The following is a 114571-nucleotide window of genomic DNA, read 5'->3' on the forward strand; positions in this document are numbered from 1 at the left end:
GCTCGGCCTGACCAAGCGCTTTGCGGAGATGTACTGCCAGGCGCTGGATCACGACCTCGCAGCCGGGGCGCACGGCGCCAAGCCGCCGATGCGACTGATCTCGGTCCGGTTCGGCAACGTGTTGGCTTCGAACGGCTCGGTGGTTCCGAAATTCAAGGCCCAGATCGAGGCCGGCGGCCCGGTGACGGTGACGCACCCCGATATGGTCCGTTACTTCATGACCATTCGCGAGGCCTGCGATCTCGTCATCACCGCGGCCACGCATGCGCTCGGAACGCACCGTCCCGACGTCTCGGTCTACGTGCTCAACATGGGCCAGCCGGTGAAGATCGTCGATCTCGCCGAGCGCATGATCCGCCTTTCCGGACTGCAGCCCGGCTACGACATCGAGATCGTGTTCACGGGCATGCGGCCGGGCGAGCGCCTGCACGAGATCCTGTTCGCCACCGAGGAGCCAACCCGCGAGATCGGCGTCGCCGGCATCATGGCCGCGCAGCCGAACGAGCCGCCGATGCAGACGTTGCGCAAATGGATCGCGGCGCTGCAGCAGGCGATCGCACGCGACGATCGCGCCACCATCAGGACCATCCTGAAGGATGCGGTGCCCGAATTCGGGTCGACCGCGGCCTGACCATGCAGCCTTCCGGCAAGACCATCGTTGCGAGCCAGTACTTTCTGGGACGGCCGGATCAACTGACTGGTGTGATCTGCGCGGCGCCCTGCTCTGGCTACGGCGCCCTGGCGGAGTACATGGTGAAGGCGGCATCGCGGTTCGACCGGCTGACTGCGATGAAAGCCTATGCCAGCCTGATCGAGGAATTGTTGCGCAATCCCGAGCCTGCGGAGCAACGATGAGCGAGACAAAGCCGGTCGCGCTGGTGACGGGGGCGAGCGGCTTCATCGGCCGTCACGTAGTGCGCGAATTGACGCGCGATGGCTGGTCGCTCCGCCACGCGGTGCGCAGCCCGGCAGGGGCGGACGGCGAGTTCGTGATCGACTCGATCGGCCCCGAAACCAATTGGCAGGCCGCGCATGAAGGCGTCGACGCGGTGATCCATCTCGCCGCCCGCGTGCACTACAAGAACGACGAGCACGCGGCCGAGCTCTACCGAAAGGTCAATGTTGAGGGCACGCTACGCCTTGCACGCTTCGCAGCAACGGGCGGCGTGCGTCATTTCATCTTCATCAGCACTGTTCTGGTGCATGGCCGCAGCAATGACGGCCGCTTGCCCTTCCGCGAGAGCGATTTGCCGACGCCGCGTGGCCTCTACGCCACATCCAAGGCTGAGGCCGAGGCAGGCTTGAGGACGCTCGCGCGCGACACCGACATGAAAATTTCGGTGATCAGGCCGCCGCTGATCTACGGCGCGCACGCGAAGGGCAATTTCCCGCTACTGGCGCGCGCAGTGAGGCTGGGCCTGCCAATGCCCTTTGCGGCGATCCGCAATCGCCGCAACTTTCTTGCCGTGCAGAACCTGTCGTCATTCATCCAGCATCGACTCCGCCATCCTAACACGGCAAGCAATTTCGAGGTATTCCTACTGGCCGACCGGGAGCGGGTCTCGACGCCTGAATTCATCGCATGCCTGGCGCGAGCCTCCGGCAAGAGCGCCCGGCTGTTCGGCATACCGCCTAGCCTGCTCGGCACGGTCCTGCGCATGATGGGGCGTCAGGATATGCAGGACGGCCTGATCGGCTCGCTCGAGCTCGACATCTCGAAGGCGATTGCGACCGGCTGGCAGCCGCAGGTATCTCTCGAGGAGGGCTTACGCCTAGCAGTATCCGATCAAGAGCCCTGAGGACGGGAGAAGCGGCGCAGCACGAATCCGACCGCGATCGCGCCGGCGAGCAGGGAGACGAGCGTGAGCGCGAATGAATTAGCGCGAACAATGACGACAGCAAGCAGTGCCAGCACGAAATTGAGCGCGAACACCTGGCCGATCACCTGGGGCACCGTGAAGCCGTTGTCGGTGGCGCGCTGATAGAAATGCGAGCGGTGCGCCGACCAGAATTGTTCGCGGCGAGCGATGCGGCGAAACAACGTAATGGTGGTATCGGCGAGGTAATAAGCCGGCAGCAGCAGCGCCGCCGCCGCTTGGCCTCGAAAGGCGAGCTCCAGCAGGCACCACCCGAGCAAGAGGCCGATCGGCAGGCTGCCGACGTCGCCCAAGAAGACTTTTGCGAGGGGACGGTTGAACGGCGCAAAGCCAAGCATGGCGCCACACAGCGCTGTGGCGATCAGCACGGCCGGCCATGACAGATCTCCGAGCCATCCCAGCAGAACGAGCGCAGCGGTGATAGGTATGGCTTCCGCCACCGTCATCAGGTCGAGCCCGTCCATGAAGTTGACGAGGTTCACGAACCAGACGCCGGCAAGCACGACGAGCCCCCGTTCCAGCGCAAGCGGCAGTGCCGGAACGATGCGCGCCGTCTCGGGCGAAGTTAGCACTACGGCGCCGACGCAAGCTGCCTGCAACACCAGCCGCACCAGCACAGGCAACGATACGATGTCGTCGGCAAACCCGACCAGCGCGATCACGACAGTAGCAGGGACAAGTGCCGGCGGGATCGCCACGTTCGCGGCGTTCGCCCACAGCGAGGCGGCGATGAGCGTCGCGGCGATCACCGCGATGCCGGCGCCCTGCGGCGTCGGGACGCGGTGCGAGGAACGCGCGTTCGGCCGCGCCAGCGCGTAACGCTGGAGCAGCGGGCGTCCGGCCCAGGTGACGAGCGCCGATATCAGCGCCGCGATCCCGGCGGCAAGCAGCGAGAGCAGGAAGGCGAGGGCGTCGGCGGTCGGGCTCACCCTAGCACCCCGATTGGAGCCGATCCTTGCGCGTTCTTCTCCGCGTTGAGGATCCAGATCAGACCGCTTACCGTGCCAACGATGAAGAACACGTTGCCGAACAGCAGCGGGACGTTGTCTCCTTTGTTCGCAGCACGTCCGGCGAAGCCGAAGGCTAGGCTCATCGTGGCCTCACGCACGCCCCAGCCGCCGATCGAGATCGGCATCACCGTGATCACCATCACTGGCGGGACGAGCAGGAATATTTGGCCGAATATGATTGGCGCGATCGACTGCACCAGGCACCAAGCGATAAGGATGCCGAGCAGGTGGACGAGGCAATCGCCACGCCGATTCAGAACAGGCTGCGCCTCGCGAATCGCGAGAACAATTTGCACAGTCCACCTTGCGCAGCGCCAGGTAGAGCAGCGCCGCGAAATCAGCATCTTGGCGGCAGAAAGCAGTATTCCGCCCATCTCGCCCGCATTTACGAATTGGAGGCACCTGACAGGAATTCGATGACTTTGATATGGTCTTTTGGCGTCGATCTTGCAACAGCTGTGTAATCCACGCGAGACGGAAAAGTAAGCGGAACGCAGCGTTGATAACCAAGACCTCAGCACAATCCGATCCAGCTTGGCCTGACTCCGAGTGCATTGTACGAACTTGCATTCGTTCGCCCTCGACGATAGCGTCCGCAGGCCACTGAGGCCGTATTGCGACCCCAAGTTCTCCGCAATGGAGAAAGCTTTATGTTTTCGAGGAGCTGACGGAAGTTACGTTACGTTCGCCCTATTTTGTGCGTGGTTTATAGGCGCCGTGCTCACGTATAACGATGATCCCCAAATAGCTTCCAAATTGGGCAGACGATAGTTCGCGATGTTTGCCAGCGATGAAATGCGCTCAATATCTTAATGTTCACTTCATCGAATATGCGCCAAGCAGCCGCTTTCAGTCTTGGCTCAACAGGCCGAGAGGATCACTGTGTCGCCGCCTTCGCGGTATCGTGCGTTAATTTGATCGACATAGGCGAAGAAGCACTTGGCGCGCTCATCAATGCATCCAGCACAAAAGCCAGATCGGTGAATGGATCTGGTTCAGGAATGACCTCTCGGACCAGAGATTCGTAACGCCTTAGTGTTGGCGTATGATCGCTGCCCAATCATGTATCCAAAAGATTACGCAGGTACGAGGCGTAATCACCCTTGCCCATTTGAGATGCCAATCGCTCCAGCTGATACCGATCGATATAACCTTGATTGAATGCCACCTCCTCTGGGCAGGCGATGCGGAAACCCTGCCTCTTCTCGATCGTCGCGACAAACTCGGCGGCATCGAGCAGGCTTTCGGGTGTGCCCGCGTCGAGCCACGCAAAGCCGCGTCCTAGCCGCTCAACGTGCAATTGGTCACGATCAAGGTATAGCTTATTTAAATCGGTTATTTCGAGTTCCCCCCGAGCCGAAGGCTTGATAGTCGAAGCCAAATTCGCAACCTGTTCGTCGTAAAAGTAAAGACCTGTGACGGCGAAATTCGATTTGGGCTTCAGCGGCTTCTCCTCAATGGAGCGAGCCTTGCCGAGTCCACTAAATTCTACCACGCCGTAGCGGTTCGGATCTGCCACCTGATAGGCGAAGATGGTTGCTCCGTTCGTCCGGCCAGTAGCGTTAAGCAGCAATTGCTGAAGCCCCTGACCAAAGAACAGGTTGTCGCCCAGAATAAGCGCCGAGCGGGTGCCTTGGATAAATTCAGCACCTATGACGAACGCCTGTGCAAGACCACCCGGCGTCGGCTGCTGCGCATACGAAAGCGACAGGCCCCAGTGGTTGCCATCACCAAGTAGGGCCTGGAAGTGAGGAAGATCGTGCGGTGTCGAGATAATCAGAATATCGCGGATGCCGGCGAGCATCAGCGTCGTCAGCGGATAATAGATCATCGGCTTATCATAGACCGGCAATAATTGCTTCGAGGTCACCATGGTCATTGGATACAGCCGCGTGCCACTGCCGCCGGCGAGAATGATTCCTCTCAAGATGAGCCTCCCTGCTCCTTCAAGATGCGATCAAGGCAATCCTCGAGTGACGGCTGCAGCGATGGCAGCCGGATATCGAAGACGGATTGCAGCCGCTTAGTCGATAGGCGTGAATTCGCCGGACGAAGGGCGCGCGCCGCATATTCGGACGAGGAGACCGGAATGATCTCGGCCGACCCAGCCGTCTCGGCTGTATACCTTTTCGCAATCAGGAGCGCAAAGTCGTACCAAGTGACGGCCTCGGAACCGACGACGTGCGTCACTCCAGCATAATCGGATTGCCAGCCTGTCCGGATCAGCCGGCGCGCCAGCGCGAGTGCCGCGTTGGCGAGGTCGGGCGCATAGGTTGGACACCCAGTCTGGTCATTGACTATCTTAAGGCGCTGCCCCTCGACCAGCCGGCGCCAGATGGTCCGCACGAAATTGCTTCCAAACGGCGCATACACCCAGGATGTCCGCAAGATGATGTGCCGGACGTTCGCCGACATAACGGCTCGCTCTCCCTCTAGCTTCGAACATCCGTAGACGTTCTGCGGATTGGGAGCGTCGTGCTCTTCATAGGGGCTCGGCTTCTTTCCGTCGAAAACGTAATCGGTCGAGAAGTGGATAATGGGAACGTCCTCGCTCGCAGCAGCCGCGGCGACTTCCCTTGCACCGTCACGGTTGATCGCAAAAGCGACTCCCGGCTCGTCTTCGGCCCTATCAACCCCAGTATAGGCGGCTACATTGACGACGACGTCCGGGCGAAACCTGGCAATTGCCGCCGCTACCGCTCCTGTATGCAGCAGATCCATTTCCGGACGGCCGACGGACTGGAGAACGAGATCATTCTCCCTCATAGCGGCTTCGCGCAACGATCTGGCCACCTGGCCTTCGCGACCGACGACGAAGAGCCTCATGAGCTGTCTTTTCCAATCAGACCCAGTCGCTTGCCGCTATAGACTCGATCCCGCAACGGACGCCACCAATCGGCGCGCTCCATGTACCAGCGCACCGTCTTCTCGATGCCCGTTTCGAATGTCTCGTTGGCGCGCCAGCCGAGCTCGCTTTCCAGCTTCGTTGCATCGATCGCATAGCGCTGATCATGCCCAGGACGATCTTTGACGAACGAAATCAGGTCATGGTGCGAGGTGCCGGCCGGACGGAGCCGATCCAGCAAGGAGCAGACCTGTCGCACCACGTCGAGGTTGGTCCTTTCGTTGCGTCCGCCCACATTGTAAGTCTCGCCCGGACGGCCTTGGGCGAGAATTTTCGCGAGCGCCCGGGCGTGATCTTCGACATAGAGCCAATCGCGAACGTTCAGGCCATTTCCGTAGACTGGCAGCGCCTTACCCTCGAGCGCATTGAGGATCATCAGGGGAATAAGCTTCTCGGGAAATTGGTAGGGTCCGTAGTTATTGGAACAATTGGAAACGATCACCGGCAGACCGTAGGTGCGGTGCCAGGCCTTCGCCAGATGATCCGAGCCCGCCTTGCTGGCCGAATAGGGAGAGCTTGGGTCATAGGGCGTCGTCTCCGTGAAGGCGCCTTCCGCACCCAAGGATCCATAGACCTCGTCGGTTGACACGTGCACGAAGCGAAACGATTGAGCGACGCTCGGACTGCGCTCGACATAGCGACGCGACGCGTCCAGCAGGGTAAAGGTTCCAAGTACGTTCGTTCGAACGAAGACCTCAGAATGCCCGATCGAGCGGTCGACATGGGTTTCGGCAGCGAGGTGAACGACCGCGCCCGGCTCATATTTGCGGAAAACCGATTCCACCGCATCTCGGTCGCAGATATCGCCCTCTTCGAATGCGTACCTCGGACTGTCGGCTACCGCAGCGAGCGATGCCAGATTTCCTGCATAGCTCAGGCTGTCCAGCACCACCACATCGAGCCCAAGACCGGAGATGAAATAACGGCAGACTTCCGATCCGATGAACCCAGCCCCGCCAGTCACAAGAACCCGCATGATCACCTACAACTTCAGTTGGAGCCGTGCCAGTTCGCCCAGACGCGGAAGATTATGATCCTTATCCGACAGGGTCGCTTCGGTCGCAGAGATGCCCCAGTCAATCTGGAGCGCGGGGTCGTCCCAAGCGATGCCCCGTTCATGAGCCGGCGAATAATAATCGGTCGTCTTATAGATGACCTCGCAATTATCGTCTAGGGTGATATAGCCGTGCGCGAACCCCGGTGGCACCCAGAGCTGCTGCCAATTGGCCTTCGACAGCTCGATGGCGACATGCTTCGCATAGCTCGGGGACGCTTCGCGAAGGTCCACTGCGACGTCGAGGATTGCCCCTCTCGAGCACCTCACGAGCTTTCCCTGCGCCCGCGGCTCAATTTGATAGTGCAGACCACGCACGACCCCCCTGCGTTTCGTGATGACGTGATTGTCCTGCACGAAAGCCGCACCGAGACCATGGGCTCCCAGGAGATCCGCCCGAAAGGTTTCCGAGAACGAACCACGGTCGTCGACATGCCGCATGGGGGTCAGGAGCAGCACGTCCGGAATACTCAAACGTTCGATTTTCATAGGCACCGTCCAGCGGGTTGAGTGAGTTCCGAGGCTGCCGAGACAGCCGTCAAATCCGGCCGAAGATCGCTGCAAGATTGAGTGCGAGATTCTCGATGGCAGTCTGTCGATAGACCCCCGACCTCCAAAGTAGCCATAATCGCATGGGCATCCAAGCCGTCCGCGCCCTGGCGAACAGGTCCAGGATCACAAGGTTCTCCGTACGCAGTTGGGCACGAACTTGGTCAAGCAGTTTCAGATTGATCTCGTTCCATTGAGCCATCTGCCCGGATGCCAGGCCGAACGCTCTCGTCAGGCGCGCCTGAAGGCCGACGTTTTTTCCGAAGACATTCTCCCCGTGCTGCCGATAGGCCAGGCTGGGTCGCAGATCGAAGTGTACGCGTCCCCCAACCCCCGTGACAACCTGATACGTCCACCAATCATGCGCAACCATTGACGCGTCCGGCGGCGTCTTCTGCAGCGCCAATCGGGCTGGCTGATTGAAGATCATGGTGTTACCACCGCCCAAATTCTGAACCAACGCATTGGCGAATGCCGGCGCTCGTGCGAACTCTCGCGAAAAACCTATCGGCTCTCCCCGCCTGGTGACGAGCTGGGTGCGCGTGCAGAAAAGCGCTGGCTCGTCCTGCGGAAGCTGCTCGAACCAAGCGACGGCATCCGCCAGCTTGTGGTCGAACCAGACGTCGTCCTGATCGCTGTAGCCGAACAGGTCGCCCGAGACCTCCGGGCTTCTGACCATCGAGGCAAAGTTCTGCCAGAAGCCCTGTTGCGGACCGCGAAGCACAACGACCCGCTGAGTTACGGATTTTGCGAACTCGTCTACCAAAGCTAGGGTGGCGTCGGTGGAGCCGTCGTCCGATACAACGAGCTCCCAATTCGGATAGGTCTGGGTTCGATAGGATTCGAGCTGCTGGCAAATAAACTCGGCGCCGTTTCGGGCCGCGAGCAGGATCGTGACTTTGGGATACATGGACAAGGGAAAAATCCGCTTACGTACCGGTCGCCTAGGAGTCACTCAGGATCGGCCCGAGCGCCCGAAATAAGATCTGCATGCGTACCAAATCGTGGCCACGCTTTCCATGCTCTTGTTTGCCTCCAGTGGGAGCAATCCTGCCAAAATGGACGCTGCAACTCGGTCGCACTCTAACCGGCAAGCCGCTGCCATCGCGTCCTGGCGACGTAGTCCCGCAGCAGGGCGCATACCAGGCCGGCAGCCAGACCCATGACGATGCCGAACACGATGATGAGACCAAGGCTCGCTCCCCCGATCCTGACCGACGAAATCTTTCCTATCATCTCAGTCGGAGACGACTGATATTTAGCGCGTCGCAGCAGCAGAAATCTCTGGCGTTCGATCTCCCTTATTTCTCGGGCGTTCCTTTCCATGGCGGATGCAACCGATGCCACAGCCGACGACCCGTCGTCTGCACCTGAATTGCCTGCGGACGCAAACGTCTTCAGCAGGTTCGATTGCACTTCGCGCAGGCTCGCGAGTTCTGTTGCATATTGCTGTGCCAAGCTCTCGACTTCGGAGCGCGCCGCTTGGGTCAGCTCCCCGTGCGCGGATTTCAGCCGGTCAAAGATCGCAGCCAGGGCATGCGTTGCCTCGTCCGCCGCAGGGGCCCGCACCGTGATGCGGATCAGTTCCGTCGACGGCACGGAATCGATCTTTACGCCCGGAAGTGGCGCACTCTCCGAAGCGGGATTCGAACCGAGGCCGGATTGCTTCAACGCGTCCTGCAGGAATGACTTTGTCCGCAGCAGCTCCTGCACCTCCTGAATTGACCCGACAAGCCGCGGGGAGCCCACGAAAGCATCATAGACCCGCCCAATGCGGATCGTGGCCTGGGCCTCCCACTGCGGCTTGATCCGGCTCAGAGGCAGAATCGCGATCACCGCCACGATCACGACGGTCGCGGCGGCCCACCTCCATTGGCGCACGAACAGCTGCAGTAAGTCGTGCGGTTTGATGTCTTCTGATGTAGCGACAGCTTTCGCGGGCGCCGACGTGTCTTCATGAGCCATCAATCAGCCTCCCTTCATCCTTCACGCATACCACACTTTGGAGAAAATGCCCGGCGACCGGGATCATCAAACAGAGCGCCACGAACCCGAAATTCGTCCAGGTAAAGGCCTGCGGAGCGAATGGTGACATGACCGATACGTAAGCAACACGAAGAAAGATCAGGAGGCGCCAGACGGAAATACCTCCGCGCAGCAGCACGATGGCCCACAGTAACATGCAATAGAGCAGGAACACGCTCAGGAGCGCGCCGCTCCAGCCGATAGCCATTAGAAATGGAAAGAACTCCGTACCGACATTGATCGTCGGCGCATCCAAGGGGATGTCCGTCCCGAGCGTCTCGACCGAGCCGCTGAAGGGAATGAGCTGGCTGAGCAGAAAATTCGCATTGTGATAGTTCTTTGCCAAGATGGAAGAGAAGTTGTAGACGCCGGCGCTTACGTAGAGCAGCAGCCACTTCACGCCTTCCGGAGAGCTCTCGAACAAGCCGCTCAAGGGCAGGTTGAGATGGCTCAAGGTCCCTGAGCGAACGGCTCCCAACAACGAAAAAACAGCCAGTCCTGCGAATAGGAGAGGCACGATAATTTTCCAGGAAAGCAGCGCCGACTTCTTCTGCAGCAGAACGAACGTTAACACCAGAGAGAATATGGCCGCGAACAGACGGTTCCGATCGATCACAAGGATGGGGAAGATCAGGCCGATCGCCAGAAGCGCGATAAGCGCGGCCCTGCCCCTGAAACAGAGCAGCGCTAGGGGCGGCAAAACCCAGCTCAAATTCGAGATGTGGCGGACGTGATTGCGGCCATTCTCAAAGGTGGCATATGAGGAGGGATCGACGATGAGAGGGATGGGGAAAGCGGTCAAGTCGATCACGCAGAACCCCGCCACCAAGCAGCAAAGGGCGGCGGCGACCACTCCTTGAGGCGTTCCCGTGAAATCCACACCCTGAAACGATCGCAGTGGCGGCAAACGAATATCCAGCATGAAGTCCAGCACGACGATGCCGACGGCGGCCGTCGCGAAGAACAGCACGCCGCCGAGCATGACGAGCGAAAACTCAAAACTGACGAGCATCACGGACAGCGCCAGCAGGATCGGCAGCGCCAGATAGAACGATGGATAGCGCAGCGCCTCGCTCACCGCAGACTTCCCGATCGCGCCGGCGTCGAACCAACAAACGCCAAGACCCGCAGCCCGCCGAACATCAGGACATTCCAGGCCGACTTGACATAGCGCCTTTCGAGATAAGCAATCTTGGCGGCGATAAGCCTCCCCTGCGCCCTTAGCATTGTCCTGTAGCGGCCATCGAACAGGGCGAGATTCCGGCTCACGGCCGCTGCCATATTGCGCAGATTGGCGATCCTTTTCCCGGTGTCCTTGGTCTTGCTGGTGTTGGTGCCATGAACCCGGTAGGCGCCGACCTTAACGTCGACGAAGCCGACGACGTCCAGCGCAGTAAGCCGCAAGAAGAAGTCCCAATCGTCAATGAGAAGGTTTTCGTCCCAGCCCTCGGTTGCATTAAGCCCTTTTTTTCGCAGCAGCGGCACCGGACCACCGATCGCCCACCGGCAGATGATTTCCCGCCGCATTCCCTCATCCGTCAGATAGCGGGCCTTGTTGACATGGAACAGACCGACCATGGCACTGTCGTGGACCATCCTGTCCTGGTCATCGACTACGATCGAGTCACCGACGACGGCAAGCTTGGCCGGATTGGCTTCGAGGTAGGCGACCTGAGCGGTGGTCCCATTCGGGAGGAAATAATCGTCGCTTGCGCCGAGCCGCAGATAGTCTCCGCTGGCCAGGGCTGTCAGTTCGTTCAGCGTCGCAGCGATCCCTTTGTTCTCTCGATCCACATAGCGGATGTCCAGTGATGATTTATGCTTGGCTATCCACTCCGAGATGATCTGCGCCGTCCGATCGCGCGAGCCGTCATTGACGATTACGAGTTGCTTGTTGGCATATTTGTCGAGCAGAACGCTATCGAGGCACTTCTCGATGAAGTGCTCATGGTTGTAGGCCGGAATTAGAAACGAGACCAACGGAAGACCCGCCGGCGGATTCGATTCCACTTGCTCCGGACTGGCACTCATCACGGTTGCACACCTTTCCCGTGCGTAGCAGGAAACCGGCTCGACATGAACGGGCGCGGGAACGAACCGACGGCAGCAGCCGTGCCGTCGCAGTGACCCGTCACTTGAATTGATCTTAGAACTCGCAACATGCGGCTATGACTTTTGCGACCTGCTCGCGCTTTAGCGTCGGCCCAAGCGGCAAGCTGAGAACCTCGCGGTGAAGTCTCTCCGAGGCGGGAAGCGACAGATCGTGGAGGTCCGGATAGGCCTTCTGCAGGTGCGGAGCAACTGGATAGTGAATCAGCGTCTGGATGTCTCGGGATGCGAGATGACGCTGCAGCGCCTCGCGCTGCTCGCATTGCACGACGAAGACATGCCAGACGTGGGTGGCGGGATCTCCCGCGACGAAGGGAAGCGTGATCTTTGGATTCTTGATGCCATCCAGATAGGCAGCGGCAATTCGCCGGCGTGAAGCGATTTCGTCGTCGATGTATTTCAGCTTCACGCGCAGCATGGCCGCCTGGATCTCGTCCAGCCGGGAGTTTATGCCCTCGCATTCGTGGTAGTATTTGACTTTCGAACCATAGTTGCGAAGCGCGCGGAGCCGCTCGGCCAAACAGTCATCATTCGTCAGGACCGCGCCGGCGTCACCCAGCGCGCCTAGGTTCTTGGTCGGGAAGAAGCTGAAAGCCGCCGCGTCGCCGAACGCGCCGGCCTTTACTGCGCCGAGCATCGCACCATGGGCTTGTGCGGCATCTTCAATGAGCAAGATATCTCGCGCCCGCGCGATCGCGGCCAGTTCCGGCATGGCCGCCAATTGTCCGTAGAGGTGCACAGCCATGATGGCGCGCGTCTTAGGACCTATCGCTCGCGAAACGCCTTCCGGATCGATGTTGAAGGTCCGCGGATCCGGCTCGACGAGAACCGGCTTAAGGCGGTTCTGCGTGATCGCCAGAATGGTCGCGATGAAGGTATTGGCGGGCACAATGATCTCGTCGCCCTCGGACAGCCTGCCGAGCGCGATATAGGCACGCAATGTCAGGATCAGCGCATCGAGGCCGTTCCCCACGCCTATGCAGAAGCGAGATCCGCAGTAATCTGCGAATTCGCGCTCGAACGAGCTCAGCTCCTCGCCGAGGATATACCACCCCGACTCGATCACGCGCGACGCAGCAGCCTTGAGCTCCTCCATATACGGCGCATTGGCTTCTTGCAGACTGAGAAACATCACGGTCATTTCAGATCCATCTCATAAAAGTCGTGAACGATACCGCGCCCTCCGAAGCCTTCCTTCTGTGCCACCAGGCCCTCGTTGAGAAAGCGCCCCGATTGCTCGGTCGAAATTCCGAAGCTGAAATAACGCCGATCCGCATATTGGTTGTTGACGAGCTCGGAGATGATGAGATCGAGCGCGCCGTTCGCACGCCCTTGCTCGCACGAACCCAAATATTGCGTGTGCACCGAGCTTCCGAAATCGAAGATGAGCGCCCCTGCCTGGAGCTGCCCGTCAACCCTTGCCTCGTACAGGACGATCTGATCCGGAAAACGCGATTTCAGCAATTGTAGTTCAGGCAACGTGTGGACCACCTGCCTGCCGCGATCGCTAGCCTGCTCGCATAGCAGCTCGTGGAAGGCATCGAGCTGGTCCGACGCGGCAACGACGAGGTTCGCCTTCCTGGCCTTGTTGATCGTCCACTTCCGCCCCTTCGAGTATTTCGGAGCCTTGCCGATCTCGACGACCGACGCGATGTCGCGGCGCTGCAATCGCGCGCCCATCCGGAACAGCGCGTAAAGGTCTTCTTCGGATGGATAGCGGTGAAAAACGTGGGGCACCGCCTTGTAGATCATCTTGTCCCGCCCAGCGGACGAATAGTGCGATGCGATCCTCTCAAAGGCTTCCAACGTCGACGTGGCTCGCATGTCCGTCGTCGCGAGCAGCCCGCCGTAGGTCAGCCCCCCGTGACTGCTGATCGTGTCGCCGTGCAGGCTGGCCGGAAACACCGCGCAGGGCTCGCCATCCTGCAGAACGATCAGCGACTGATCAACGAAGCGATCCGAGTGGTAGTCCATGTAGGAACGAAGGTGCAGGAAATTACCCGTTCTGGACTGCAGAACGATTCCATTCCAGGCAGCCTCGTCCTGAGCCGAGTATGATCGAACGCTGATCATTCTTCCTGTCCATCAGCCCTGGCCGAGGGTACCTTTGGCGCGCGCGAGGCCAAAGCCGTCGGCGCCCATGTCGTTGCCATTGTAGAACATCAGGATGCTATCACGATGCTGAATCAGGGCTGGGTAGCACAGGGTGCGGGAATCCCAACCTGAAGGGCTCAGCGAGATTCCGACGTCCTCGTCCTTGCGGACCCACTCAATCCCGTCAACCGAATAGGCCATGCCGGGCAAATAGTCGCCTGACCTCGTTCCATAGGTGAAGTACATGACATAATTTCCACCGATCCTGTAGATGCGGGGGCGCCCGATCCGGTACTCGCTGCCCATCGGCCTGAGGCATTCGCGCCCGAGCCGGGGCAGCTCCAGCAGATCCGGGCTTTCGACGTAGCGAATGTGATATTGAGGATACGGCTTGCCGCCGATGTACTCCCATCCATCCCCGCAGGCAAACCAGATCTTCCATCGGCCCTGGTCGAACATCGCCGAATGCACGGCGCCAATCGTCGTCTGTCCCGGTCCGCGATCGAGGATCGGCGCCTCGGACACTCTGGCGAAGCTTTCACCACCGTCGGTCGACTTTGCCAGCCCGGTGAAAGCGAGGAACTTCGCCTTGGCGACCAGCTGAAATCCGACATAGAACATGTAGATGCCGTCTGGCCTCGGGACGACGTCTCCCAAAATGACCCCGTTGTCATCGAAGCAGCCGTCCCGACCGACATCAAGGACCGGCCGGCGGGATATTCCGACTGTCCTGGATGCGTCGGCAAGCACATCCACATAGCCGATGCGACTTACACCTGACCCATCCCTGAACCCCGCATAAACGCGAATGGTGTCGTCATTCAGACGCATCGGCGTAGGCGTGAGCGCAGAGTTCGCCATCCAGCTTCCGACACAATGGTCGGATGCTCGAAAAATCAGCCCTTCTTTTTCCCACTTAAGCATCCGGGCCACTCAGGTTTCGGTGTCCTGGCTCGACTTGCCGGGGACCGCGCGCGCCGGCATGGTCGCATAGATCTTGTCGGGGTCGGTGTCCTTCGCTATCAGCGCACCGGACCCGATCACACAGCGCGGTCCGATCGTTATGTGATCGTTGATGGTTGCATTGACGCCAAGAAACGAGCTCTCGCCGATATTGCAGTACCCGGAAATGACGACGTGAGAGGTGACGAACACGTTGTCGTTGATGACTGTGCGATGCCCAACATGATTTCCACTCCAGAGCACGCAGTTGTTGCCGACGGTGACGAAGGGCTGAATCACGTTGTTCTCGAAGATGAAAGTATTTTCCCCGATCTTGGCGTTGCGCCACACGAAGGCCCGCGAGCTGACATAGGTTGCGAACCGATACCCCTTCTGTTTGGCATCGCTGTAGAAGCGTGTGCGCAAGCGGTTCAGCTGCGTGGAAGGAATCGCAACGAAGATGTCGTAATCCGCGGGCGGATAGCGATCCACGACTTCGCCATAGGGAACGATCGGAAGCCCCTCCAGCTCGGGAGTCTTGATGAACTCCGCGTCCACAGAGAAAGCCGCAACTTCGTAGTCGGAATCGTGGGAAAAGTACTGGAACGCAATCTCGGCGAACTCTCCTGCTCCGACGATGACGAGGCGCTTCATGATTTTCTCTCCTGTTTGGCGAGCGTGCAGAACTCCTGATAGTCACGAACATAATCGGCTGGATCATAGAGCTGGTCTGCAAGCACCATCAGTACGCAATCGGAGCTGAATTCGGACATCTCGCGCCAGACCATGCTTTCCAAGAGCAGGCCGCGATAGGGATTGTCGAGCGTGACCTCTGTCACCTTAAAACCGTCGTCCAAATGGACCTTTACGCTTCCTGAAACCGCGATCATGATCTGCTTCAACTGACGGTGCGCATGATAGCCGCGCCGGACCTGGGGCCTGGTATCGAAGAGGTAGTACACGCGGCGAATCGTGAAGGGAATGTTGCGCCCCTCTTCGAGGGCGACCAACATTCCACGCTCATCTCCATGCCTGTCGAAGTCGACGAACGTGACTTTCATCCCCCCAGACTTCTCCTGAAAATACATACAAATTCGACCTTTACAGAGTTTCTCCCCCTGGTCAACGTAGCGGGTCGGGGCTGGAATATGCTGCAAAACGGCTCCTGGATGAAAGCCTCTTGAAGCGACGCCCGCGACGAAACAGAACAAGGTCGTCAGCCCGAAACGGCTCGGCAGGCATACAGAGTGTTCGTAGCACGCAGCCGAAGCGATGCAATTCTAGGATGAGATTGCCCTATCTCGTCTGATCGGAATTCGTCCAGCCAACGTGCCGCCATACTTCGGCGCAACAGATACTTCCTATTACCTTTTGGCGATCGGGCCACCACGCCCACGGACCCGACCCGCATCCTGTTTTGTGCAGCTCACTGCCCTTCTGGCAGTGAGAGACCGTCGCGAACTTCCGCAGCGCATTCAGGTCACCGGTACATATATGACACTGCCGAGACTGTCACGAACTTGATGACCTGAGTTATGCGCATTTTGATCCTCGATCCCGACTATCCTCGGTTCCTCTCCTGGCTCGACGAGCGCCCAACAAGGACTTGCAAAAGAGCCTTACGCGGCGCAGATGGGGCTCGGAACTCCACCGTTTGGCGTTGATGATTTCTACTCGCGCAAGTTCGCGGGCGTTGGGTACGTCGCCGCCGAGATCCGCGTCAACAATCCCTGTACGCGGACGGCCAGTCACGCGAGCACGGCCTCACCGTCGCCGAGCCGCCTCTGCCGAATGCTGCAACGAGCCGTAGCACCGTTCAAGCCAGTGCTGCGACCGCTCGAGCGCAAGGCCGGGCTTTGCCGAAGCGGAGAAAATCGAGCTCGCGCAGGTCGAGGATTTCAAACCTGATCTCGTCCTCAACCAAGATCTGTTCCACATCGACACGCGTCTGGCGCGCAGGATCAAGCAGATCTGCCGCCCTATCCTGACCGGCCAAGTTGGCATCTCGCCCTTGCGCGGTCGGGACAGGTCGGTCTACGAGCTTATGATCTCGCAGATGACGGCCATCGTTCATTACTTCCACGCCCATGGTGCGCGCGCCGAGGTGGTTCATCTTGCCTTCGAGCCCGTCGTCCTCGACACCCTGCCCGCGCCGCGCTTTCGCAAGTTTTCGACGTTACCCTCGTCGGTGCGTCTCGGCGGATCACTAGATCCGCGTTGCGCGGGCGGTTTCGTACGACCGGCCAACTGCAGCTGGCGCAATTTGCCGAAAAGATCGCCTCTGGATGGGAACAGTCGCCCATGAACAGCTTAAGAGTCGCCTCGCACTCATGCTGCAGTTGTCGCTCGATCACGCCGGTATGATGTCCATTAGACGGGAGCGCACCTTCCTGATCGCAAGTGGACTGGCAACGATGCTGACGACGATCAACCAGATCACGCATTCAGCGATGAAATGTGCCAAGCCGCCTCCTCCAACCTGAGAGGCGATTACGATGCCGATGCCCCATCCTGTCGATACGATGGCGATGGCGATTGCGGCGAGAAAGATGACGTGCCCCATGGGGCGTTGCAGCGTCTGCCATAAAACAACCCGCGCAAGCAGGCCAAGCTGAATGGCAAGATCACTGATTACAATGGCCAGAGCGGCGCCGAGCGGGCCGAGCTTCGGAATCAACACGAACGACAGCACCAGGAAGAGGACGAGCTGCAGCAGCTTGGTACGGGCCAGCAGCGCCCCACGATTGCTGTGATAGGCGAACACCAGTGCGAGCAGCGAGGGCGCGACCGCGACGGATCCGAACAGCAGTGTGATCGCGAGCGGTCCGTCATAAGGAATTGTGCCGTGCGTCCATAGCGCGAAAAAATTCGCCCAGAACGGCAGCAGACCTCCGACGATCAGGCTGGCGATCGTCGTCACAAAGACCGATCCCCGTGCATAAAGCCGCCGCAGCCGCTCCCTGTCCCTGACAGCATAGTCGTGCCCCAGCTCTGAGGCGAGAGGCATGCTCAATTGTTGACAGAGTCCTCGCAGAAGTGTCGCAATCACCCGCGTCAGGCCCCATTGAGCGACTTCGATGCGATCGACGACGAGCGAGCTCACCAGCAGGACAGGCAGATTGACGAGTGCGAGTTCCGTGAAGCTGCCGGCAGCGAATGGCAGCGCGAGGCCGAGTTGACCGAGACCCCATCGCCATGACCGGCCCCGGCGAGGCGTGGCGCCGCCGCGACGCAGAAACGGAAACAGACGCGGCGCATCGAACACGATAAGAAAACCGGCGAAGACAATCTGTGCAGAGACAAAGGCGACCGCCACCGGGAGAAGATTGCTGAAAACAACAAGCGCGATCACTTGGGCGATCTGGCTGACCAGGAGCGCCATGTTCTGCAGCCAGACCACGCGACCATAGTGACCGCGCACTCGATAGAGACCCGAACTCAGGTTGGCGGGTATCGTTAGAAGCATACCCAGCATCATCACGAGCATCGCGGCGTCAAAGTCGGCCGTCGCGTGAAATCCGAGTACCGCGGAGGGACGCCAGAGTTGCGCGGCCCCAACAAGCCCTGCCCCCAGCACGACGACGACAGAGACGTAGATTCTCAGCATGCTGGCGTAAAAGCGCGCCGTACGTCCATCGCAATCAGCGCAGGTCTTAAAGGCAAGAAAGCGGTTCACGGCGCGCAATTGCAGTCCGGCGTCGGCCATAACCACAAGGCTTCCGGCCGCACAGACGGCGAGCCAGGCCGCCAGGACATCGGCCGTCCAGATATGCAGGAACACCGGAATGAGGACCAGCTGCTGAGTGAGGCCAAGCAGGATCTGTACCAGATTTGCCGACCAGGCCTGAATGAGTCGCCGCAAGCGAGTCGGATCGTCCGGCACAGCGGCGTCCGCCATCGTCTCCTGCCGGAACGGCGCGTCGTTCAAGATCGCCCCTCTCGAGGCCGCACGGAATGAGCTGGTCCGCGGGCCGAATGTCGACGCTGTCGGGGCGTCATGCTGGGTTCGTCGCAAGCTCAAACATCTGCCCGATCAGCCCGTTGCGCTTGTTCCGGCAATGAGCTTTCCGGCGATTAAGATCCGGGTTTGTATCCGATGCAATGACCCTCTTCAACTTCGAAGAGCTGATCAATGCTTGCGTTGGAGGGGGGCGCCTAGGTGACCAGATGCCAGCCGCCGTTGGCGTTAATGGCTCCAACTTGTCCACTCAGCGCGATCTGGGTGCCGTCCATTTCCCAGGCCGTCAGGACATGGGTTGTATTGTTCTGAAAAAGGATGTCCGATTTATTGTCGCCGTTGATATCCTCCAGCCGTGCATAGCTGTCACCCGAAGCCGCAATCCCCACTTGCGGAGCAGCGATGATCTGGGTGCCGTTCAATTCCCAGACAGCGACCCCGTGAGTGTTGTCATTGAACAACATCAGATCGGACTTGCCATCTGCATTGAAGTCGCCAGTGTCGGCAAAGCGCCAGCCGGCGAAGGCACTAATCGTGCCGATCTGCGGGTTCGCGGTCACCTGCGTGCCTTCCATGAGCCAAACTGCGACACCATGCGTGGCATCGTTGAGCAAAAGCAGGTCCGACTTGCCATCGCCATTGAAGTCGCCGACGTTGGAAAAGCGCCAGCCAGCGGAGGCGCTAATTGTGCCAATCGTTGTCTCGCTGGTGACTTGGGTGCCGTCCATGAGCCAGACCTGGAGAGCATGCGTCGTATCGTTGAGCATCAGGAGATCAGTCTTGCCGTCGCCATTGAAATCGCCGGTCGAGGCAAAATGAAATCCAGAGGCCATGGTGCCGACCTGCGGGTTGGCAAGGACACTGGTCCCGTTGAGCTCCCAGACTGCAACCCCCTTGTTCACACTGTTGAGGAGCAGCAGATCGGACTTCCCATCGCCGTTGAAATCGCCGACGTCGGCATAACCCCAACCTCCAAAGGCGCTGATCGTGCCGACTGTTCCGGCTGCGCTGATCTGCGTACCGTTCATGAGCCAGACCTGGGCATCATGCGTGCTGTCGTTCAGCATGAGCATGTCGGTCTTGCCGTCGCCGTTGAAATCGCCTTCTTTTGCGAAATGAAATCCTGCAGCCATGGTCCCGACCTGTGGATTAGCCAGCACTTGGGTGCCGCTCAACTCCCACACCGCTACGCCCGAAATGCCGTCATTCAGAAGCAGCAGGTCGGTATTGCCGTCGCCATTGAAGTCTGGAGAATCGGCGGCGACGTGACCGACAGTAGGCGTGACGACGCCTCCGTTGGTAAACGCAGAGCTTGCGATGAAGCCATCGGTGAACTGAAAGTATTCGATTCCCGTCAGTGTGTCGGTGCCATCTGGCGAGCCGGAACGCTGATCGGCGATCGTGAAGGTCTGAGTCGCTAAATTGTACGATATGGCATAGCTGGAGCTACCGCTCGAGTATACCGCCGTATCGGTGCCGAAGCCTCCTACTATCGTGTCATTGCCACTGCCTCCGTTGATCGTGTCGTTGCCGCCGCCGCCGTTCAGCGTGTTGGCGATGGCGTTGCCGACGATGGCGTCGTTGCCGGATCCGCCGACGGCGTTGTCGATGTAGGAGCGTGCGTCGCCGCCATAGAGATAGGCGTTGTAGACGTTGCCCGCCGCGTAATGGCCGTCGCCGAGATAGGCCAGCTGCAGGGAGGAGAACACCGACGAGGCGCCGGGGTTGAGATTGATGCTCAGGTTGGTCGTGTAGTTCGACAGGTCATAGGTATCGACGCCGCCGCCATCCCAGACCGTCTCGTAGACGCGGTTGGCCGAGCCGCCGATGCCGCCGCCCGGCGCGAGCTGCCCGACACCGTTGATGAACTCCTGTCCCGTGGTCGGATTCCAGGTGTAGACGGTGCTGCCGCTCTGGGTCGTGTAGTCCGCGCCGTACATCGTCTGCAGCGCCAGGATATCATTGGCCATGTAGGTCTGCGAATATCCGTACGCCTCGTTGGTGTACCCGCCCGTAGTCGAAGCGCCGACATAGCTGCGATAGCTCATGACGGTGTATTCGCTGTCGTCGTGCGCGCTCGGCACTGCGACGTTGGCCGGACCACCGGCTTCCTGACTGTGCTTGAGACCAATGGCATGGCCAAGCTCGTGCAGCGCGGTCGCGAAGTAATAATTGCCGAGTTTAGCCTGCGAATAATTGTACTGAGTCCCGAACCAGATATCGCCGCCGGACGCATAATTGCCCGGATAGTAGGCGTAGGAGGTCGGGTTAGCCGCCGGCGACTGCGCGATCATGATGTCGGCGCCGTTCGTACCCGCGAACTGGATGTTGGCGTTGGTGTAGCCGTTGATCAAACCGATCGCATAGTTGATCGCCGCCTGCATTTGGGTCGGCGCCGCGGCGAAGCCCGAAGTAGTTGGCTCACTGCTGCCGCCGGGGTACGGATTGGGGTAGTCGCTGGGTGAATCCGGAAAGCTGTAGGTGATCGTGCCCGACCATTTGTACCCCGACAGCAGGCCATCGATGTCGGCGTTATTCGTCTTCGTGACCGTGACAGCGGTAGCCAAAGGGGAAACTCCGAATCAGCGAGCCCCGTCCTATTCGAGGCGTTAACAGATGATTGTAGCTAGAGAGCTGAACGTTTGGTTTAAATGGGGCAAGACCATCGGACCTCTACCCGCATTCGACCCGTAATCTTACGGGACGCGAATAAGGATCTCGGCTCCTGGAACCCCGTGATTTACAAGATTTTATGGAACTACGTTTACTCCCGGCCTGTCTGTTTGGCGCATTAATCGCGCTTGTTGGACCGCCCCATTACCCCCTCGGAGGACTGCCTGCCATGGCGGAGAAGGCCAAGGCCCACGATAACGGTAGCAGGGGGCGCGCGCCTTCCATGCCCATGGCCCGCGATCCTGCCGCTGCGACGGCGGAGGAATACGAAGCCGCCCGCCGGAAGGGAACGCGGGAGGCCCTTGAGCTCTTCATCGCGCGGCACGGCGATGATCCCCTGGCCGAGCAGGCGCGTGCCGAGTTGAAGCGCCTGTCCCGCTGATCTCACAGCACCGCATCAGGCATGGCATTTCGGCAGGCGACATGGGCGCGGCCCCGGGCTTGCCGCTTGATCTTTCGGCACTATGGTAGGCCCGCAATCTGTCCCGGAGCCTTTCACGATGCCGTTCCCGCATGCCTCGGAAGCCCTGTCGCGCTTTACCGTGCTCGATCTGACCCGCGTCCGCTCCGGGCCCACCTGCGTGCGGCAGCTGGCGGACTGGGGCGCCAATGTCGTCAAGATCGACGCGCGGACCGAGGATGCCGGCGGCGAGCAGCCGGGCGGGCCTCGCCGGGGTTCCGACTTCCAGAATTTGCACCGCAACAAGCGGGCCATGACGCTGAACCTGAAGGACGAGCGCGGGCTCGCCGTGTTCAAGCGCCTCGCCGCCAAGGCCGACGTTGTGGTCGAGAATTTCCGGCCCGACGTGAAGAGGAAGCTCGGCATCGACTATGAGAGCCTTGCCGCAATCAACCCGCGGATCGTCTATGGCAGCATCTCCGGCTTCGGTCAGGATGGCCCCTATCACAAGCGGCCCGGCTTCGATCAGATCGCGCAAGGTATGGGCGGGCTGATGTCGATCACCGGCGCGCCGGGCGAAGGGCCGATGCGGGTCGGCATTCCCGTCGCCGACCTCACCGCGGGCTTGTTCTGCGCCATGGGCATCCTCACCGCGCTGCTCGAGCGCGAGGTGTCGGGCAAGGGCCAGTGGGTGCAGACCTCGCTGCTCCAGGCCCAGATCTTCATGCTCGACTTCCAGGCCGCGCGCTGGCTGATGGAGAAGGAGGTCGCCAAGCAGGCCGGCAACAACCACCCGACCAGCATCCCGACCGGCGTGTTCAAGACCTCAGACGGCTACATCAACATCGCCACCACGGGCGGGCGGATTTGGGAGCGCTGCGCGCAGGCGATCGGCGCACCGGAGCTCTATGCCCATCCCGACTATGCGACCGCCCCTGCCCGCTCCAAGAACCGCGACGCGCTCAACGCCGAGATCGAGAAGCGCACCGTGACGAAGCCGACCGAGACCTGGGTCCGCGAGCTCAACGAGGCCGGCGTGCCCTGCGGGCCGATCTACGCCATCGACCAGATGTTCGAGGACGCGCAGGTCAAGCATCTTGGCATTGCGCAGGACGTGCCGAACGACGAAGGCCGGCATATCCGCCTGGTCGGCCAGCCCGTGACGCTGTCGCGCACGCCGAGCAGGATGGTGGCGCGGCCGCCGGAATTCGGCGAGCAGACCGACGAGGTGCTGAAGGAGTTCGGCTTCGGGCCCGACGAGATCGAAAGCTTAAGAAGAGCTTTTATCGTCTGAGGCGCTCTCTTGCTTGAGCTGCGATCTTGAGCGCATGGAATCGCGTTGCCATGCAAACCAATCGAGGGACTATGGACAGCGGGCTTAGCTCATTTACGGTAGACAAGAAGTGGTACAGTTGGGTCCGAGATTTCCGGCGCTTTCCGACCCTCTTGAGCTCAACAACAACGAGCGATGTTCTCGCCGTGATCGCGGTCGCATCGCTACCGTGGTCTACAACCGTCACCTCAATCTTCAGCGCTCTCTGGGTACTTAGCGTGTTCCCAAGGATCCGACTCGAAGAACTTGCTTATTTAGTAGGCCGCTCCAAAGCGGGTTTTGCGGTGGCCCTATTTGCAATAGCCGTGATAGGCACTCTGTGGGCGACTGACGTCTCTTGGACCGCTCGACTACGAGGCGTAAATCCCACGCTAAAGTTTCTTATGATGCCGTTCTTAATCTACTACTTTCGAGAGTCATCGCGCTCATTTTGGATAGCCTTGGCATTTCTTGGATCTTGCACTGTTCTCCTTACCTTGTCGTGGGTCACAGCGTTTGTGCCGAATCTCACCCCGACGGCAAGTTTGCAGCCCGGTGTCCCTGTAAAGAATTACATTGATCAAAGCCAATCGTTTGCGTTGTGCGCTGTGGTTTTAGCTTGGCCAATTTCTGAGTTGATCAAAGAGGGAAGGATCCATTTGGCGTTGCCTCTGCTCGCGCTATCAATTGTATTTCTTGCCAATCTGACTTTCGTGGTCCTCGCGCGGACAGCTCTAATATATGTGCCGATCATGCTGTTTGTTTTCGGAGCGTTTTATTTGCCGCGCTCACTTTTTTATGGAGCGATTGCATTTTGCATATTGCTTGCAGGGTCTGCGTGGTTTGCCTCACCCAATCTACAAAATCGAACGAATAGTATCCTGCTCGAATATTCAAAGTACGGTGCCGGTAATGATATAACCTCTGCTGGATTGCGACTCGAGTATTGGCGCAAGTCGGTGGGGTTCGTTCGAGAAGCTCCTGTCATCGGGCACGGCACAGGATCTACCCAAATGTTATTCGATCGCGCCGCACTGGGGCAAACCGGGCTTGGCTCGGAAACGATCAGCAATCCACACAATCAAACTCTCAGCGTAGCCGTGCAGTGGGGACTAATCGGGTGTGTCGCCTTGTACTCAATGTGGATTGGTCACCTTAGCCTTTTTCGGGGTTCCGGCTTTTATCCATGGCTGGGCTTCATTGTCGTGGTGCAGAATGCAGTCAGCTCGCTATTCAACTCGCACCTTTTCGATTTTGTGCCGGGCTGGATCTATGTGATTGGCGTTAGTCTTGCAGCAGGGAGGATCATCCAGCAGAACGACGAATCTTCCGGACGATCCCTATCGAGAAGAATAGAAGACCAGAATGGAATGCGCGCTTTCTATTCCGAGAACGTGGGTCACGGAATCGTTCCTAGGTAACCGCCGGAACTCAGCCAGGGTCGATTTGGAGGCAAGCAGAAGACAGACTGTTAGATTCCAGACAGATCAGGAAAGCTCGCTTTCAAGCGCATTCGCAAACGCGAGAGTTCTGTTCGCAGGACAGTCACGAAGCTTGTTTGTCCATTGGACGAGGCAAATGGTGTAAGCGCTCTTCTTGACGCAGCCTTGCGCGCGTGGGGGGCATGTCGCTGTTTGGATGACGTCGACCATACAAGCGAGCAAGTCGCCTACGTAGCGGATCGACTGGGTCCCGGCTCTGCGCAGCAGCGTGAGAACTGCTGCGCGTCCGGGACACCAAGGCTAACAGGCAGCGTTGATCGGTCTGCCTAAGCCTCCCCAATCATCGAAACACGTCCGGGAACGGGCTTGGGAATCTTTCTGAAGGTCGTAGCGCATAATCGGCCGCGAGGCGCCATCCTGCGATGTCGGCGGATCTTTCACAACGTTCGCACGATAATTCCTCGCCTTGGAGCAACCATCGCCCTCGCGCGAATGAATTTTTGGAGGCTTTCTTGAGACATCGCGGACAAACCAACGGTAAGTGTCGGGCCCGCCAACGCTGCAGCAATTTAGAAGCCATTTGACTTCCCTCTGGGAGATACGCAAACTTGCGTATAAAACTACATTAGAAACTGACTTTTTGTACATTGTCAGAACAGAGGGATGGGTGGCCCTCGTAGCCTGGATCATCTTCTCCGCGATATTTCTGCCGCATTCGCCGAGCGAAAGGCGACCACGCAGGCAACCCTGGCTGCGCACACTGGCTCGACCAGCACCGCAATCAATATACTGTAATACCCAAAATGCAATCAGCACGAGAGCGATAGCCCAAGCAACAAGAATGGTTTCAAGCATCACGAATCCAGCTCCGCGGCGCAGAGGATGTACCCGAGAGCGCAGTTGTCAGAAGAACGAGTAGCTCACAAGCGCGGACCAACGTGGCGATAGCCTAACGAGCCATGTCGTCACACACGATTCCTTAGCGATGTAAAAGCCCTCGATGCGGCTCTTTCCGAAGCCTCCGGCCTCCTTGGCAAAGCGTTTTTGCCAAATTCCAAATTGCAGTCCGTGAAGGAGTTCGCGATTGCGCGCGCCTGGTCATGCCGAACCAACAGCCGATGGAGGACGAGCTATGTTGTCTCCCAGTATTCGGCAGTCCTTCCACCGGCGCGTACAGACCTCTGACCAACATCAACATCGATACCACGGGTGGACGAATCTGGGAGCGCTGCGCCTGGACGATCGGCACACCGGAGCTCTATGCCCATCCCGGCTACGCGACGGCCCCTGCCCGCTCCAAAAACCGCGACGCGCTCAACGCCGAGATCGAAGCGCACCGTGACGAAGTCGACCAAGCCCTGGGTACGCGAGTTCAACAAGGTCGGCGTGCCCTGTACATCGACCAGAAGTTCGAGGACGCACCAAGTCGCAGCATCTCGGCATCGCCCAGGAGTGCCGAACGAGGAGGGCCGCCATTATCCGTCTGGTCGGCCAACCCGTGACGGCGGTACGTCGAGCAGGATGGGCGGCGCGACCGCCTGAATTCGGCGAGCAGACCGAGGAGGTGCTGAAAGAATTCGGCATCTGTGCGCGCGAGATCGCAGCGCTCAGGGAAGCGAAGGTGGTTTGCTCCTGATCGACCCCAGCCGAGCTCGCCCCTCACCGGAGCTGCTCGGCCTTCGTACCGCAGCCGGCAGGAAGCCGCGATGCCGGAAATCCGCCCAGGAGCCACCAAAGCTCGCAATTCTTGCGGTTTTCACGTGCTATTGGTTCGTATAGAAGACCTGGAATGCGAGGAGAGCTCCTCCCGTTCGGAGCAGGTGAATGAAAGTCGTAATTCTTGCGGGAGGCCTGGGCACCCGAATCGCGGAGGAGACCAGCACGCGGCCGAAGCCGATGGTGGAGATCGGCGGGCGGCCTATCCTGTGGCACATCATGAAGATCTACAGCCATTATGGCTTCCATGATTTCGTGATCTGCCTTGGCTACAAGGGCTTCATGATCAAGGAGTATTTCGCGAACTACTTCCTGCACATGTCCGACGTGACCTTCCACATCGCCGAGAACCGGATGGAAGTGCATCGCGAGACGGCCGAGCCGTGGCGGGTCACGCTCGTCGACACCGGCGAGGACACCCAGACCGGCGGCCGGCTGAAGCGGGTGTTGCCTTACGTCGCGGACGAGCCCTTCTTCGCGTTGACCTATGGCGACGGTGTCGCCGACATCGACCTTGCCGCCGAGATCGCTTTCCACAAGGCGCACGGGCGGCGCGCCACCGTTTCGGTGGTGCGGCCGGCCAAGCGGTTCGGCGCGATCGCGATCGAGGGCGACCGGGTCGTCAATTTCGAGGAGAAGCCCAATGACGACGGCGGCTGGATCAATGGCGGATTCTTTCTGTTGTCGCCGTCAGTCGGCGAGCTGATCGCAGGCGACAACACGATTTGGGAGCGCGAGCCGATGGAGCAACTCGTGCGCGGCGACGATCTGCGCGCCTATGTGCACCACGGCTTCTGGCACCCGATGGACTCGCTGCGCGATCGTAACTTCCTCGAGGGTGAGTGGGCCGGCAACCGCGCCAAATGGAGGGTGTGGTGACGGATCCGGCATTCTGGCGCGGCAAGAAGGTCTTTCTCACCGGCCACACCGGCTTCAAGGGCGCGTGGGCGTCGCTGCTGCTGCGCCGACTCGGAGCCGACGTCTACGGCTATGCGCTGCCGCCGACACACCAATCCGCGCTGTTCGTCACGGCGCGCATCGCCGACGACATCAAGCACCGCGTTGCCGATATCCGCGATCTCCGCGCCTTGCGCTCCGCAATGGCGGAAGCCGAGCCCGACATCGTCATCCACATGGCGGCGCAAGCGCTGGTGCGTCCCTCCTATGAGGAGCCGGTCGAGACCTTCGCGACCAATGTGATGGGCACGGTGCACGTGCTGGAGGCGGCACGGCTTCTGCGCTCGGTGAAGGTGATCCTGAATGTCACCAGCGACAAATGCTACGAGAACAACGGCATGGGCGCCGCATTCGGCGAGGGCGACCGGCTCGGCGGTGACGATCCCTACAGCAACAGCAAGGCCTGCGCCGAGTTCGTGACGCATTCCTACCGCCACAGTTTCTTCAACGCAAAGGGGGCGGCGCGCGTCGCCACCGCGCGGGCCGGCAACGTCTTTGGCGGCGGCGACTGGGCGCGCGACCGCCTGGTGCCCGATGCGATGCAGGCGTTCCTGGCCGGTGAGGCGCTCCGCATCCGCAATCCCAATTCGGTGCGGCCCTGGCAGCACGCGCTCGACCCGGTGCTCGGCTATCTCTCGCTGGTCGAGCGATTGGCGGGCGATGAGCGTTTCGTCGGGGGCTGGAATTTCGGGCCGGATACCGCAAGCGAGGTGCCGGTCGGGACCGTGGTAGATCGTCTGATCGCGCTGTGGGGCGATGGGGCGCGGTGGACGGCCGATGCCGGCCCGCATCCGCACGAAGCCGCCTATCTCAGGCTCGACTGCGCGAAGGCGCGGAGCGAACTCGGCTGGACGCCCCGGCTCGATCTGGCGCAGGGCCTTCGCCTGACCGTGGATTGGTACAAGGCGCTGCGTGAGGGCCGGGACCTGCGCAGCTTCTCGCTCGATCAGCTCGACCAGGTCGCCGCGCAGGCCTGATCAGCCCGGCAGATCGAGGATCTCGGCAATGCGGTCCTCTGCCGACACCGCATGCTTCAGATACTCGCTCGACAAGACCGCCAGATAGGATTTGAGCAGGACGACGAGCACGAGGATGGCGCGCTCGACGTCGGGCGAAAGGCCGGTTCGGCCGAAGGCGGCCTCTTGCAGGAACGGCCGGTTCTCCATGAAGGTCAGCCAGTACAGGTAGTCGTAGCCGGCGATGCCGCGGAATGCATCTTCCCAGTCGATGACGCGCCGCGCGGCGCCCTGGAGCATGATGTTCTTCGGCCCGAAATCGCCGTGACAGAGCGCTTCGGGCAAGTCCGCGCGACGATCTTCGAGCAGCCCGATCAGCCTGCGCACCTCGGCCGCGCTGGCCTGCTTCAGCAGGCCGCGGCTCGAAAGCGTCTTCAGTGCCTCTGCGGCGGACGTCAGATAGTGATCGAACGAGGCAAGTCCGCCCGGCTGCCAGTCCTTGAGCCGCTCACTGCACGCGCAGGCCATTGCGGCGGCATCAGCGGGCGGCATTGGGGCGGCCTGCGGCACCAGCGTGGGCATCATGAGGCAGAGCCGGGCCACTCCGTCCGCGAGCGGGATCTCGAAACGGTCGAGCACGATCGTGTTGCCATAGAGCTGCTCGAGGATGTCGGCTTCCTTGGCAAGGCTGGCGCGCGCGCGCGTGCCCGGCAGATGCGTCTTCAGAAACCGCTTTTCGCCGGCGATATCCGCGTCAAAGCAGGCACCAAGCGTGCCGCCGGGCGCCGGCGCAACGGCGACGTTGCGGCCGAGGGATTGCAGATGCTGTAGCAGCGCGGGCAGGAGGCGCGCGCGGTCGGCGGCGATGTCGGGGCGGTCGTCGGTTTCGAAGAACGCGATCTTACTCAGCACGATAGAGCGGGCTCAGATAGTCGATCCGGTCGTAGCCGAAATGACGGGCGAGTGCCGCGGTGCCCTGTGCGATCTGTTTGCGCTCCTCGTCCGAGAGCTCCTGGATCACGGCCTGGTTGTAGTCCTTGGTGCTCTTGAGCACGGTTCCCCAGGGCGCGATGGAGTCCTTGATCTCGACGCCGTTCCAGCTCGGATAGAGCATGGAGTCGGCGAAGGGCACGCCGATGAATCCGGCCGCCTCGGTCATGAACTTGCGCTTGTCGTCGACGAGATCCTCGTAACGGAAGATCCGCACGTTCTCGGGGTACATCCTGGCAAACATCTCGACCGTCGAGTGATAGATGTTCCAGGTGATCAGGTATTTGGTCAGCGGTTGCGGGAACGGGCGGCGCTTGGTGTCGCGGTAGGCCGAGAACGGATTGCGCACGATGTGCAGGATGCGGACGTTGGGAAAGTCGCGCACCATGCGATCGGCGTCGATCCCGATGGCGGGCGAGTAGCCGACATGGACCATGCCCGGCCGCGGCTTGACGTAATAGTTCTCCCAGGCCGCGAAGGTCGCGCGGAAGAAGGCTTCGATCACCTGGCGGCGGAAGATCGGCGGCTCGCCGACGATGCGGGCGAACTCGGCGACCCGCTTCTTCTCGTCCATCACGCAGTCCGCATCGCGGAACTTGGAGCCGTTGCGCTTGCGCAGGAAGGTTTTCAACTCCTCGTCGATCATCTGCTCGTAGAGCTCGACCGCCGTCAGCCCCTCCGGGAATTCGGGATAGCGGTACTGAACGCGCTCGACCGAGGCCAGGAAGTCGTTGAAGTTGCGGTTGCCGAGCTGGGATTCGAAGGGATAGACGAGCAGGTCGGGATGGCCGTCGAAGTGGCGATGGGTGACGTTTCCGCCGTGCTCGAAGCCTGCGGAAACCATGGCCAGCCTGAAGTCATTCATGCGTCTACCCCTGCGTCGTCGAACCTCGATCTGGCCCTCCGTTTAGCCGCATGGGCCGGATAATCAAGTTCGGATCGCCCTTTCGGCCATGGGGAACGTGGCCCGGCAGAGGCTTGCCGGAAGCGGGACATTGACGGGGCCGGGGTAGCTGATCTACCCGGGGCTTATGCGTGTTTTTGCCACCGGCGCGAGCGGTTTTCTGGGCTCCTATCTCGTTGCGGACCTCATGGCGCGGGGGCACGAGGTGGCCGTCCTGTTGCGGCCGGCAAGTTCCTATTGGCGCCTCGGGCCGCTTCATGATCGGCTGCACGTGATCCCGGGCAGTCTGGAGCATCCGGAGGGGCTGCGCGGAGCGCTGGGGGCGTTCGCGCCGGACGCCGTCGTGCACATGGCCTGGCGCGGCGTCGCAGGCAGCGATCGCAACAGCCCGGTTCAGGCCGTCAACGTGGCTGACACGGTGGGCCTCGCCCAGCTCGCGGCCGAGGCCGGCGCCAGGATCTTCGTCGGAGCCGGATCGCAGGCGGAGTACGGACCCTATGATCGTCCGATCCGGGAGGACGACGCGCCACGGCCGACGACATTGTACGGCATGGCCAAGCTCGCGGCCGGATCGATGGCGATGCGCCTGTGCGAGGAGCGCGGGCTGCGTGCCGCCTGGCTCAGGATTTTCTCGACCTACGGCCCGAAGGATGCCGATCACTGGCTGATTCCGAGCATGATTCGGAACTTGCACTCGGGACATCGTATGGCGCTGACGGCCTGTGAGCAGCGCTGGGGATTTCTGCACGCGCGCGACGCCGCGAGCGCCTTCCGGCTGGCAATCACGCATGAAGCGGCGAGCGGCATCTTCAACGTCGGCAGCGCGGACGCCCCGCCGCTGCGCGAGACGGTGACGCGGCTGCGCGATCTCGTCGACCCCGGCGCCGCTCTCGGCTTCGGCGAGTTGGCGTATCGGCCCGATCAGGTTATGGTCCTGGCTGCGGACGTTTCGCGCATGCTTGCCTTGGGCTGGAAGCCCGAAGTGCCGTTGGATCAGGGACTACGCGAGACGGTAGAGTGGCATGACGCGACCAAATCTTCCTGAGCCGAAAGAATTCGCGCGACGGATTCGTGCGCACGCGTTGCGCATGGTGCATGCCGCGAAGGCCTCCCATATCGGCGGCTGCCTCTCGATGGCGGACATCCTGGCGGTGCTCTACACGCGGATCCTGCGCGTCGATCCCGCCGAGCCGCAAAGCCCGAACCGCGATCGCTTCGTGCTCAGCAAGGGCCATGCCACGGCGATCATGTACGCAACGCTCGCCGAGTGCGGTTTCTTTTCTCTGGCCGAGCTCGACACCTATTGCCGCGACGGTTCGATCTTCACCGGGCATGTCAGCCACGCCGTGCCCGGCGTCGAGGTTTCGACCGGCTCGCTCGGCCATGGCCTGCCGATTGCAATCGGTATGGCGCTGGCCGCACGAAATGCGGGTGCGGGCAGCCGCGTGTTCTGCCTGCTCAGCGACGGCGAATGCGACGAGGGCTCGAACTGGGAGGGCATCCTGTTCGCGCCCCATCACAAGCTCGACAATCTCTGCGTCATCGTCGACTTCAACAAGATCCAGAGTTTCGGTTCGGTCGCCGAGGTGTTGAACCTGGATCCGTTTGCCGAGAAATGGAACGCGTTCGGCTGGCAGGTCGAGGAGATCGACGGCCACGACCTCACTGCGCTCGAGCGTGTGCTGGGGAGCGTACCCGCGGCGTCGGGTCGGCCGACCGTCGTGATCGCCCACACGGTGAAGGGCAAGGGCGTGAGCTTCATGGAGAACAAGCTCGAATGGCACTACCGCTCGCCTTCGGATGAAGTGCTCGCGCAGGCGCTGGCCGAGGTCGGCGCATGAGGACGACGTTCATCGAGAGCCTGTCGCAGGCGGCGAGCGAAAACCCCGACATCTGGCTGCTTTGCGGCGATCTCGGCTACTCCGTGCTGGAGCCGTTCGCGGCGAAGTTTCCCGATCGCTATCTCAATGTCGGTGTTGCCGAGCAGAACATGGCGGGGATCGCCGCCGGCATCGCCCTGTCGGGCAAGACCGTCTTCATCTACTCGATCGGCAATTTCCCGACGCTGCGCTGCCTCGAGCAACTCCGCAACGACGTCTGCTACCATGGTGCCGACGTCAAGGTCGTGGCGGTGGGTGCCGGCTATGCCTATGGCAGCCAGGGCTACACCCACCACGCGCTCGAGGATGCGGGGATCATGTCGATGCTGCCGGGCATCGAGGTGTTCGTGCCCTGCGACCCCATGGAGGTGCGGGCTGCGACGCGTCTGATCGCAGGAAGCGGCAAGCCCTCTTATCTGCGGATCAGCCGTCAGGGGGAGCCGAATCTCGGCGCGGCTGTGACCGATCTGCGCAAGCCCAGGGTTTTGCGTGAGGGACGGGAGGTCGTTATCCTCGCGTCCGGGCCGATCGCCTCCCGTGCGCTGGAGGCCGCCAGCGAACTCGCCGAGCGCGGCAGGGATGTGGGCGTGGTCAGCGTCTCCTGCCTGAAGCCGCTCGACGAGGTCGCGATCCGCGACGCCGTGCGCGAGGCCTCGTTCATCGTGACGCTGGAAGAGCACATCCTGCGCGGCGGCCTGTTCAGCCTGGTGGCGGGCGCGTTTGCCGGCGATGCCGTCCGGCCGCCGATTACGGGCATGGGTATTCCCGAGCAGGGGGGGAAGACGTCAAGCGCGGGGTCGCGCGAGGCGCTGCTCGATGCCGCGGGCGTCTCGGCTCAGGCGATCGTCGCGCGGATCGAGCAGTCGATGGCGAAGCGCTGACTCTTCCTGCGCGTCACGCGCCGGGCGGCGGTGAGGGATCGAAATTGACGCGCTCGCGCTCGAACACCACCGGCTTCGCGCGCACCTGCCCGTAGATCGCGAGAACGTACTCGCCGATCATGCCCATGAAGAACAGCTGCACGCCGCCGAAGAAGAACATGGCGACGATCAGGGTGAGGATGCCAGGTTCGGCGAGCTTCTGATAAAGGACGAGGCCGATGATGAAGTTGACGATCGCGTATGCAATGCTCACCGCCGAGATCAGAAAGCCCGCGAACAGGCCGAATCGGACCGGCGCGGTGGTGAAGGACACCAGCCCGTTGAGGCCCTGGTCGATCAGCGCGCTGGCGCGGTTCTTCGAAAACCCCTTCTTGCGCTCGCGCCAGGTGTAGGGCACGCCGATCATGCGACCGCCGCATTCGAACGTCATCATTCGCATGAATGGATAGGCGTCACGGACGTGCCGCATGGCCTCGACAACGCGCCTGTCAACCAATTGGAAGTCACCGACTCCCGGAGGCACCTTGAGCTCGGAGAATCTGGTCAGCACGCGGTAGTAGGCGTTGCGGACGCCGCGCATCAGCCGCCCTTCCTCGCGCACCGCGCGGATGCCGTAGACGATCTCGTAGCCGGCCTCCCACAGCTTGACGAAGTCGGGCAGCAATTCCGGCGGGTCCTGGAGATCGGCCGGCATGAACAGAAGCACGGCATCCCCCGTCGAGGCCATCACGCCATTGAAGGTGTTACGCAGCGGACCGAAATTGCGTGCATTGACGATAATTCTGACGTGGGGGTCGGCGGCTGCGATCTCTTTCAGGATCTCGACTGTGCGGTCGTCCGACGCGTTGTCGCAGAAAATGTGTTGGCGGCGATAGCCTGGCAAACGATCGTGGAATACTTTGCGGATCGCCTCGTAGCAATCCCGAACGTTCACCTCCTCGTTGTAGCACGGTGTAACGATACTGAGTGTCTTCACTATGGGATCCTAGGACCGCTCCAGGGGCTGTCATCGTGGTAAGGGCAGCTTCGAGGCAAGGCACGACGAAAATTCAGGAGACTAGACCACCGCAAGGCTAAGTATGCAAGCGCCGCGACTGTTGATCGAGCGACGCTTAACCTGTGCAGGCGTCGCTGCCTGGACCGACCCGAATTCGAATGACGCGCCTCGGCAATTCCAGAGATGGCTTGTTATGGGCTCTTTGTTGTGGGACACGCTCCGATGAGCCGTCGAGCACGATCGTCGGCGGATGGAAACCGTTACGAGAGACCCTCTGACATGCGCAAGCCCCCTCTGAAATCGCGCGCATCGACGACGCTGTTCTGCATGGTCGCCATCGTCCTCATCCTCGGCCTATGCAATCTCCAGTTTGGCGAGCTGGTTCCTGCCGGGGGAGGGTTTGGATGGGACGGAGTCACCTACGCGGAGATGGTGCGTAGGCTTGGTGCCATGATCGCCGACGGCCAGCTCAGCCGATATTATTCACAGCGGATTCTTCCCTCGCTGATCGTACGGTCGGCGCTGACGATCTCGGGAGCTGAACTGTCTAATCATAACATCATCCTCAGTTTCCAAATCCTCAATCTGCTGGCCCTGGTGATCGGCACCGTCGTCTGGAAGCGAATGACAGACATACTGTCGATCGGACCCAACGGCCAGTGGATCGGTTTCGCCAGCCTCTTTCTGAATTACTTTGCAACAAAGCATCTCGCCTATGCCCCAGTCACCACCGACTCCTTGGGGCTGCTGGTCAACCTATCAATGCTGTGGTTTTTTCTGGAAGGCTGGCCGGTTCTGCTCCTCATTGCGACAATCGCAGGTTCTTTCGTCTGGCAGCTGGCCGGCTTGTACGGCGCCATTCTGCTGATGTTCCTGAACCAGAATTTGCCGGCCATCGACAACGTGCAGTTGCCCGCCACCATCGCGGGTTGGTGGCGAAGCGATCGGCGGACGAAACGGAGCTTCGTGCTCTTCGCCGCGATTGCAGCGCTGGCAGTCTTGATCATTGTGTTGTCTGAGCTGCCCGGCGCAGTAGCGCGCGGCTTCACGGTTCACGAAGCCGCAATCTTTTTGACCGGCGCACCATCCCTGGCGATCGTCGCGCTGGCCATCTGGATTCTCTTAGGGCCCATGTTGCTGGGGCGATCTCCATTAGCGCTGCTCGCGAATGTGCCTCTGCGCTATTTCGTGCTCGCAGCCGTCGGCATACTGATCCCGCAGCTTGCATTCACGACGCTCTCGAATCCGGATGCCCCTAATCCAAGCGGCGTGCTGTACGTGCTGAAGTTGATCGTATTTCCTATGACCGGGAGAGGGAAATTTCTGATGCCCTTTCTCGCGGCCACCCTGCTTTGGGGACCAGCCGTGTTGGTGGTGATACTCAGGTGGGAGGCGGTGAGTTTGGAGTTGCGAAGGCTGGGTCCGGGCCCTGCCGGCGTGGTTGCAGCAACTCTGCCGCTGATCTTGGTGACTGAAGCCCGCTTCATACTCGGCGCTTGGCCGAGCCTCGTCCTGGCACTCGCTCTTGTCCTGGATAGGTCCGGCACATCGAATTTCTTCCGCTATCTATTTGCCGCTCTGACGCTGCTGAACACCCAATTGTGGATCAAATTCAATATCGGTCCGTGGGAGGGTAACGATTATGCCGATCTCACAGAATTTCCGAAGCAGATGTTCTTCCTTCACTATGGGCCCTGGATGGGCTGGCCGGCCTATCTGGTGCAGCTTCCCTTGGTCCTCATGGCAGGCTGCCTGCTCTGGATCGCAATGCGCGGGAAACGCACCCCGTCAAACGTCTTTGGCTGAACTGGAGGTCGCCCGCAGAAGCATTGGCGGTCGTTGCAGCCGTTGGTTGTAGGGATGAGTTCGAATGCCGCGCGCGAGCCAGCATCGCTGCGGCGAGCGCCCCCCGAACAACTAAAGAAACGAGTGCCTGGTTTTGCGCGCGCTCGAGGAGCCAAGCAATGTCCCACCGAATTTCGGATTGCGAGCACGAGAATCGAGAAAGCCCGGCGACAGGCCGGGCTTTGCTTGTTGTTGAGACCTTTGGTGATCTCAGTACTTGGCGACCACCGGGCCACCGAACTGATAGTTGATGCCGGCGCGCAAGATGTGATCGGTGAAGCGCGAGGAGGCATTGGCTGCGATCGTGGGGGACGGCGCCAGCGAGAACGGACCGGACGAGAAGCGGCCGAGATCCATGTAGAGGTATTCGAGCTTGGCGCTCCAGTTCTGAGTGATCTTGCCTTCTACACCCGCGCCAACGGTCCAGCCGACGCGCGTATCCGATGTCGAGCTGGTCGAGGCGACGGCGACACCGGCGGGCGTGAAGCCGGCGATGGTGCCGGTGGTCTTGATCTCGCCGAAGGCCACACCGCCGGTGCCGTAGAGCAGCACCTTCGGCGTCGCCAGGATGCCCACGCGGCCACGGACCGTGCCGAACCACTGCAGCTTCTGGTCGATCGCCAGCGTCGTGCCGGCAGCAGCGCCGGCGGGCAGGAAAGTCAGGCCGGGAAGACAGGCGCCGCCTGCAAGTCCGGCGGGGGCGCAGTTGAAGCCGGCGCGGCCCTTCTCGTCCGACCAATTGAGGTCGCCCTCAATGCCGAACACCCAGTTGGCGCTCTGCCAGTTGTAGCCCGCCTGGCCACCGGCGACGGCGCCGTTCATGTCGAACGAGGCGCTGGTGATGGAGCCGGCCGGCGGCACGATCACCGCACCGGTCGCCGTGTTGGTGTAGGTGACATCAGTGCGCGAACGACCCCAGCTGTAGCCGCCGTTGGCGCCGACATAGAAGCCCGTCCAGCTCCAGACCGGATCGATGACAGGCGCTTTGACATAAGGCCTTGCCGCCAGATCGGCGGCCAGCGCGCCCGTGGCAAACAGCGACATCGCGGTCGCCAGTCCAATCACTATCCGCTTCATGAGAAGTCCCCCTTGCACGATCTTGTGATCGAAATATACCCGCGTACCCGCCCAAGGGCTGTGCCACAGCGGCAACATTCGGAAACAATCGAGATCACGGTCGTATCTGGACCGATAAGCAAAATTCATCTAAGTCATTGATTTCGAAAAATATTGCTCCAGCGCCCTAGGGGATGTCGTCCTAGTCCTATGCGTCAACCCGACACGGGCGAGGAGTGTCGATTAACGGCCAGAACGGCAGCAGAATCGCCAAGGTCGTGAGCGAGCCGACCAGACCGCTCGACCAGAACACCTTCAAGGTGCCGCCGGGGCCGATCATCGACAGGCGGAAGGCATCCCCGGCACGGTTGCCGAGCACGAGCGCTAACGGCGCCAGCGAAATGCCGATCTTCTTAAAGAATGGCCCGACCACGCCGAAGCCGAGCATCAGAGGTCGATATCGCATTAGGGGTTGCGTAGACACCGATCGCGCAAGATACCCCGGTCATCTGCGGCGCCCAGCACGCCGACGTGAGCAGTCGGGCGAACCCCGGCGCAGTTCCGGCTTTCTAGAATATAGACGGTACCATGCGGGCGATGACGCTGAACCCGAAGATGAGCACGGGCTCGCGGCGTTCACGCGCCTCGCCGCCGCAGGCCGACGTCTGCAAGGGCACGGGCAGTACCCTTTCGACTTGACCGCTCAAGCCCTCGCTGCTCTTAGAGGCAAAGGACATGGTTGAAGAAGATGATACAAATTGGTTTCTCGCCGTCTTTACCGGCTTGATGGTTGTCGCCTGCTTATTCGCTGCTGTCCTCGTCGATAGTATCTGCTGCAGAATAAGAGAGCGAATATCCCGCTCCGCTGCTTCCTGTCACCCCACGCTCTAACAGCCGCTCGTGCAACCGAGGCCGGTCCTGATCCGAAGGCCGATTCCGACAATCACGCCTAACATTCTCTTTTCCAACGGCAGCCCAAGATGATTTCCCTTGGTCAAATCGCAGCAACCTCGGAGGACCACGATATGACTAGGGTAGTCCATGCTATTGTTCCCATGCTCAACCATTCCTGCAGTAAATAGAGAATCAGATGATCCTGAGTACGCATGCGATCGTCGGTGGCGCGATCGCCAGCCTGCTTCCATTGCACCCGGCAGCCGCGGCGATCGCAGGGTTCGCAAGTCATTTTGCAATTGATGCAATTCCGCATTGGGACTATCCACTTCACTCGATAAGTCTAGGCAAAGGTGCCAACAATCGCTGCCTGTCCTTCGGCCGCGCGACGCTGAGGGATTTGTCAATCATCGGGATTGACGCTTGCGCTGGACTCGGCCTTGCGCTCTGGATGTTTGCAGCGGAAGGATCAATTTGGACAATTGCGATCGGCGCCTCCACCGCGATGTTGCCAGACGCGTTGCAATTTGCTCACACCCTTTACCCGCGTGGCTTGCTTCACATCCTCCAACGCTTTCATTGGTGGATACACTCTAAGCGCGCGTTGACAGGGCTATTTGGCGTGGGTTCGCAACTCGCATTCGCCGGCACGATTGCCGTACTCGCAAGAAACATCCATTGACTCCGGCAGCACTGGCGGCCGGTATTTTAGTTCGTCATTCAATGAGGCCGCTCTCTCCGTTAACGCTTTATCTACACTTCGGCTTTGAACCAAAACTAGGCGTCAACTAGACGGTGTGCAGGTCATGGCAGCTTGTCGCCGGGTAGCCCGTCAGAAAATGCCATAGAACCAACCAGAAGAGAGAGAGAGAGAGAGAGAGAGAGAGAATTAGCGCAAGAAGATGGGTCGTTCTGCATAGGAACGAGCGTGCCTCGAACACCCTCAGCTCACAACCTCCCGCGCATGCGGGCTTCCACGCCGGGGCCCATATTTGCCTTACCCTTGCATAGCTCTAGCCCGTTGCTTCCGTCCCAAGCGCGTTAGGAGCCCGTCGATCACCGGCCAGAACAGCAGGACGATCGCCAACGTCGTGATCAAGCCGACCAGGCCGTTCGACCAGAACACCTTGAGGTCGCCGCCGGAGCCGATCATCGACAGACGAAAGGCATCCTCGGCGCGATTGCCGAGCACAAGCGCGAGGGTGAACGGCGCCAGCGGAATGCCGATCTTCTTGAAGACGTAGCCGACAATGCCGAAGCCGAGCATCAGCCAAATGTCGAACATCGCGTTCTGGATCGCGTAGGCGCCGATCGCGCAGGACACCACGATCATCGGCGCCACCGCGGCAAACGGCACGCGGAGGATCGAGGCGAAGATCGGCACCGTCGTCAGCACCAGCACGAGGCCGACGACATTGCCGAGATACATCGAGGCGATCAGGCCCCAGACGAAGTCCTTGTGCTCGACGAACAGCAACGGCCCCGGATTGAGCCCCCATACCATCAGGCCGCCGAGCAGGATCGCCGCGGTGCCCGAGCCGGGAATGCCGAGCGCCAGCATCGGCAGCAGCGCCGAGGTGCCCGACGCATGCGCCGCCGTCTCCGGCGCAAACACGCCCTCGATGCGGCCCTTGCCGAAACTTTCGGGATCCTTGGCGAAACGCTTGGCGAGGTTGTAGCCCATGAAGGAGGCCGCGATCGCGCCGCCCGGGGTGATGCCGAGCCAGCAGCCGATGAAGGAGGAGCGCAGCAGCGTCGCCCAGTATTTCGGCAGGTCCTTCCAGACGCTGAGCACGACGCGGAGCGAAATGCTTGCGGCGTGCCCGCGCAGCGCCAGCCGCTCCTCCATCGTCAGCAGGATCTCGCTGATGCCGAACAGGCCAATCACGGCCACCAAGAAGTTGATGCCGCGGAGCAGCTCAGGCGAGCCGAAGGTCATGCGGAGATTGCCCGACACGGTATCCATGCCGATGCCGGCGAGCAGCAGCCCCAGCGACATCGAGATGACGGTCTTGTGCTTGGCCTCGCGCCCCAATCCGACGAACGAGCAGAATGTCAGCAGATAAACCGCGAAAAACTCGGGCGGGCCGAACTTCAACGCAAAGGACGAGATCATCGGCGCGAGGAACGTAATCAGCAGCACCGCGACCAACGAGCCGATGAAGGAGGAGGTGAACGCCGCGGTCAGCGCCTCCGCGGCCCTGCCCTGCTGCGCCATCGGATAGCCGTCGAAGGTGGTCGCGACCGACCAGGCTTCGCCGGGGATGTTGAACAGGATCGAGGTGATCGCGCCGCCGAATAGCGCGCCCCAATAGATGCAGGACAGCATCACGATCGCCGAGGTCGGATCCATCGTGAAGGTGAGCGGCAGCAGGATCGCGACGCCGTTGGGACCGCCCAGCCCGGGCAGCACGCCGACGAAGATGCCGAGCACCAGCCCGACCATCATCAGGACGAGCGTCTTCCACGTCAGCAGGACGGCAAAGCCGTGGAGCAGGAGACCGAAAGCTTCCATTGCGGGACCGCCTAGCGGCCGAAGGCCGCTTCGAGCGGCCCTTTCGGCATGATGACGTCGAACGCGACATCGAATGTGACGAACATGATCGCCGTGAACACAAGAGCGGTAAGCAGCGACTTCCACAGCGCGATCTTGCCGACGAAGCGCATGAAGCCCGAGATCAGGAGGAAGCTCGCGACATAGAGGCCGAGGAACTGCATCACGAGGCAGAACAGCAGCGTCGGCACGAACACCGCCATGACGCGGCGGGCCTGCGCGCGCGTGACGAAGGTTCCGGACCCCGCACGCCGCGCCAGCAGCGCCACGATCAGGCCGTAGAGGCTGCCGCCGCCGAGGATGACCGAGAGATAGAACGGAAAATAACCGGGTTCGGGCCCGGTCGAATCCCAGGATGCGCCGGTGCGCCAATTGTCGTAGCCGAGCGTGACGGCCAGCGCGAGCAGCAGCAGGCAGACGAATATCTCGATCGTGCCGGACGAGACGACGGAAGGCGAATCGTCTTCAGGCGCGGTCGGATCGTCGACGACGATTTCAAGATCGGTTTGGGACATGAGCGAACAACAAACGCTGTGGCCAATCCCCTCGCCCGCTTGCGGGGAGAGGGTCAGGGTGAGGGGGAGTCTCCACGAGGACGGTGAAAGATGGACTCGCGGGGAGTCCCCCTCACCCAGATTGCATCTTCGATGCAATCCGACCTCTCCCCGCAAGCGGGGCGAGGTGAAGAAGACAGTTACTTCGCGACGAATCCGGCTTCGGTCATCAGCGACTTGTTGATGGCATCATCCTCCTCGAGGAACTGCACCATGTCCTTGCCGGTGAGGAAGATCGGCTTCAGCGCCTGCTTCTCCATGTAGTCCTTGTACTCGGCGGTCTGCGTCACCTTGTGGAACAGCTCGACATAGAACGCCTGCTGCTCGGCCGTCACCTTGCCGGGCAGGAACATCGCGCGCAGCATCAGATATTGCACGTCGACGCCCTCCTCCTTGCAGGTGGGGATGTCGGCCCAGGACTGGGTGTCCGTCACCTTGCTGGTGTAGGAGATGCGCTCCTTGTCGAACACGCAGAGCGGGCGCACCTGGCCGGCGCGCCAGACTTCGAGATTTTCCGATGGATTGTTGACGTTGGCTTCGGTGTGGTTGCCGACCAGCTGGGTTGCGGCCTCGCCGCCGGACTTGTAGGGCAGATAGGAGAATTTTGCTCCGGTCTTCTGCTCGAGGAAGACGGTCAGCACGTGATCCTCGCGCTTGGAGCCGGTGCCGCCCATCTTGAACGGCGCGCTCGCCGCCTTTGCGGCCGCGACGAATTCCTTCACCGTCTTGGGGCCCGCGCTGTTGTCCCAGAGCACGAACTGGTCGAGCGCGACCACCGAAACCGGGGTCAGCTCACGCCAGTTGAAGGGGATCTTGGCCGACAGCGGCAGCATGTAGATCAGCGAATAGGCGATCAGCACCTTGTTCGGATCGCCCTCGCTGGACTTCATGTACATCAGCGCTTCCGCACCCGAGGCGCCGCCCTTGAGCGAGACGACGATCGGCTGCTTCATCAGATTGTTCTTCTGGATCGCGGCCTGCATCATCCGGGCCATCTGGTCGGAGGCGCCACCCGCGCCCGCCGCCACCACGATCTCGACCGGCTTTGCCGGCTCCCAGCCGGCAAAAGCCGGCGTGCCGCAAAGCGCGACTGTCAGCGCAATCGCGGCCTTCATTCCATGTCCCACGGGCGTCTTCCCTATGTTCTTGTTCGGATTGGAAATTCAGAGATGAATTCAATGACCATTGTGCTGGCGAATCCGGCCAAGTTCAAGCCGTCCGACGTCATCCCCGTTATGACTTTGGAATGAGATCCGAAACGAGACAAGCCTCGCGCACCTGAGCTACAAGCGATCCGCCGGGCTCGGAGGAGTTAGCCGTGGTCCTGATTAAGGCCTAAACTTATTTTAGGAATGGGCCAATTCGATTAAGCGTAATTTCCGAAAATGCAAAGAAGCTAAGAGTGACGAGTGATGCCGCGCCTACTCTACATCAACGAAAAATTTGGCCACGATGCGACCATCATACTGGAGAGCGGAGACGCCTGTTGGATCTCGGTAGGCAAGAAAGGCGTCTTGGTGCGTTCGCACAGACATAACTTTTGGGGCGGATTGCTGGGAGGCCTCCTTGGCCCGAAGCTCTACCAAGAACGAAATATCTACCAGGCACTAAGTGTTGCCCAAGCGCTCGCGGCCATGTTTCCGCCGGTTCCGCAAATTCGGTGCAAGGACATGATGCTGGCGGCATTTTGTACAGCAGTCTGGCAGTGCTCTTCGCCTGAACGCGTTAGGGCCGTACTAAATGATCCGGCATTGCTCGCGGCGTAAGGTTGCTGCGCCCATTTTTGCTTCCACGCCGCGCTTGCAATTTTCTGATCTGACCATATTGCTGAAGCATGAATACGCGTACAAAAGTAAGTTTAGACCTCGACCACGAGCGGCGGAGAACGCGGTGGAAGGTCCAGTGGGGAGTTCCCGCCCGAGCCGCCGGCGGCGCTGCAAGGGCAGCCGCCCTTTCACGTGACGAGCGTAGGGAAATCGCTCGGAAGGCCGCTAAAGCCCGTTGGGCGAGACACTTGCCGCAAGCGACGCATGAAGGCGTCCTTCAATTCGGAACCATCGAGGTTGAGGTTGCGGTCCTCGACAACGGGCAGCGCGTGATCACTCAGAGTGGCTTCATGGTAGGCCTAGGCCGAATTCGCCCGCCCAAAGGACGTCAGTATTACAGGAGCGGCCCCAATCTCCCTGCTTTTTTGACAGTGCAGAGTCTCAAACCTTTTATCGGCGAAGACCTTTTCGCGATAGCCGACCAGATCGAATTCCGCACCAAACAGGGCGTTAAGGCGTTCGGGTACGCGCCGAACTTCCTCCCAAAGGTCTGCGAAGTCTTTGCGCGCGCACAACATGCTGGAGTCCTAAAAGCGACTCAGCACGACATTGCAAACCGCGCCCAAATTATCGCTAAGCAGCTCGCACGCTCATGCACGATGCGTCTCATAGATGAAGCGACGGGTTACCAAGAAATTCGCAAGACACAGACGCGACGGAATACTTATCGGCGCGAGGAATGAACCCACATGTTTGGTTCCGCGGCATCAATCTAGGAATAGGACTTATTTTTAGCGCCGAGCCATAGCCTGATTAGCAAACTGGAAGAGCGAGGCAGTTGGCGGTAAATTTGCCGTAGCGCGTTGCCCGCCGATGATGTTGCTCGATCCTGTTGAAGAACCGCTCAATTGGATTGCTACCGCTAGAAGGACTACGCATGAGCTTCCTTCAAGGCGTCCTTATTGTTTTAATGCTGGCCGGCGCTAGTACAGCCGTGTTCGCCACGGGTGCGTCGCAGGATCCAAAACCTAAATCGGAATGCCTCGTGAATGCTTCCGAACTGCCGTCGGGAACACCAAAGGTCATGTGTCCAACCCGCAGCTCACCGGGAGGCTTTTGCGTCTGTCCAAGATTCACTAAGGACGGCGAGGCAGACGGACACTTTGTTGGGACGGCAAGATAGCCAACCGCCCCCTCGGTACGCCTGCGCAACGTGCAAAGACCGGCATTATCGAGATCGCTTGGGCGGCGGCTGTCGGAGGCGCGTTGGGACTGGACACGGAGGCGCACTGCAGCGGGTCCTTGAAGGACGCGAGCTAATTGCCCTTCCAGTTCGGCGTACGCTTGTTGAGGAAGGCGTCCATGCCCTCGCGAAAATCTTCGCTCATATAGGCCTTCAGGATCAAGTCCTCGCCCTCTTCGCGCGACAGCGTGCGGCGGATGCGGCGCACCGCTTCCTTGGTCGCTTCCAGCGTGAGCGGCGCGTGGCTGGCGACGAGCTTTGCGGTTTCGTCGGCGCGGCGCTGCAGCGTCTCGACGTCGGGCACGACCTCGTTGAGCAGGCCAAGCGCCAGCGCCTCCGGCGCCTCGACGAGCCGCGCCTTGAAGATCAGATCCTTGGTACGGGCGGGACCCACCAGCGCCACGACGCGGCTGATGTTCGACATCGACAGGCAGTTGCCGAGCGTGCGCGCGATCGGAAAGCCCATCCGCGTCGTCTCGGTGCCGATGCGCAGGTCGCAGCAGGCCGCGATGCCGGCGCCGCCGCCGGTGCAGGCGCCGGCGATGGCCGCGATCACGGGGACGCGGCACTGCTCGAGCGTGCCGAGCACGCGGTCGATGCGGGCCTCGTAGTCGAGTGCGTCCTGCGCGGTCTTGAACGCACGAAACTGGGAAATGTCGGTGCCGGAGGCAAACGCCTTGTCGCCGGCGCCGGTCAGGATCAGCGCCTTGATCGAACGGTCTGCGTTGATCTCCTGACAGATCTCCGCCATGCGATCATACATGGCGAAGGTCATTGCGTTGCGCGCCTGCGGGCGGTTGAAGGTGATCCGCGCGATGCCGTCCGTGACGGAGTAGAGCAGGTCTTCGTTGGCAGTCGTCGGTGCGTTCATCGCGCGCTCTCTTCTCTTAAGTTCGTCGAGGCCTGCCGAGGCGTTAAGCCACCTGAGCCTTGGTCATCGGCACCGCGTCGCGTCCCTTCAGGACGTCCATGGCCGCCAACACGCCGCCGCTCCGGTGCGGAATCTTGGCCAGATCCAGGCCCATCTCGACGCCGGCAAGCGTGCCCATCAGCATCAGATCGTTGAAGTGGCCGATATGGCCGATGCGGAAGACCTTGCCCTTGACCTTGTTCAGGCCGGTGCCGAGCGACATGTCGAAGTTTTCCAGCACAACCTTGCGGAAGGCGTCGGCGTCGTGGCCATCAGGCACGCGCACGCCGGTCAGCGCCGGCGAGTGCGCAGCCGGGTCGGCGCACTGCGTCTCCAGGCCCCAGACCTTGATCGCGGCGCGCGTCGCCGCGCTGTGGCGCTTGTGGCGGGTCCAGACGTTCTCCAGCCCCTCCTCCTCCAGCATCTTGACCGCTTCGCGCAGGCCGTAGAGCAGGTTGGTGGCGGGCGTGTAGGGGAAGGTGCCGAGCTTGTTGAAGTTGATGACTTCCTGCCAATCCCAATAGGAGCGCATGCCGGGGTTGGCCTTGGCCACGGCCAGCGCCTTCTCCGAGACGGCGTTGAAGCCGAGGCCGGGCGGCAGCATCAGGCCCTTCTGGGAGCCGGCGACCGAGACGTCGATGCCCCAGGCGTCGTGCTCATATTCCATCGAGCCGAGGCCGGAGATGGTGTCGACCACCAGCAGCGCCGGATGCTTGACCCGGTCGAGCAGCTTGCGCACCTCCAGCGGCGGCGTCACGCAGCCGGTCGAGGTCTCGTTGTGCACGACGCAGACGGCCTTGATCGCGTGCTGCTTGTCGGCGGCAAGACGCTTCTCGATCTCGGCGAGGTCGGCGCCGTGGCGCCAGTCGCTCGGGATGAAGTCGACGTCGAACTTGAACTTGTCGGCGATGCCGCGCCACAGCACGGCGAACTGGCCGGTCTCGCACATCAGGAGCTTGTCGCCGGGCGCGAACACGTTGACCATCGCCGCTTCCCAGGCGCCGGTGCCGGACGAGGGGAAGATGATCACGGGCTGCTTGGTGCGGAACACCCGCTGCATCGAGGCAAGAACCGCAAAACCGAGCTCGGCGAACTCCGGACCGCGATGGTCCAGGGTCGGCATGTCCATCGCCCGCAGCACCCGGTCGGGCACGTTGGTCGGTCCTGGAATCTGTAAGAAATGCCTTCCAGTGTGCACGGTCATCGGCGTCCTTCCCGGTCTTTGAGGCTTGTCTCGACGTGAGCGTCGGGGCCCGAATTCGGGGCTCCCGCGAGCCGCTCGCATATCACTATTCGCCGGGCTTGTCCCTCGCCCGGCGAGGTCCGTCAATGCCCAAGAAGCAGGGCTCGCTTGCCAAGGGCCGTGACGGGAGGCAAGACGGTGCCGGCGAAAAGGCGAAAGCGGACCATGGCGGCGGAAGTGGCTGGAAAATCACCGGAATCGGCTCAAAAGGGCGGCTTGGCGGCACGCCTGGCCCGGGAAATCACCGGCGATGTCCTGTTCGACCGCTTCAGCCGTGGCCGCTACGCCACCGACGCCTCGTTCTACCAGATCGTGCCGGCCGGCGTGGTCGTGCCCAAGACCATGGACGAGGCCTTGCTGGCGCTGGCGATCGCCCGCGACGAGGGGCGTAAGGTCACCCCGCGGGGCGGCGGCACCTCGCAATGCGGCCAGACCGTCAATGACGGGATCGTGGTCGATCTGTCGAAACACCTGAACCGCATCCTCTCGCTCGACGTCGAAGGCCGCACCTGCGTGGTCGAGCCCGGCATCGTGCTCGACGAGCTCAACCGCCAGCTCAAAAAGCATGGCCTCTGGTTCCCGGTCGACGTCTCCACGGCTTCGCGCGCCACCATCGGCGGCATGGCCGGCAACAATTCCTGCGGCGGACGCAGCTTGCGCTACGGCACGATGCGCGACAACACGCTCTCGATGGAGGCCGCCCTCGCCGACGGCACCTTGAGCCGTTACGGCGAGGTCTCGCGCGATCTCTCCGATCTCGACGCCGGCAGCAGCGCACGTGCCCTGTTCCGCGACATGCTCGATCTCGGCACGCGCGAGGCCGACGAGATCGCCGCGCGCTTTCCAAAAGTGCAGCGCCGCGTCGGCGGCTACAATCTCGATGCGCTGGTGCCGCGCAATGCGCGCAACAACATGGCGCACCTCCTGGTCGGCTCCGAGGGCACGTTGGCCTTCACCACCAAGGTCGAGCTGAAGCTGTGGCCCGTGATCCGCAACAAGGCGCTGGGCGTTTGTCATTTCGGCAGCTTCTACGAGGCGATGGATGCGGCCCAGCATCTCGTCAAGCTGAAGCCGATCGCGGTCGAGCTGGTCGACCGCACCATGCTCGCGCTCGGCCGCGACATCGCGATGTTCCGCCCCATTATCTCCACCGCGATCAAGGGCGATCCGGACGCCGTGCTGGTCGTCGAGTTCGCCGAGGAGGACCAGGCCGATAATCTCGTGCGCCTGAAGCAGCTCGGTGAGCTCATGGGCGATCTCGGCTTTGGCTGGAATAACGACAAACGCAAATGGGGCGGCGTCGTCGAGATCACCGACCCTGCACTGCAGAGCGGCATCGCCGATTTCCGCGCCGCCGGCCTCAACGTCATGATGTCGATGAAGCAGGAGGGCAAGCCGGTCTCCTTCGTCGAGGATTGCGCGGTGCCGCTGCCGCACCTCGCCGACTACACCGCACGGCTGAACGAGGTGTTTGCGAAGCACGGCACCAGCGGCACGATGTATGCGCACGCCTCCGAAGGCTGCCTGCATGTGCGCCCGGTGCTGAATTTGAAGCTGGAGAAGGACGTCAAGGCGATGCGCGCCATCGCCGAAGAGGCCTTCGCGCTGGTGCGCGAGTACAAGGGCTCGCATTCCGGCGAGCATGGCGACGGCCTGGTGCGCTCGGAATTCCACGAAACCATGTTCGGCGAGCGCCTGGTCGCCGACTTCCGCGAGGTGAAGCAGCGCTTCGATCCCGATGGCACGCTCAATCCAGGCAAGATCGTCGACGCACCGAAGATGGACGACCGCTCGCTGTTCCGCTTCAAGCCCGACTATCGCGTCGGCGAGCTGAAGACGAAGCTCGACTGGTCGGCTTATCCCGGCGCCGGCGGCGGCTTCCAGGGCGCGGTCGAGATGTGCAACAACAACGGCGCCTGCCGCAAGCTCGAGGGGGGCGTGATGTGCCCGTCCTATCGCGCCACGCGCAACGAGAAGGACGTCACCCGCGGCCGCGCCAACACGCTGCGCCTTGCGATTTCGGGCCAGCTCGGCCCGGATGCTTTGTCCTCCGACGAGATGATGGAAACGCTGAAACTCTGCGTCTCCTGCAAGGCCTGCCGCCACGAATGCCCGACCGGCGTCGACATGGCCAAGATGAAGATCGAGGTGCTGGCCGCGCGTGCCGCCTCGCACGGCCTGAGATTGCGCGACCGCCTGGTCGGTTTTCTCCCGCGCTATGCCGGCCTCGCATCGCGCTTCGCGCCGCTGGCCAATTTGCGCAACCGCAGCCCGCTGCTCCGAAAGCTGTTCGAACGCTTTGCCGGCATCAGCGCGCGCCGCGCCCTGCCCGCCTTCCGCAGCGACGTTTTTGCGCCAGCGGCTGACGTGGTCGGCCCCGTTGATGGCCGTGAGGTCGTGCTGTTCGCCGACACCTTCAATCGCATCTATGAGCGCGAGAACCTCGATGCCGCCCTGCGCGTGCTCGCGGCCGGCGGTTATCGCGTGCATCTGCCGAAGGCGCAGAGCGGCAGCCGCCCGCTCTGCTGCGGCCGCACCTTCCTGTCCGCCGGACTCGTCGATGAAGCCAGGGTCGAGCTCGATCGGCTCATCGCCGCCTTTGCACCCTTTGCCGCGCGCGGCGTGCCGATCGTCGGTCTCGAGCCGAGCTGCCTCTTGACGCTGCGCGACGAGCTCGCCTCGCTGCGCAAGGACAACGACGCCAAGGCGGTCGGCGCGCACGCGCTGACCTTCGAGGAATTTCTGGTGCGCGAGGCCGAGGCCGGCCGGCTGCAATTGCCCCTCGGCACCGTCGCTGAGAAGGCCGTCGTGCACGGCCATTGCCATCAAAAATCCTTCGGCGCCTTCAAGCCGGTCGAGCAGGTGCTGCGGCTCGTCCCGGGCCTTGCGGTCGAGACCATCGAGTCGAGCTGCTGCGGCATGGCCGGCGCGTTCGGCTATGGCGCCGACACCTATGATGCCTCGATCGAGATGGCCGAGCTGTCGCTGCTGCCCGCCGTGCGGCGCGCGGACCTAACGACTCTCGTCGTTGCCGACGGCACCTCCTGCCGCCACCAGATCCACGACGGCGCCCAGCGCGAGGCGATTCACGTCGCGCGCGTGCTGGCGATGAGCCTTGATCATACTGAGACCAATTCCACCTCAACTGCTGCAAAGGAAACCAGCCATGGCTGACCTCACGCTCGACACCGCCCGCAAGATCCTCGACGCCGCCTTCGCGAAGGCCGGCGAACTCAAGCTGAAGCCGCTGGTCGTCACCATCCTCGACGCGCGCGGCGTGCTCAAGCTCGCGGCGGCGCAGGACGGCACCAGCCTGATGCGCGGCGAGATCGCCCACGGAAAGGCCTATGGCGCGCTCGCCATGGGCATGGGCTCACGTGCCCTGTTCCAGCGCGCCCAGGAGCAGGCCTTTTTCATCGACGCCGTGAACACCATCGCCAAGGGCGCGCTGGTGCCGGTCCCCGGCGGCGTCCTGATCATGGACGGCGCGACGCTGCTCGGCGCTGTCGGCGTCTCCGGCGATACCTCGGACAATGACGAGGCCTGCGCGGTGGCGGGTATCCAGGCGGCGGGGCTGAAGGCGAGTGCCGGATAGGTTCGTGAGCAGCACCGGCTATCACAAAGGCGCGCAGATCGGCTTCTGCAGATCACCAGGGCTTACCATCTCTCGTAAACTACACTTCTCATTCGAGCCCAGTTGATATCAAGGCTGAGCGAGTTTCTGTCGATGCTGCTGCTAACAACAGCCGTGGTCCGCATAGGAGAAGCAAGGACTTCGGATTTGTCTCTGGCCTACCGCGCCGGCGTCATCACGGCCTGCTGGTAGGTGCCAGGCAGCCACCATCTTGTCCTTCGCTGATCGCGGGCTTCGTGGCCGCTGGGATCTTTTTTTGCTAGTTTCCGGCTACTTCATGCCTCAGAGCTACGCGAGCGCCGGTATTGCGAATAATCGGATTAGTCGGCTGCTCATCTACAGCATCATCCCCAGAACCTGAACCGTTGCGGTAGATCGCTCGGCGCCTCATTCGTCGGCGGCAAAGACGCCTTCCCATCAGAATTTTGAAGACTGCTCGCATGCTCGACCTGCATGGCATTTCGTCCGCGTCGTTCGACGAGGAGGTGACCCGGGCCGTGCTTGAGCGGAAGTACTTCCATGTGCTCGAGCGCTATGTCCGGGCTCCGGGCGCCTCGGTTCGGGCTGCACGGGCGAGCCACTTGGTCATCTAGCCAGGAAGTATCCACTCCCGCCGCTAGCCGATGAGTGACGCAAGGGCAGCTCGGGCCCCCCAGCGTGAGCCGGCGGGCCTCCTGAAAATGGGATCCGACTATTGCAGAGAGCGCGGCCGGCGTGAACCGACGGAGCGAGAACGTCGCTCCCTGATCCTGCGAGTGACGGTGTCGGCCAATATAGCGGCCAGAAAGCAGCCCACTACCATCAGACCCGAAAAGAGAGCCAAAAACCAGTTTTGGATCATCTTCCAACTGTGCCGCATTTGCGCTTGATCCGCAAGAGCGGCGAGAGCTGGGGCCAGTCCAACACCGGCGGCAACGACTGGAACTTCGCCATGCGCTAGCGAGCCTTTTCCCAGCCTGGGGAATTTTTCTCGGACTCTCTTTAGCGTTAGGGCCTAGATAAGCAGAGCCGTTCGGCACGTCATCGAATGTGACGACGCTGAGCGCCAGCAATCCAAGAAGATGCCGAGGACGACGAATATGGTTTTCAGAAAGAGGCGCATTTTCATCAGGGTATCCGGAGCTTCAGGGTCGAGGCCATTAGTTTTCCGCTGGACATCCGCAGACGCCGACCTTAACCGACCTTATGGGGAAATTAGGATCAATCCAGTCGCTGCGAGCGCTGGCAGCTTGGGCAGTAGTGCTCGGTCACATCGGTTCGCAGGCAACGACGGTTCTCGGCAAAACAGATGCGTTAGGCGTGTTCCTTTATCGAGCCACGCAATCCTATGTGCACGCGGGCGTCGATCTATTTTTCGTCATTTCCGGCTTCATCATTTTCATGGTCACCCAAGCGCCTCGGCAGAGCGATCGCTTTAGAGAATGCGTCGACTTCACCACTAAGCGAGCGTTGCGGATCTTCCCTCTTTTTTGGATCACTTTTTTTGTCACCGTGCTGCCGCAGGAAACCTTTCATTGGGCGGACTGGCGGAGCTGGTGGTGGCAACTCACATTGGTAAAGCCACCGATCAATCATGGAGTTGCGTGGACTCTCGTTATCGAGCTGCGCTTCTATTTCTTGGTGGCGCTGTTGCTCATTTTGTTCGGCCGTAGCCTTTCGTACGGTTACGCCGTCTTATCCGTTGCGATCGTTGCGTCCTGCGGTTTTGCCTTTTACGGCGGCCTTCCATCCTCATCCTTCACGAGCTTGCATCTGACTGAATTCGTGATGGGTGTTGTCGTAGCAGCGTTCGTGTCCTCCCAGGTCCATTGCTTCGCGAAAACAGCATTTTTGATGGGAGCGGTGTGGATAGCAGCATCGGTCGCTTTCTTATTTAAGTCCGCGGTTCCTGATTTTGTCGGCCCCTACCTCGCCGGCGGACACTATGCGATCGACGCCCAAACATTCCGCATCTTCGGATTTGGAATCCCCTCTGCTTTGATGGTTTATGGTTTGGTGGCCCTGGAAATGCGGAACGCCATCCGAATTCCACGCGTGATGATTGCAGCAGGTGACGCCAGCTACAGCGTCTATTTGTGGAATACGGTCATCCTGACTGTGCTCGCGATTCCCTTTGGAGCTACTGGAGTCCCCGGGCTTTTCGCGTTTTACGCAACGACCCTCGCCTCGGTCGCTGTTGTCGGATGGGTAAGTTACCGATGGATCGAGCGGCCGTTGATCCGCATCGCCCATCGTATTCCATGGGATCGTGTCCCCGCAAATCTAAACGCGATGAACTCGCCAGCGAGAACCGGTGGGCGCTGTCTCTGCTAGCCGAATCTCATATCTAATGCGAAGCTCTCGCTCGCGCAGCTTCAGGTCCGCTCTTATGCCTGAGATTTCTGCATCGGCCGCTTGTCGACTTGGGGGGCGGTACGTAGAGGTCTCGCGCCCATGGCGCTGCTGGTCGAACTATCTGAGCTGAAGTGACCTGATCAGAGCAGAGACAAGTATAGGACATAAAAACCCGCGACATCGACGGTCTGCGGGTCCTCAATGCCCTCATTCAGGTTTGCTTGCCGCGCATACAGTTGATAACAAACTCTCGCTTTGCGCGACCTTGTCCCTTCATTATTCCGCCCGCACTAGAGAACCCACGCTCGGCAGCAAGCTGCCTGCAGCTATCTAAACTGCGGACAAAGCCTTTACGAGACATGCCCTGCTGTGCCTGCACAGCGCCGGCCGCCAGTGCTAAAGCGACTAAAGCAAAAACGATAAGCCTGACCATTCCCGGTCTCCTGCGGTAAAGAGGACGGAATGGCATGAGCGCCCGTTTTGCGCGGGATGTCTCACGCCGGTGTCAAACAATGAGACTTGCGCGGGAAGTTACCTACACCTACGGCGCCGACCTAGTCTGTTGGAAGCTGAACGAGACGGCCTGTACCGGGAACGGCGCAACTGAGCTTGCGCTAATCGGTTTCGTACGACACCTAATTCGGACATTTGACATTCGAGAAAAACGATACGTTGGTGCAGAGCAACAGCGGCATCGAAAGTGCGATCGGAAATACTCATCACGACCTCAACACAACTGGAGTGGAAAATATCTCACCAATCAAAGCATTACGACAGTAGGCGGGCACAATTACAAAGGCAAATTTATTGGGCGCCGCGGCGACGCAGAAAAAGGACATGTTGGCGGTTGCCGGGCGCCCAGCCGAGCGCCAAGCCTAGACCGTTTAGCATTGCCGGCCGCTGGCACGATCACCGGGCGATGCACGAAACCATTTAATGCCATCGACGAAGTCGTCCAGAAACGGACAAGGTTCTAGGTTGACGGCGTCAGACACGGGGATGCCACCATGCTAGTCTGATGAACCTGATTTGGCGGCGACTTGCCTACACAATGCTGATCGGCATGAGATCCAAGCTCGTACGTCAATGAGACTAGGGGCGGCTGTGGTCAGGAGGCCACCATGCCCAAGGAGGATTGTGATAGCTCTCTGCTCATTAGCTGCCGCGTGCGTGACCGCTTTCGGCATGGCAGCGTTGGTTGCGCTACACTAGGACCGCTACAGGACGCGAGCTGGCAGGAGCGGAATGTGAATAGGGTCTGGTTTGTTTGGCTTCGCGGTTTGCGCGGCCCGACGGCTGAGATCTGGCGAGATCATCTGGACGTTTACCGCAACCGGTCTGATGCGAGAGTCCTCGGATTTCGCGAGCTCACAGAGGCTGAAGCACGTGAGCCCCTTGATCGGCTCGTCAGGAAGTACCCAGCCCCGCCGCAAAAGGACGATTGATGCGGGGACTTTTCCGACACCACAACGCGCAGTAGCTCACTCGCATTCCGAACCCCAAAGTATTGATATTTTGACTCTCGCCGGCGCGGCGCTTCGATAGCGGCATGCCTCGCTCTGTTCGACGCCACACACTCACCCACCCCGAGGGCCGGCCGATGAAGATCACTTTCGGCCAGATGCGGGCCCATGGGCTTGGGCGGTATTTTGGTCTACTGCCACTGCGGCCACCATGTGGCCTTGGACGCCGCCTGTTGGCCCGATGAGTGCGGCTGTCGGACATTGAGCCGCGCTTCGTATGTCAGGGCTGCGGCAGTCGAGGCGGGGATGTTCGGCCTGACTTCGAGCGAGGCAATCCGCAGATGGCAATCATGGGCCATCGAACGCGATAGCCGCAAAAAAACGGCCCCAGCAATTTGGCGGCGGCTGGGGCCGTTGGACTACTCCGGCCCGCACGGGGGCCATGGAGCCGGAGCACAGCACCAAGCCTGAGGCTTGCCGCTAGTTCCTAATGGGGCCGCCCTTTGAGGCGGCCTTAATTCATCTTGCGGCGGAGCTGTCTGATGATCTCCCGCAGCTCAGCTGCGTATTCCTCAATGAGGCGCCGAGCCTCCTCCAGCCGGAGGGCTGGGTTTCCTGTGCGTGGCTCGCCTTGTCGGGGGCCGGGCATAGGCTGATCGTCTGGGCGGCGTACTGGCGGCCCATTGAGTTAGATCAAGCCAACTCCGTTCATGGTCGGAGAACTACGGGCCCCGCGGCTTTGTTCTCCGGCCGGAGAACTACGGGCCTCCAACTGAGGCGGCCTTACTCTTCGTCCTGCATCGGAAACGGCTCGCGTCTTGCGACCGAGGAAGGTGTCAGGCTTCGGCATCCTCAGAAGCTCGTCCGCCTGTTGTCGGGCCTTCGCTAGCAGATCGCGGGCCTTTGCCGCAACTTTTGCTGAGACCATCGGCGCGATACACTTCGCGACTATCCGGCATGGCGACCTCCCGAACCCTTAACGGGCGCCAAGAATATTGGTTCAGACACCGTGAAGGGCAGATTAGGATGCTTCCTTAGGAACGCGAATCGCTGCACGGATTAATCCCCGAGAGACCTGCCCGACGACAGGTGGTCTCCTGCGAGAGAGCCCTAGCCGTCCCAGACAGCAGCTGGGGCTTTTCGTTGTCAACAGCAGAGGGGACACCCTTCCAGAAGCGGGAGCCGCTTCGTTTTCCTGGAACGTTTCCTCGCTTGCCGAGTTTTCCCGACGCCCTTCCCAAGGGTAACCCCAAGTCAAGTGGCCCCAGCTCACCCGCCCCCCTGCAGCTGGGGCCTTTTTGTCGGCCGTGGCGACGCTGTGAATTTCGTTGGGCACGTCGCCGTTCACCCAATAATGTACAGTTAGTCCAAGTATTCCTTGCGAAGGCGAACGCAATCGGGAAAAGTATGGAACGCGCGCCGGGGTTGCCGGCTGCGCCGAACGGCCTCGGCATCCGAGCCAGCCCCGGAGCTGCTTGAGGCCGTTTGCGCATCAAGATTGCCACTTGTTCCCGACTCGTAAAGTAAGCGGGAAACCTTATCTCCGGCCCATGCGTATGGCGCATGAGCTCTGCCTGGCTACTGCCAGCAAGCAGGTCCCGAACGGGCCGGACTGGATTCATGAGGTGAAGCACGACGGCTACCGGATGCTGATCATCCGGGAGAATGAGCGTCTGCGCCTCCTCTCTCGTAACGGCACCGACTGGACGAAGCGCTATCCCTGGATTGCCGGGGCAGCGCTGAAGAGCCGGCAAAAGAGCTTTGTGATCGATGGGGAGGCCGTGATCCTTGGGGTGGAACGGCGTCTCCGACTTCAACGCGCTGCACAGCCGCAAGCATGATCACGAAGTTCAGCTTTACGCCTTCGACATTCTTGCGATGGGGGCGACGACCTGCGGTCGCTGCCGCTCCACATGCGAAAAGCTTGCAGCAGCTACTAGCGCGCCAGCCGGGATTAGCGTGGCCCCTTTCGAGCGTGGCGAGATCGGGCCTGACCTATTCCGGGCAGCGTGCCGCATGGGCCTGGAAGGTTTGGTTTCCAAGCACCGCGATAGGACCCTATCGCGGTGGCCGACAGAAGCATTGGGTAAGGTGAAGAACCGTCTGCATTCAGCAATGGGACGGGAGCTTTAGAACCGAGCCACAGGCGCCGCTCTGATACGGCGCCCGCGGCCCGTACCGCGACCTTCCGCACGATCGGCGCGGCTGATGGACGTAGCGCACGGTCAACAACTTGGCGAAGATCTTAGCCCGCCATTAGCGAGAATCTGTCAGCTTGCGCTCGGGACGGGGCCTTGGGGGACATACGCGGCTCTGCTTAGAGGTGAAGGCTCGCCAGCTCCGGCGGGCCTTCCCTCACCTTGATGCATGCTAATCCTGCTGAAAATTGTGAACTGCATCATATTGCGTCCCAGAAATGCTGCGGTAGGGTCAGCGTCACCGGGGCTGGCTGAATTTTTCACTTAGATCTTTTCACCCGGCTTTTTTGACCATCGCTCTGGCCGCAGCAGTCGTCCCCTGCGTCCAATCCCCAAGTAGATTTGTTCTCCGCCGCAAGTTTTCCATTTTGGGTCGATCATTTTTCCGGCGTCCAAATCGCCATTGGAGACCTTTATGGCCAAAGAGCATTGCCTGATTGTTCGTGCTGCCGGGAAACAGCTTGACCTGCTACGGGGCGAAGCCTCCCGCATCGCAAAAGGAGCTAACGTCGCTTGGTGGACCGATCGAGCGGAGATCGGCACCAGGTTCTGCTTCGAAGATTCCAAATCGAAAGATTCATTTGCCCTCACCTGCGACGGGCTCGGCATCAGCTGCCAGGACGGCTAGCCCCAATGAAAAACCCGTCGACCTGGGAGCCGACGGGTTCTCTTTGACCTTGCGTGCCGTAGTCACCAATCTGCAATGATAGATTGTAGTGCAGTCCGGGTTAGCGCATCCCTCACGAGCGGGAGATCGACATCAAGGGCCAGATCACGCGCCAATCCCATGATGGGAGGGGCCTCCCGATGATCACGCGCTCCCTGCCCCTCTACGTGCGCAAGAACAGATGCTGCAGCTACTGGCTCGCCGGCCGGACGGATCATCATGGCGCCTTTCTCGGTTTGACGAGCAGGTCGACCGCGCGGCAAGCGTTGGATCTCCATCCGAGGTCAAAAGAGGATGATCCTGCCCCGACCAGGTTCTGAATTCTGCAAGCCGGTCCCTTGATCGAGCTTTGGCCACCTTTACTCTCATGCGAAAAAGCCCCGGCACGCGGGCTGACATGCCGTAGGGTGGGTTAGCACTGTGGGTGCGCAAAGCACGACCCGCAGGGCGTAACCCACCTCTTCTTTCTCTGCGGCAGCAGAAGCGGTGGGTTACGCTAAGCTAACCCACCCTACGAGGTGTGCGCGGTTGCGCCCCCTCTACCTTCCCGTCCAGACCGGCTTCCGCTTCTCGCTGAACGCCTTCAACCCTTCCTTGGCGTCCTCGGTCATCGCGAGCAGCGCGATCTGGCTTTCGGTGTAGGCGATGCTCTCGTCGAATGACATCGAGGCGATGGCGCGCATGGCGTATTTGCCGCGGCGGATCGCGGTCGGGGACTTGTCGACGATGCGGCCGATCAGCCAGTCGACCTTGGCATCGAGCTCGGCGGTGGGCACGACGTAGTTGAGCAGGCCCGCGGCTTGCGCCGCCTTCGCATCGAACGGCTCGCCGGTGAGTGCCCATTCGTTGACGAGGCGCGGCGGCGCGATGGTCTGCAGCAGGCTCAGCACCTGCATCGGGAACACGCCGACCTTCACCTCCGGCAGGCCGAAGACGACGTGATCGGCCGCGACCGCCATGTCGGTCATGCAGAGCAGGCCCATCCCGCCGGCCATGCAGACGCCGCCGACCCGCGCAATCGCCGGCTTGGTGGCGTTCTGTGACAAACGTAACAGATCGGCATAGTCAACATTTGGTTTGGAATGATCCATCGCGAAAGCCGCGCCGGAATTCTGCAGATCGGCGCCCGCGCAGAACGCCTTGTCGCCCGCGCCCGTCAGCACGATGACGCGGACGTCCTTGTCGTCGTGCGCGTCGCGATAGCCTTTGGTGATGCCGGCGATGACCTCGCCGTTCAGCGCGTTACGTTTCTCCGGCCGGTTGATGGTGATCCAGAACGCCTGCCCGCGCTTCTCTGTGATGATTGCTGTGGTGTCGGTCATGATACGCTCGCTTCCTTGCCATCCGTTTTGCAGCCATTTGCGGCAGGACGGGCGGCGCGCGCAAGGGCAATTTGCAACGCCGTGTCACCATAGCGTGTGGGCGCAAATTCGGTTGGCGATTGAATTGCGGGTGACTGCCGTTATCTTGGCTGGAGATTTTGATCACCGATGAGCCATTTCATGCGTGCCGCGATGATTTCATTGCTGACAGGCTTGCTCGCACTGAGCGCAGCGCCCGCAAGCCACGCGGCCGATGCCGCGAAACTGGCGCTGGTGATCGGCAACGCGAGATATCCCGACAACGAGTTCGTGCTGAACGAGGTCGCCAACGACGCCCAGGACGTCACCGAAGAATTGAAGCGCGACGGTTTCGTCGTCGACCGCCAGAACAATCTCACGGCCGACGCCATGCGGCAGGTGCTGGATCGCTTCTATGCCCGGATCGAACGCGGCGCGGTGGCGCTGATCTTCTTCGACGGTTTTGCCATCCAGTCCAACCGGCAGACCTATTTGCTTCCGGTCGACGCGCAGATCTGGACGGAGCCGGATGTGGCGCGCGACGGCTTCAGCCTTGATGCGATCCTCGCGGAGATGAACACGCGCGGCGCCGCGATCAAGATCGCGCTGATCGACGCCTCGCGCCGCAACCCGTTCGAGCGACGTTTCCGCCGCTATTCGGCGGGCCTTGCGCCGGCGATCGCGCCGAGCAATTCGCTCGTGCTCTACTCCGCCGCGCTCGGTGCGGTCGCGGCCAGCGGCAAGACTGAGCACGGCCTGTTCGTCGCCGAACTGCTGCGCGAGATGCGCGCGCCGAACATCAGCGCCGAGCAGGCCCTGACCAACACCAAGAACGGCGTCGTCGCCGCCACCAAGCGCGAGCAGGTGCCGTGGCTGTCGTCCTCGCTGACCACGGAATTCTCGTTCGCAGGTTCAGTGACGCGGCCGCCCGACACCAAAGCCGGCGACCCGATCAAGCCGGAGCCCCAGAAACCCGAACCGCAGAAACCGGTCTGCGAGGTGGCGCAGGCAGAGCCGCCCCCGAGCGCCGACGATCTCGCCAGGGATCCGATCATCGCCGATCTCAGCCGCAAGATCGCGGCGAATGCCAATGACGTCGCCTCGCGCTACAAGCGCGGCCAGGTCTATGCGATCAAGCGCGCCTACGCGCTCGCCATGCAGGATTTCGACGTCATGATTCGTCGCAATCCTGGGGATGGCGAGGCGCTCAACAATCGCTGCTGGACGCGCGCGGCGACCGGCGATCTGCAGGGTGCGCTCGCCGACTGCAATCTGGCGCTCCAGGTCGATCCCGGATTGAGCGATGCGCTCGACAGCCGCGGGCTCGTCAACCTCAAGCTCGGCCGGACCACTGAGGCGATCAAGGACTACACCGACGCGATCCAGCGCAACCCGCGCTCGTCATCGTCGCTGTTCGGCCGCGGCATCGCCACCCGCAAGAACGGCGGCGACGGCGCCACCGATATCGCGCAGGCAAAGTCCATGAACCCAAACATTGCGAAGGAGTTCGCGGGCTACGGCGTCACCGAGTGCAGCCCCTAAGCGGTCGCAGCCTTCCTGATCCAGACCTTGTTGTCGTGGAACGCGGCCCCGCCGATCGGCGCCACGGCTTCGGCTCCGGTCAGCATGTTGATGCCGCGGCCGCCGATGTGGTTCTTGTTGGGATGAACGGACTCGGCGATCAGGACGCCGCGCCGCACGCCGTCGAACAGCGTCGCCACCAGCGTGGTCTCGCCGCGGGGATTGCCGAGCGTCACCGCATCGCCATCGGCGATGTCGAGCGCGGCGGCATCCAGCGGATGGATCATCACGCTGGCCTTGCCCTCGCGCGCCTGCGAGGACGGCGTCTCGTTGAAGGTGGTGTTGAGGAAGCTGCGCGAGGGGCTGGTCGCAAGCCGGAACGGATGGGCCTGGTCGGTGTGCTCGATCACCGCCCAATGGTCCGGCAGCGACGGCATCTTGTCGAAATCGCCCATGGTCACGCCGAACGGCGGGTGCGCCCAATCGGCTTTGAAGTGGAATTTCCCGTCAGCATGGGCAAAGCCATCGAGATAATGCGAAGTGCGGAAGTCCGGTTGCAGGTCGCGCCAGATGTCGGCTTCGAGGCCGCCGATGTCGCCGTGGTTGCTCAGCCTCAAGGTCGCGTCGATCAGTTCGCGCGGCGTCATCTCGAAACCCTGATGCCTGGCACCGAGCCGCGGCGCCAGCGCCTGCAACACCTCGTGGTTGGAACGGCATTCGCCGGGCGGATCGATCAGCTTGGGACCGACCGAGATGTGCTGATGGCCGCCGCCGTAATAGAGATCGTCATGCTCCATGAACATGGTCGCCGGCAGCACGATGTCGGCCATCTGCGCCGTCTCGGTCAGGAACTGCTCGTGCACTGCGACGAACAGATCCTCGCGTGCAAAGCCCTGCCTGACCAGCGCCTGCTCGGGCGCCACCGTCATCGGATTGGTGTTCTGGATCAGCATCGCCTTGACTGGCCCCTTGCCGCGCAGGGCCTCGGCATCGCCGGTGAGGATACGGCCGATCTTGGACTGGTCGAGCGCACGGATGCTCTGGTCGATGGCGTCGTGGCCCTCGATGATGGATTCGTTGAAATGCCACAGCGCGTAATTGTTGAAGAAGGCCCCGCCGCCCTCATACTGCCAGGCGCCAGTCACCGCGGGAATGCAATTTGCCGCGTGCATCTGCGTCGCGCCGTTGCGGCTGCGCGTAAAGCCGTAGCCAAAGCGGAAGAAGGTGCGCTTGGTCTCGCCAACCGCCTTCGCGAAGGCTTCGATTTCGGCCACCGGGACGCCTGAAATCGCGGACGCCCACTCCGGCGTGCGCGTCTCCAGATGCGCTTCGAGCTCGGCGGGGCAGTCGGTGTATTTGTCCAGATAGGCGCGGTCGGCATAGCCGTCGCGGAACAGGACATGCATGACGCCGCAGGCAAAGGCGCCGTCGGTGCCGGGCCGCAGGATGATCTTGATATCAGCCTGCTTCATGGTCTCGTTGTCGTAGATGTCGACCGCCGCGATCTTCGCGCCGCGCTCTTTGCGCGCGCGGGAGGCGTGCGTCATCACGTTGACCTGGGTGTTGACGGGATTGGTGCCCCAGATCACGACGAGGTCGGACAGCGCCATCTCGCGCGGGTCGACGCCGGCGATCTTGCCGGTGCCAATCGCAAAGCCGATGCGCGCGACATTGGCGCAGATGGTCTGATAAAAGCGCGAATATTTCTTCACATGCGTGAGACGATTAAGGCCGTCGCGCATCACGAGACCCATCGTGCCGGCGTAATAATAAGGCCAGATCGATTCCGCGCCGAACTCGCGTTCGGCTTGATTGAAGCGATGCCCGATCTCGTCCAGCGCCTCGTCCCAGGAGATGCGCGCGAATTGCCCCGAGCCCTTCGGCCCAATGCGGCGCATCGGAAACGTGACCCGCTCGGGGTGATGGATGCGCTCAGCGTAACGGGCGACCTTGGCGCAGACGACGCCGGCCGTGTAGGTCTGCTTTTTCGAACCGCGGACACGGCCGATGCTGCGGCCTTCGATCACCTCGACATCGAGGGCACAGGCCGAGGGGCAATCATGCGGACAGGTCGAATGGCGGATTTCGATTTTGGCGTGCTGGTTCATGTCCCAGTTCGTAACACCAAAATACCAGCCAGCCGAGCGCATTTATCCGGCACGGCCCATGCGATTTGCTCAAAGCGCGCCCGCCGCGGGTTCCTGCTGCAAGCGCGAAGGCGGCGCGGTCACACCGAAACCGCCCGATATTCCCTGATACGATCGGCTTTGTGAGCCGTCGACAGTCCGCATTCCCTGCCGCTACAGTGCCGGCCAACAAGAACGATATCAGGGAGGTGGGCATGATCGCCCGAAGATCCGTGCTGGCATTGGCGGCCGGCCTGCTTGCCGCATTCCCGGCTGCCCCCTCATTCGCACAGGATTATCCCAGCCATTCGGTCCGTATCGTCGTGCCGTTCGGCGCGGGCGGGCCGGCCGACGTCGCGGCCCGGCTGATCGGCAACGTGCTCCAGGAGAGTTTTGGTCAGCCCTTCGTGGTCGAGAACCGCACCGGCGCCGGCGGCGTCATCGGCACCGTGGAAGCTGTGAAGTCGCCGGCCGACGGCTACACGCTGCTGATGATGTCCAACACCCAAACCGCGAATGAATCGCTGCTGACGGCGGACAAACGCAAATACGAGCTGATGCGCGACCTCGCGCCGATCGCGCCGGTGAATTATTCCGATCTCGTCATCGTGGTGAACCCGCAAGTCCCGGCGAAGACGCTGGCCGAGTTCATCGCGCTCGCCAAGGCGCAGCCGGGCAAGCTGAATTACGCCTCCTCGGGCCAGGGCACGCCCTACCACATGGCCGGCGAGCTGTTCAAAGCCATGGCCGGCATCGATGTCGTGCACGTTCCCTATCGCAACAGCGGCGAGGCGCGCAGCGGCGTGATCGGAGGACAGGTGCAGATAATGATCGACGCGGTGCCGGCGATGGCGCCGAACATCGGCGAAAATCAAGTCCGCGCGCTCGCCACGACCGGCAAGCAGCGTTCGACCGTGCTGCCGAACGTGCCGACGGCAGGCGAAGCCGGTGTAGCAGGCTACGAGGCGACGATCTGGCTCGGCCTGATGGCGCCCGCAGGAACACCCAAGCCCGTGATCGACAAGCTCAATGCTGCCGTCAACGCAATGGTGAAGCGGCCCGACATCGTCAAGCTCTGGACAGAACAGGGCGCCGTGCCCATGTCGATGACGCCGGAACAGTTCGACAAATTCCTGCGCGGCGACATCGAGAAATGGGCCGACGTCGTCAAGAAGTTCGACAAGTCCTGAGGCCGTACTGCTCATGCCCTCCGTTCAATTCCGCCTCAATGGCGCAGCGATCGCCGTGGACGCTGATCCAGACCAGATGCTGCTCGATGTGCTGCGCGGCCGACTCGGCGCCACGGGCGCGCATTTCGGCTGCGGCGCCAATGAGTGCGGCGCATGTTACGTCATGGTCGATGGCCGTGCGATGGCTTCCTGCGACATGCCGATGTGGTCGGTCGCTGACAAGGACGTCGTCACGGTGGAAGGCCTCGGGACGGTGGAGCAGCCGCATCCGCTGCAACGCGCCTTCATCGCCGAACAGGCGATGCAGTGCGGCTACTGCGTCGCGGGAATTCTCGTCAGCGCGGCGGCGCTGCTGAAGCGCAATCCGTCACCGACGGAGGCCGAGGTCAGAGCTGCGCTGGATCGCAATCTGTGCCGCTGCGGGTCGCACAACCGCATGGTCCGCGCCGTCCTGCGTGCGGCGGCAGAGATGGCGGCATCATGAGCACGTCGTCCCCTGCCCCAAAACTGCCGGTCAGCCTCGTGGCCAATCCCAGGCTGTCGTCATGGGTAAGGTTCACCGATGACGGCCGTGTGGCGATCTCGCCCGGCAAGGTCGAGATCGGCCAGGGCATCGTCACGGCGCTGGCGCAGATCGCGGCGGACGAGCTCGACGTCGAGATCGTCCGGATCGCGATGATTCGCGCTTCGACGGTCGCCAGCCCGAATGAAGGTGTTACCTCGGGCAGTCTCTCGATCCAACAGTCCGGCCGCGCGCTGCGCCAGGTCTGTGCCGAGGTGCGCCAGCGCTTCCTTCGTGCGGCATCGGAACGTCTCGGCGTCGATGCCGCGCTGCTCGATATCGATGACGGCACCATCTCGGGTCCCGGCAATGTCAGAACCAGCTATTGGGAGTTAATGGACGAGGTCTCGCTCGACCACGACGCAACCGCAGGCCCGACAGCGAAGAGTGCCGCCCGGCGCACCGTCGCCGGCCATTCGGTCCAGCGTGTCGACATTCCCGACAAGGTGTTCGCGCGGCCGCGTTTTATCCACGACCTTGCGCTGCCGGGACTGGTGCACGGACGGGTGCTGCGGCCGGATATCTCGGGCGCCAAATTGATCGCACTGAATGAGGAGGCTGCACGCGCCGTCCCCGGCCTCGTTGCGATCGTCCGCGACGGCGACTTTGCCGGCGTCGTTGCCGACAACGAGGCGGCGGCGGACGCCGCGCTCAAGGCCTTGCGCAAGGGCGCGACATGGTCGGCCGGCGAGCCGCTGCCGGATGAAGACGATCTGGCGGGCTTTTTGAAGAGCCAGCCGGTCGAGAGCACCATCATCGACAGCAGGATGGCGGAGCCGACGGGCAAACCCGCCCAAACCCTCCGCCGGCAATACACCCGCCCCTACATCGCCCACGCCTCGATCGCGCCGTCCTGCGCCATCGCACAATGGGAGGGCGATCGTGTCCATGTCTGGACGCATAGCCAGGGCGTCTACCTGCTGCGCGCCGATCTCGCGATCGTGCTCAAGCTGCCGGTCGAAAACATCGTCGTCGAGCACATCGAGGGCGCCGGCTGCTACGGACACAATGCGGCCGATGACGTCGCGCTGGATGCCGTGCTGCTGGCGAAGGCGGTCGGTGGCCGTCCGGTGCGCGTGCAGTGGTCACGCCACGACGAGATGTCCCACGCGCCCTTTGGGGCGGCGATGGCCATCGAGATCGAGGCCGATCTCGACGCAGGCAACGAGATCGCCGGCTGGCGCCATGCGATCTGGAGCAACGGCCATGCAGCAAGGCCGGGACGCGCCGCGCAGCCGGCGCTGCTCGCCGCAACTGAGATCGCAAATCCCTATCCCCGCATGATCTCGACAAACCCGCCAGCTGCCAATGGCGGCGGCGGCGACCGCAACTCCGTCCCGCTCTATGACTTCCCGGCCTGGACGATCACGAGCCACCGGCTGCTGACCATGCCGGTGCGGACCTCGGCGCTGCGGACGCTTGGCGGGCAAGGCAACGTGTTCGCCATCGAGTCCCTGCTCGACGAGATCGCAGCCCTGCGCGGCGAAGATCCGATCGCGTTCCGCCTGCGGTATCTGCGTGACGAGCGGGCCAGGGACGTCATCCGCGCCGCGGCGCGACGTGCCGGATGGAAGCCGCAGAAGCGATCGGGCATCGGTCACGGCGTCGGCTTTGCCCGCTACAAGAACACGGGCGCCTATTGCGCCGCGATTGCCGAGATCGAGGGCACCGACGACATCCGCGTCAAGCGGCTGACGCTGGCAGTCGACGTCGGCGAGGCCATCAATCCGGACGGCGTGATCAACCAGATCGAGGGCGGCGCGATCCAGGCCACGAGCTGGGTGCTGAAGGAGCGCGTCCGCTTCGACCGCACCGGCATCACCTCGACATCATGGACGGACTATCCGATCCTGACCTTCAGCGAGGTACCGGCAGTCGATGTCGAGATCATCCAGCGACCGGAGATCGAGCCGGTCGGCGCCGGCGAAGCCGCCCACGGCCCGGTGACGGCGGCGATCGCGAATGCGGTTCATGATTGCCTCGGCGTGCGCGTGCGCGACTTGCCGATCACGCGCGACAACATCATTGCAGCGATGGAGCGTGCGCCTTGACGACAGTGAACGTTTTGAGCGGAGGCGCGGCACAAGGCCTGGTGCGCGGCGTCACCGAGGCTTTCAAGGCGCAAACCGGCCTCGGTATCGACGGCGAGTTTGGCGCGGTCGGCGTGATGGCGGACAAGCTGCGCGCAAGCACGCCGGCCGATCTCGTGATCCTGACGCAGGCACTGCTTGCGAGGCTGGCCGAAGAGAAGCTCGTCGTCCCCTCTTCGATCACGGATGTCGGCCGGGTCGAGACCGCGCTGGCGGTGCGCAGCCGCGATGCCAAAGTGACGGTGAAGACCGAGGCCGATCTGCGCGAGGTACTGCGCAGCGCCGATGCGATCTACGTCCCTAACACCAAAGCCTCGACCGCGGGACAGCATGTCGCAAAAGTGCTGGACCAGCTCGGCATCGCCTATGAAGTTGCATCGCGCCTCAAGATCTTTCCGAACGGTGCAACCGCGATGCGGGAGCTCGCGGCGTCCGCGGCGACGCGGCCGATCGGATGCACGCAGGCGACCGAGATCATCGCGACAGACGGCATTGCACTGTCAGGGGCGCTGCCTCCCGGCTGCGAACTCGTGACGATGTACACGGCCGGCGTGACCGCGAGGGCAGCGCATCCGAAAGAGGCGGCTGCGCTGATCGCGTTGCTGACCGGCGCAGATCGGCAGGACCTGCGCCGGCGCGCCGGCTTTACCGGCTAGAGCCGATGACGCCCTATTTGTGCAGCTGGGTGAGGCCTGTCGGCGGACCGTCGACGGCCGTCCAGCCGCCATCGACGAACATCGTGCTGCCGCTGACATAGCTCGCGGCGTCCGAAGCGAGGTAGGCCACGGCAGTCGCGACCTCGTCGGCGCTGCTCCAGCGGTTGAACACGGTATGGCCGGCGTAGAGATTATAGATGTCAGGCCGCTGCTTGAACGGGCCGGTCAGCGCGGTTTCGGCGATGCTCGGCGCGATCGCGTTGACGCGCACGCCGGCATGGCCGACCTCGGAGGCAAAGCCCTTCACCAGCAAGCCGATTGCCGCCTTGGTCGAGCCGTAGACGCCGAGGCCCGGCTCGATGGTCACAGCGCGCACCGACGAGCAGGCGATGATGCTGCCGCCCTTTTGCGCGACCATGATGCGGCCGAAGGCCTGGAAGAACCACACCGTGCCCTTGACGTTGAGGTTGAGGACACGGTCGAGATCCTCCTCGGTGTAGTCGAGGATGGTCTTGCGGATGTTGAGCCCGGGCGTCGTCACCGCGATGTCGAGCCGCGTGAATTTCTGCATCACCGTTTTGGCCAGCGCGTTGACGTCCGCAGCGCTCGCGGCGTCACAGCTGGCTGCTTCGGCCCAGCCGCCCCTGTCGCGAATGCCGGCGGCGGTCGCCTCCGCGGCGTCAAGCGCGCGATCGGCGCAGACAACGCGGGCCCCGAGCCCAGCCAGCGCCTCGGCCGACGATTTGCCGATGCCCGATGCGGCGCCGAGCACCACGGCCGTCTTGCCGGTGAGATCAAAGAGCTTGCGATAGTCAGTCACTGATAGCTTCTCCTGTAGCTGCTAGCCCTTGTAACCCATCAGCAGGCGGGGCAGCCACAGCGAGAATGCAGGGACGTAGGTCACGAACATCAGTGCTGCGATCAGCGCGGCGTAGAACGGCAGGATGGTGCGCATCACCGCGCCCACCGAAATGCCGCCGATGGCGCAGCCCACGAACTGCGTGGTTCCGACCGGCGGGGTGTTCAGCCCGAGGGCGCAATTGATCAGCATCAGCATGCCGAACTGCACCGGATCCATGCCCGCTTTCATCGCGATCGGCAGGAAGATCGGGGTGCAGATCAGAATGGTCGCAGCCATGTCCATGAACGTGCCGAGCACGAACAGGATGACGTTGATGAGCAGGAAGATGACCCAGGGCTGCGTAGAGACCTTGCTCATCAGGTCGCCGGCAAGGTCGGCTACCTCGTAGAGCCCCATCAGGTACTGGAACATGGTGGAGACACCGATCAGCAGCAGCACCACGCCCGTCGTCTTCACCGCCTTGGCGGCAGCGCGCAGGAAGTTGCTCCAGGTCATGGTGCGGTAGATGAAGAACGTCAGCAGCATCGTGTAGGTGACAGCGACGGCTGCAGATTCGGTAGCCGTGAAGACGCCGGACAGGATGCCTGCCAGGATGATGCCGACGATCAAAAGGCCCGGCAGCGCGGCCGCGAGCGAGCGGAAAACCTCGGCCCAGCCCGGGAACTTGCCGGCCGGATAACCGCGCTTCACGGCAACGCCATAAGCGGCGACCAGCATGCACGCCATCAACACGATTGCCGGCAGGAGGCCCGCGGCGATCAGCGCGCCGATCGATACCTTGCCCCCGGCTGCCAGGGCATAAATGATCATGTTGTGGCTGGTCGGCATCAGCGCGCCCACCAGCGAGGCGTGGGTCGTGACATTGACGGCATAGTCGGTGTCGAACCCCTCCTTCTTCATCATCGGGATCATCACCGCGCCCATTGCCGACACGTCGGCCACGGGTGATCCGGAGACGCCGCCGAACAGGGTGCAGGCGACCACGTTCGACATGCCGAGCCCGCCGCGGATGTGACCGACGAGATTTTTCGCGAGCTGTACGATCTTGTCGGCGACGCCGCCATGCAGCATCAGCTCACCGCTGAAGACGAAGAACGGGATGGCAAGGAACGAGAAGATGTTCATCCCCGACATCATCTGCTGGAAGATGACGGCGACCGGCAGACCTTCGTAGAGGATGGTGCAGATCGCCGAAAGACCGATCGCGAAGGCAACCGGAACGCCGAGGATCAGGAAGCCGAAAAACGTGGCGCCGAGGATGATCAGTTCCATGAGGGGACGACCTCTTCGCCGCGCAGGAGAGCAATGATGTGCTCGATCGAAAAGGAGACGATCAGGACGCCGGAAGCGATCAGCGGGACGTAGCGGATGACCTCGGGGAGGCCGAGATTGGGGATCTTCACGGTCCCCACGGATGCCCCGAGAATCCAGCCATTATAGGCCATCGCGACGCCAAACGCGGCCACCAGGACGTGAATGACGAGCTCGATCTTCTCTCGCGCGTGGTCGGGCAGCATCACCAGCAGACTGTCCATTCCGATGTGTCCGGCATCGCGCACGCCGACGGCGGCGCCGATCAGCGTGACATACAGGATGAGAACCAGCGCAAGGTTCTCCGTCCAGGTCGGGCTCGAATTGAGCACGTACCGGCCGAACACCTGGTAGAACACGACGGTGACGATGAGGAGCAATCCGCTCACGGACAGATACATGCCCGCGCGCGCGACGACGGCATTGACGCGCGACAGCAAGCCGGTCGCCGGGCGTGCGGCGACCGCCCCCTGCTCGTGGTCTGCGACATGTGGGTCTGTCATTCCCGCGTCTCCTTGCAAGGGTCCGGGTCGCCATGCGGCGACGCCGGACCCCAGGCTGTGGTGTTACTTCGTGTCCTGGATACGCTTGACGAGGCCCTGCAGCTTCTCGTCACCGGCGAACTTCTGGTACACCGGCTTCATCGCGTCGACGAATTCCGCCTTGTTGGCGATCGTCACGACCTGAACGCCGGCGGCCTCGACCGTCTTGCGGGACGCCTGCTCACGCTCGTCCCAGAGCTTGCGCATGACCGGCACCGATTCCTTGGCCGCCTCGCGGACCATGGCCTGATCCTCCTTGCTCAGCGTGTCCCAGACCTTCTTGGACATCACCAGAACTTCGGGCGCCAGGGAGTGCTCGGTGATGTTGTAGAACTTGGCGGCCTCGAAGTGGCGCGAGGACTCGTAGGAAGGCCAGTTGTTTTCGGCGGCATCCACCAGGCCGGTCTTGAGCGCGGTATAGACCTCGCCATACGGCATCGGCGTCGGGTTGGCGCCAAGGCTCTGGATCATGCCGACCCACAAATCGGACTGCTGGACGCGAATCTTGAGGCCCTTGAGGTCCGCGAGCGACTTGACCGGCGCCTTCACGGTGTAAATGGACCGGGCGCCGCTATCGTAATAGGCAAGGCCGACCAGGCCCGCCGGCTCCATCGCGGCCAGGATCTCATCGCCGATCGGCCCGTCGAGGACGGTGCGCATGTGCTGCGTGTCCCGGAAGACGAAAGGCAGGCACAACGCGATGGTTTCCGGCACGAAATTGTTGAGCGGCGATGCGTTGATCCGCATCATGTCGAGCGCGCCGATCTTGAGTTGCTCGATGGTGTCCTTCTCGGAGCCCAGGGCTCCGTTTGGAAACACCTTCACGCCGAGCTTGCCGCCGCTCGCCGCCGCGAGCTGCTTGCCCATGAACTTGACGGCCTCGACGGTCGGATAATCGGCCGGATGGATGTCGGCGGAGCGGAAGTCGCGTGCGGTCGCCAGCGGCGCTGAGAGCACCAATGCAACGGCTGCGATGATACCGGTGAGTGTCTTCATCTGGGCTTCCTCCTGGGTTGATTATGTCGTTGTCGGCAGGCTGCAGGCCGCCTTGGGTCGCTCCCCTTCAGGTGTGAAGTCAAGCGCCAATGTCGTCCCTAGGGCGCGCGGCATTCCATGTCCAAGCCAAATCCGGCATTGATCGATGCAGCAGTTGCATCGATCAATCTGGCGCAATTCGCCTCGTTGTGGAAGCCGGCGGACGGCTTGCGTCGCCGGCACGTGACTTGACGCGACCAAGAGAGGCCCCTCAAGATGTCCGAAACAGCGGACAATTTCGAAGGAATGCCCATGCCGCGGAAGCTGATCGATATCTCGGTGCCGCTCAGAAACGACGTGACGGCCGATCCGCCGGGCAACCATCCGACCATCCAATACATCGATCACCAGCAGGGCCTGCCGCGCATGCTGCAGTTTTTCGACGGCCTCAAGGCGCAGGATTTGCCCGATGGCCAGGGCTGGGCCGTCGAGCAGGTCTCGCTGTCGACCCATAACGGCACGCATCTCGATGCGCCCTGGCATTTCCATCCGACCATGAACCGCGGCGAGCGGTCATGGACGATCGACGAGGTGCCGCTGGAATGGTGTTTTCAGCCCGGCGTGAAGCTCGACTTCCGGCATCTGCCCGACGGCTACGTGGCGAGTGCTGAGGACGTCGAGACGGAACTGAAGCGCATCGGGCACACGCTGTCGCCGCTGGAGATCGTGGTCGTCAACACCGGCGCCGGCGCCAAATTCGGCAAGGCCGACTACGTCAATTCCGGCTGCGGCATGGGCTATGAAGCCACGATGTATCTGCTCGAACGCGGCGTGCGGCTGACCGGCACCGACGGCTGGAGCTGGGACGCGCCGTTCCTCTACACCGCGAAAAAATATGCAGAAACAAAAGATGCCGGCCTGATCTGGGAAGGCCACAAGGCGGGACGGCACATCGGCTATTGCCATCTCGAGAAGCTGCACAATCTCGACCAGCTGCCCTCGACCGGCTTCACGGTCTCATGCTTTCCGGTGAAGATCGAACGCGCCTCGGCGGGCTGGACCCGCGCGGTTGCGATCATCGAGGATTAAGACGGCGCGACTACTCGCCGTCGAGGCCGCTCTCGGCGAGTTCGCGCAGCGCGTCCGTATCGAGCACGACGATGGCGCCGTGCTCGAGGCGAACCCAGTTGCGGCCGGCCCAGGCGCGCAATTGCTTGTTGATGCTCTCGCGCGTCATCCCCACCATCTCGCTGATCTCCTGCTGCGTGATGGCGAGCGTGCCGCTGCCGGAGTCGAATTTGCGCTCCTCGGTGAGACCGAGCAGTGCGCTCGCCAACCGGCCCGGCAGATTCTGCAGGATGACCTGTTCGACCTGCTGGCTGGTCCAGCGCAGACGGGCGCAGAGCAGCTCGATGAATTTCATCGCCAGCGCCGGCTGGCTCTTCACGAACGGGAGGAAGTCCCGGCGATCGATGATGTAGAGCTCGCAATTGGTGTTGGCGGTCGCATCGGCTGACCTCGGAGCGCCGTCGAGCACCGCGATCTCGCCGAAGATTTCTCCGGGACCGATCAGATTGAGAATGGCGTTCCGTCCGTCGGGCGACGAGGAGGAAATCTTCACTGTCCCCGTGATCACCGCGAACAGATTGTTGCCGGGATCGCCCTTGGCAGCGATCGTCGCGCCGCGCTTCACGGTGGTGTGCTTGGCGTAGCGGCAAAGCTGATCGAGCGCTTCCGGCTCCAGATCCGCGAAGATCGGGTGCTTGCGCAGGACCGATAGTTTGTTGCCCGCCGACTGTCGGGGGTCGCCGGTCTTGTCCTGAGGCACGCCGCGGGGCTCCTAAGACTGCGAGGCACTGAGGTTCCTGCGTAGTCAACGTTATCAGGCTTTTCAACCGGAAAGCACCCGCGCGTTTTGTGGCAAATGCCGCGAAAAGGCCGCGTTCAAGCCGAAAGCCTGCATCCGAAGGCTGCGCCGATGCGGTCCGGTCGATGCAGAGTTGCAGGCAGCGCAAGCCGCGCTTGCGTTGAGGCGCTGGCGACGGCCACGCCGGCCGAGCGTCGGCTGTTGGCGCGTCTGAGCGCATCAAGACCTCAGGAGGTCAGCGCTTGGCATCCGGACCGAGCCGGCCTGCACTGGTTTGCCGGTCTGCCCAGGCCAGAGCTACGGCGAATGCGACGAAGATCGCGACGACGACAATGGTCACCAGCAACGCGTCAGCAGGCATTATCCCCTCCCAATAGTCTGGGGCATTATTTTGCTGCAGCAGGCCGGCGTCATTGATCGAGATCAAAAACGTCGGGGGCGTTGCGGACGGGCTATCAGGCTGCGGCCAGCGCCTCGGCACGGGCTGGATCGAGCAGGCTGATGCCGCCGTGAATGATCTCGATCACGCCGTGACGCTCCAGCTTGGTGAAGGTGCGACTGACGGTTTCGATGGTCAGGCCGAGATAGTCGGCGATGTCCTGACGGCTCATCGGAAGCGGGACCGTGTCGGACAGCCCCTTGAGCGCGACCTGCCTTTCCCGCCAGCCGAGCAGGAAGGTCGCGACCTTCTCGTCGGCGGAGCGGCGGCCGAGCAGGACCATATGGTCGCGGGCCTGGCTCAATTCGCGGATGGCCAGCTCGTTGATCCGCCTGAGCAGCTGCGGCCGGTCCTCGATGAAGCGGCCGAAGGGCGCTTTGGCAAACTGGCACACGGTCACCGCGCCGATCGCATCGGCCGAAAAATTGTGCCGGCCGGAGATGTTCATCCCCAGGAAATCGCCGGGCAAGGCAAAACCGACGATCTGCCGCCGGCCGTCGGGCAGCAGCTTGTACAGCCGCATGACGCCTTCGAGGAGATTGTAGAACGAGGTGGTCATGTCCTCCTCGGAGAACACGGTCTCGCCGGAGTCAAAATGAACGCGGCGTCCGAGATGCTCGAATTCCCTGAGCTCGGCCGCATCGAGCGACGAACAAACCGCCGCTCCGCGTACGGCGCAATCGCTGCAAAAATGCCCGTTCGGCTCAATCGTGACCACGGAAGGCTTCATTCACCGCTCCCCGCGCCGGCTGCTCCCGACACCGGGCCGAGTCCACCGCGCAGGTGCATTTTACTGCACTGCGCCAGAGCCAATTGACAGAGATCAAACTTGAGTGGCATCCCCGTCATATTCTGCTTGCAGAGTTCGACGGGAATCACTGTCCATGCTGCAAGCCGCCCTGCGTCACGGCCTGATCGGGCTGCTTCTGCTTACGCCTGCTCTGGCGGCCCCGACCGCCGAACAACGCGGCAAGGCCTTCGCACGGGCGAATTGCGCACGCTGTCACGCGATCGACCGCGTCTCCCACAGCCCGCTCGAGGGCGCGCCTCCGCTGCGCACGCTGCACCGGCGTTATCCGATCGAGACCCTTGGTGAGGCGCTGGCCGAAGGGATCTACACCGGTCACGACGACATGCCGGCCTTCGAGCTCAGTCCGGACCAGATCCACGATCTCCTGTCCTACCTGAAGACGCTGGAATAGACGGCGTCACACTGCCTGCACGCTCCACCCGATCAGCTCCTTGGCGATGCGGGCAAAGGCTGCATCGAAGGCGGCGACTGCAGCGGCCGGCTCGACCTTGTCGAGCTTTTCGCTGGTCTCGACCAGGCGGGATGCCACCACCTTGCCGTTCTTGTCGACGATCCGCGCCGACAATTCGATCTCCACCCGTGTCTCGCCCTCCGTGGCGATCCGAAAGCGCCTGATGTCGATCAGGAGCTGGTAATCCGCCTGACCGAGGTCGCTCGTGCGCAGCGGGGCGTGGGCGATGTCGTAATTCTCAAAACTGTCGATCAGGCGCGCCTGCACCAATTTCGGAATGCTGTCGGCCCAGAGAAAGTCGGCAAAGCCCGGCCTGTCCCCGACGGGCGCGAACAGCATGCGCTGGGTCTGCAGCATTGCCACCGCGGTCGGCTCGGGAATGGCCAGGGAGGCGGAGAGCGTCTTGCCGGCCGGCCCGAGATTTTTCGGCGTGCGCAGGTCGTAGGTGATTTTCTGCGCAGGCGTCCCACCGCCGGTCATCTTCTCCAGGCCCGCAATGATGCCGTCGAGCTTGCCGGTGTTGCGCGCCAGGCCGTCGGAGAACGTCTTGAAATTCGCGATGGTGTCCTTCAGCGGGCCGGAATTGTCCTGAAGCACCATGTCGACCCGCCGCAGCGCATCGCGCGCCGCCTGCGTCATGCTCTGGCCGGCGCCGGCCTCCGCAATCAAGGTCACGGGCTCGCCTGCCTTGGCGACGATCGCGCCGCCCTCCAACGTCACCACCGGCACGCCGGTCAGGCCCTGGAATTCGAGGCCGACCCTGGTGTCGGAGCGCACCGGCGTGGCGGTCGCAACCGAGATCGTCGCATTGACGAAGCGCGGGTTATCCGGCGCGAGCCCGAGCTGGCTCACCTCACCGACACGGATGCCATTGAACAGCACGCCGGCGCCGACCAGAAGGCCCGGGACCGGCCCCTGGAATTGCACGTGGTAGTTCGTGCGCGGCCCGATGCCGCCGGTGTTGTTCAGCCAATAGACGAAGCCGAACACCGCGAGGATCGCGGCCAGCACGAAACTGCCGATCAGCACGTAGGGAGCGCGGGTTTCCATGTCTCATCTCATCTCGTGTTGCAGCATCTGCGAGCGCTTGCCGTGGAAATAGGCGCGCACCCAGGGATGCTCGGATTGCAGCAATTCGCGCATCGGGCCGATCGCGACGATCTTGCCGTCGGCGAGCGCGGCGACGCGGTCGCAGACCGTGGTCAGGCTGGCAAGATCGTGGGTCACCATGAACACGGTCAGCCCCAGCGTCTTTTGCAGCGTCGTGATCAGCGCGTCGAAATCGCCGGCGGCGATCGGATCGAGGCCGGAGGTCGGCTCGTCCAGGAACAGGATCGGCGGATCGAGCGCGAGTGCGCGTGCCAGCGCCACGCGCTTGGTCATGCCGCCCGACAGCTCCGCCGGATATTTGTCGGCGTCCTGGGCGCGCAAGCCGACCATCTCGAGCTTGGCTATCGCGATCTCGTCCATCAGCTCCTGCGACAGGACGAGATTTTCGCGTAAGGGAAACTGGACGTTCTGGCGGACCGTCAGCGACGAGAACAGCGCGCCCTGCTGGAACAGGATGCCCCATGTCGTGGCTGCGCCGCGGCCGTGGCCGCCGGTGGGCTGGCCCATGACCTCGATGGTCCCGCCCTGGCGCGGGATGAGGCCGATGATGGTGCGCATCAGCACCGACTTGCCGCCGCCGGACGCCCCCACCAGCCCGAGGATCTCGCCGCGGCGGACGTCGAGCGACAGATGATCGAGCACGGTCTGGCGCCCGAATCCGACCACGAGGTCACGGACGCGGATCGCGAACTCGTCCAGCGATACGTCCATCGTCACATTCCGATCGAGGCAAAGAAGATCGCGAACAGGCCGTCGAGCACGATCACCAGGAAGATCGACTTCACCACCGACGTCGTGGTCTGCCGTCCGAGCGATTCCGCGCTGCCCTTGACGCGCAAGCCCTCGCTGCAGGCGACGATCCCGATCACCAGCGCCATGAACGGTGCCTTCAGGATGCCCACCTCGAAATGGGTGACGGAGATGGCCTCATGCAGCCGCGCGATGTAGATCGCCGGGCCCATGTCGCCGTAGAACTGCGCGACCAGACCGCCGCCATAGAGCGCGGCGATCGATCCGATGAAGGTGAGGATCGGCAGCGCAATGACGAGGGCCGCAACGCGCGGCAGGATCAGGACGTCGACGGGATCGAGCCCCATGGTCGAGAGCGCGTCGATCTCCTCGCGCATCTTCATCGAGCCGAGCTCGGCGGTGTAGGCGCTTCCCGACCGGCCCGCGACCATGATGGCGACGATCAGCACGCCGAGCTCACGCAGCACCAGGATGCCGACCATATCGACGGTGTAGGACTCCGCGCCGAACCTGCGGAAGTGGAAGAAGCCCTGCTGCGCGATGATGGCGCCGATCAGGAAGGTGATCAGCGCGACGATGGGGATCGCCTGCCACCCGATGCGGTAGAGCTGATAAACCAGCGAGGTCAGCCGCAGCGAACGCGGCCGGCGCAGCACGCCTATCACGGCCATGAACAATGCGCCGAGCATCTGGAGGAAGATCGTGACGTCTTCCCGCGCGTCGGCCGTGGACTTGCCGAGATCGCCCAGCCTCGCCAGCACCGGATTGGGCGCAGCCGTCGGGGCCGGCGTGTGGCGGTTGACCTGGCGCACCTCATCCAGCAGCCCGCTGAAATGATCGGCGACGCCGACGAATTCGGCCGATCTGCCCGATGTTGCGGCCCTGCGCGACAGCTTTTCCAGGACCCAGGCACCGAGCGTGTCGAGCGCACTAACGCCCGACATGTCCAGGGTGACGACGCGCGAGCGATCGACGTCGGCACCAACCGAGCGGGACAATGTCTCCAGCGTGACCACATTCGCGGCGGTCCAGGGCCCTTCAGGGCGCAGGTTCAGCGCGTCGCCGGACGGCGTCGCGAGCAACAGCGGTTCGTGGTTCACGCTTCCACCTCATCGGGACAATCGGTCCCTATTCAGACGGTATTTCTAGGCCAGCATATGGCGGCCGGCTTGACCTGTCTCAAGACCCGCACCGTGGCCAACGCTTGAGGCAAATCAAGCGCGATCGCGCGGGTGCGCCTTAGGCTCGCTTCCATTCAATGGGGATACGAGTCCATGTTCGACAGCGGCAGGATGAGCGAAGAATTGCGGGCGTTGAAGGTTGATGTCACACGCTTGCTGAGCACCGCCGGCGAGGAGATGTTCGAGAGCTCGAAGGACCGCGCCGAGGCGCTCGCCGATCAGATCAGGGCCGCGCTGACCGAGCTCGGCGAGACCGTGGACGAAGAGCAGGCGCAGCTTCAGGGTCTCATTGCGGAGCGTCCGATCACCTCGCTCGCCTCCGCCTTCGCGCTCGGCGTCGTTGTCGGCTTCATGCTGAGGAGACACTAGGTGAATACCGAGAATGTGGTCAAACATCTGCGCGCGTTGTGGCGCACCGACAGGATCATCGCGGACATCAGGCTGCGCCATCTGCTTGTTGGCCTCGGCTTGCGTGCCTTTGCGGCGCTGATCGCGGCGTTCGGGCTTCTGATGCTGGAGCTGTCGGCCTATTTCGCGCTGGTCCAGATCTGGAGCGCGATTGCCGCGGCCGCCATCCTCGGCGCCGTCAATTTCGCCATCGCGGCCGCTCTCTTCGCGATCGCCGGCCGCGCTCCGTCAGGCCGGGATATCGAGCTTGCCAACGAAATTCACGACACGTCCATCGAGGCCCTTCAGCTCGAGGCGCGCGCGCTCCAGGCCCAGGTGTCGGGCGCGGTGCATCATCCGCTCAGCACGATCGTGCCGGTGCTGGTGCCGTTGATCGCGATCATCATCAGGAACCTGCGGACGGCGGCCAGGACGTCCGCCAAGTCATCCGCCGCGGCGAATTCGGCTGAAGCGCGCTCCTGACGTAAGCGCGCTCAGAGCTTTAATTTGACGTCGCAGATATCGGGCTCGGCCGGATCGGGCTTGACCTCGAAGCCGAGCTGCCGGCACATTTCGAGCATCACGGTGTTCTCCTTGAGCACGTCGCCCGAGATGACTTTCAGCCCCTCCGACTTGGCGTAGTTGATGATGAGCTGCATGAGCGCCCAGCCGAGCCCCCTGCCCTTGAGGTCGGACCGCAACAGGATCGCGTATTCGCCGCTCTCGTAGATCGAATCCGAATGGAGCCGGACCACGCCGACCATTTCGCCGGTGGCCTCGTCGAAGGCAATGAAGGCCATCGCGCGCGCATAATCGAGCTGGGTAAGGCGCGCGATGAACTCGTGGGTAAACTCCTTCATCGGCGCGAAGAAGCGCAGGCGAAGGTCGTGCGGCGTGACGTGACGCAGAAATTCATGGATGGTCGGCTCGTCCTCGGGGCGCATCGGCCGCACGAAGATGCGCCAGTCGTCCCTGAGCTTGAGGCGGCGCTCCCATTGTGACGGATAGGCGCGAACGGCGAAATTGGCAGGGCCTGAGCCGACAAACTTTCGTTGCGGCGGCCCGACCGCGACGCGGGCGTCGACCGCGGTCACGCCGGTTTCGTCCGCCAGCAGCGGATTGATGTCGAATTCGCGGATCTCGGGAATGTCGGCCGCCATCTGCGCCAGCTTGACCAGCACCATGGCGACGGCGTCCTGCTTGACCGCCGGCACATCACGATAGGCCTTTAGCAGCCGCGACACGCGCGTGCGGTCGATCAAATCGCGGGCGAGCTGCAGGTCCAGCGGCGGCAGCGCAAGCGCCTTGTCGTTGATGATCTCCACCGCCGTGCCGCCACGGCCGAACACCACGACGGTGCCGAACGTGGGATCGTCGGCGAGGCCCAGGATCAGCTCGCGCGCCTTCGCCTTGACGACCATCGCCTGGACGATGACGCCGCCGATGCGGGCCTCGGGCCGCAGCTTTCTCGCCCGGGCGAGAATGTCGGAGGTGGCCGCTCGCACGGCCTCGGGCGTCGTCAGATTGAGCACGACGCCGCCGACATCGGATTTGTGGATGATGTCCCGCGACATGATCTTCAGCACCACGGTGTCGCCCTGCGCGAAGATTTCCTTCGCATAAGCCACCGCCTGCTCGACATCGGTTGCCGCATAGGTAGGCACCATCGCGATGTCGTAGGCCTCGAGCAGGTGCTTGATCTCGACCGGCTCGAGCCATTCACGGCCGTCCGCAATCGCGGCGGTGACGATCTGCCTCGCCCCCCGGGCATCCGGCACAAACGTATCGGGCATCGCGGGAGGAACCTGGCTCAGCTCCTCCACCACTTCGCGGTGCCTGACCAGATGCATGAAGCCGCGCACCGCGTCGTCCTCGGTCGGATAGTTCGGCACGCCGGCCCCGGAAAGGGCCTGAATGATGTGCTGATCGGCCCCGACCCAGGCCGCCAATACAGGCTTGGCCCATCGGCGGTGCTGCTCTCGATATTTGCCGACGATCTCGGTCACGGTCGTGGCGATCTCGGCGGCCGAGGCGATCGCCGTTTGCACGTTGAGGACCAGGACCGCATCATTGTCGCGATCGGCCAGCAGCACCTCGAGCGCCGCCGCGTAGCGCGCGGCGTCGGCATCGCCCACGATGTCGACGGGATTTGCACCGGACCAGGTCGGCGGCAGGGCCGCATCGAGCGTCTTGCGCGCCTCCGCCGAGATGGTCGCCGGAATTCCGCCGAGTTCGACCAATCGATCGACGGCGAGGACGCCGATGCCGCCACCGTTGGTCAGGATGGCGAGACGCTTTCCCGTCGGCGATTCGACGCGGCCGAGCGTCTCGGCACAATCGAACAGCTCACGCAGATCTGAGACGCGCAGGACACCCGCGCGGCGGAACGCCGCGTCATAGACCGCGTCCGCGCCGGCGAGCGCGCCGGTATGCGTGGCGGCCGCCTTCGCGCCCTGCGCCATGCGCCCCGACTTCACTACGACGACGGGCTTCACGCGCGCGGCGGCACGCGCTGCCGACATGAACTTGCGCGCGTCCTTGATGGATTCGATGTAGAGCAGGATCGCGCGGGTCTTGTGATCCATCGCGAAATAGTCGAGCAGATCGGCGATATCGACGTCGATCTGATCGCCGATGGAGACGATGCCGGAAAAGCCGACGCCGCGCTGCGCAGCCCAGTCGACCATGCCGGCAGCGATCGCGCCCGATTGCGAGATCAGCGCGAGGCTGCCCGCCCCCGGCATGTGCGCGGCAAAGCTGGCATTCAGGCTGACCCCGGGCATCATGATGCCGAGGCAGTTCGGTCCGATCAGGCGCATGCCGTATTTGCGGGCCGCCGCGATTGCAGCCTCGTGCAGAGATCCGGGTCCATGGCCGAGCCCGGCCGAGACGATCAGCGCGCCCGCCGATCCGCGACGCCCGGCCTGGTCGATGATACCGGGAATCTCGCGCGCCGGCGCGGTGATGACCACGAGCTCGGGCACGAAGTCCAAGCCATCCAGGTTTTTCACAGCCGCGACGCCGCCGATTTCGGCATGGCGTGGATTGACCAGGCCGAACCGCCCCTTGAATTCGGCCTTGTGAATGTTCTCCAGAACGGCGCGGCCGACGGAGACCGGACGGGCGCTCGCGCCGACGAGCGCAACTGAACGCGGCGCCAGCAGATTGTTGAGACGATAGGTTGACATGAAAGCAAATGCGCCGGGTCAGCGGCGGTTCCGATGGTTGACGATCAAGCCGGGAAAATGGCGAGCCTAGTGCGAGATCATAACCCAGCACGGTGGCTGGCCAATGACGGTCTTTGTCACACCGCCCCACACGATCTCGTTCAGGCGTGAATGATGGTAGGCGCCCATCACGATCGCATCGATGCCATGGGAATTCGCCCAGCTTCCCAGTACCTTGCCGATCGAGCTGCCGTTGCCGGTCACCGTTTCGAACGAAGCATAGACCCCGTGTTCCCTGAGATGGTCGACGAGAGCCGCGCCGGATTGAACGACCGCGTCAGCCTTGTCCTCCACTACCGTCACCACGCGGACCGAGGTGGCAGCCTGAAGAATCGGCAATGCGTCTCCGACCGCACGCGCAGCGCGGGCAGAATGATCCCAGGCGATCATGACGCTCTCGAATTCCGGCCGCAACTGCTCCGCATGCTGCTCCGGGCAGAGCAGTAGCGGCCGCCCGGATTCGAACAGGAGAGTTTCGATGATGTGCTCCGTTCGGCTGTCGTGCGGCTTCACGGGAAACAGCGTGAGATCGCTGAAACGGGCATGCTCGGCCAGGATCGCCGCGATCTGGTCCGCCGGCACCTTGCCCGTTCTGCTCTGGGCGCGGATGTTGGCGGGGGACGCCGCATTGGTGAAGGCATTGAGGAGTTGCTGCGTGTCGTCCGCCTCACGCGAACTGCCGGCCTCCGCGGAATCGCGATCATGAGGCAGCATCACCTTCGGCCTCTCGAAAACGTCTTCCTCGAGCGCGAGCGCCGTGATCCTGGCGCCGAGGTCGGCGGCGACGGCCACACATTTCTCGATCGCAATCAGGGCCGGTCCGCGGGGCTGGCCGACAAGCGGCAGAAAGACATCCTTGATGGGCATCGGGATTCTCCTTGGGCGTCAGAATACGCCCGCGTTCATCCGGATGCTTGATCCTGGTCAAGCCAAGGGAACCTCGTCCAGTTCACCAGTAACAGGTGTTAACCGACGTCAAGGACTGGCCGCGATCTGCTGCTAAGGGTTACCTTGGTCGGCGGACGGGCCGCCTTCCGACGCATCTGGATGTGCCAGCGGGAATGACAGACGATTCTGCGACCCAGGACCGGATCTTTGCGGCGCTCTCCGGTTCGGGCAGGCATCCGGGCGTGAAGCGGGTCGACACGCACGCAGCTTCGGTCTTTCTCGAAGGCAAGCGAGCGCTGAAGATCAAGCGGGCTGTGCAGTTTCCCTTCCTCGACTATTCGACGCTCGAGAAACGTAAGGCGGCCTGCGAGGAGGAAATCCGGATCAACCGGCCGCTGGCGCCACAGATCTACCACCGGGTCGTTGCGATCACCGAGGAGCGGGACGGATCGTTGAAGGTCGACGGACAGGGCCAGCCGGTCGAATATGCGGTGGAGATGGCGCGCTTCGACGAAAGCAGGACGCTGGATCATTTGGCAAAGGCCGGCCCGCTGAATGCGGCCCTTGCCTCGGCTGCCGCCGATGCGATCGTGGCTTCCCACGGCGCGGCGACACGCGCGGACGGCGAAGCATGGGTCGCCTCCATCCCCGGCCTGATCGACGGCAACGGTCACGGTCTGCGGGCCGGCGGTCATTTCACTGCGGCAGACATCGAAAAGCTCGGCAAAGCCTCCCACGAGGCATTCCTGCGTGTTCGTCCGCTGCTCGCAGAGCGCGGCTGTCAGGGCTTCGTGCGCCGCTGCCATGGCGATCTGCATCTCGCAAACATCGTTCTGATTGATGACCGGCCGGTGCTGTTCGACGCCATCGAGTTCGATGCGCAGATGGCAACCGTCGACGTGCTCTACGATCTCGCATTCACGCTGATGGACCTGTTGCACCACGATCAGCCAGATGCGGCCAACATCGTCCTGAACCGCTATCTCGCCGCGACGCCGGCCGACAATCTCGACGCGCTCTCGACCCTGCCGCTGTTCATGTCCATCCGGGCGGCGATCCGCGCCCAGGTGGCCCTGGCACGGCTGAAGCCGCCGCATTCCGATGACCCGGACATCCTTGACCAGGCACAGCGTTATTTTGACCTCGCCGGGACGCTGATCCATCCTGCCGCCCCGCGCCTTATTGCGGTCGGCGGCCTGTCAGGCACCGGCAAGACGGTTCTGGCGCACGCGCTCGCGCCCGTCGTCGCACCACCCCCGGGAGCCGTCGTGCTGCGCAGCGACCTCATTCGCAAGCAGATGTTCGGGGTCGAGGACACGCACCGCCTGCCGCCGTCCGCCTACACGCCTGAGCACGCGGCCCGCGTCTACGACACGCTGGCTCAGCACGCGAGGCGGGTGCTGGCGCAGGGCCATTCGGCGATCATCGACGGCGTGTTCGCCCGCGAGGACGAACGGGACGCGATCGCCGCACTGGCGCGGGAGCGCAAGGTGCCGCTGAACGGCCTGTTCCTGGTTGCGGACCTCGCGACCCGGCAGATCCGGATCGGAGGCCGCCGGGGAGACGCATCCGACGCCACACAGGAGGTTGCTGCGCAGCAAGAGCACTATAATATCGGTCACGTCGGCTGGGCGACCATCGATGCATCCGGGACACAAGAGCAGACGCTCCAGAACTGCCGGGGCGCAATCGCTGAAAGCAAATAAGGCAATCTGATTGGCGCGGACAAAGATGGCGCGACCCACCACGACCTCGACGGCCGTTCGCGCCACGCCGGCGGCGAGGCGCAATGCCCTGCCCGGCCGCCTCAGCCCCGGCATGGCCTGCGACACGGCGTTCCGCATCATCGCGCGCCGTCACCTCGATGCCTTGCTCGCCCAGCATGACGGCACCTGCCGCGGCGATCCCGACGCGCTGCATCAGATCCGGATCGCGTTGACGCATCTGCGAACTGCCATCCGCTTCTTCTCGCCGATGGTCGACGACGCTCTGCGCCCGAAGGTCTGGGCAGAACTGAAATGGCTGAACGGCCAGCTCGGCATGGTGCGGGACCTCGACGTGGCGATCGAGCGGATCGTCGCCGAGAGTGGCGACGATCTTGCGGTGGTCGCCGAGCTTCAGCATTGGGACGAAAAGCGTGCCGAGAGCCACCGCCTGCTTGCGCGCGCGCTACAATCCGCGCGGTATCGCCGCCTTGTCGAGCAGACCTCGATCTGGATCGAGCGCGGCCCCTGGTCGACCCGGCGCAGCAAGGAAGCCATGCGATTGCGCCGCTGCACGCTCGCCGACCACGCCACGGAGCAGCTGACCGAGTGGGAGACGACGCTGCTCAAGAAGGCGCGAAAACTCCGCAAGCTCGACGTCGAGAAACGACACAAGCTGCGGATTCTCAACAAGCGGCTAACCTATTCGATCGAGTCGCTCCAGGACCTGTTCGCCGAGGAATCGCTGACGAAACAGAAATCGATCCTCAAGAAATTGCGCAAGGCGCAACGGTCGCTCGGACGATTGAACGACGATGCACGGGGACGGGCGCTGGCGGCGTCATTGAACGGCGCCGGCCTCGAAGCCAGCAATCGATTCCACAACCGCGAGCGCGAAAAGAAGCTGTTGCGGACGGCGTCAACGGCCTACCGCAAACTGGACAAGACCAAACCCTTCCGCTCCTCGGATCTCGCACCGAATTCCGAGCCGGAGGTTTAAGTGTGGACGTAGTCCCCCGGCGCATCGGGCAGGCCGGGAGCGTCGCCAAGCCCGAGCGACGGCGGATCGCGGGGCGCGCCGGAGCGCGCCGCCAGCCATTTGGTCCATTCCGGCCACCACGACCCCTGGACGCGCGGAGCCAGCTTCAGCCATTCGTCCGCACCGACATAGGGCGCGTCCTCGGCCTTGCTCAGCACTTGATAGCTGTGGCCGGGCTCGTCGGGAGGCGCGACGACGCCGGCATTGTGGCCGCCACTGGTCAACAGGAACGTCACGTCGGCATCGACCTGATAGTGGATCTTGTAAACGGATCGCCACGGCGCGACGTGATCGGCCAGCGTGCCGACCACGAACATCGGGGCGTGAATATCCGACAGCGAAACGTTCCTGCCGCCGACGTGATAGCGGCCCCCGGCCAGATCGTTGTCGAGGAACAGCTTTCGCAGATATTCCGAATGCATGCGATAAGGCAGCCGCGTTGCGTCCGCGTTCCACGCCATCAGATCGTTCAGTGGCGCGCCCTCGCCCATCAGATAGTCATGTGACAGACGCGACCAGATCAGTTCGTTGGAGCGCAGCAGCTGGAAGGCGCCGGCCATCTGGGTCGTGTCGAGATAGCCGCGCTGCCACATCATGTCTTCGAGAAAGGCGACCTGGCTCTCGTTGATGAAAAGCGTCAGCTCTCCGGCCTCGGTGAAGTCTGTCTGGGCGGCAAGGAGAGTAACGGTGCCAAGGCGCTTATCACCGTCGCGCTCCATCGCGGCGGCAGCGATCGACAGCAATGTACCTCCCAAACAATAGCCGAGCGCATGGGTCTTCCGACCCGGCATAACGCGGCCGATCATGTCCAGCGCCGCCATGACCCCCAGCCTGCGATAGTCGTCGAAGGCGAGATCCCCGATCCGTCGCATCCGGGTTGCGCCAGGAGATCGCGAACACGGTGAAACCCTGACCCGTCAGATATCTGACCAGCGAGTTCTGTGGTGAGAGATCGAGGATGTAGTACTTCATGATCCAGGCCGGCACGATCAGGATCGGCTCTGGTCGCACCTGCGCCGTGGTCGGTTGGTACTGGATCAGCTCGATCAGCTCGTTACGGTAGACGACCTTGCCGGGCGAAGCCGCCACCGATTTGCCGACCACAAACTGCTCGCCGTCCGCCGCTTTCGACGTGGAGAGCAGGCGCATCAGGTCGCTGCACCAGTTCTGCCATCCGAAAACGAAATTCTCCCCGCCACTCTGGAACGCCTTCTCCAGCACCTTCGGATTGGTCGCCGCGAAATTCGACGGCGCCAGCATGTCGAGCGTCTGGCGCATCGAGAACTCGACGATGGCCTCATTTGCATGCGACACGCCGCGCACGCCGGTCGTGGCATCGTGCCACCAGCGCTCTCCGAGCAAAAACGCCTGCGCCAGCAGATTGAACGGCGCGGTCTCCCATTGCGGTCCACTGAAGCGGCGATCGCGTCCCTGCGGCTGGATCACGGACCACGGCTTTTGCTCCGATGACGCCGCGTGCGCGACGGCTTCGGCCAACCGGCCGGCGTCACGCAGGACGTTGCGGGACATTTCCAGCTGGCGCTGCGGCGCCGCAGCCAGATGCGAGCTCCAGTCGAGCCAGGCCAGCGACAAGGCCAGCGGCGAAATCCCGCCTGTGAACCGCGCCAACATCGCGTGAAATGCGCGGTCGAGCGGATATGGCTCCGATGCAGGCGGAGGATCGGCGGCGGCAGGCGCTCCTGCGGGAGTTTCGGGGCTCACCGTCGAGGCTTCGGGAGCAGCGACGGGATTGACGGGAAGAGCCTGCGCCGCCGGCTCTTCGGCCCGTGGAAAGATCTGCACGACGCTCATGGCTCAATGTTCCCGAGGGCTTCTGGTCTACGTCGGCAGCAGGATATGGCGGGGCCTCGCAGAGGCGTTGAGCTGCATCAAATCCGGGGCGCGGATCACGATTGCTTAATCGGGACGGACGGGCTTCGTCCGATTGACCTGAGTCAAGCCGCCCCCCGATGCCCGAGCTAGTTTTCGGCGCATCGAAATTCGACAAGCCAGCGGAGTTGTCCATGCGCGCCCACCAGATCATGACCCGGTCGGTCATCTCGGTCACCCCCGACACCAGCATCGTCGAGGCGGCAAATATCATGCTGAAGCGGCATGTCAGCGGTCTCACGGTGGTCGACGATACCGGCAAGCTGATCGGCGTCGTGTCGGAAGGAGATTTCATCCGCCGAAGCGAAATCGGCACCGGGCGCAAGCGCGGCCGCTGGCTGCGGTTCATCCTCGGTCCGGGCAAATCCGCCAGCGACTTCGTCCACGAGCACGGCCGCAAGGTCGCGGAGGTGATGACCGACACGGTCGTCACCATCACGGAGGATACGGCGCTCGCCGAGATCGTCGACCTCATGGAGCGCAACAACGTGAAGCGGCTGCCGGTGGTGCGCGGCGACAAGGTCGTCGGGATCGTATCCCGTGCCAATCTGCTGCAGGCGGTGGCGGGGCTCGCCCGCGAAGTGCGGGATCCGACGGCGGACGACGATCACATTCGCAGCCGCATCATCGACACCATGGAGAAGAACGACTGGTGCCCGTTCGGGCTGAACGTCATCGTCCGCGACGGCATCGTCCACCTCAGCGGCGTCATCACCGAGGAGCGCACGCGGCAGGCTGCGATGGTGGCCGCCGAGAACGTCGACGGCGTGAAGAAGGTGCACGACCATCTGTGCTGGGTCGACACCATGTCGGGCGTCTATCTGAACTCGCCCGAGGACGACGAGCTCGCCAAGGCAAGCTAGCAAGACAAGCTAGCAAGGCAAGCTGACAGGGCGAGCTGAACCAGACGCGATTCAGCGCGGAATGACGGCGGTGGCCTCGATCTCGACGCGCGCCGCCTTCTCCACGAGGCGCACCACCTGCACCAGCGCCATCGCCGGGTAATTTGCGCCGAAGATGGCACGGTAGACCTTGCCGAGCTCCTTCAGGTTGGACAGGTACTCGTCCATGTCGACGACGTACCAGGTCAACCGCACGAGGTGCTCGGGCCTCGCGCCTGCCTCGGCCAGGATCGCGGCGATGTTGCTCAAGGTCTGGTGCACCTGTGCGACGAAGCCGTCGGCAAGACGCTCTTCGGCATCCCAGCCGATCACCCCGCCGGTGACGACGATGCGCCCCTCAGCGGCCATGCCATTGGCATAGCCCTTCGGCATCGGCCACCCCGACGGCTGGAGCACCTGCACCCGCGAACGGGTGTCATCATCGGCTGCTGTCGGCAGCACCGCGAGTTGCGGGCCTTTCGGCGTCGTCACGGACAATTCTTCATCCTCTTCTCATTCCGCCGCGACGCCTGAGGACGTTGCGGTAGCCTGCGCCAGTTGCCGCAGGGCAAAGCGCTTCAATTTTCCGGTCTCGGTCTTGGGGAGTTGTGTCACGAATTCGATGGCACGCGGATATTTGTACGGCGCGATCTCGCGTTTGACATGTTCCTGCAACTCGGTCACGAGCTCTGCGTCCGGCGTCACGCCGGACGTCGCGACGACATAGGCCTTCACGATCATGCCGCGCGCCTCGTCGGGGGCACCGACCACGCCGCACTCTGCGACCGCCGGATGCGTGAGCAGCGCCGCCTCGACATCGGTGCCCGCGATATTGTAGCCGGCCGACACGATCATGTCGTCGGAGCGCGACTGGTACCAGAAATAGCCGTCGCTATCCATCAGGTAGGTGTCGCCGGTGATATTCCAGCCGTTCCTGACGTATTTGCGCTGCCGCTCGTCGGCGAGATAGCGGCAACCTGTCGGCCCGCGCACCGCGAGGTTTCCCATCGTGCCCGGCGACACGTCGTGGCCGTCATCGTCGACGATCTTGGCCTCATAGCCCGGCACGGGCTTGCCCGTTGCGCCGGGGCGGATCTCGTCCTCGGTCGCGCTGATGAAGATGTGCAGCAATTCGGTCGAGCCGATGCCGTCCATCAGCTTGATCCCCGTCGCCTTGAGCCAGGCGTCGAAGGTCGGCTTGGGCAGCGTCTCGCCTGCGGAAACACATTTGCGAAGCGAGGAAATGTCGCGGCCCGGCAGCTTGCCTATCATGGCGCGGTAAGCGGTCGGCGCCGTGAAGCAGACCGTGGTCTTGCATTGCTCGATCGCCGTCAGGATATCGTCCGGCGTCGTCTTTTCCAGCACGACGAAGGAGGCGCCGATATGCATCGGAAACAGCACACCGCCGAAGCCGAACGTGAACGCGAGCGGCGCCGAGCCGACGAAGCGATCCTTCTGTTCGGCCCGCAGGATGTTGTGCGCATAGCCGTCGCAGACCGCAAGCATGTCGCGATGGAAATGCATGGTGCCCTTGGGATCGCCTGTCGTGCCGGAGGTGAAGGCGATCAGGCAGACGTCGTCGGAGGCGGTATCGATGGCCTTGAACTCCGGGCTCGCGTCGGCGCTGAGCGCTTCGAGCGAGTCCGCCGCGCCATTGCCCCAATAAACAACTCGCTTGAGATTCGACGCCGCAGCTTTTGCCTTCTCCATTTCCTCGGCGAGCTTTCCGTCGCACAGCGCCAGCGCAATCTCCGCCTTCTGGATCGGATAGGACAGCTCCTTGGCGCGCAAGAGCGGCATCGTGGCCACGACAATGCCGCCGGCCTTGATGACTGCGAGATAGGTCGCGACCATCATCGGGTTGTTGGCCGAGCGCAATAGCACACGCCCGCCGGGGATGAGACCGAGCTTGCCGACCAGCACGTTGGCGATGCGGTTCACCAGCGCTTGCAGCTCGCGATAGGTGTAACTGACGGCGGGGCTGATGACGCAGGGTGCTTCGCCATGTCCCTGCTCGACCCAGCGATCGAGGAAATAACTGACGCAGTTCAATCGCGGCGGATAGCGCAGCTCCGGCCGCGTGAAGATGAACTCCGGCCAGAGCTCGCGTGGCGGCAGATGCTGCCGCGCAAACGTATCGACATGGGCCGTCGCAGCGTTACCGTCATGCGAGCCCGACACTTGAATCTTGGCGGCGTTGGCCATCGCACGCTCCTTTCAGCATGGATTGCACCCGGCAGCACGATCTGGGAAACATTTTAGGCTTAAAACAATTTGGCGCAATAGCGGATTTTGGGCACCCCGTGCTTTTTCCTGCGGCAAAAGGGATTGGGTGGCGGTTCTTACGGCCGGCGGCGCGCGGCCGATTTCTGCGCCGACGCCTTGGTCTTGGCGAGCAGCCGCATCAATTCGCGCACATCCTTTGGCGAGAGGTCGGCGAAGAGATCGGCGATCCAGGTCTCGTGCTCCGCGGCCATCTTGCGGAACTCGGCGCGACCGAGTTTCGTGAGACGGATCACCTGGACCCGGCGATCCGTCTCCGAGGTACGGCGGTCGAGATGGCCGGATTCCACGAGGCGCTCGACGAGACCGGTCACATTGCCGTTGGACACCATCATCCGCTTGGAGACATCGGACAGCGTCATGCCGTCAGGCGCCTTGTCGAGCTGAGCCATGAGATCAAAGCGGGGCAGCGTGACGTCGAACCGCTGCCGCAACCGGCCGCGAACCTCGCCCTCGATCAGGGTGGTGCAGGTCAGAAGGCGCAGCCACAGCCGAAGCTCGTCGGCATGGTCTTCCGGCGTTTCGACGGCCTTGGTCTCGGAATCGAGCATCTCGGTGCGTTCACTCTCGGCGGGCATTGGCGCCGGCACGGATTCCCCAACATTTTGAGCTTCAAATAAATCGACGCCGGCCGCAAGTCCAAAGCTGCAACAATCGACCGCACGCTACTTTCTTTAGGCTTCAAATAATTGGCGCGCCGCTTGCATGCGCCGCTGCCGCGGGATGACGACACACTGAGCGCTGCTTGCCGCGGCCGCCATCATCGGCATAAGCTTGGATCAGAGTACGCGGCTTGCAGCGCAAGCCCTGATGTCACGGGGGACAGATCATGAAGACGCAATTGACCTTGGCCGCAACTGCCCTGCTGCTCGGCACCGCCGTGACCCCCGTCCTCGCCCAGGAGAAGATCAAGCTCGGGGTGATCGTGACCCTGTCGGGCCCAGCCGCAGCGCTTGGCCAGCAGGTTCGCGACGGCTTTGCGCTCGCCGTAAAGGACCTCGGCAGCAAGATGGGCGGCCGTGACGTCGAGGTCGTCGTGGTCGATGACGAACTGAAGCCGGACGCGGCGGTGACCAAGGTCAAGGGTCTGCTCGAACGCGACAAGGTCGACTTCGTGATCGGCCCAATCTTCTCCAACATCCTGCAGGCGATCCACCGGCCCGTGACGGAATCGAAGACCTTTCTGATCAGCCCCAACGCGGGCCCGTCGACCTTTGCCGGCAAGGACTGCAACCCGTTCTTCTATGTGACCTCGTATCAGAACGATCAGGTGCACGAGATCCTCGGCAACGTCGCGCAGGATCGCGGCTACAAGCGCATGTACCTGATGGTGCCTAACTATCAGGCCGGCAAGGATTCGGTGGCGGGCTTCAAGCTCGACTACAAGGGCGAGATCGTCGAGGAATCCTACATGCCGCTCAACACGCTGGACTTCCAGCCGGAGCTTTCCAAGATCTCCTCGCAGAAGCCCGATGCGCTCTTCACGTTCATGCCGGGTGGCCTCGGCGTCAATCTGGTCAAGCAGTACCGGCAGGCCGGCCTCGCCGACAGCATTCCGGTGCTCTCGGCGTTCACGGTGGATGAATCCACCTTGCCGGCGCAGCAGGACGCGGCCGTCGGCATGTTTGGCGGCGCCAACTGGGCGCCCAATCTCGACAATCCCCAGAACAAGAAGTTCGTCGCGTCCTATGAAGCCGCCTATAACGTCGTGCCCGGCACCTACGCCTTCCAGGCGTATGACGCCGCGATGCTGATCGACAGCGCGGTCAAGGCCGTGAAGGGCGACCTCTCGAACAAGGACGCGGTCGGGGCTGCACTGAAGAAGGCCGACTTCACCTCGCTGCGCGGCACCTTCAAGTTCAACACCAACGGCTATCCGATCCAGGATTTTTATCTGACCAAGGTCGCCAAGCGTCCGGACGGCAAGTTCCAGACCGAGATCGTGCAGAAGGTCTTCGAGAATTACGGCGACCGCTACGCCAAGGACTGTAAGGCGGCGAACTAAAGCCGCGACGGGTTACGGGAGGACTTCAATGAGCAGCGAAATCACCGGCATCACGCGCGCCAATGAGGGGATCCAGGGCATTTCCTGGAATATCCTCGGCCAGACCTACGTGCCGAAGAGCAAGACAGAGCACAGTTTCTCCTGGCATGCGACCTTGCCGCCGGGCACGTTCGTGCCGCCGCACATTCATCCCGACCAGGACGAGTATCTCTACATGCTGGAGGGCAAGCTCGACTTCATGCTCGGCAATTCCGAGTCGCAGGCCACCGCCGGCGACCTGATCCGGCTCGGCATGGGCGTGCCGCACGGCATCTTCAACAAGTCGGAGCAGACCGCAAAGGTGCTGTTCTGGGTGTCGCCCACCAAAAAGCTGTTCGACCTGTTCTGGGGCCTTCACAACATGAAGGAGCAGAAGCCCGAGGACGTGGTGGCGATGGCCGCCGAGTTCAACATCCACTTCCTGCCGCCGCCTCCCGGCGCTGGTTAGCGGCAGGTCTCAAGCGCGCACCGCCGCGAGCCCCGGCACCGCGGCGAAGCCGGCCTTGGTCGCATAGCCACGCACGATGGCCTCGCGCTGGGAATAGCTCAGCACGTTGTCGACATTGTCGAATCCATCAGGGGCGAGCTGCTCGACGGCGTCGATGACGCCCTCGGGGCCGCCGCGCCGGTTGGAGCGCACGATATCCGCCGTCATCGGCAGGCGCTTCTTCTCGTATTCGAGCAGCGCCTGGCGCGGATGCTCGGCGCGCACCAACGCATCAGCAAGGCAGCGCGCATCGAGGATCGCCTGCGACGCACCGTTGGAGCCGACCGGATACATGGGATGCGCGGCGTCGCCGAGCAGCGTGACGCGCCCGGATGACCAGTATGGCAACGGATCGCGGTCGCAGGTCGGATATTCGTAGAATTCGGGCGTCGCCGAGATCAGGCTCCGCACGTCGACATAGGGCACCGAGAAGCGCGCGACGTGCGGCATCAGTTCCTCGCGGCGGCCCGGCCGCGACCAATCTTCTTTCCGCGGCGGTGGCGCATTGCCCTCGCCCACCTTCACCAGCACGGCCCAGTTGGTCAGGCGGCTCGCCGGGCTCGATCCATCCGCGATCGGATAGATCACCACCTTGGCATTGAGGCCGCCGGCCACGATCATCGATTTGCCGGTGAGGAACAGCGGCCAGTCGCGCGCACCGCGCCACAGCATCAAGCCGTTCCAGCACGGCGGTCCCTCGTTCGGGAACAGCGTGTCGCGAACGCGGGAATGGATGCCATCGGCGCCGATCAGGATGTCGCCGCGCGTGGTGTGGACATGCGCGCCGGCACGATCGAAGAAGTAAGCGGTGACGCCGCCCTCGTCCTGCGTGAAGGCGCCGAGGCGGCAGCCAGTGTGGATCGCCTCGTGCCCGAGCCGCTCCTCGACGGCGCGATGGATGACGCCCTGAAGCCGGCCGCGATGAATCGAGAATTGCGGCACGTCGTGACCGGCGTCGATGCCGCGGGCTTCGCGCCAGACCTCCTGGCCGTGGCGGTTGAGATAATAGAGCTGATCGGTGCGGATCGCGACATCATCGAGCTTCTGGAGCAGGCCGAGTCCGGCAAGCTCGCGCATGGCATGCGGCAACGTATTGATGCCGACGCCGAGCTCACGAATGGTGTCAGCCTGCTCGAAGATCTCGCATCCGATGCCACGCGAACGCAGCATCAGCGCCGTGGTGAGGCCACCGATGCCGCCACCGACGATAATCGCCTTCATCGCCCTTACTCCACTCGAAACATGCCAGGCAATGAGGTTAACGTCGCACGGGCGGTTACTCCGCCGCAAGCGGCTTTGTCGCCTCCGCCTTGAGCTCGGCCCGGGTCTTGGGCTTAGCCTTAATGCGCAGCTCCTCCAGATCCTGCCGATCGCGGACGCTGTTGCGGAAAATCTGATCCATTCCGGGCAGATATTGCGGCGGGCAGAACGCGTCCTTTGCCCCGTACCAGGCCGCCGCCCTCATGGTGAAGAACGGATCGACCAGATGCGGCCGCCCAAGCGCCACGAGATCCGCCCGGCCGGCGGCCAGGATGGTGTTGGCCTGGTCCGCGGTCGTGATGTTGCCGACGCACATCGTGGCGACGCGCGCCTCGTTGCGGACCTGGTCCGAGAATGGCGTCTGGAACATGCGGCCGTAGATCGGCTGTGAATCACGGACGGTCTGCCCGGTCGAGACGTCGACCAGATCGACCCCCGCTTCGGCGAAAGCGCGCGCAACCGCCACCGCATCGTCGCCGGTGATGCCGCCGTCAGCCCAGTCGGTCGCGGAGATACGTACCGACATCGGCTTGTGCGACGGCCAGACCGCGCGGAGCGCCTCGAAGATCTCGCGCGGGAAGCGCAGACGGTTGTCGAGCGAGCCGCCGTATTCGTCCGTCCTGGTGTTCGTCAGCGGCGAGATGAAGCTGGCGAGCAGATAGCCGTGGGCACAATGCAGCTCCAACATGTCGAAGCCGCAGCGCTCGCCGCGCTCAGCCGACGCAACGAAAGCGTCCCTCACTGCGTTCATGCCGGCGCGATCGAGCTCGCGCGGCACCTGGCTGTCGGGGAAGTAGGGCAGTGGCGATGCGGAGAACACGTCCCAGCCGCCTTCGTCCAGCGGGCGGTCCATGCCGTCCCACATCAGCTTGGTCGCACCCTTGCGGCCGGCATGGCCGAGTTGCAGGCAGATCTTTGCGGCCGAATTGCCGTGGACGAAGTCCACGATGCGCCGCCACGCCGCCTCCTGCTCGTCGTTCCACAGGCCGGCGCAGCCGGGCGTGATCCGGGCATCGCGGCTGACGCAGGTCATCTCCGTGAAGATCAGGCCGGCGCCACCGATCGCGCGCGATCCGTAATGCACGAGGTGGAAGTCGGTCGGCACGCCCTCCTTGGCCGAATACATGCACATCGGCGACATCACGGCGCGGTTGGCGATCTCCATCTCGCGCAGGCGGAACGGCTGGAACAACGGCACCGCCGGCTTTTTCGTGTCGACGTCAAAGCCGCTGTCGCGAACCTGTTTGGCAAATGACTTCTCGACCTCGGCCACGAAATCGGGCGCGCGGAGCTTGAGATTGTCATAGGTGATCGCCTTCGAGCGCGTCATCACGCCGAAGGCAAACTGCACGGGATCAAAATCCCAGAAGCGGTCGACATGCTCGAACCAGACCAGCGAGACGTCGGCAGCATGCTGCGTCTTCTCGACCTCCTCACGGCGGCCGTGCTCGTAGACATCAAGCGCCGCCTTGATGCTGGGAGCGTTCTGCATCGCCTCGGCCAGCGCAATCGCGTCTTCCATCGCGAGCTTGGTGCCGGAGCCGATCGAAAAATGCGCGCTCGCCTTGGCATCGCCGAGCAGCACCATGTTATCCTTGACCCAGCGCTTGCTGCGGATCATCGGGAAATTGCGCCACATCGAACGGTTGATGAGCAGCTTGTGTCCATCGAGAAACCAGCCAAAAATCTCGGCCATCCGCGCGGCGGACTGCGTCTCGTCCAGCCCCGTGAGGCCCGCCCGCTCGAACGTCTCGGGATCGGTCTCGAAGATCCAGGTCGAGTGTCCGGCCTCATACTGATAGGCGTGGGCGATGAACGGCCCCCAGTCGGTCTCCTGGAAGATGAAGGTGAAGGCATCGAGCGGCTTGGTCGAGCCCATCCAGGCGAACTTGTTGGAGCGGAGGTCGACCTCCGGCTGGAAATGATCGATGTATTTCTCGCGGAAGCGGCTGTTGATGCCGTCGGCGATCAGGACGAGATCGGCGTCGGCGAAGCGGGACTCGTCGTCGACATCCACTTCGAAATGCAGGACGACGCCGAGCTCGCGGGCCCGCTCCTGAAGGATCAGGAGCAGCTTTCGCCGCGAGCAGCCGCAAAAGCCGTTACCGCCGACCCGGTGGACGGTGCCGCGGAAATGCACGGCGATGTCGTCCCAGTAGGCGAATTCCTGGGTGATGCGGCGATAGCTCGGCAGATCGTGTTTTTCGAAATTATCCAGCGTGGCATCCGAGAACACCACGCCGAAGCCGAAGGTGTCGTCGGCTCGATTGCGCTCATACACCGTGATGTCGGCGCCCGGGCGCTGCTTCTTGAGCAGGATCGCAGCGTAAAGACCCGCAGGTCCGCCACCGATGATCGCGACTTTCATGGGAGCCTCGCCAATTCACCCGGCCATGAAACTATTTTAAGCCTAAAATAATTTCGCGCAAGTCCCCGTTGCTGGCCGGCTCGGACAAAGACGCCGTTTAGTCGCCCCTGAATACCGGCTTGACCTTGCTGGCGAAGGCCTGGAAGGCGCGCTCGAAATCGGCCGTGGTCATGCACAGGGCCTGGGCAACGGCTTCCGCCTCGATCGCCTCCTCGACCGACATTGCCCATTCCATCGCCAGCATCCGCTTGGTCATGGTGTTGGCGAAGGTCGGTCCTTCCGCGATCTGCTTGGCCAGGACCTGCGCCTGGGACAGCACCTGCTCCGACGTCACGATGCGGCTGAAGAAGCCCCAGCGCTCACCCTCCTCCGCGGTCATGAACCGGCCGGTGTAGAGCAGCTCGGAGGCGCGGGACTGCCCGATGATCCGCGGCAGGATCGCGCAGGCGCCCATGTCGCAACCGGCAAGGCCCACCTTGTTGAACAGGAAAGCAACCTTGGTCCCGCTCGCCGCGAGGCGCATGTCCGATGCCATGGCGACGATCGCACCGGCCCCGGCACAGATGCCCTCGACCGCGGCTATGATCGGCTGCGGGCAGGCCCGCATCGCCTTGACGAGATCGCCGGTCATCCGCGTGAAGGCCGTCAGCCCCTTGGTGTCCATCTTCACCAGCGGGCCGATGATCTCGAACACGTCACCACCGGACGAGAAATTGCCGCCGGCGCCGGTGACGACGATGGATTTGACCTCGTCGTCGAACGCGCAAGCGCGGAAGAAATCGGTCAGTTCCCGGTAGCTTTCAAACGTCAGCGGATTCTTTCGTTCGGGCCGGTTGAGCGTGACCGTCGCGACGCCGTCGACCACCGCCAGCACGAAGTGCTGCGGCGAATAGTCCGCGAGCGGAATGGTGACGGGATTTGCTGGTCTGCTCATGCGATCTCCTTGGCTTCGTTGTTCCGCGCCTGCGCCATTCAGGCTAGACCTCGCCCCCGGCCACGGCAATCGCCTGCCCGGTGATCGCGCCGGCCCCCTCGCCGCACAACCAAAGAACCGCGTCTGCCACTTCCCGAGGTGCGATCAGGCGCCCTTGCGGATTATGTTTCGCGAGCTCAGCGATCGCCTGCTCGCGACTACGCCCCGTCTTGTTCATGATGTTCTCGATGCTGCCGGCGACGAGATCGGTGTCGGTAAAGCCGGGACACACCGCATTCACGGTGACATTGCTTCCGGCCATCTCGATGGCAAGGGAGCGCACCAGACCGATCACGGCATGCTTGGCCGCGCTGTATGCGCTGACATAGGCATAGCCCTTCAGCCCCGCCGTCGACGCGACCGCGACAATACGGCCATAGGGACGATCTTTCATGCCCGGCAGCACGGCACGGACGGCGTGGACCACGCCCATGAAATTGACATCCATCATGCGTGCAAAAAGAGCGGCGTCTGACTTCGCGAAAGGCGCCGATTCGGCGCTGCCTGCATTGGCAATCAGGATATCAATCGGCTGCCGCGCGCTGGCCTCGCTAATAGCGGCCTTCAACGACGTTTCGTCCGAAACATCGGCGACGGCCGCAAAATGCGCGGCGCCGGCGTCGACCGCCTCTGCGAGGCTCGCCGCATTCCGGCCAAGCACCGTCACGATGGCCCCGGCACTGACGAGAGACGCCGCGATCGCACGGCCGATGCCGCGGCCACCACCGGTCACCAGTGCGTGCGGCGAGTGCGGCAATCCGGACATGCGCTGGCTCCCTCGGATCCAATGATCGTTCCTCCGATATATTTTAACCTTCAAATTTTTGCAACGAAAGCGGCGCTCGCCACCTCAAACGTCACGGCGCAGAGGGCGGCCCGAAAATTGCTTTAAGTATAAAATTATCGCTTCCCATCCCCCACAGGCCTGTTAGCATCGAGGGCCAAGCAAAAGGATGTCGCGTGTCGCAGCCTGCGCCAATGATAACAAAGGACGGACGCTTCGCCTACGAAGCCGCGGGCGATCCGGATGCGATACCTCTGATTTTCCTGCATGGCATCGGCGGCGCAGCGCGGGCCTGGCGGCGGCAACTTGCCACGTTCGGCGGCCGCTTCCGCGCAATCGCATGGGATATGCCGGGTTACGGCAGATCGGCACCGCTCGCCAGCGTCAGCATCGCTGCCCTGGCTGAGGCGCTCCAGCAATTCATCGAACAACTCGGCGCAGCCAGACCCATTCTGGTCGGTCACTCGATCGGCGGCATGATCGTGCAGAAGTGGCTGGTGCAATCACCGAAACCGGCACGCACGGTCGTGCTGGCGCAGACCAGCCCAGCCTTCGGCAAGGCCGATGGCGACTGGCAGAAATCGTTCATCGCGGCGCGGCTCGGGCCGCTCGATCGCGGAGAGACGATGAAGTCGCTGGCGCCCTCGCTGGTGAAGGAGCTTGTCGGCGACGATCCCGATCCGGCCGGGATGGAGCTTGCACGCGAATGCATGGGAAGCGTGCCGGAGGCAAGCTATCGCGCCATGATGCTGGCTCTCATCGGCTTCGATCAGCGCAGCACGCTTGGAGATATTTCCGTCCCCACGCTGCTGCTGTCCGGTTCCAAGGACAACAATGCGCCCGCGCCCATGATGGCAAAGACGGCGAGCTACATCCCTGGTGCTGAGTATGTCGAGCTCGCCGGCGTCGGCCATCTCGCCAACCTCGAGCGCCCCGAGGCCTTTGACGAGGCCCTCGGCCGGTTCCTGAACTCTCTCGCGACCAAAGCGTAAGGTGACTGCGCAATGACCATGCAAGTCAGCAAGACGATCGGCACGACCGACAAGGTGGCGCTGGATGCGCCGATCTTCGATCCCGTTGCATTCCGCCTCAGCGACGAGCAGGCCGGCATCATCACCCGCGCAAGGGAGATCGGCCAAACCGTGTTCGCCGCTCGCGCCGCCACTTACGATCGCGAGGCGACCTTTCCGATCGAGAATTATCGCGACCTGCACCGCGTCGGTCTGCTCGGCATTGCCGTGCCCAAGAAACACGGCGGGCTCGGCGCGAACTACCAGACCTATGCTTTGGCAGCTGCCGAGATCGGCCGCTATTGCGGCGCGACCGCGCTGACCTGGAACATGCACGTGTGCTCGACCCTGTGGTCAGGGCCCCTCGCCGACGATCTCGACATGGACGCGGAGACCCGCGCCGAGCACGAGCGGCGTCGCGCAGTCCACTACAAGCGCATCGTCGAAGACGGTGCGATCTATTCGCAACCCTTCTCCGAGGGTGGAGCGGCCGCCGCAGGCGGTGTCGCCTTCGGCACGGAAGCAAGGCCGGTCGAGGGCGGTTGGATCGTCAACGGCAAGAAGATTTTTGCATCGCTCTCCGGCCACGCCGACTATTACGGCGTGCTCTGCACTGAGATCGAGGAAGGCGAGAAGGCGTCTCGCCGCAACACGCTTTACCTCGCGATATCAGCCAAGTCCGAAGGCGTCTCTGTCGTCGGTGACTGGGACCCGCTCGGCATGCGCGGAACTGTTTCGCGGACGCTCCTGTTCAAGGACGTGTTCGTGCCGGCCGATTCTGCACTGATGCCGCGCGGCGTCTATTTCCAGGCCGCGATGCGCTGGCCGCACATGTTCCTGACGCTGTCGCCGACCTATATGGGCCTGGCTCAAGCCGCCTATGACTTCACCGTGCGCTATCTGCGCGGCGAAGTGCCGGGCATGCCGCCGGTCAAGCGTCGGATGTACCCGACCAAGCAGATCGCGGTCGCGCAGATGCAGATCAAGCTCGAACAGATCAAGGCGATCTGGTTCCAGGCGGTCACCGAAGCCTGCGCCAATCCGAGCAAGGAGCAGGTGCTGCGGGCCTATGCCGCGCAATATTCGGTGATGGAAGGCGCCAACGAGCTCGCCGCGCTGGCGATCCGCACCTGCGGCGGTCAGGCCATGCTGCGATCGCTGCCGCTGGAGCGGATCTACCGCGACAGCCGCTGCGGCTCGCTGATGCTGCCCTGGACCGCCGAGCTCTGCCTCGACCGGATCGGACGCGAGGCGCTGTATGAGATCGGCGAGACGGACGACTGACGGTGGACCTCTGCAGTCTGATCGATCGCAATGCGGCGTTCGCGCCAGACAAGACAGCCATTGCCTTCGAAGGCGAACGGCTGAGCTATGCGGCGTTCGCCGCACGCATCGAACGCACCGCGACGGCCTTGAAGCAGGAGCTCGGCGTCGGCCGCGGCGACCGCGTCGCCATCCTGAGCCTGAACCGGCCGGACTATCTGGTTCTGCTCTACGCATGCGCGCGACTTGGCGCGATACTGGTGCCGCTGAACTGGCGGCTCGCCGTCGCCGAGCAGCTCTTCATTCTCACCGATGCAGGCGCCAAGGTGCTGGTGCTCGAACGGGCCTTCGAAGGAGTTCTCCCCGAGCTTGCGCCGGGGGCGTCCGTCGTCGGCCTCGACTTCACGCCATCTCGCGGCACGACATTCGAAAGCCTGCTGGCGCACAGCGACGGCAGCAGCCGAAATCCGCACACCGATCTCTCCTGCCCACTCTTGATCGTCTACACATCGGGAACAACCGGGCGGCCGAAAGGCGCGGTGCTGCGCCAGGAGGCGCTGTTCTGGAACGGCGTCATGAGCCAGCACATGCACAACATGACGTCCGATGACCACGTGCTGACCGTGCTGCCATTCTTCCACGTCGGCGGCCTCAACATCCAGACCACGCCGGCGCTGCAGCTTGGCGCGACCGTCTCGGTCCACGCGCGCTTCACGCCGGATACCGCGCTCGCGACCATCGAACAGGAGCGGCCGACACTCACGGTCATGGTGCCTGCGATCATCCAGGCGGTGAGCGAGCATCCTGCCTGGGCGGCCACTGATCTTTCGTCACTCAAGGCCGTCGCCACCGGCTCGACCATCGTGCCGCCGCATCTGATCGAGCGTTTCGTCGCACGCGATGTGCCGGTGCTTCAGGTCTACGGCTCGACGGAAACCTGCCCGATCGCCGTCTACACGCGGCTCGGCGGCGACCTTTCGCCGGCGGGATCGACTGGCCTTGCCGGCCTGTGCTGCGAGGCAAAAATCATCGATCAGGCTGGCAACGAAGTGCCTGCGGGCACGCCGGGCGAGATCGCGGTGTGCGGACCCAACGTGTTCTTCGAATATTGGGGCAACGAGGCGGCAACGCGCGATGCGTTGCACGACGGCTGGTACCGCACCGGCGACATCGGCCTGTGCGACGCCGACGGCTATTTCTGGGTCCGCGACCGCAAGAAGAACTTGATCATTTCAGGCGGAGAAAACGTCTATCCGGCCGAGGTCGAGCGCGTCCTGCTCGAACATCCCGATGTCAGCGAATGCGCCGTGATCGGCCGGCCGGACCCGCGCTGGGACGAGGTGCCGATCGCTTATGTCATCCCCCGATCCGGCTGCCGGCCCGAAGCGAACGAGCTGAGAGCTCATCTCCAGGCGCAACTCGCACGCTACAAGGTGCCGCGTGACATCGTCTTCGTCACCGACCTGCCGCGCACCGCGCTGGGCAAGGTCCAGCATTTCCTGCTGAAGCAGCTCGATGCGCAGTCCCGCGCGCAAGGAGAAGCATCTTGAAGATTGCAGTTCTGGGCGGGGGAAACGGCTCTTTCGCGGCCGCCGGCGATTTTGCGCTGTCTGGGCATGAAGTGCGGCTCTGGCGCCGCGATGCCGATCAGGTCGCGGCACATCGCGCCGCCGGCTCGCGCATCCTGGTTAAGGACCACAGCGGCCGCAACGACGTGAAGCTCGCGCTGGTCACGACCGACATCGCCGAAGCTGTCAACGGCACCGAGCTGATCCTGTGCCCCGCGCCTGCCTTCGCACAGACCGACATCGCCCGCCTGCTCGCCCCGCATCTGCGGGACGGTCAGGTCGTCTTTCTGCCGCCAGCGACATTCGGCTCGATGATCTTCGCAGAGGCTGCGCGGGAAGCCGGGAACCAGGCCAAGGCAAGCTTTGCCGAAACCGGCACACTGCCGTGGCTCACCCGCAAGCACGGACCGTTCGAGGTCGCGATCACCATCCGCGCCAAGCGGCTTCCAGTCGGCGTGTTCCCGCTCGACCGGGCACCCCATGCGCTCGAGGTCATCGGACGCGCTTTCCCCGATACGATCGAGCCGTGCGGAGACGCGCTGTCCGGTGCGCTGATGAATGCAGGGCCGATCATCCATCCGCCGCTGATCATGATGAATGCCGGTCCAATCGAACATTTCGAGCGCTGGGACATTCACAAGGAAGGCACGCAGGCCGCGATCCGCCGGGTGACCGACGCGCTTGATGCCGAGCGGATTGCCGTGCGCGAAGCGCTCGGCTATGGCGCACCGCATTTCCCGCTTGCTCATCACTATGCGAAAGAGGGCGAGATCTGGATGTATGGCCGCGGCTCGCATGACCGGCTGACGGATTCAGGGGACTGGCGCGAACGGATCGTGCTGACGGAGCACCGCTACATGCGTGAGGACCTGCGGCTTGGGCTGTCGCTGCTGGTCTCCGTCGCCGGCCTGGCTGGCGTGGCCACGCCGCTCGCCAAAGCGTTCCTGTCGATCGGCGGCGCGGTCTGCGGCGAGGATTTTGCGCGAGGTGGCCGAACGCTTGAGACGCTGGGGCTCGACAATCTCAGCAAGGCCGAATTGCAGACACTACTTCGCAATGGATTCTGACCGATGACCAATCGCGCCGATATCGTCTGTCTGGGGGCTGGCCGCATGGGACGCGGCATCGCCGTCGCGTTTGCCTACGCCGGGCACAAGGTCACAATGATCGACGTCAAGGCCCGTAGCGCAGAAGATTTCGCCAAGCTTGAGGCCGACGCGCTCGGCGAGGTCACGAAGACCTTTGCCAGCCTGTCCAAGCTGGGGCTGCTGACGGAGGCCGATGTCGATCCGCTCATCGCGCGCGTCTCGGTGGTGCCCGCCAGCCAGAGCGAGGCAGCGCTCTCCGACGCCGGTATGGTTTTCGAAGGAGTCCCGGAGGTCGTCGAGCTCAAGCGCGAGGTGCTTGGGTCAGCCTCACGGCAGGTCCGACCCGACACGATCGTTGCATCGACGACGTCGACTATTCTCGTCGATGATCTCTCCGGCGCGATCGTGAATCCTCGCCGCTTCCTCAACGTGCATTGGCTCAACCCGGCCTATCTGATCCCGCTGGTCGAGGTTTCGCCCGGCAGAGCCACCGACCCCGTCATCGTCGACGAGGTCAAGGGGCTGCTCGAAGGCATCGGCAAGGTCCCGGTCGTCTGTGCGGCGACGCCCGGCTTCATCGTTCCGCGCATCCAGGCGCTGGCGATGAACGAGGCCGCACGCATGGTCGAGGAGGGCGTCGCCAGCGCCGAGGAGATCGACAAGGCGATCCGCTACGGTTTTGGCTTCCGCTACGCCGTGCTCGGACTGCTCGAATTCATCGACTGGGGTGGCGGCGATATATTGTACTACGCCAGTCGCTATCTCGAAGGCGCGCTCGGCAGCGACCGTTACCGCACGCCGGACGTCATCTCACGCAACATGCATGAAGGCCGGATCGGCTTGCGCACGGGCGCGGGCTTTCTCGACTATTCGGGCATGGACGTTGACGCCTATCGCGCAAAACGGCTTCAAGCCATGGTGGATCTGCTGCGCCACTTCGACCTGGCGCGTCCACCCGTGCTCGACCGCAATTAGCCGAAGACGTCCTGCAACACGCCTTCGCGAACGACCGCGACGCCATCGAGCTCGATGGTCGTTCCCATCATCGGCAGATCGAAATGCCCCGCCGTGTAGCGGCCGGCGAATTCGTTCGCGCCGGTCGAGAACAGGAAATTGCCGGAGACGGCCCGAATCTCGGTGCCGTTGGTGTCGCGCTGATCATACATCGACAGCGCTTCATAACGCGCGCCGGGGTTCATGCCGAAACCGACATGCGAGACGGCGTAGGCCTCGCGATCGCCCCAGGCAGCGAGATAGGCACGCATCATCCCGGCATCCGTGCCCTCGCCTTCCAGCTCGACGACATAATCGTCCTTCAGCGTCATCTTCACCGGCGAGGTCAGATAGCGCTTGAAGGTCAGGTTGATGTCGCCCGGCGCCATCACCAGCGTGCCGTTGATCGTCCCGCTCTTGGGGAAGCTGACGACGATTCCACCAGGCCAATGCGCCAGCGTGCCGGGCTTGTCGGTCCAGCCCCACACACCGACCGTGGAGGCGCCGACCATATCGACATCGAGCGCCGTGCCGGCCTTCGACGTCACCCGCATCCGCTTGGTCCCCCGCAGCATCTTGGCCGCCGCACGGACGCGCTTCTCGAGCGCGGGATCCGGCACCATCCGCTCCAGCGCCTCGGGATGCTCGTTCGAGATCACCAGGATCCGCGCGCCGGCCTTGAGGATCTCCGGCGTCTCCACCGCGTGCATCAGGCCCTCGATGGTGCAATCCACCACGAAGCCGGCCTGCTGAAGCGCGGTGATGACCGGTCCAAGCTTCTGGATCGCTTCGCTCGCCCCCGTTGAGCGAACCGGAACGATATTCCGGTTGCGTGGTGTCGGCATCACCACGTGAAACGGCCGCGCGCCCATGCGTAGCAGCGCGAGTTCCGCCAGATGCACATTCAACGCACGCGACTGGGTTTCCGAGAGGATCGCGGCGGTATCGCCGGCCTTGACGGCGCAACGTTCAAAGATCTCGCAAAATGCGTCGATCCATTTTGCCTCGATGCGATCAGCCAGCATGGTTCACTCCCGGTCTTCTGGTTTCTTGTCAGTTCATGCCTCGGGAAAGCCTCGCAACAGGTACGAGCGCAGCGCCCCGAGCAGGCCATTCAAGATCAGGCCCAGCAGCGAGATCGTGATCAGCGGCACGAACATGTCGACGGCCTGGAAGGTTCGCGCCGCGGTCACGAGCGCGTGCCCCAATCCGTCCGTCGACGTGATCATCTCGGCCAGAAACACCACGATGCAGGAAATGACAAGCCCGATCCGGCATCCGGTCAGGATCGACGGCATCGCCGCCGGAAGCACCACCTTGAAGAGGATTTCGTAGCGCGGCGTTCCCGCCGCCATCGCCGACCAGATCAGCTTCTGTTCGACGGTCGACGCGCCGTAATAGGTCGAGAGCAGAATGGGAAAGAGCGCGTCCGCGGCCACCAATGTGATCTTCGACCCGTGGCCGAATCCAAGCAACAGCAGGAGTGCCGGATAGAGCGCGACCTTGGGCAGCGGGGCCAATACGCGGACGATCGGCCGAACCACGGCATTGATCGCCGGATTGGCGGCGGCGGCAATGCCGACACTGACACCCAGCACGACCGCAATCGCGAACCCTGCAAACAGCCGGATCAGGGTTGCGGCGATCTCCTGCTGAAACGTCCACGTCACGAGTTGCTGGAGCAGCCGACTGAAGACGAAGCCCGGCGGCGGCAGCAAGACCGCGGGCGCGAATCCGAATGACACCAGGCCTTGCCACAACGCGATGACCAGCACGATCGGGGCAATGCCGAGAAGGACGTTTGCGGAGAGAAGGCGCGACATCACGAGAAGCTCAGCGGCATGTCGAACTGCGGCTCGGACCAACGCACGAGCCTGGCACGAACCCTTTCAAAAATCGCGTCGAGGCAGATTCCCATTGCACCCACGATGATGATCATCGCAAAGACGGTGTCGTATTGGCCCATGTCGAGCGCATTGAACAGTATGTTGCCGGCGCCGGACTGGCGGGCGATCATCTCGCTGGTGATCATCGTGATCAGCGCCAGCACCAGTCCCGTGCGACAGCCGGTCAGGATCTCCGGCAGCGCCGCGGGCAACACGATCCGCACCAGGCGCTGTGCCGGCGAAAGCCCCATCGCGGCACCCGACCACAGCATCTTCTCTTCGACAGCCTTGGCACCCTCGAAGCTGTGATAGATCACGGGGAGGCTGACGCCCAGGAAGATCACCAATGTCTTGGTGACGTCGCCGACGCCCAGCCAAAGCATGATGATCGGCATCAAGGCGGCCTTCGGCACCGGATAAATCACCATCAGGAGCGGATTGAAAAAGGCCGCAACGCCCCGGCTGCGTCCCATCAATAGGCCCAGCGGAATCGAAACCAGCACCGCCACACCGAACCCGATCGCCATGCGGCGAAGCGAGGCCAGGATGTTGATCAGGGATTCCTTGTCGCCGAGAATATCCGGAATTGCCCTGATCGCCTCGGTTGCCGTCGGGAAGCTGTCGTTCTTGAGCGCAAGCGACGCAACCTGCCACACGGCCAGCAATCCGATGCAGGCCAGCACCGGAGCGGCCCGTCTGATCAAGGTGGCCGACGACATCATGACGCCGGCCCGGCTTCGTCGCTTTCATCGAACATGCGCTCGATATCGACGATGTACTTCTGATAGCGCGGGTCGAGCAACAGCTCGTTGCGGCGGCGCGGTCGCGGCAGATCGATGTCGATGACCTCACGGATGCGGCCGGGCGATTTAGACATCATCACGACTTTATCCGAGAGAAAGACGGCCTCGTCCACCGAATGGGTGACGAACAGCACCGTCTTGCGGTCACGCTCCCAGATGTTGAGAAGGTCGTTCTGCAGGCGCGTCCTTGTGTGCGCGTCGAGCGCACCGAACGGCTCGTCCATCAACAGCACTTCCGGGTGGTAGGCGAGCGTCCGCGCCAGCGCCACGCGCTGCTTCATGCCGCCCGACAATTCCTTGGGGTAGAAACTCTCGTAGCCCTTGAGGCCAACCATCTCGATCAAGGCCAGGCTCAGCGCTTCCGCCTCGGCGGCGCGCACTCCTTGCTGACGCGGGCCATACATCACATTGCCCAGCACGGTCTTCCAGGGGAACAGGGCAAACTCCTGGAACACCGGTCCGCGATCCGGACCGGGACCCGTGATCGCATGTCCCTTGATCTTCGCCGAGCCGCTGGTCGGGCTGACGAAACCGCCGACGATATAAAGCAGTGTCGACTTGCCGCAGCCGGACGGACCGAGGATGGAGACGAAGGCGCCCTCCTCGATCGTCAGCGAGATGTCCGAAAGCGCCACATGATCCTTGCGCGCCGAAGTCTGAAAGACCTGCGAGACGCGGTCGATCTCGATGATTGCAGAAGCCGGCTCTTGTGATCTCACCGGTCTCACCCATTCGCTCGATCTCGCAGGCACTACCGTCATCCCGTCTCTCGTCTCACTCGCGCGAACATTCCTCGACGAACCTGCTGAACGTTCTCCGTCAGCGGCACGAGCTTAGCAAGAAACCTGCCAGACAGGCGGTCGTTTTCGCACCCGTGCGGTGCGTCATTCGAACCACGGCCACTCTGCCGGGCCTTCGTGCGTAACGGCTCCGCCCGGCGCCTGCCCAACCAGTCGCGCATATTTTGCGAGCGCGCCCGCACGGTGACGCGGCGGACGTTGCTTCCAATCTCGTCGCCGCGCGGTGAGTTCCTGTTCATCGAGCAGCACATCCATCCGCCGGTTTGCGGCATCGATCCGGATCCTGTCACCGTCGCGAACGAGCGCCAGCGGACCGCCAACAAATGCTTCGGGGGCTACGTAGCCGATGCACATGCCGCGGGTCGCGCCAGAGAAACGGCCATCGGTGATCAGGGCGACCTTTTCGCCCATGCCCTGCCCGTAGATCAAGGCGGTGACGCCGAGCATCTCGCGCATGCCGGGGCCGCCGACCGGCCCCTCATTGCGGATGACGAGAACCTCGCCCGCCTTGTAGCTGCGGTCACGAACCGACGCGACGCAGGCTTCCTCGTCCTCGAAAACGCGCGCCACGCCTTCGAAGAATTGACTCTTCAAACCTGCGACCTTGATCACCGCACCGTCGGGACAAAGATTTCCCTTCAGCACCGCCACGCCGCCGTCAGGCATGATCGGCGCGCCCGCCGCGTATACGACTTCTCCATCGGGCGCGTTGGCGGTGCCATACTCTTCGGCAAGTGTCCGGCCGGTGATGGACAGGCAGCCGCCATCGATGTGCCCGCTCTGGATCAGCTCACGGATCACGACCGCCGCGCCACCGATGTCATAGACATCCTTTGCGGTGTATTTGCCGCCGGGGCGCAGATTTCCGATCAACGGTGTCCTGGCGAACACCTCGCCCACATCATCGATCGTGAATGCAATGCCGGCCTCGTTCGCGATCGCCGGCAGATGCAGCGCGGCGTTGGTCGAACCACCGGTCGCCGCAACGATCGCCGCGCCGTTCTCGAGGGATTTCCGCGTCACGATGTCGCGTGGCAGCGGCCCGCCGCGTTCCAGCATCTCCATGATCAGGCGTCCGGCGCGCCGCGATATCTGCGCACGCTCGGCATAGATACCGGGCACCATCGAAACGTTGGGAATGGTCAGGCCCATCGCCTCCGAGACCATTCCCATGGTGTTGGCGGTGAACTGGCCGGCGCAGGCGCCGATCGTCGGCAAGCAGGCACGCTCGATCCGCTCGAGCGTGGCGCCATCGATCTCACCAGTCATGAAGCTGCCGACAGCCTCATAGGAATCGAGCACCGTCAGCGTGCGCCCATCCACGCGGCCCGGCAGCGAACTGCCGCCGTAGATGAAGATGGAGGGCACGTTGCAGCGAACCATGCCCATCATCACGCCGGGAAGCGTCTTGTCGCACCCGCCGTATCCGATCAGCGCATCGTAGGCCAGACCATGGACGACTGCCTCAATCGAGTCGGCGATCAGTTCACGCGAAAACAACGAGAACTTCATTCCCTCGTGGTTCATGCTGATGCCGTCAGAGACCGACACCGTCGAGAATTCGCGCGGCGTGCCGCCGGCCTCTTCGATACCCGTCTTGGCCGCGGCCACCTGAAAATCGTGGGTCATGTTGCAGGGCGTCTGCTCGCCCTTCATGCTGACGACGCCCACCATCGGCTTGGCAATCGCAGCGTCGTCGAGCCCCATCGCGCGCATGAATGCGCGGTGCGGAGCCCGGTCGAGGCCGTCTGTGGTGACGCGTGATCGCAACTTCTTCATACGTGCATCTTCTTCGTGCCACGTCCCGGATCATCCGGGACGCCGCAAACTCCACGTTCGGATCGTTCGCTCGCCTATTGCAGCGGAGCAACGATCGTCGGATGCTTGAACTGCGCGACATCCAGTTTCGGCAGCATTCCGGTCTCGGCGTAGATGTCCAGCATCTTCTGGATTGCGGGGAAGTTGGGCGCTGCACCTGGATCACGGCCGAAATCGTTATCCTTGAGCAGGTAGGTCTCGAGCACCGGGAGCGGCGCCTTCAGCACTTCATTGACGACCTTGAGAGTCTCCTCGCGGTTCGCCAGCGCCTTCTTCATGCCCGAGGTGATGTCGCGGACATAGGTCTTGACCAACTCGGGGTTCTTGTCGACGAAATCGGCGCGGCAGGCCTCCAGGATGTGCACGATGTTCGGCATGGCCTGCGACAGCGAGAAGAGCTTCCTTGTGCCGCCCTTTGCCTCGGCCCGCGCGGCGAACGGCTGGTTCATATTCACCGCATCGACGCGGCCTTGGCGCAGCGCATCCTCGGAGACGGCAAAGCCGACCTCGACCAGCTTGATGTCCTTGGCTGGATCGACGCCATTCTGCTTCAGGAGCAGGTTGAACGGGCCTTGCGTACCGCCGCCGATCACGGAAATGCCGACCGTCTTGCCCTTGAGATCAGCGATCGTCTTGATGGGCGAGTCATCCATGACGGCCCAGTAGACCGAGAAGCCGCCGGGCTTCTCGAACACGTGCTGCGCCACGATGTAGGCTTTGAGATTGCCGCCGACCACACCATTGGCGAGCGACAGCGGCGCTTGCGTCGCGCAGTCGAGTGCGCCGGCTGCCAGGGCCTGCGTCATCGGCGCGGTGCCCTGGAATTGTGTCCATTCGATATTGTAGGTCTTGCCGATGCTGGGAAACTCGACCGGGCGGCGCATCATCCAGTACTTCGATTCCTCGGCCGGGATCGTCCAGCCGACGCGGATCGTCTGCTGCGCCCATGACGGGCTTGCCCCCGCGCTCACGGCCGCTGTCGCCCCCAAAGCCAGGATCCATCTCGAAACGGTTCGCATCGTGCCCACTCCGCTGCTCCGGCGCCGACCGGCGCCATCCAACCCCGACCGGGCTCAAATCTTTCATGGTTCAAACAATCAGGCAAGCCATGCGAGCGCGGCGGTTTTGGGGTCCGATACGCAATGTATGGTAAAGCCACGTCGCGCTGCGGCAGAAGGAGGCAACCTATGGCTGATGCGAGCAAGGCAAACCCGCAAGGCGTCGACAGGCTCGGCTATCTCGGCCTTGGCCTGATGGGAACGCCGATGACCCGACGTCTGCTCAAGGCCGGCTATCAGGTCACTGTCTGGAACCGTTCGGAGGGCAAGGTGGCTCCGCTCGCCGAGGCCGGAGCCAGGCGCGCAGCCACGCCTCGTGATCTCCTGACGAACGCCGATATCGCCTTCATGTGCGTGACGGATGCCGCGGCCGTCGAGGAGGTGATCTTCGGGCCTGAGGGGCTCGCGGCAGCGCCCGGCGCAGGCAAGCTTGTCGTCGACTTCTCGTCGATACATCCCGACGCCGCCCGCGATCTAGCAAAGCGATTGAAAGCCGCCAATGGCGCCGGCTGGATCGATGCACCGGTTTCCGGCGGAACGAAGGGCGCCGAGGAAGGTACCCTTGCGATCATGGCCGGCGGAGAAGCAGACGAGATCGAGAGGGTACGCCCTTACGTGCTGGCCATGGCGCGCAGGTTCACCCACATGGGCCCGACCGGCGCCGGCCAGACCACGAAACTCTGCAATCAGGTGATCGTGGGATGCGCGATGGCCGTGCTTGCAGAAGCCACGCGCCTGGCCGTCAACGCCGGTATTGACGCCAATCGCCTGCCCGAAGCACTCGCCGGCGGCTTCGCGGACTCGATCCCGCTTCAGCTTTTCGTGCCCAGAATGGTGGAGGGCATTCACTCGCCCCCGCTCGGTCACATTGCCACGATGCTCAAGGATCTCGATACGGTCGCCGACGTCGCGCAGGCGACATCGACACCGGTGCCGATGGCCTCTCTTGCAGGACAACTTTTCAGGCTGGCCAAGGCCGCGCGCGGCGCGGAAGCGGACGCGCTGGAGATTTACAAGCTTTCAGCGGCGGAGCGCTAAGCTGTCGAGCGCGATTTGACGCACGTCAAGGCGACGTCTTGCGCTCGTCATCTGCGAGGAATCGGCCGAACGCCCCGCGGGCGAAGAGCAGCGGCTCCCTCGCACTGTAAGTATAGGCCTCGACCGCGCCGAGAAAAATCACGTGGTCGCCGCCATAGTAGCGATTCACGGAGCGGCATTGAAAGTTGGCGACGCTCTCCGCAAGCACCGGCGCTCCGCCGAGGCCCGGCGCCCAGTCCACACCCGTGAACTTGTCGTCCGACGACTTGGCGAATTTTGTCGCAAGCGCCTGCTGCGAAGCACCAAGCACGTTGACGGTGAAATGGCTGGCGTTCTGGAAGATGGTCAGACTAGCGGAATAGACGACCAGGCTCCACAGGACAAGCGGAGGGTTCAGCGAGACGGAGGCGAACGAATTACAAGTCAGTCCGTACGGTTTGCCGTCAGGCGCAGCGGCCGTGATGATCGCTACGCCCGTTGCATAGGTTCCGAGCGCGTTGCGAAAGTCGCGAGGATCGATCGACGAGCTGTCGCTCGCGAACTCGTTGGCGGGATCGGGAGCGCCGGGCTGCTGCGGCAGATCATTCATCGGCCGGCCTCACAGCGTGAGATTTTCGGACGGCAGGCCCAGCGCCACCCGTCCATAGTTGGTCCCGGCCGCATCGAAATTGAATGCGAGATGCGAGTTGACCGCGTGCGCATCGCGGAATTGCCGCTGCAACACGCCGGTCGTGAACAGACCGCGCGCGCCGCTCGCGGCAAACAGCATCGAGACCGCGTCCGTGCACAGGTTCACCGAAAAAGATCCGTCGCGCCGATAACGGGTCTTGGTCGCCATGCCAGGGATGTGACCAAGCCGCGCATCCTCCATGGCATCGAGGCACGCCGACCGCATGATCAGGCGCGCGGCGTCGATCTTCGCCGAGGCCTCCGCGATCTTGATCTGGGTGCTTTGAAAATCGCTCAATTTGGCCCGGTTGTAGGTTGAAATACGATGACGTGCGACCTCCGTATAATCGTCGAGGCACGCTTGCGCATTCCCCAGCGCGACACCGGAGAGGACGTATGGGAACAGCGAGAACACGGGCAGCGCATAAAGCGGATTTGGATTGACCGTGCTTCCCGGCGTCGGGCCGCCTGAGAGGTCGCCGACGGCGACTGTCATATGGTCAGCCACGAAGACATCCCTGACCTCCACGTCGCAGGACCCCGTCCCACGCAGTCCCGCGACGTTCCAGGTGTCCAGCACGCTGTAATCGCCTTTCGGCAGCAGAAAGATGCGATACTCGATGCCGTCCGCCTCGTCGTCGGAATAGACCACGCTTGCAAGCATGTTCCATTCGCAGGAGGCAACGCCGGAGGAGAATGGCCAGCTGCCGCGCAGCTGATAACCGCCCTCGACTCGCGTGGCGCGTCCGGCGGGAAAAATGAACGAGGATGCGATCAGCGCATCCAGATCACGGCCCCAGACCAAATCCTGCGCCTTTTGCTCGAACATGCCGAGCATCCAGTGATGGCTCGCCAGATTGGCGAGATTCCACGCTACTGACGCATCCGCCTGTCCGAGCAGTTCAGCGCAGTCGACAAGAGCGACATAGTCGAGTTCGGCGCCGCCAATCCGTGCCGGTTGGAGCATCCGGAACAGGCCAGCTTCATGGAGATCTATCTCGGTTTCCGACGGAAGATGCCGCAGTTCCTCCGTTCGCGCCGCCCGCTCTCGTAGTCGCGGCACGAGGGCCCGGGCCTTCGCGATCATCGCCGCATAGGCGCGTTCGCCGGCTTCCGGCCCGGTGGGCTGACCCATGCTCGGCTTTCGACCAGGCGCCATTCGCTTCCCTCACTTTGGCGTATTTATGCGGCCGGCCCCTTACCAAATCAAGCCAATGCAGCAGGCATCACGAAGCATCGATTCCCATACCGCGCGATGCCTGTTGCCAGGGACTGACGGCACCGGCTCAAACCGGAGTAGAGGGCTTGCCCGAGCCAAAGACGCCCTTCCGGGTAAACTCCGCGATCCGACGCTGGTCATAACCGAGCACGCTGCACAAGACGTCCTCGGTATGCTCACCTAACAGCGGGGCCGCAACGGGATCGATCGCGGCGGTCAGGCTCATGGTAATCGGCGGCTCCATGTTGGGCACCCATTCCGCTGTACGGTGCGGAATGCGGCTCAAGCGATGGCGCTCGCGAGCCTCTGGCGCATTGAACCCCTCCTCGACCGTCCGGAGATAGCCGACCGGAATATTGGCCAGCTTCATTTTCGCCATCCAGTTCTCGAGCGTATCGCTGGCAAAGACCTCCGCAATGGCTGCCCGCAAGAGCTCCTTGTTTTCGGAACGGGCCTTGCGCGTGGCAAACTGCGGATCGTTGATGAGATCAGGCCGGTTCAGCACCTCGACCACGAGCCGGCGATACAGCCGATCGTTGGCGCAGGCCATGTAGAGTGGCCCATCGGAGGCCTCATAGACGCCGACGGTGGGGGACCCGCTGGGTGAATTGCCGAACCGGCCGGGATTTTCGCCGTTGATGAGATACGCAATGCCGTAGAAGCCAGTCATCCCCATCGCAACGTCGAACAAGGCGACTTCGACATGCTGCCCGCGGCCAAGCCGATCCCGCGCCAACAGCGCCAGCAGGATGGCGTTACAGGCAGACATCCCCGTCGCCATGTCCACGATGGGAGGGCCGGTACGAACCGCCGGACCATCGGCAAATCCGTTGAGCGACATGAAGCCGCTCTCCGCCTGCGTGATGGGATCGAAACCGGGGCGCGAGGCGAACGGTCCGGAGCGTCCGTAGGCGGAGATCGAGCAATAGACCAGCCGGGGATTGAGCGGGGCGACCGCGTCATAGTCGAGCCCGAACTTCTTCATGACCCCGCTCGAGAAATTCTCCACGACCACATCCGCCTTGCGGATCAGATCCAGCGCGATCTCGCGGGCCTCCGGCACGGCAAGGTCGAGGGCAATGCCGCGCTTGTTGCGGTTCAGGCTGAGATAGGCGGCGCTTTCGCCGCCAATTTCGGCGTGCTCGTAGGCGCGCGTGTCGTCGCCGCCGTCGGGATTTTCGATCTTGATGACGTGCGCGCCAAAATCGGCGAGCGTCTGCGTGCAGGCCGGGCCGGCGACGACACGCGTGAAATCGATGACCAGCAGACCGTCGAGCGCACTCGGCCCTTCCGTCGCTCGCGACGAGCGTTCCGGCAATTGAGGCTTGGTCGGCATCGATAGCGCTCCCTTACATCGGCTTATGGCCGCCGAATTTCCTGCAGGAGCAAACTTAAAGCCCGGCGCCGCCAACTTCGCAAGGGCCTCGCTCGCTTCACCTAAAACGCAAAAACGGCCCGGCAGCGTCAAGCTGCCGGGCCGTTAGATATTTGAGCGTATGGAGGCTGCGCGCATCTTGCGCAGCAATTCTAGTCTGAGAAGGTCACGTTCCGCATCACGGGAAACCACTCCAATTGCTCAGCGCAGCCACTTTCGCCAATAAAGCGTATGCGACCAGGCCCAGGGCGATTCGGGCTCGTACAGCCGATAACCCGCATGGATGAAATTATTGGCAGATACCGGATTGTCCGTCGTATCGGAGACGATGCTGTCCCATCCGAGACGCCGCCCTCGCGCCTCGATCGCTCGCATCAGCCTGAGTTGAAGTCCCCGCCCCCAATGCCGCTGCAAGACGCCGACCCGACAAAAATATCCACTTTTTCGCGCATGCGTCGACGGCACAACGCCGGCGAAGGCAACCGCGTCATCATCGTGATAGGCGAGCCACCAGGTACCCGATTCGAACTGCGGCAGGGCCGCCCCACCGAAGAATGTCAGCCGGTGCAAATCGCCGAGAATCTCGGCAGTCTCATCATCGTCCGCATCGACGATACGAATTCTGTACATGGGATACCTATTGGCGGGGTAATCGGGAGTGCGCGACCTGCGACTCCGTAGCGGTCGAGGCTCACTTGCCCAGCACAACCTTGACACCGAGCCAGACCGCACCCATCAGACCGGTCGCAATGACTGTGATCACCGCCTTGAAGGTGTAGCTCTGCGCTTGTTCCACGCTCTTTCGCCAGCGCCGCAGGTGCTGGAAGTCAGCTCTGAGCTCTTTCCGGTCATCGTCTTCGATCCCGAACGAGGCCAGGACCGATGCCACCGCCTTCAATACGATGGCATCGACGCTCTCCTGCTGAACTCGGTGCTGCTCGGCCAGTGTCTCCGCGACAATCGCCCGGATCTCCTCGTCTTGAATCTTCACCGCTTGATGATCCTCGCAACATTCTCGAAACCGCGCTTGGCGAAATAGAAAGAGACGACCAGATTGGCCTGAAGTCCGCGGAAGATGATGAGCCCGTCGCCGGGCGTCTCGATCTTGTCGCTGAACAGCTTGAAGCCGTGGCCGAGGCGCAGGCTCGAGATCTTGCCTTCGATCAGACGCTTGGAAGATTGCGCCAGCGAACGCTGCGCCTCGCGAATGCAGACCGCGAGCGTGCCGCGCTCGGCCTGGCAGGTCTCGACCAGGAGTTCGCCGAAGAAATGCGATTTGCCCGAGCCGCGCCCGCCGTAAACGCCCTTGTAGCGCGCAGGTTTGAGCAGCGGCTCGAAGATCTTCGCCGTCGGAATTTTCAGGATGGACAATGGCTACGCTCGCTCGCCCTAGGGCAGGCCAGTGCGCCTGCGCCACATCGCGGACCAGTCTTCGGTGTTTGGAGTTTCAGGTTGCCCTTGCTGAGTTTGGGTCAGGTCGGGAGAGGCCGCGTTTTCAGAGAATGGCGGCCAAAGCCCGAAGAGCCCTCCTAACTGTTTCTGCGCGGCCAGCGGGAGCGTGGAAGCGGAGCTGACGTTCGGGACCTCTGGAGGCCTTGAGTCGAACGCGGATCGGCTCGGGCTTCCAGCAGGCATTCGCGTTAGGATCCGCACGTCTTCAGGAGACGATGCAGGCACCGCGCGGGCATTCCGCAGATATTGCCGATACTCAGGGATGTAAGCTGGCGATGCCGGATTCGGGTCGAATGACCCCAACGCATCGGCAAACGCGCTGGGATCCATGAGACGTCCTTCAGGATCTTTGATCTGATAGTGAACATGCGGATCTCCCGGCGTCCCGTCCCTGCGGAAAACGCCTGTATTCCCCATAGTTCCGATGAGCTGGCCCGCGGCGACTGGATCGCCGATCTTCACATGTCTGGCGTTGGTGTGGAGAATCTGATGAAGGAGGCCGTTCTTGTCTCTGATCGCGATCGTTCCCCACTTATCCTCA

104 protein-coding genes and 3 pseudogenes (1 of these 107 cut by a window edge) are annotated in these 114571 nt (G+C 62.6%); 42 read left to right on the top strand and 65 right to left on the bottom strand.

Going from position 1 to position 114571, the window contains the following annotated elements; all coding sequences use genetic code 11:
* The 3 genes from RAD10_RS33015 to RAD10_RS33025 all read left to right on the top strand — a co-directional run.
* A partial coding sequence (locus RAD10_RS33015) for a polysaccharide biosynthesis protein (RefSeq protein ID WP_461620682.1) occupies positions 1-631 on the top strand: 631 nt, incomplete at its 5' end.
* A 2-nt stretch (positions 632-633) separates the two neighbouring features.
* The gene (locus RAD10_RS33020; protein WP_461620683.1) at positions 634-855 is read left to right on the top strand and encodes a hypothetical protein; all 222 of its coding nucleotides are present in this window, start codon (positions 634-636) and stop codon (positions 853-855) included.
* Complete coding sequence (locus RAD10_RS33025; RefSeq protein ID WP_461620684.1) at positions 852-1799, top strand: NAD-dependent epimerase/dehydratase family protein; 948 nt, start codon at positions 852-854, stop codon at positions 1797-1799. Before RAD10_RS33020 ends, RAD10_RS33025 begins: the two co-directional genes overlap by 4 nt.
* Here RAD10_RS33025 and RAD10_RS33030 read toward each other — a convergent pair.
* The 19 genes and pseudogenes from RAD10_RS33030 to RAD10_RS33120 form a co-directional block, all read right to left on the bottom strand.
* A complete protein-coding gene (locus RAD10_RS33030) occupies positions 1787-2806 on the bottom strand; it encodes an MraY family glycosyltransferase (protein ID WP_461620685.1) in 1020 nt (339 codons plus the stop codon). The genes RAD10_RS33025 and RAD10_RS33030 overlap by 13 nt on opposite strands.
* Positions 2803-3102, bottom strand: a pseudogene (locus tag RAD10_RS33035) (lysylphosphatidylglycerol synthase transmembrane domain-containing protein); the annotation flags it as partial. The pseudogene RAD10_RS33035 and the gene RAD10_RS33030, both read right to left, overlap by 4 nt.
* Positions 3103-3764: 662 nt before the next feature.
* On the bottom strand, positions 3765-3947 hold the full coding sequence (locus tag RAD10_RS33040; protein WP_461620686.1) for a hypothetical protein: 183 nt from the start codon (positions 3945-3947) through the stop codon (positions 3765-3767).
* Positions 3948-4814, bottom strand: coding sequence for a glucose-1-phosphate thymidylyltransferase RfbA (rfbA, locus tag RAD10_RS33045; protein ID WP_461620687.1), 867 nt, complete (start codon positions 4812-4814; stop codon positions 3948-3950).
* On the bottom strand, positions 4811-5713 hold the full coding sequence (gene rfbD, locus RAD10_RS33050; protein ID WP_461620688.1) for a dTDP-4-dehydrorhamnose reductase: 903 nt from the start codon (positions 5711-5713) through the stop codon (positions 4811-4813). Before rfbD ends, rfbA begins: the two co-directional genes overlap by 4 nt.
* The gene (gene rfbB, locus RAD10_RS33055; RefSeq protein ID WP_461620826.1) at positions 5710-6768 is read right to left on the bottom strand and encodes a dTDP-glucose 4,6-dehydratase; all 1059 of its coding nucleotides are present in this window, start codon (positions 6766-6768) and stop codon (positions 5710-5712) included. The genes rfbD and rfbB overlap by 4 nt, the downstream gene beginning before the upstream one ends.
* A gap of 6 nt (positions 6769-6774) precedes the next feature.
* Positions 6775-7335, bottom strand: coding sequence for a dTDP-4-dehydrorhamnose 3,5-epimerase (gene rfbC, locus RAD10_RS33060; RefSeq protein ID WP_461620689.1), 561 nt, complete (start codon positions 7333-7335; stop codon positions 6775-6777).
* Between the two features lie 49 nt (positions 7336-7384).
* Positions 7385-8305 carry a glycosyltransferase family 2 protein gene (locus RAD10_RS33065; protein WP_461620827.1) on the bottom strand — a complete coding sequence of 307 codons (921 nt, stop codon included), beginning with the start codon at positions 8303-8305 and terminating at the stop codon, positions 7385-7387.
* Positions 8306-8478: 173 nt separating this feature from the next.
* The gene (locus tag RAD10_RS33070) at positions 8479-9360 is read right to left on the bottom strand and encodes a hypothetical protein (protein ID WP_461620690.1); all 882 of its coding nucleotides are present in this window, start codon (positions 9358-9360) and stop codon (positions 8479-8481) included.
* Positions 9350-10498, bottom strand: coding sequence for a hypothetical protein (locus tag RAD10_RS33075; protein ID WP_461620691.1), 1149 nt, complete (start codon positions 10496-10498; stop codon positions 9350-9352). Before RAD10_RS33075 ends, RAD10_RS33070 begins: the two co-directional genes overlap by 11 nt.
* The gene (locus RAD10_RS33080) at positions 10495-11451 is read right to left on the bottom strand and encodes a glycosyltransferase family 2 protein (protein ID WP_461620692.1); all 957 of its coding nucleotides are present in this window, start codon (positions 11449-11451) and stop codon (positions 10495-10497) included. Before RAD10_RS33080 ends, RAD10_RS33075 begins: the two co-directional genes overlap by 4 nt.
* A 115-nt stretch (positions 11452-11566) precedes the next feature.
* Positions 11567-12670, bottom strand: a complete 1104-nt coding sequence (locus RAD10_RS33085; protein ID WP_461620693.1) for a DegT/DnrJ/EryC1/StrS family aminotransferase — start codon at positions 12668-12670, stop codon at positions 11567-11569.
* On the bottom strand, positions 12667-13602 hold the full coding sequence (locus tag RAD10_RS33090; protein ID WP_461620694.1) for a GNAT family N-acetyltransferase: 936 nt from the start codon (positions 13600-13602) through the stop codon (positions 12667-12669). Before RAD10_RS33090 ends, RAD10_RS33085 begins: the two co-directional genes overlap by 4 nt.
* Before the next feature lie 12 nt (positions 13603-13614).
* Positions 13615-14556 (bottom strand): glucosyl hydrolase, encoded by a 942-nt coding sequence (locus RAD10_RS33095; RefSeq protein ID WP_461620695.1) that lies wholly within the window; start codon positions 14554-14556, stop codon positions 13615-13617.
* On the bottom strand, positions 14557-15219 hold the full coding sequence (locus RAD10_RS33100) for an acetyltransferase (RefSeq protein ID WP_461620696.1): 663 nt from the start codon (positions 15217-15219) through the stop codon (positions 14557-14559).
* On the bottom strand, positions 15216-15626 hold the full coding sequence (locus tag RAD10_RS33105; RefSeq protein ID WP_461620697.1) for a sugar 3,4-ketoisomerase: 411 nt from the start codon (positions 15624-15626) through the stop codon (positions 15216-15218). Before RAD10_RS33105 ends, RAD10_RS33100 begins: the two co-directional genes overlap by 4 nt.
* A 755-nt stretch (positions 15627-16381) precedes the next feature.
* Complete coding sequence (locus RAD10_RS33110) at positions 16382-16678, bottom strand: hypothetical protein (RefSeq protein WP_461620698.1); 297 nt, start codon at positions 16676-16678, stop codon at positions 16382-16384.
* Positions 16679-16915: 237 nt separating this feature from the next.
* On the bottom strand, positions 16916-18493 hold the full coding sequence (locus tag RAD10_RS33115) for a polysaccharide biosynthesis protein (protein ID WP_461620699.1): 1578 nt from the start codon (positions 18491-18493) through the stop codon (positions 16916-16918).
* A 227-nt stretch (positions 18494-18720) separates the two neighbouring features.
* A complete protein-coding gene (locus tag RAD10_RS33120) occupies positions 18721-21090 on the bottom strand; it encodes an FG-GAP-like repeat-containing protein (protein ID WP_461620700.1) in 2370 nt (789 codons plus the stop codon).
* A 275-nt stretch (positions 21091-21365) separates the two neighbouring features.
* On the opposite strand from RAD10_RS33120, the gene RAD10_RS33125 reads away from it, so the two are divergent.
* From RAD10_RS33125 to rfbG, 6 genes are all read left to right on the top strand, one after another.
* On the top strand, positions 21366-21578 hold the full coding sequence (locus RAD10_RS33125; RefSeq protein WP_461620701.1) for a hypothetical protein: 213 nt from the start codon (positions 21366-21368) through the stop codon (positions 21576-21578).
* Positions 21579-21696: 118 nt separating this feature from the next.
* Positions 21697-22890 carry a CaiB/BaiF CoA transferase family protein gene (locus RAD10_RS33130; protein ID WP_461620702.1) on the top strand — a complete coding sequence of 398 codons (1194 nt, stop codon included), beginning with the start codon at positions 21697-21699 and terminating at the stop codon, positions 22888-22890.
* A 536-nt stretch (positions 22891-23426) separates the two neighbouring features.
* Complete coding sequence (locus tag RAD10_RS33135; protein ID WP_461620703.1) at positions 23427-24329, top strand: O-antigen ligase family protein; 903 nt, start codon at positions 23427-23429, stop codon at positions 24327-24329.
* 1121 nt (positions 24330-25450) lie between these two features.
* Positions 25451-25852, top strand: coding sequence for a hypothetical protein (locus RAD10_RS33140; RefSeq protein ID WP_461620704.1), 402 nt, complete (start codon positions 25451-25453; stop codon positions 25850-25852).
* A gap of 322 nt (positions 25853-26174) precedes the next feature.
* Positions 26175-26945: a glucose-1-phosphate cytidylyltransferase gene (gene rfbF, locus RAD10_RS33145; protein WP_461620705.1), complete on the top strand. Its 771-nt coding sequence runs from the start codon at positions 26175-26177 to the stop codon at positions 26943-26945.
* A complete protein-coding gene (gene rfbG / locus RAD10_RS33150) occupies positions 26942-28000 on the top strand; it encodes a CDP-glucose 4,6-dehydratase (RefSeq protein WP_461620706.1) in 1059 nt (352 codons plus the stop codon). Before rfbF ends, rfbG begins: the two co-directional genes overlap by 4 nt.
* Here rfbG and RAD10_RS33155 read toward each other — a convergent pair whose 3' ends face one another.
* The gene (locus RAD10_RS33155; RefSeq protein WP_461620707.1) at positions 28001-28891 is read right to left on the bottom strand and encodes a phosphotransferase; all 891 of its coding nucleotides are present in this window, start codon (positions 28889-28891) and stop codon (positions 28001-28003) included. It abuts the gene before it with no gap.
* Positions 28881-29834 (bottom strand): sulfotransferase family protein, encoded by a 954-nt coding sequence (locus RAD10_RS33160; RefSeq protein WP_461620708.1) that lies wholly within the window; start codon positions 29832-29834, stop codon positions 28881-28883. The genes RAD10_RS33155 and RAD10_RS33160 overlap by 11 nt, the downstream gene beginning before the upstream one ends.
* A 166-nt stretch (positions 29835-30000) precedes the next feature.
* Between RAD10_RS33160 and RAD10_RS33165 the strand changes: the two genes are divergently transcribed.
* From RAD10_RS33165 to RAD10_RS33175, 3 genes are read left to right on the top strand one after another with little or no spacing between them, the layout of a single operon-like run.
* On the top strand, positions 30001-30918 hold the full coding sequence (locus tag RAD10_RS33165) for an NAD-dependent epimerase/dehydratase family protein (protein ID WP_461620709.1): 918 nt from the start codon (positions 30001-30003) through the stop codon (positions 30916-30918).
* Positions 30896-31714, top strand: coding sequence for a transketolase (locus RAD10_RS33170; RefSeq protein WP_461620710.1), 819 nt, complete (start codon positions 30896-30898; stop codon positions 31712-31714). Before RAD10_RS33165 ends, RAD10_RS33170 begins: the two co-directional genes overlap by 23 nt.
* The gene (locus RAD10_RS33175; RefSeq protein WP_461620711.1) at positions 31711-32634 is read left to right on the top strand and encodes a transketolase family protein; all 924 of its coding nucleotides are present in this window, start codon (positions 31711-31713) and stop codon (positions 32632-32634) included. The genes RAD10_RS33170 and RAD10_RS33175 overlap by 4 nt, the downstream gene beginning before the upstream one ends.
* Before the next feature lie 13 nt (positions 32635-32647).
* Here RAD10_RS33175 and RAD10_RS33180 read toward each other — a convergent pair whose 3' ends face one another.
* Positions 32648-33610 carry a glycosyltransferase family 2 protein gene (locus RAD10_RS33180; RefSeq protein ID WP_461620712.1) on the bottom strand — a complete coding sequence of 321 codons (963 nt, stop codon included), beginning with the start codon at positions 33608-33610 and terminating at the stop codon, positions 32648-32650.
* Positions 33611-33910: 300 nt separating this feature from the next.
* Between RAD10_RS33180 and RAD10_RS33185 the strand changes: the two genes are divergently transcribed.
* The gene (locus RAD10_RS33185) at positions 33911-35437 is read left to right on the top strand and encodes a hypothetical protein (RefSeq protein WP_461620713.1); all 1527 of its coding nucleotides are present in this window, start codon (positions 33911-33913) and stop codon (positions 35435-35437) included.
* A gap of 249 nt (positions 35438-35686) precedes the next feature.
* Here RAD10_RS33185 and RAD10_RS33190 read toward each other — a convergent pair whose 3' ends face one another.
* On the bottom strand, positions 35687-36553 hold the full coding sequence (locus RAD10_RS33190; protein WP_461620714.1) for an outer membrane protein: 867 nt from the start codon (positions 36551-36553) through the stop codon (positions 35687-35689).
* A gap of 129 nt (positions 36554-36682) precedes the next feature.
* Positions 36683-37092, bottom strand: a pseudogene (locus tag RAD10_RS33195) (tripartite tricarboxylate transporter permease); the annotation flags it as partial.
* 530 nt (positions 37093-37622) lie between these two features.
* Here RAD10_RS33195 and RAD10_RS33200 point away from each other — a divergent pair.
* Positions 37623-38108: a hypothetical protein gene (locus RAD10_RS33200; protein ID WP_461620715.1), complete on the top strand. Its 486-nt coding sequence runs from the start codon at positions 37623-37625 to the stop codon at positions 38106-38108.
* Between the two features lie 315 nt (positions 38109-38423).
* On the opposite strand, the gene RAD10_RS33205 is transcribed toward RAD10_RS33200, so the two are convergent.
* The 3 genes from RAD10_RS33205 to RAD10_RS33215 form a co-directional block, all read right to left on the bottom strand.
* Positions 38424-39941: a tripartite tricarboxylate transporter permease gene (locus RAD10_RS33205; RefSeq protein WP_461620716.1), complete on the bottom strand. Its 1518-nt coding sequence runs from the start codon at positions 39939-39941 to the stop codon at positions 38424-38426.
* Between the two features lie 11 nt (positions 39942-39952).
* Positions 39953-40495, bottom strand: a complete 543-nt coding sequence (locus tag RAD10_RS33210; RefSeq protein ID WP_461620717.1) for a tripartite tricarboxylate transporter TctB family protein — start codon at positions 40493-40495, stop codon at positions 39953-39955.
* A 179-nt stretch (positions 40496-40674) separates the two neighbouring features.
* A complete protein-coding gene (locus RAD10_RS33215; protein WP_177237333.1) occupies positions 40675-41649 on the bottom strand; it encodes a Bug family tripartite tricarboxylate transporter substrate binding protein in 975 nt (324 codons plus the stop codon).
* Positions 41650-41946: 297 nt separating this feature from the next.
* On the opposite strand from RAD10_RS33215, the gene RAD10_RS33220 reads away from it, so the two are divergent.
* Entirely contained in the window at positions 41947-42300 is a 354-nt protein-coding gene (locus RAD10_RS33220) for a hypothetical protein (protein ID WP_461620718.1), read from the top strand.
* Between the two features lie 248 nt (positions 42301-42548).
* Positions 42549-43043, top strand: coding sequence for a hypothetical protein (locus tag RAD10_RS33225; protein ID WP_461620719.1), 495 nt, complete (start codon positions 42549-42551; stop codon positions 43041-43043).
* A gap of 573 nt (positions 43044-43616) precedes the next feature.
* Here the strand turns inward: RAD10_RS33225 and RAD10_RS33230 are convergent.
* Both RAD10_RS33230 and RAD10_RS33235 read right to left on the bottom strand, forming a co-directional pair.
* The gene (locus RAD10_RS33230; protein ID WP_461620720.1) at positions 43617-44414 is read right to left on the bottom strand and encodes an enoyl-CoA hydratase/isomerase family protein; all 798 of its coding nucleotides are present in this window, start codon (positions 44412-44414) and stop codon (positions 43617-43619) included.
* Positions 44415-44457: 43 nt separating this feature from the next.
* Positions 44458-45657: a pyridoxal-phosphate-dependent aminotransferase family protein gene (locus RAD10_RS33235; RefSeq protein WP_461620721.1), complete on the bottom strand. Its 1200-nt coding sequence runs from the start codon at positions 45655-45657 to the stop codon at positions 44458-44460.
* Between the two features lie 204 nt (positions 45658-45861).
* Here RAD10_RS33235 and RAD10_RS33240 point away from each other — a divergent pair, with 204 nt between their 5' ends.
* The 4 genes from RAD10_RS33240 to RAD10_RS33255 all read left to right on the top strand — a co-directional run bounded on the left by RAD10_RS33240 (position 45862) and on the right by RAD10_RS33255 (position 51643).
* Complete coding sequence (locus tag RAD10_RS33240; protein WP_461620722.1) at positions 45862-48870, top strand: FAD-binding and (Fe-S)-binding domain-containing protein; 3009 nt, start codon at positions 45862-45864, stop codon at positions 48868-48870.
* Complete coding sequence (locus RAD10_RS33245; RefSeq protein ID WP_091959287.1) at positions 48863-49291, top strand: GlcG/HbpS family heme-binding protein; 429 nt, start codon at positions 48863-48865, stop codon at positions 49289-49291. Before RAD10_RS33240 ends, RAD10_RS33245 begins: the two co-directional genes overlap by 8 nt.
* 479 nt (positions 49292-49770) lie before the next feature.
* On the top strand, positions 49771-49923 hold the full coding sequence (locus tag RAD10_RS33250) for a hypothetical protein (protein ID WP_461620723.1): 153 nt from the start codon (positions 49771-49773) through the stop codon (positions 49921-49923).
* A 592-nt stretch (positions 49924-50515) separates the two neighbouring features.
* Positions 50516-51643 (top strand): acyltransferase family protein, encoded by a 1128-nt coding sequence (locus RAD10_RS33255; protein ID WP_461620724.1) that lies wholly within the window; start codon positions 50516-50518, stop codon positions 51641-51643.
* 232 nt (positions 51644-51875) lie between these two features.
* On the opposite strand, the gene RAD10_RS33260 is transcribed toward RAD10_RS33255, so the two are convergent.
* Positions 51876-52097: a hypothetical protein gene (locus tag RAD10_RS33260; protein ID WP_461620725.1), complete on the bottom strand. Its 222-nt coding sequence runs from the start codon at positions 52095-52097 to the stop codon at positions 51876-51878.
* Positions 52098-54683: 2586 nt separating this feature from the next.
* Between RAD10_RS33260 and RAD10_RS33265 the strand changes: the two genes are divergently transcribed.
* Entirely contained in the window at positions 54684-54968 is a 285-nt protein-coding gene (locus RAD10_RS33265; protein ID WP_461620726.1) for an ATP-dependent DNA ligase, read from the top strand.
* Positions 54969-55740: 772 nt separating this feature from the next.
* Positions 55741-55953, top strand: coding sequence for a hypothetical protein (locus tag RAD10_RS33270; RefSeq protein ID WP_092257747.1), 213 nt, complete (start codon positions 55741-55743; stop codon positions 55951-55953).
* A gap of 578 nt (positions 55954-56531) precedes the next feature.
* Here the strand turns inward: RAD10_RS33270 and RAD10_RS33275 are convergent.
* Positions 56532-57314, bottom strand: a complete 783-nt coding sequence (locus RAD10_RS33275) for an enoyl-CoA hydratase/isomerase family protein (RefSeq protein ID WP_461620727.1) — start codon at positions 57312-57314, stop codon at positions 56532-56534.
* A 168-nt stretch (positions 57315-57482) separates the two neighbouring features.
* Between RAD10_RS33275 and RAD10_RS33280 the strand changes: the two genes are divergently transcribed.
* Positions 57483-58874, top strand: a complete 1392-nt coding sequence (locus tag RAD10_RS33280; protein ID WP_461620728.1) for a caspase family protein — start codon at positions 57483-57485, stop codon at positions 58872-58874.
* Here RAD10_RS33280 and RAD10_RS33285 read toward each other — a convergent pair.
* Positions 58871-60961 carry a molybdopterin oxidoreductase family protein gene (locus RAD10_RS33285; RefSeq protein WP_461620729.1) on the bottom strand — a complete coding sequence of 697 codons (2091 nt, stop codon included), beginning with the start codon at positions 60959-60961 and terminating at the stop codon, positions 58871-58873. The two genes, RAD10_RS33280 and RAD10_RS33285, sit on opposite strands and share 4 nt — an antisense overlap.
* 233 nt (positions 60962-61194) lie before the next feature.
* Between RAD10_RS33285 and RAD10_RS33290 the strand changes: the two genes are divergently transcribed.
* Genes RAD10_RS33290 through RAD10_RS33305 form a run of 4 tightly spaced genes read left to right on the top strand, consistent with a single transcriptional unit; the run spans position 61195 to position 65477 of the window.
* A complete protein-coding gene (locus RAD10_RS33290) occupies positions 61195-62169 on the top strand; it encodes a tripartite tricarboxylate transporter substrate binding protein (protein WP_461620730.1) in 975 nt (324 codons plus the stop codon).
* Between the two features lie 13 nt (positions 62170-62182).
* On the top strand, positions 62183-62653 hold the full coding sequence (locus RAD10_RS33295; protein WP_461620731.1) for a (2Fe-2S)-binding protein: 471 nt from the start codon (positions 62183-62185) through the stop codon (positions 62651-62653).
* The gene (locus RAD10_RS33300) at positions 62650-64782 is read left to right on the top strand and encodes a xanthine dehydrogenase family protein molybdopterin-binding subunit (protein WP_461620732.1); all 2133 of its coding nucleotides are present in this window, start codon (positions 62650-62652) and stop codon (positions 64780-64782) included. Before RAD10_RS33295 ends, RAD10_RS33300 begins: the two co-directional genes overlap by 4 nt.
* Positions 64779-65477 (top strand): molybdate ABC transporter substrate-binding protein, encoded by a 699-nt coding sequence (locus tag RAD10_RS33305; RefSeq protein WP_461620733.1) that lies wholly within the window; start codon positions 64779-64781, stop codon positions 65475-65477. Before RAD10_RS33300 ends, RAD10_RS33305 begins: the two co-directional genes overlap by 4 nt.
* 13 nt (positions 65478-65490) lie before the next feature.
* Here the strand turns inward: RAD10_RS33305 and RAD10_RS33310 are convergent, their stop codons facing one another.
* The 4 genes from RAD10_RS33310 to RAD10_RS33325 form a co-directional block, all read right to left on the bottom strand.
* A complete protein-coding gene (locus RAD10_RS33310; RefSeq protein ID WP_461620734.1) occupies positions 65491-66297 on the bottom strand; it encodes an SDR family NAD(P)-dependent oxidoreductase in 807 nt (268 codons plus the stop codon).
* A gap of 21 nt (positions 66298-66318) precedes the next feature.
* Positions 66319-67611 carry a TRAP transporter large permease gene (locus RAD10_RS33315; RefSeq protein WP_028142561.1) on the bottom strand — a complete coding sequence of 431 codons (1293 nt, stop codon included), beginning with the start codon at positions 67609-67611 and terminating at the stop codon, positions 66319-66321.
* On the bottom strand, positions 67602-68153 hold the full coding sequence (locus RAD10_RS33320; RefSeq protein WP_461620735.1) for a TRAP transporter small permease: 552 nt from the start codon (positions 68151-68153) through the stop codon (positions 67602-67604). Before RAD10_RS33320 ends, RAD10_RS33315 begins: the two co-directional genes overlap by 10 nt.
* A 63-nt stretch (positions 68154-68216) precedes the next feature.
* On the bottom strand, positions 68217-69188 hold the full coding sequence (locus tag RAD10_RS33325; RefSeq protein WP_461620736.1) for a TRAP transporter substrate-binding protein: 972 nt from the start codon (positions 69186-69188) through the stop codon (positions 68217-68219).
* Between the two features lie 291 nt (positions 69189-69479).
* Here RAD10_RS33325 and RAD10_RS33330 point away from each other — a divergent pair, with 291 nt between their 5' ends.
* Entirely contained in the window at positions 69480-70256 is a 777-nt protein-coding gene (locus RAD10_RS33330) for a cyclase family protein (protein WP_461620737.1), read from the top strand.
* A gap of 10 nt (positions 70257-70266) precedes the next feature.
* Here the strand turns inward: RAD10_RS33330 and RAD10_RS33335 are convergent, their stop codons facing one another.
* The 3 genes from RAD10_RS33335 to RAD10_RS33345 all read right to left on the bottom strand — a co-directional run bounded on the left by RAD10_RS33335 (position 70267) and on the right by RAD10_RS33345 (position 72203).
* Positions 70267-70995 carry a Crp/Fnr family transcriptional regulator gene (locus RAD10_RS33335; protein WP_028142565.1) on the bottom strand — a complete coding sequence of 243 codons (729 nt, stop codon included), beginning with the start codon at positions 70993-70995 and terminating at the stop codon, positions 70267-70269.
* A 274-nt stretch (positions 70996-71269) separates the two neighbouring features.
* A complete protein-coding gene (locus RAD10_RS33340) occupies positions 71270-71395 on the bottom strand; it encodes a hypothetical protein (RefSeq protein ID WP_461620738.1) in 126 nt (41 codons plus the stop codon).
* 94 nt (positions 71396-71489) lie between these two features.
* Positions 71490-72203, bottom strand: coding sequence for a helix-turn-helix domain-containing protein (locus RAD10_RS33345; RefSeq protein ID WP_461620739.1), 714 nt, complete (start codon positions 72201-72203; stop codon positions 71490-71492).
* 154 nt (positions 72204-72357) lie between these two features.
* Between RAD10_RS33345 and RAD10_RS33350 the strand changes: the two genes are divergently transcribed.
* Positions 72358-72675 carry a c-type cytochrome gene (locus RAD10_RS33350; RefSeq protein ID WP_461620740.1) on the top strand — a complete coding sequence of 106 codons (318 nt, stop codon included), beginning with the start codon at positions 72358-72360 and terminating at the stop codon, positions 72673-72675.
* Between the two features lie 6 nt (positions 72676-72681).
* Here the strand turns inward: RAD10_RS33350 and RAD10_RS33355 are convergent, their stop codons facing one another.
* From RAD10_RS33355 to RAD10_RS33365, 3 genes are read right to left on the bottom strand one after another with little or no spacing between them, the layout of a single operon-like run.
* Complete coding sequence (locus RAD10_RS33355) at positions 72682-73785, bottom strand: ABC-type transport auxiliary lipoprotein family protein (RefSeq protein ID WP_461620741.1); 1104 nt, start codon at positions 73783-73785, stop codon at positions 72682-72684.
* A 3-nt stretch (positions 73786-73788) separates the two neighbouring features.
* A complete protein-coding gene (locus RAD10_RS33360) occupies positions 73789-74556 on the bottom strand; it encodes an ABC transporter ATP-binding protein (RefSeq protein ID WP_461620742.1) in 768 nt (255 codons plus the stop codon).
* 2 nt (positions 74557-74558) lie between these two features.
* Positions 74559-75695 (bottom strand): ABC transporter permease, encoded by a 1137-nt coding sequence (locus RAD10_RS33365; protein ID WP_461620743.1) that lies wholly within the window; start codon positions 75693-75695, stop codon positions 74559-74561.
* A gap of 174 nt (positions 75696-75869) precedes the next feature.
* Here RAD10_RS33365 and RAD10_RS33370 point away from each other — a divergent pair, with 174 nt between their 5' ends.
* Together RAD10_RS33370 and RAD10_RS33375 are read left to right on the top strand one after the other, a co-directional pair.
* Positions 75870-76145 (top strand): hypothetical protein, encoded by a 276-nt coding sequence (locus RAD10_RS33370; RefSeq protein ID WP_461620744.1) that lies wholly within the window; start codon positions 75870-75872, stop codon positions 76143-76145.
* Positions 76146-76646 carry a phage holin family protein gene (locus RAD10_RS33375; RefSeq protein WP_461620745.1) on the top strand — a complete coding sequence of 167 codons (501 nt, stop codon included), beginning with the start codon at positions 76146-76148 and terminating at the stop codon, positions 76644-76646.
* Positions 76647-76657: 11 nt separating this feature from the next.
* Here the strand turns inward: RAD10_RS33375 and RAD10_RS33380 are convergent, their stop codons facing one another.
* The gene (locus tag RAD10_RS33380; RefSeq protein WP_461620746.1) at positions 76658-79351 is read right to left on the bottom strand and encodes a bifunctional acetate--CoA ligase family protein/GNAT family N-acetyltransferase; all 2694 of its coding nucleotides are present in this window, start codon (positions 79349-79351) and stop codon (positions 76658-76660) included.
* Between the two features lie 66 nt (positions 79352-79417).
* Positions 79418-80257, bottom strand: a complete 840-nt coding sequence (locus RAD10_RS33385; RefSeq protein ID WP_461620747.1) for a universal stress protein — start codon at positions 80255-80257, stop codon at positions 79418-79420.
* Positions 80258-80451: 194 nt separating this feature from the next.
* Between RAD10_RS33385 and RAD10_RS33390 the strand changes: the two genes are divergently transcribed.
* Together RAD10_RS33390 and RAD10_RS33395 are read left to right on the top strand one after the other, a co-directional pair.
* Positions 80452-81984: a bifunctional aminoglycoside phosphotransferase/ATP-binding protein gene (locus tag RAD10_RS33390; RefSeq protein ID WP_461620748.1), complete on the top strand. Its 1533-nt coding sequence runs from the start codon at positions 80452-80454 to the stop codon at positions 81982-81984.
* Positions 81985-82009: 25 nt separating this feature from the next.
* Positions 82010-82981: a CHAD domain-containing protein gene (locus tag RAD10_RS33395; protein WP_461620749.1), complete on the top strand. Its 972-nt coding sequence runs from the start codon at positions 82010-82012 to the stop codon at positions 82979-82981.
* Here the strand turns inward: RAD10_RS33395 and RAD10_RS33400 are convergent.
* A pseudogene (locus RAD10_RS33400) lies at positions 82978-84832 on the bottom strand (PHA/PHB synthase family protein). The gene RAD10_RS33395 and the pseudogene RAD10_RS33400 overlap by 4 nt on opposite strands.
* Before the next feature lie 212 nt (positions 84833-85044).
* On the opposite strand from RAD10_RS33400, the gene RAD10_RS33405 reads away from it, so the two are divergent.
* Complete coding sequence (locus tag RAD10_RS33405) at positions 85045-85773, top strand: CBS domain-containing protein (protein WP_461620750.1); 729 nt, start codon at positions 85045-85047, stop codon at positions 85771-85773.
* 51 nt (positions 85774-85824) lie between these two features.
* Here the strand turns inward: RAD10_RS33405 and RAD10_RS33410 are convergent, their stop codons facing one another.
* From RAD10_RS33410 to RAD10_RS33420, 3 genes are all read right to left on the bottom strand, one after another.
* Entirely contained in the window at positions 85825-86283 is a 459-nt protein-coding gene (locus RAD10_RS33410; RefSeq protein WP_461620751.1) for a RidA family protein, read from the bottom strand.
* Between the two features lie 21 nt (positions 86284-86304).
* Positions 86305-87996, bottom strand: a complete 1692-nt coding sequence (locus tag RAD10_RS33415; RefSeq protein ID WP_461620752.1) for a benzoate-CoA ligase family protein — start codon at positions 87994-87996, stop codon at positions 86305-86307.
* A 137-nt stretch (positions 87997-88133) separates the two neighbouring features.
* Complete coding sequence (locus tag RAD10_RS33420; protein ID WP_018319244.1) at positions 88134-88652, bottom strand: MarR family winged helix-turn-helix transcriptional regulator; 519 nt, start codon at positions 88650-88652, stop codon at positions 88134-88136.
* Positions 88653-88903: 251 nt separating this feature from the next.
* Here RAD10_RS33420 and RAD10_RS33425 point away from each other — a divergent pair, with 251 nt between their 5' ends.
* Both RAD10_RS33425 and RAD10_RS33430 read left to right on the top strand, forming a co-directional pair.
* Positions 88904-90079, top strand: coding sequence for an ABC transporter substrate-binding protein (locus RAD10_RS33425; RefSeq protein ID WP_461620753.1), 1176 nt, complete (start codon positions 88904-88906; stop codon positions 90077-90079).
* Positions 90080-90107: 28 nt separating this feature from the next.
* Complete coding sequence (locus RAD10_RS33430; protein ID WP_018319243.1) at positions 90108-90566, top strand: cupin domain-containing protein; 459 nt, start codon at positions 90108-90110, stop codon at positions 90564-90566.
* A 9-nt stretch (positions 90567-90575) separates the two neighbouring features.
* On the opposite strand, the gene RAD10_RS33435 is transcribed toward RAD10_RS33430, so the two are convergent.
* The 4 genes from RAD10_RS33435 to RAD10_RS33450 all read right to left on the bottom strand — a co-directional run bounded on the left by RAD10_RS33435 (position 90576) and on the right by RAD10_RS33450 (position 95972).
* Positions 90576-91826: a flavin-dependent oxidoreductase gene (locus RAD10_RS33435; protein ID WP_461620754.1), complete on the bottom strand. Its 1251-nt coding sequence runs from the start codon at positions 91824-91826 to the stop codon at positions 90576-90578.
* A gap of 55 nt (positions 91827-91881) precedes the next feature.
* Positions 91882-94233, bottom strand: a complete 2352-nt coding sequence (locus RAD10_RS33440) for a bifunctional salicylyl-CoA 5-hydroxylase/oxidoreductase (RefSeq protein WP_461620755.1) — start codon at positions 94231-94233, stop codon at positions 91882-91884.
* Between the two features lie 97 nt (positions 94234-94330).
* Positions 94331-95167, bottom strand: a complete 837-nt coding sequence (locus RAD10_RS33445; protein ID WP_461620756.1) for an enoyl-CoA hydratase family protein — start codon at positions 95165-95167, stop codon at positions 94331-94333.
* A 43-nt stretch (positions 95168-95210) separates the two neighbouring features.
* The gene (locus RAD10_RS33450; RefSeq protein WP_461620757.1) at positions 95211-95972 is read right to left on the bottom strand and encodes an SDR family NAD(P)-dependent oxidoreductase; all 762 of its coding nucleotides are present in this window, start codon (positions 95970-95972) and stop codon (positions 95211-95213) included.
* Between the two features lie 212 nt (positions 95973-96184).
* On the opposite strand from RAD10_RS33450, the gene RAD10_RS33455 reads away from it, so the two are divergent.
* The 5 genes from RAD10_RS33455 to RAD10_RS33475 are packed head-to-tail and all read left to right on the top strand — an operon-like array spanning position 96185 to position 101894.
* On the top strand, positions 96185-96982 hold the full coding sequence (locus RAD10_RS33455; RefSeq protein WP_461620758.1) for an alpha/beta fold hydrolase: 798 nt from the start codon (positions 96185-96187) through the stop codon (positions 96980-96982).
* 12 nt (positions 96983-96994) lie between these two features.
* On the top strand, positions 96995-98284 hold the full coding sequence (locus RAD10_RS33460) for an acyl-CoA dehydrogenase family protein (RefSeq protein ID WP_461620759.1): 1290 nt from the start codon (positions 96995-96997) through the stop codon (positions 98282-98284).
* A gap of 2 nt (positions 98285-98286) precedes the next feature.
* The gene (locus tag RAD10_RS33465) at positions 98287-99813 is read left to right on the top strand and encodes a class I adenylate-forming enzyme family protein (RefSeq protein ID WP_461620760.1); all 1527 of its coding nucleotides are present in this window, start codon (positions 98287-98289) and stop codon (positions 99811-99813) included.
* Positions 99810-100898, top strand: a complete 1089-nt coding sequence (locus RAD10_RS33470) for an NAD/NADP octopine/nopaline dehydrogenase family protein (RefSeq protein ID WP_461620761.1) — start codon at positions 99810-99812, stop codon at positions 100896-100898. The genes RAD10_RS33465 and RAD10_RS33470 overlap by 4 nt, the downstream gene beginning before the upstream one ends.
* Before the next feature lie 3 nt (positions 100899-100901).
* Positions 100902-101894, top strand: coding sequence for a 3-hydroxybutyryl-CoA dehydrogenase (locus RAD10_RS33475; protein ID WP_461620762.1), 993 nt, complete (start codon positions 100902-100904; stop codon positions 101892-101894).
* Here RAD10_RS33475 and RAD10_RS33480 read toward each other — a convergent pair.
* From RAD10_RS33480 to RAD10_RS33505, 6 genes are all read right to left on the bottom strand, one after another.
* Positions 101891-102937 carry a M29 family metallopeptidase gene (locus RAD10_RS33480; protein ID WP_461620763.1) on the bottom strand — a complete coding sequence of 349 codons (1047 nt, stop codon included), beginning with the start codon at positions 102935-102937 and terminating at the stop codon, positions 101891-101893. The two genes, RAD10_RS33475 and RAD10_RS33480, sit on opposite strands and share 4 nt — an antisense overlap.
* 33 nt (positions 102938-102970) lie before the next feature.
* The gene (locus tag RAD10_RS33485; protein ID WP_461620828.1) at positions 102971-103735 is read right to left on the bottom strand and encodes an ABC transporter permease; all 765 of its coding nucleotides are present in this window, start codon (positions 103733-103735) and stop codon (positions 102971-102973) included.
* Positions 103735-104520, bottom strand: a complete 786-nt coding sequence (locus RAD10_RS33490) for an ABC transporter permease (RefSeq protein ID WP_028142596.1) — start codon at positions 104518-104520, stop codon at positions 103735-103737. The genes RAD10_RS33485 and RAD10_RS33490 overlap by 1 nt, the downstream gene beginning before the upstream one ends.
* Entirely contained in the window at positions 104517-105362 is an 846-nt protein-coding gene (locus RAD10_RS33495; protein WP_461620764.1) for an ABC transporter ATP-binding protein, read from the bottom strand. Before RAD10_RS33495 ends, RAD10_RS33490 begins: the two co-directional genes overlap by 4 nt.
* Before the next feature lie 123 nt (positions 105363-105485).
* Complete coding sequence (gene ilvD, locus RAD10_RS33500) at positions 105486-107180, bottom strand: dihydroxy-acid dehydratase (protein ID WP_104461316.1); 1695 nt, start codon at positions 107178-107180, stop codon at positions 105486-105488.
* Between the two features lie 74 nt (positions 107181-107254).
* Entirely contained in the window at positions 107255-108238 is a 984-nt protein-coding gene (locus RAD10_RS33505) for an ABC transporter substrate-binding protein (protein ID WP_461620765.1), read from the bottom strand.
* 168 nt (positions 108239-108406) lie between these two features.
* On the opposite strand from RAD10_RS33505, the gene RAD10_RS33510 reads away from it, so the two are divergent.
* Entirely contained in the window at positions 108407-109315 is a 909-nt protein-coding gene (locus RAD10_RS33510; RefSeq protein ID WP_461620766.1) for an NAD(P)-dependent oxidoreductase, read from the top strand.
* 25 nt (positions 109316-109340) lie between these two features.
* Here RAD10_RS33510 and RAD10_RS33515 read toward each other — a convergent pair whose 3' ends face one another.
* The 7 genes from RAD10_RS33515 to RAD10_RS33545 form a co-directional block, all read right to left on the bottom strand.
* Positions 109341-109904, bottom strand: coding sequence for a flavin reductase family protein (locus tag RAD10_RS33515; protein WP_461620767.1), 564 nt, complete (start codon positions 109902-109904; stop codon positions 109341-109343).
* A gap of 9 nt (positions 109905-109913) precedes the next feature.
* Positions 109914-111119, bottom strand: a complete 1206-nt coding sequence (locus tag RAD10_RS33520; protein ID WP_461620768.1) for an acyl-CoA dehydrogenase family protein — start codon at positions 111117-111119, stop codon at positions 109914-109916.
* Between the two features lie 151 nt (positions 111120-111270).
* Complete coding sequence (locus RAD10_RS33525) at positions 111271-112539, bottom strand: CaiB/BaiF CoA transferase family protein (protein WP_461620769.1); 1269 nt, start codon at positions 112537-112539, stop codon at positions 111271-111273.
* A 240-nt stretch (positions 112540-112779) separates the two neighbouring features.
* Complete coding sequence (locus tag RAD10_RS33530; protein ID WP_461620770.1) at positions 112780-113208, bottom strand: GNAT family N-acetyltransferase; 429 nt, start codon at positions 113206-113208, stop codon at positions 112780-112782.
* Between the two features lie 61 nt (positions 113209-113269).
* Positions 113270-113569: a hypothetical protein gene (locus tag RAD10_RS33535; RefSeq protein ID WP_092260851.1), complete on the bottom strand. Its 300-nt coding sequence runs from the start codon at positions 113567-113569 to the stop codon at positions 113270-113272.
* Complete coding sequence (locus RAD10_RS33540) at positions 113566-113949, bottom strand: phage terminase large subunit (protein WP_442546809.1); 384 nt, start codon at positions 113947-113949, stop codon at positions 113566-113568. Before RAD10_RS33540 ends, RAD10_RS33535 begins: the two co-directional genes overlap by 4 nt.
* A gap of 18 nt (positions 113950-113967) precedes the next feature.
* Positions 113968-114571, bottom strand: partial view of a M23 family metallopeptidase gene (locus RAD10_RS33545; RefSeq protein WP_461620771.1) — the 3' portion only. It continues 218 nt past the right edge of the window; the window shows 604 of its 822 coding nt (coding positions 219-822); its start codon lies beyond the right edge, outside the window — the gene reads right to left on this strand; the stop codon is at positions 113968-113970.

The organism is Bradyrhizobium sp. 23AC (assembly GCF_054863025.1).

What these genes read in the sequence shown, in the direction of transcription:
- RAD10_RS33020 (WP_461620683.1), top strand. Translation starts at nt 634, where the DNA reads ATGCAGCCTTCCGGCAAGACCATCGTTGCGAGCCAGTACTTTCTGGGA.
- RAD10_RS33025 (WP_461620684.1), top strand. Translation starts at nt 852, where the DNA reads ATGAGCGAGACAAAGCCGGTCGCGCTGGTGACGGGGGCGAGCGGCTTC.
- rfbD (WP_461620688.1), bottom strand. Translation starts at nt 5,713, where the DNA reads ATGAGGCTCTTCGTCGTCGGTCGCGAAGGCCAGGTGGCCAGATCGTTG.
- rfbB (WP_461620826.1), bottom strand. Translation starts at nt 6,768, where the DNA reads ATGCGGGTTCTTGTGACTGGCGGGGCTGGGTTCATCGGATCGGAAGTC.
- rfbC (WP_461620689.1), bottom strand. Translation starts at nt 7,335, where the DNA reads ATGAAAATCGAACGTTTGAGTATTCCGGACGTGCTGCTCCTGACCCCC.
- RAD10_RS33065 (WP_461620827.1), bottom strand. Translation starts at nt 8,305, where the DNA reads ATGTATCCCAAAGTCACGATCCTGCTCGCGGCCCGAAACGGCGCCGAG.
- RAD10_RS33070 (WP_461620690.1), bottom strand. Translation starts at nt 9,360, where the DNA reads ATGGCTCATGAAGACACGTCGGCGCCCGCGAAAGCTGTCGCTACATCA.
- RAD10_RS33080 (WP_461620692.1), bottom strand. Translation starts at nt 11,451, where the DNA reads ATGAGTGCCAGTCCGGAGCAAGTGGAATCGAATCCGCCGGCGGGTCTT.
- RAD10_RS33085 (WP_461620693.1), bottom strand. Translation starts at nt 12,670, where the DNA reads ATGACCGTGATGTTTCTCAGTCTGCAAGAAGCCAATGCGCCGTATATG.
- RAD10_RS33090 (WP_461620694.1), bottom strand. Translation starts at nt 13,602, where the DNA reads ATGATCAGCGTTCGATCATACTCGGCTCAGGACGAGGCTGCCTGGAAT.
- RAD10_RS33100 (WP_461620696.1), bottom strand. Translation starts at nt 15,219, where the DNA reads ATGAAGCGCCTCGTCATCGTCGGAGCAGGAGAGTTCGCCGAGATTGCG.
- RAD10_RS33105 (WP_461620697.1), bottom strand. Translation starts at nt 15,626, where the DNA reads ATGAAAGTCACGTTCGTCGACTTCGACAGGCATGGAGATGAGCGTGGA.
- RAD10_RS33110 (WP_461620698.1), bottom strand. Translation starts at nt 16,678, where the DNA reads ATGAACCACCTCGGCGCGCGCACCATGGGCGTGGAAGTAATGAACGAT.
- RAD10_RS33125 (WP_461620701.1), top strand. Translation starts at nt 21,366, where the DNA reads ATGGCGGAGAAGGCCAAGGCCCACGATAACGGTAGCAGGGGGCGCGCG.
- RAD10_RS33130 (WP_461620702.1), top strand. Translation starts at nt 21,697, where the DNA reads ATGCCGTTCCCGCATGCCTCGGAAGCCCTGTCGCGCTTTACCGTGCTC.
- RAD10_RS33140 (WP_461620704.1), top strand. Translation starts at nt 25,451, where the DNA reads ATGCCGAACCAACAGCCGATGGAGGACGAGCTATGTTGTCTCCCAGTA.
- rfbF (WP_461620705.1), top strand. Translation starts at nt 26,175, where the DNA reads ATGAAAGTCGTAATTCTTGCGGGAGGCCTGGGCACCCGAATCGCGGAG.
- RAD10_RS33160 (WP_461620708.1), bottom strand. Translation starts at nt 29,834, where the DNA reads ATGAATGACTTCAGGCTGGCCATGGTTTCCGCAGGCTTCGAGCACGGC.
- RAD10_RS33165 (WP_461620709.1), top strand. Translation starts at nt 30,001, where the DNA reads ATGCGTGTTTTTGCCACCGGCGCGAGCGGTTTTCTGGGCTCCTATCTC.
- RAD10_RS33170 (WP_461620710.1), top strand. Translation starts at nt 30,896, where the DNA reads ATGACGCGACCAAATCTTCCTGAGCCGAAAGAATTCGCGCGACGGATT.
- RAD10_RS33175 (WP_461620711.1), top strand. Translation starts at nt 31,711, where the DNA reads ATGAGGACGACGTTCATCGAGAGCCTGTCGCAGGCGGCGAGCGAAAAC.
- RAD10_RS33185 (WP_461620713.1), top strand. Translation starts at nt 33,911, where the DNA reads ATGCGCAAGCCCCCTCTGAAATCGCGCGCATCGACGACGCTGTTCTGC.
- RAD10_RS33190 (WP_461620714.1), bottom strand. Translation starts at nt 36,553, where the DNA reads ATGAAGCGGATAGTGATTGGACTGGCGACCGCGATGTCGCTGTTTGCC.
- RAD10_RS33200 (WP_461620715.1), top strand. Translation starts at nt 37,623, where the DNA reads ATGATCCTGAGTACGCATGCGATCGTCGGTGGCGCGATCGCCAGCCTG.
- RAD10_RS33205 (WP_461620716.1), bottom strand. Translation starts at nt 39,941, where the DNA reads ATGGAAGCTTTCGGTCTCCTGCTCCACGGCTTTGCCGTCCTGCTGACG.
- RAD10_RS33210 (WP_461620717.1), bottom strand. Translation starts at nt 40,495, where the DNA reads ATGTCCCAAACCGATCTTGAAATCGTCGTCGACGATCCGACCGCGCCT.
- RAD10_RS33215 (WP_177237333.1), bottom strand. Translation starts at nt 41,649, where the DNA reads ATGAAGGCCGCGATTGCGCTGACAGTCGCGCTTTGCGGCACGCCGGCT.
- RAD10_RS33220 (WP_461620718.1), top strand. Translation starts at nt 41,947, where the DNA reads ATGCCGCGCCTACTCTACATCAACGAAAAATTTGGCCACGATGCGACC.
- RAD10_RS33230 (WP_461620720.1), bottom strand. Translation starts at nt 44,414, where the DNA reads ATGAACGCACCGACGACTGCCAACGAAGACCTGCTCTACTCCGTCACG.
- RAD10_RS33235 (WP_461620721.1), bottom strand. Translation starts at nt 45,657, where the DNA reads ATGACCGTGCACACTGGAAGGCATTTCTTACAGATTCCAGGACCGACC.
- RAD10_RS33240 (WP_461620722.1), top strand. Translation starts at nt 45,862, where the DNA reads ATGGCGGCGGAAGTGGCTGGAAAATCACCGGAATCGGCTCAAAAGGGC.
- RAD10_RS33245 (WP_091959287.1), top strand. Translation starts at nt 48,863, where the DNA reads ATGGCTGACCTCACGCTCGACACCGCCCGCAAGATCCTCGACGCCGCC.
- RAD10_RS33250 (WP_461620723.1), top strand. Translation starts at nt 49,771, where the DNA reads ATGCTCGACCTGCATGGCATTTCGTCCGCGTCGTTCGACGAGGAGGTG.
- RAD10_RS33255 (WP_461620724.1), top strand. Translation starts at nt 50,516, where the DNA reads ATGGGGAAATTAGGATCAATCCAGTCGCTGCGAGCGCTGGCAGCTTGG.
- RAD10_RS33260 (WP_461620725.1), bottom strand. Translation starts at nt 52,097, where the DNA reads ATGGTCAGGCTTATCGTTTTTGCTTTAGTCGCTTTAGCACTGGCGGCC.
- RAD10_RS33265 (WP_461620726.1), top strand. Translation starts at nt 54,684, where the DNA reads ATGGCGCATGAGCTCTGCCTGGCTACTGCCAGCAAGCAGGTCCCGAAC.
- RAD10_RS33270 (WP_092257747.1), top strand. Translation starts at nt 55,741, where the DNA reads ATGGCCAAAGAGCATTGCCTGATTGTTCGTGCTGCCGGGAAACAGCTT.
- RAD10_RS33275 (WP_461620727.1), bottom strand. Translation starts at nt 57,314, where the DNA reads ATGACCGACACCACAGCAATCATCACAGAGAAGCGCGGGCAGGCGTTC.
- RAD10_RS33280 (WP_461620728.1), top strand. Translation starts at nt 57,483, where the DNA reads ATGAGCCATTTCATGCGTGCCGCGATGATTTCATTGCTGACAGGCTTG.
- RAD10_RS33285 (WP_461620729.1), bottom strand. Translation starts at nt 60,961, where the DNA reads ATGAACCAGCACGCCAAAATCGAAATCCGCCATTCGACCTGTCCGCAT.
- RAD10_RS33290 (WP_461620730.1), top strand. Translation starts at nt 61,195, where the DNA reads ATGATCGCCCGAAGATCCGTGCTGGCATTGGCGGCCGGCCTGCTTGCC.
- RAD10_RS33295 (WP_461620731.1), top strand. Translation starts at nt 62,183, where the DNA reads ATGCCCTCCGTTCAATTCCGCCTCAATGGCGCAGCGATCGCCGTGGAC.
- RAD10_RS33300 (WP_461620732.1), top strand. Translation starts at nt 62,650, where the DNA reads ATGAGCACGTCGTCCCCTGCCCCAAAACTGCCGGTCAGCCTCGTGGCC.
- RAD10_RS33315 (WP_028142561.1), bottom strand. Translation starts at nt 67,611, where the DNA reads ATGGAACTGATCATCCTCGGCGCCACGTTTTTCGGCTTCCTGATCCTC.
- RAD10_RS33320 (WP_461620735.1), bottom strand. Translation starts at nt 68,153, where the DNA reads ATGACAGACCCACATGTCGCAGACCACGAGCAGGGGGCGGTCGCCGCA.
- RAD10_RS33325 (WP_461620736.1), bottom strand. Translation starts at nt 69,188, where the DNA reads ATGAAGACACTCACCGGTATCATCGCAGCCGTTGCATTGGTGCTCTCA.
- RAD10_RS33330 (WP_461620737.1), top strand. Translation starts at nt 69,480, where the DNA reads ATGCCGCGGAAGCTGATCGATATCTCGGTGCCGCTCAGAAACGACGTG.
- RAD10_RS33340 (WP_461620738.1), bottom strand. Translation starts at nt 71,395, where the DNA reads ATGCCTGCTGACGCGTTGCTGGTGACCATTGTCGTCGTCGCGATCTTC.
- RAD10_RS33345 (WP_461620739.1), bottom strand. Translation starts at nt 72,203, where the DNA reads ATGAAGCCTTCCGTGGTCACGATTGAGCCGAACGGGCATTTTTGCAGC.
- RAD10_RS33350 (WP_461620740.1), top strand. Translation starts at nt 72,358, where the DNA reads ATGCTGCAAGCCGCCCTGCGTCACGGCCTGATCGGGCTGCTTCTGCTT.
- RAD10_RS33355 (WP_461620741.1), bottom strand. Translation starts at nt 73,785, where the DNA reads ATGGAAACCCGCGCTCCCTACGTGCTGATCGGCAGTTTCGTGCTGGCC.
- RAD10_RS33360 (WP_461620742.1), bottom strand. Translation starts at nt 74,556, where the DNA reads ATGGACGTATCGCTGGACGAGTTCGCGATCCGCGTCCGTGACCTCGTG.
- RAD10_RS33370 (WP_461620744.1), top strand. Translation starts at nt 75,870, where the DNA reads ATGTTCGACAGCGGCAGGATGAGCGAAGAATTGCGGGCGTTGAAGGTT.
- RAD10_RS33380 (WP_461620746.1), bottom strand. Translation starts at nt 79,351, where the DNA reads ATGTCAACCTATCGTCTCAACAATCTGCTGGCGCCGCGTTCAGTTGCG.
- RAD10_RS33385 (WP_461620747.1), bottom strand. Translation starts at nt 80,257, where the DNA reads ATGCCCATCAAGGATGTCTTTCTGCCGCTTGTCGGCCAGCCCCGCGGA.
- RAD10_RS33390 (WP_461620748.1), top strand. Translation starts at nt 80,452, where the DNA reads ATGACAGACGATTCTGCGACCCAGGACCGGATCTTTGCGGCGCTCTCC.
- RAD10_RS33395 (WP_461620749.1), top strand. Translation starts at nt 82,010, where the DNA reads ATGGCGCGACCCACCACGACCTCGACGGCCGTTCGCGCCACGCCGGCG.
- RAD10_RS33405 (WP_461620750.1), top strand. Translation starts at nt 85,045, where the DNA reads ATGCGCGCCCACCAGATCATGACCCGGTCGGTCATCTCGGTCACCCCC.
- RAD10_RS33415 (WP_461620752.1), bottom strand. Translation starts at nt 87,996, where the DNA reads ATGGCCAACGCCGCCAAGATTCAAGTGTCGGGCTCGCATGACGGTAAC.
- RAD10_RS33420 (WP_018319244.1), bottom strand. Translation starts at nt 88,652, where the DNA reads ATGCCCGCCGAGAGTGAACGCACCGAGATGCTCGATTCCGAGACCAAG.
- RAD10_RS33425 (WP_461620753.1), top strand. Translation starts at nt 88,904, where the DNA reads ATGAAGACGCAATTGACCTTGGCCGCAACTGCCCTGCTGCTCGGCACC.
- RAD10_RS33430 (WP_018319243.1), top strand. Translation starts at nt 90,108, where the DNA reads ATGAGCAGCGAAATCACCGGCATCACGCGCGCCAATGAGGGGATCCAG.
- RAD10_RS33435 (WP_461620754.1), bottom strand. Translation starts at nt 91,826, where the DNA reads ATGAAGGCGATTATCGTCGGTGGCGGCATCGGTGGCCTCACCACGGCG.
- RAD10_RS33440 (WP_461620755.1), bottom strand. Translation starts at nt 94,233, where the DNA reads ATGAAAGTCGCGATCATCGGTGGCGGACCTGCGGGTCTTTACGCTGCG.
- RAD10_RS33445 (WP_461620756.1), bottom strand. Translation starts at nt 95,167, where the DNA reads ATGAGCAGACCAGCAAATCCCGTCACCATTCCGCTCGCGGACTATTCG.
- RAD10_RS33450 (WP_461620757.1), bottom strand. Translation starts at nt 95,972, where the DNA reads ATGTCCGGATTGCCGCACTCGCCGCACGCACTGGTGACCGGTGGTGGC.
- RAD10_RS33455 (WP_461620758.1), top strand. Translation starts at nt 96,185, where the DNA reads ATGATAACAAAGGACGGACGCTTCGCCTACGAAGCCGCGGGCGATCCG.
- RAD10_RS33460 (WP_461620759.1), top strand. Translation starts at nt 96,995, where the DNA reads ATGACCATGCAAGTCAGCAAGACGATCGGCACGACCGACAAGGTGGCG.
- RAD10_RS33475 (WP_461620762.1), top strand. Translation starts at nt 100,902, where the DNA reads ATGACCAATCGCGCCGATATCGTCTGTCTGGGGGCTGGCCGCATGGGA.
- RAD10_RS33480 (WP_461620763.1), bottom strand. Translation starts at nt 102,937, where the DNA reads ATGCTGGCTGATCGCATCGAGGCAAAATGGATCGACGCATTTTGCGAG.
- RAD10_RS33485 (WP_461620828.1), bottom strand. Translation starts at nt 103,735, where the DNA reads ATGTCGCGCCTTCTCTCCGCAAACGTCCTTCTCGGCATTGCCCCGATC.
- RAD10_RS33490 (WP_028142596.1), bottom strand. Translation starts at nt 104,520, where the DNA reads ATGATGTCGTCGGCCACCTTGATCAGACGGGCCGCTCCGGTGCTGGCC.
- RAD10_RS33495 (WP_461620764.1), bottom strand. Translation starts at nt 105,362, where the DNA reads ATGACGGTAGTGCCTGCGAGATCGAGCGAATGGGTGAGACCGGTGAGA.
- ilvD (WP_104461316.1), bottom strand. Translation starts at nt 107,180, where the DNA reads ATGAAGAAGTTGCGATCACGCGTCACCACAGACGGCCTCGACCGGGCT.
- RAD10_RS33505 (WP_461620765.1), bottom strand. Translation starts at nt 108,238, where the DNA reads ATGCGAACCGTTTCGAGATGGATCCTGGCTTTGGGGGCGACAGCGGCC.
- RAD10_RS33510 (WP_461620766.1), top strand. Translation starts at nt 108,407, where the DNA reads ATGGCTGATGCGAGCAAGGCAAACCCGCAAGGCGTCGACAGGCTCGGC.
- RAD10_RS33515 (WP_461620767.1), bottom strand. Translation starts at nt 109,904, where the DNA reads ATGAATGATCTGCCGCAGCAGCCCGGCGCTCCCGATCCCGCCAACGAG.
- RAD10_RS33520 (WP_461620768.1), bottom strand. Translation starts at nt 111,119, where the DNA reads ATGGGTCAGCCCACCGGGCCGGAAGCCGGCGAACGCGCCTATGCGGCG.
- RAD10_RS33525 (WP_461620769.1), bottom strand. Translation starts at nt 112,539, where the DNA reads ATGCCGACCAAGCCTCAATTGCCGGAACGCTCGTCGCGAGCGACGGAA.
- RAD10_RS33530 (WP_461620770.1), bottom strand. Translation starts at nt 113,208, where the DNA reads ATGTACAGAATTCGTATCGTCGATGCGGACGATGATGAGACTGCCGAG.